The following is a 111,018-nucleotide window of genomic DNA, read 5'->3' as shown; positions in this document are numbered from 1 at the left end:
GACCGTCGAGCCTTCGCGAGCGTAGCCTTCGATCGACCCGGTCGGGCCGTCACCGGCATTCCACAGGAAGAAAGAGCCGGAGTTCGAGGAGACTTCGAAAATCTGCTTGTCGAGCGCGATAAGGCCGTTCTGATTGGGTACATCGACGAGAGGAATCTGATAGACGGTGCGGATGAACCCGGTGTCGTAGGTGGCTTTGATATAGCCATCCTCATCGATCTCGACGGCCGTGAGATTGCCGACGGGTGAGCCATCCTTCGTGATCGACGTCGGAGAGAAACTGTCGGAGAGCTGCGTCAACCCGTTGGTGTCGCCAATCTTGCCGATGGTGACGCTTAGCGGACCGCCTGCGACGGAAAGATCGAGCGTGCCGGTCGAGGAATCATAGGTGCCGCCGGAGATGACACTGACCGAGGCGAGTGTGCCGCCGCTGCTACGGCTGTCGTCGAAGGTCAGGACGTAGCGCCCGATGACGCTTTCATCGGTCGCGGGGGTGCCCGGATCATCGACCGTGGCGCTGTCGCGAATGACCATGGACCACTCGTTCGAGGCGCCGCTGGCCGGAACCGTAGGTTCGAAGGTGATGTCGAGGGTTTCTGATGTTCCGAGATTTCCGAAATACTCGACAGAAAGCGGCAGCGTGTCACCAGCCGAGCCGGCTTCGGTATCGGTGGCGGGCAGGTTGACCCCGAGATTGAGCGTCGTCGTGGGGTCGCCGGCCGTCTGGTTGGCGTTGATCACCACCGGTTCCATCCCCGACATCGTGTCGCGCGCGAAGGTCGGGATGGTGCCATCGGCGCTGGCGGGCCAGCCGAGCAGAACAAGCCCGGGTTCGGTCATCAGGGTCCCGTCGACATCGGTGCGAAACGCGCCCGTCGTGGTCATCTTCAAAGGTTCGTCGCCCGTGGAGTTATCGAGCGCCACGGCCGTCATGACGGGCAGCATGCCACGCCCGGAAACCGCGATGTCGAGCGCGTTCGAGGTGGAGACCAGCGAGCCTCTCTCTTCGATGAGGCGACTCGTGGAGGCACGGACGCCGCCAGCCGAATAGGAGCCGGTCTTCGCCGCCTGATTGATCACCATGCTTTCGAATTCGGTGACGGCGCGCTTGTAGCCGTATGTACCCGAATTCGCGATATTGTCCGAGATCGTGGCAAGACGTGTGGCATTCGCGGCCAAGCCGGCCACGCCCGCATTGAGCGAGGAGGAAATGGACATGGATGCGCCTTTCTGCTGCTGCGTCCGAAGTTCATTCCTACCTTTGCGCCCGGGTGTTTAAGATCGCCCTAACAGGTCCGCCTTTTTCGGTCCGTGGTTACCGCTTCGCTAAGACGCGCCTTACCGGCCATTGCGCAGCACGATGACTTCGAGACGGTTGTTGCGCAGGTCCATCGCACGCTCGACCTTCGGCTTGCGATCGGCGAAGCCGCTGACGCGCTGCAGCCGATCGGGGGGGAAGCCGGCCTCGTCCAGCAATGTCCGCATCGCTTGGGCGCGTGCGGCGGAGAGCTCCCAGACCGGGTCATGGGCCAGCATTTTCGGGTAGGATCTCGTGTAGCCGTTGATCGCGACATTGTTCGAGACGAGCGAGAAGACCCCCGTCAGGATTTTCGCCAGATCGGGGAGAACCGGCTGCGGCTTCGCGGTGTCGCCGACGAAAAGCGGGGCGTCGGGCAGGTCGGAAATTTCGATGATCAGACCCTCGTCGGTCACGCGGGTCACGATATGACGCGCGAGCTGCTCGCTGACCATCGACTCGCCGCCGACGCCCATCAGAGCTTGCTCGATCGCGCGGGCCATCTCGTTCAAACGCGCGGTATCGTTGTCCTGCTTGTCCTCGGCGGAGTTTTCGCCGCGGGCCTGACGCTCTTCGGTCGGGCGTTGCGAGACGGCGCCGGTGCCGCTCTGAGCGATCTGGTCCTCGGAGAAGACGGAATCCCCGCCGAAAGCGCCTTCGCCGCCACCGGAGATGCGATTGATCGGGATCGTCGGATTGAAGTAATCCGCGATGCCCTTGCGCTGTTTCTCGGTTGTCGCGTTCAGCAACCACATCAGCATGAAGAAGGCCATCATCGCAGTGACGAAATCGGCATAGGCCACTTTCCACGCCCCACCGTGGTGCCCGTCGCCCGCGACGACCTTCTTACGCTTGATGATGATTGGCGCCGCGTTTTCGCGGTTGCTCATTCCACCACCTCTTTTCACCCAGCTCCGGTATAGTAGGTGCGTGTTAACAGGCGATTGACGGATAAAATGCGCGCTACCCGCGTCTTCCCTTGTCGTGGCGCGGCCAATCGCTAGATTTGGCAGATGAATGGGCACCCGAACACAATGATAGCTGACCCGGCCGACCTGATTGCCTGTCCGCAATGCGACGCGCTCTATCGCGCGACGCATCTGCCCGATGGCAAGCGGGCGACCTGTGTTCGCTGTGGAACGGTGCTGATCTCGCCGCGCGAGAGATCGTTTCTGCATGTCATCGCCTTCTCCTTCACCGGGATGATCCTGATGATCGGGGCAATCTTCTTTCCTTTCCTCGAGATTTCGACCCGCGGGCTGAGCCATGAGAGCTCTATCTTCGGCGTCGCGATGGCATTTTCCGACGGATGGATCGCGCCTCTGGCCTTCTTCGTGCTGTCGATGATCGTGGCGCTGCCGATCTTCCGCTTCGCTGCGCTGATCTACACGCTCTGGCCGCTCGCCAATGGCAAACCCGCCTGGAAACACGCCGCGACGATGTTCCGTCTCGCCGAGGAAAGCCAGCCCTGGGCGATGGCGGAGATCTTCATCATCGGCACGGCGGTGGCGCTGGTGAAACTTGGCGGTCTTGCCAAGGTGTCGCTCGGCCCCGCCTTCTGGGCTTTCTGCGTTCTCATCATCGTGATCGCGCTCAAGAACTCCTTTGTCAGCAAATGGACGATATGGGACGCGATCGAACGAAAATGAATGTGCTGACCGCCACCGATGCCGGCTTGATCGGCTGCACCCGCTGCGGTCGGGTCTGGACGCCTGACCATGCGCATTGCGAACGCTGCGGCGCGACGCTGCACAAGGTCGACAAGAGCGGGCTGCAGCGCGTCTGGGCGTGGTGGATCGCGGGGCTTATCTTCTACATTCCCGCCAATCTCTACCCGATGCTGGTCACGGCGACGCTGGGTCATGAGCAGAAAAACACCATCGTCGGCGGTGCGCTGGAGCTGTGGCGGCATCACAATTACGGCGTGGCGCTGATCATCTTCGCCGCCTCGGTGATGATCCCGATCGGGAAATTCATCGCCATCGCCTATCTCGCCCTCGCGGTCGGAAACGAGCGCCGCAAAGGCGGCCATCCGCATCTGCATCTCTACGAGGTGGTGGAATTCATCGGCCGCTGGTCGATGATCGACGTCTTTGTTGTCGCGATCCTCTCCGCACTGGTGCAGCTTGGCTTCGTGGCCTCGATCCATCCCGGCCCTGCCGCCGCGTCTTTCGCCCTCTCGGTTGCATTCACCATGCTATCCGCCCAAAGCTTCGACCCGCGCCTGATCTGGCGCGGCCCTGACAGAGTGAGTTCATGAACGACACCCCCGAGACCGGCCCGGCCGAGCTGGAAACCTCCAACGCTCCGCGTCCGATCTGGACGCGGCTTTCCGTCGTCTGGATCGTGCCGCTGATCGCCTTGCTGATCACGCTCGGCGTCGCATGGAAGACGGTCTCGGATCGCGGGATGCTCATCCATATCAACTTCAAGGATGCGACCGGGGTCGAGATCGGCACGCCGCTCAAGTTCCGTGATGTCGATGTCGGCAAGGTGGAGAGCGTCTCCTTCACCCCCGATCTGGAGCAGGTGCAGCTCGGCGTGCGCATCGACAACGAGGTTGCGCCGTTCGTCGATCAGGATGCGAAATTCTGGCTGGTCCGCCCCGAAGTGTCGGCGCGGGGCATTCAGAACCTCGGGACGGTGCTGTCGGGCACCTATATCGAGGGCTTCTGGAACAATAAGCCCAACGGCCAGCAGAGCATGTTTCAGGGTCTCGAAAAGCCGCCGATCTCCCCGGATCCGAGCAAGGGCACCATCATCGAGCTGCGCGCCAAGGATGCAGGCGGGATCGTCGATGGGGCGCCGGTGCTCTATCGCGGGCTGACGGTGGGCCATCTGCAAAACCTGCGGCTCGACGATGACTGGTCCGGCGTGATCGTGGACGCCTTCATCGAAGCCCCGTATAACAAACAGCTGACGACCCAGACCCGGTTCTGGGACACGTCGGGCTTCTCCGTGAAATTCGACACCTCCGGCCTCAGCCTCGACGTTCGTTCGCTCGCGACGCTGGTGCAGGGTGGGGTGGAGTTCGACACGTTCACCAGCGGTGGCGGGATCGTCGAGAATGAACACGCCTTCCGCCTCTATGACGGCAAGGACACGGCGGAAAACTCGGTCTTCCAATCCGACGTGGTCGATCCGCCGAAATACACGCTGCTCTTCGATGATCCCGTGCAGGGGCTCGAAGTCGGCTCGAAAGTGCAGTTCCGGGGCGTCGAGGCGGGCGAGGTTACCGCGCTCGCGATCAAGATCCGCAAGGACAGCACCGGTCAGAGCTACGCGCAGCAACAGCTGACGATCGCGCTGTCGCCGGACCGGCTCGGCCTGTCCCGCGACGCCGGGGAAGAGGCTGTGACCCAGTTCCTGCAGGGCGAGATTCAAAGCGGACTGAGAGCGCGGATCGCGAATATCGGACTTCTGGGCGGAACGACGGTGATTGAACTGACCGATGTGCCCGATCTGCCGGATGCCGAGATGAATCTCGACGCCAAACCCTATCCGACGCTTCCGACCGCGCCTGCGGCCGAGAACGATCTCTCGAAATCGGCGCAGGGCGTCTTCAAGCGGATCGAAGGGTTGCCGATCGAGGAGGTGATGAACTCCGCGATCCGCACGCTGGACTCGATTTCCGCCGTGGCCGAGAGCGAGGAAACTCGAAAAGTGCCGGGCGAGTTGTCCGGTCTGCTGGAGCAGCTCAAGACCTTCACGACCGAGCTGAACAAGAAGGATGCCGCGGATAAGACGGTGTCTGCGCTCGACCGGGTGACAGAGGCTGCGTCCTCCGTGCTCGAGGAAATCTCGGGTCTCGACGAGACGCTCGCCTCCGCAGATCGCGCCGCGACGGCCATCGCAGATATGCCGCTCAAGGATGTGGGCGATAAGCTCGACACGATCCTCGCCAGTATCGACCAGCTTCTGAACAAGCCCGGCACGCAGGACCTGCCGCAATCGCTCAACGACACGCTCGAGCAGACCGCGGCGATCCTGACCCAGCTGAAGGAGGCGAATGCTGCCGACAAGCTGAACCAGACGCTCGATGCGGCGCAGAGCGCAGCGGATTCGGTGTCGAAAGCCTCCGACCAGCTGCCGGAACTGACGCAGAAGCTGCAATCGCTCGTCGATCAGGCGCAGGCACTGGTGGCGACCTATGGGCGTGGCTCCAACTTCTCGAACGAAACCCTCAATACTTTGCGCGAACTGCGTCGGGCGATCTCGAATATCGGCTCGCTCGCGCGTATGATCGAACGCAATCCGCAGTCCTTCATTCTGGGCCGCTGACAGGAGATGACGATGAAAGCTCTGAGCCTGATCCCGCTATGCCTCCTGGGCCTCGCCGCCTGTTCCGATCCCGAGAGTATCGCGCGCTACCCGATCGACCCGCCCACCGCCGAGAAGGCGCTGCCGAACCGGTTGGGCCGGGCGGAGCTGCGCGAGGTGTCGCTGCCGCAATATGCGGGCGGGCAGGAGATCGCGTTCCAGACAGAGGACGGGGCGCTGCGGTCGAACCCGGACAATCTCTGGGCGGATGATCCGGCGCGGTCGGTGACGCTGGCGCTGGCGCGGCAAATCTCGTCCCTTTCCGGCGCGACGGTGATCTCCGAGCCGTGGCCGCTCGCCGATCCGCCCACGCGCAAGATCGAGGTGCGGATCGAGCAGATGCTGCCCGGTGCCGATGGGCAGCTGCATGTTTCGGGGGTCTATTTTGTGACGGCGAGTGGCTTTGAGAGCAGCGGCGACACAGTGCGGCGGTTCGATTTCACGGTGCCGATGGGCTCTCAGGACCCCCAAGCGCAAGCGATCGCCAAGGCGAATAGCACTGCGGTGACGATGCTCGCGCGGCAGATCGCTCAGCTGCGCTGATACGTCGAGAGTTTGATCAGCTGCGCTGATCGGGAAGGAAGCGCCCGAACTGACCGCCCGCGAAAAGCAGCGGATCGGTCCCGGTGCCTTTCACGAAGCGGGTGACGCGACCGATGATGATCGTGTGATCACCGCCGTCGTGGCGCGCCTCGGTCGTGCATTCGAACCGGGCGAGCGTGTCGTCGATCAGCGGAACGCCCGCCGCGTTCAGCCGGTAGGACAGACCGTCGAACCCTTCGCCGCGCTTGGTGAACCGCTTCGCCAGCGCCTCCTGATCGTAGCGCAGCACATGCACCGCGAAGGCGGGCGTAGCCGTGAAATGCGCATGTCGGAACGAGGAGCGCGCCGCCGACCACAGGATCAGCGCCGGATCGAGCGAGACCGAGGCGAAGCTGTTCACCGTCATCCCGACAGGCTCTGCCGCGTCTTCATGCGCGCAGGCGGTCACCACGGTCACGCCGGTCGCGAATTGCGCGAGCGCATCGCGCAAAAGCCGCGTATTCGCCGGGTCGGGCTGGTGGCCGTGGCCCTCGCTCTCGGCGCGGCCCATTGCGGCTTCGATATCGTCGCTTTCGCGCATCGGCTCTCCTTTGCGCTCACACATAATCGTGCAGGCGGGGAGAGCAAGGCTCAGCGTTCCAATCCGATGAGCTTATCGAGAGAAAGCCGCCCGGGGCCCTTCATCAGAACCGTCAGAAGCGCGATGGCCCAAAGCCCATGCGTGACCCATGCGCCGGGATAGACGAAGACCTGGATCACCAGCGTCATCGCCAGAAGCGCCAGCGCCGCAAGGCGGCTGCCAAGGCCGAAGATCAGCAGCAATGGGAAGAAATGCTCCGCGAAGGTTGCGAGCACCGCCGCCCATTCATGCGGAATGAGGGGCAGGTCGTATTCGTATTGAAAGAGGGTGAATGTGGAGTCCTTGATCATGAACCCCTCCACCTTGGTCCGCCCGGACATCCAGAACACCATCGCCGGAAAGAGCCGCGCTCCGATCAGAACAATCTCCTCCGGGAAGCTCTGGGCTATATCGGAAAACCGATGATACAGCCGGAATAGACCCTGTTTTGGCGTTTTCATCTCGATCGTATCGGTCATGACTCGTCTCCTGTTTCAATGCCCGCGCCGACGATCAGCGCATTTTCCACCAGCAGCAGAAGCGCTGCGTTGAGGTCAAAATCCGCTCCCGCCCGGTCCTGTGCGCGGGCGACGGTTTCGCCTGCACAGAGGGCCGAGACGAAGCGGCCGGTCGAGCTGCGAATGACGGACGTGATCACATGAGAAATCCCGCGCCGCGCAGTCAGCAGCGTCTCCGGTCTCCACTCCTTCGCCCGCGGTGGAGCGGGACCGCCCGGTTGTTGCGAGGCCCAGATCGAACCGGCGGGGGTCAGCAGCTGAAGAACCTGCACCGACGGATGCAGATCGAGGCACAGGTGAGCACCCGCGCGTGTGGCTGTCTCTTGTAGGCGTGCCGGCGCAATAGGCTCTGAATCCGCAGCGTGATAGGCCCGGCTGCGCGCCCATTCGATGCGGGCGACGTCGGGCAAATAGCTCAGCGATTGCAGCGAAGGTTCATCCGCCAGATAGGCCGGAAACGCGCCGCCCCATTCGGTCAGGACGGGCGTGCGCGGCGGGTACTCGGCGATATAGGCCCGGGCGAGCCCCCGGAAGCAATCCGCGCCAAGAAGCCGTTCGATCGCCGGAAAATGCCGCGCGAGGGCCTGTGTCAGCCCATGCGCCACGTTGTTGCGATAAACGTCGAAGCGGCGCTCGATCTCGGCCGGATCTTGGGCGGTGGCGTTTTGCGGCGCGGGCCCTCCGGCCAGGCCCTCGCGGAAACCGCGGGCGAAGTCACGATGCGAGGGCATGGTGGTCACCCGACAGGATCATGGACGCGCGCTTGGCCTCGGCCATCAAGGTGGTGAAGTCCGGCACATCATTGTCCCATTCGATAAGGCTCGGCAGCGGCCCGGTTTTAGAGACTGTTTCAGCGTAAAGCGCCCAAACTGGCTCCGCGACTTCGCGCCCGTGGCTGTCGATCAGCAGGGGCCCGGAGGGCAGCTCTTCCTCTTCATGACCAGCCAGATGGACCTCGCCGACACGGTTCAGCGGGAACGCCTCGAGATAGGGGCGCGGATCCTGTCGGTGGTTCACGCAGGACACGAAGACATTGTTCACATCGAGCAGCAATCCGCAGCCGGTTCGCGTGCTGATCTCGGTCAGGAATTCGGTCTCGGGAATGTCGGAATCGTCAAACAGCACATAGGTCGCCGGATTCTCCAGCAGCATCCGGCGGCCGAGATGCTCCTGCACCTCATCGACGTGATCGCAGATCAGCGACAGCGTTTCCGCCGTGTAGGGCAGGGGCAGCAGATCATGCATCCAGACGCCGCCATGGCTTGCCCAGGCAAGGTGCTCCGAGAAGCTCTCAGGGTCGTATCGGTCGCACAGCAGCTTGAGCCGCGCGAGGTGGTTGCGATCCAGCGGATCGGGCCCACCGATCGAGAGGCCCACGCCATGCACCGACAGCGCATAATCCGCGCGCAACCGTTCCAGCATCGCATGCGGCATGCCGCCCGCGCCCATGTAGTTTTCCGCGTGGATTTCGAAGAAACCGAGATCGGGTTTCGTCTCTGTTATGGCGGGAAAATGCTCTGGCTTGAAGCCGAGGCCCGCTTTGCGTGGCAGTGTCATGGCAGCCTCCATCGGTGAGGAAACGGGGCGCGCGCAGTCCGCACGCCCCGCTTGGGGTCACATCTCCTTGGGTTCGAGCGAGCCCATGCCGTGCGGCGTCTCGATCTCGGTGCAGGTGCCCGCCGGGACGAGTTTCCAGGCGTTGCCCTGATAGTCCATCGTCGCGGTGCCGGCGCAGGTGGTGCCGGGCCCGGCGGCGCAATCGTTCTGCCCGGCCATCGCGACGCCGTAGCATTTCTCCATCGCCTGATCTTCGGCATGGGCGGCGCTGGCCAGCCCCATCGCGCAGGTCAGAGCGGTTGCAAAGCCAAGGGTGGTTTCGGTCTTCATGGTAGTCTCCTGATTGGTTGGGACCGTTGCGGTCCTGATCACCCTTCGCGTCAGGTCACGGCCGCGTTACGCCGATCACGCCAGCGTGAACGAAAAAAGTTTTTCGCTCTGGCTGTAACGAAGGCATATTCGCGAACGAAAGGATGGCGATGATGCATGATCGGCGGGCAGATTGGTCGCAGCTCCTGCGGGCTGCGAATGCGGGCGACAAGCGCGCCTACGGTCTGTTCCTGCAGGCCGTTACCCCGGTGTTGCGGTCTGTCGTGCGGGCACGCGGTGCAGGGCTGTCCGAAGCCGATTGCGAGGATGTCGTGCAGGAGGTCTTGCTCGCCATCCATCTGAAGCGTCACACGTGGCGCGAGGATGAGCCGGCTGCGCCGTGGTGCTACGCGATCGCCCGGCACAAGGTGGTCGACGCCTTTCGGAAGCGGGGGCGACGTATCCATCTTCCGGTGGAGGATTTCGCCGAGATGCTGCCCGCCGCTCCAGAGGCCGATCCCACGGAAAAGGCCGATATAGAGACGTTTTTGACCCATCTCGAGCCCCGCGCCGCGCAGCTGGTGCGTGCTATCGGGCTCGAAGGGAAAAGCATCGCGGAAACTGGCGATGCGTTAGATATGAGTGAGGGAGCGGTGCGCGTGATGCTGCATCGTTCGTTGAAAAAACTGGCCGCGCTTCGCGAGAGGCTGATCGAGATATGAAAACCGAAGACCTGATATCCGTATTGCAACAAGACACGTTGCCCGATCCGCGCCCGAAGCAGGTGCTTGGCCGCTGGCTTGTGCCGGCGCTTCTGCTGACTGCGCTGTTCGTGATTTCGGTCTATGGGCTGCGTTTTCCGCTGCAACAGACCCTTATGACGCCGGAAATCGCCCCGAAATTCTACCTGCCGCTGGTCCTGGCCGTGCTTGTGACCCCGATGGCGGTGCGCTTGGGGCGGCCCACGGCGAAGGTTTCGACCGGGTGGCTCTGGATTTTCCCGGTGATCGGGGCGGCGCTTTTGGCCTATGCTTTCCTGACCACGCCCGAGGGTCAGCGCATGTCGGATTTCGAGGGCGAAACGATCCTGCCCTGCCTGATTTCCGTGCCGATGCTGTCCCTCCCGGCGCTGGGCGCGCTTCTTGTCAGCTTGCGCAAAGGGGCGGTGACGCGCCCGGCCCGGGCCGGGGCGCTGGCGGGGCTTGCCGCCGGAGGCATGGGCACCGCGATCTATGCCCTGCACTGTACCGAGGACAGCCCGCTGTTCTACGTCACCTGGTACGGGGCCGGGATCGTCGTGGTGATGCTCGTGGGGGCTCTGATCGGGACGCGCGTGCTGCGCTGGTAGACCCTAATCCGGCCAGAACGCCAGATTTTCGATGAATTTCTCATGCAGGGTCGGGTTGGCGACGACCAGCCCGCTCGATTGTGGCGGGGAGCGGTTGAACCGCAGCGCGCGGCCGTTGCGATCCGTTGCCAGAAGCCCTGCGCGTTGCGCGATCAGGCTCGCCGCGGCGATATCCCACTCCCATGCCGGACGCAGCGAAATTGTCGCATCGAACTGCCCTTCCGCCACCAGACAAAGCCGCCATGCCAGCGAGGAGCGGAAATGGCGCTGGTAATCCGGCAGGCCGTGGCGCCAGAAGCTCGGATTCTCCGAGAGTTTCGAGGTCAGCACCGTCGCACCGGACAGCGCCTCTTGCATGCCGGGGCGCAGGGGCTCGCCGTTCAGGCAGGCCGGACCGTCGATCGTCGCGGAATAGGTGAGATCGTGAACCGGCAGATGCACCACACCCGCAATGACCGCGCCGTCGCGCACCACGGCGAGCGCGTGGGCGAAGCCGCCATCATGGGCAAGGAAGGCGCGCGTGCCGTCGATCGGATCGACGATGAAGGTCGAGCGCGCCTCGAGACGCGCCGGATCGTCGGTGCTTTCCTCCGACAGCCAGCCGTAATCGGGCCGGGCGCCGCGCAGGCGCTCTTCCAGCAACGCGTTCACCGCCAGATCGGCCTCCGAGACCGGACCGGCCCCGTCGCCTTTGTCCCAGGCTTCGGGCGCCTTTTTCCAGTAAGTCAGGGCGAGCGCACCAGCCTCTTTCGCGGTCTCGATGAGAAGGGGAAGATCAGTCTCCGGCAAGCGTCATCCCTTCGAGGAGAAGCGAGGGCACGATATGGCTCAGATGCCTCCGCGCGTCATTCGCGGGCCGGATGCTGCGGAGCATATCGCGCAGGTTGCCCGCGATTGTGCATTCATTGACCGGATAGACCGGCTCGCCGTTTTCCACCCAATAGCCCGAGGCCCCGCGCGAATAATCGCCCGTATTGGGGTTGATCGTGGCCCCGATGAAAGAGGTCACGAGAAGCCCGGTGCCCATCTCGGCCATCAGGTCCTCGCGCGTCTTGTCGCCCTGCGTCAGGGTCACGTTGCCGATGCCGGGCGAGGGCGGCGAAGAGGTGCCGCGGCTGGCATTCGCGGTCGATTGCAGCCCCAGCTTGCGCGCGCAGGCGAGGTCCAGCGTCCAGCTTTTGAGCACGCCATTCTCGACGATGGCGCGGCGCGCGGTGGCCAGACCCTCGGCGTCGAAGGGGCGCGAGCCGGAGACGCGCTTGCGATGCGGCTCCTCGATCAGAGACAGGCCTTCGGGCAGAACTTGTTCGTCCAATGCGTCGCGCAGCCACGAAGCCCCACGGCAGATCGCCTGCCCGTTCACCGCCGACAGAAGATGCCCGATCAGACTGCCCGAGACACGCTCGTCGATCAGCACCGGATAGGCACCGGTTTTCGGGCGGCGCGGATTGGCGCGGGCGGCGGCGCGTTCGCCCGCCAGACGTCCGATTTCCTGCGCGCTGGGCAAATCGGACTGGAAGATGCGGCTCTCGGCGGCCCAGTCCCGCTCCATCCCCAGCCCCTCGCCGGAAATCGCGACGGCCGAGACGACGCGCGAGCTGCGATCATAGCCGCCCGCGAAGCCGTTGGAGGCCGCGACATGGACGCGCCGATAGGAATAGGCGGCGGAGGCGGATTGCACCTGGGTGACGCCGTCGACGCCGAGCGCTGCGGCCTCGGCCTCGAGCGCGTCACTTTGCAGCGCCTCGGCGGAGGGCTCGGCGCTCGGATCGGCCAACTCCATCCCGTCCGCATCGCGGCGGTCGGTCAGTTGCGACGGATCGGCGAGACCGATGAACGGATCTTCCGGCGCTTCGCGGGCCATCGCGATCGCGCGCTGCGCCATTTCCTCGAAGGTGCGGGTGGAAATATCGGAGGCGGAGACGCAGGCCTGTTTTCCGCCAAGAAGGACACGCAGCCCGATCTCGACGCCCTCCGACCGCTCGGCCTGTTCAAGACGGCCTTCGCGGACATCGATCGCAACCGAGCGCCCATCGACCGCAATGGCATCGGCGGCAGGCGCACCCGCGCGCTTCGCAGCCTCGAGCAGCGACTGGGTCAGATCGGAGAGAGAGGGCTTGGTCATTTCCACCTCGTGAGAAAAACGAAAGCCGCCCGGAGACCCGGACGGCTTCTCGCCGTGGGTTTCAGTCTTTACTGGACGCGTTGGCCGTTGACGAGGATTTCCCCGCCATCCTTGAACTCGACCTGCGACTCGTAGGCATCGTCGCCCGTGGGCTTGGCGTAGAGGCCGAGCATCATCCGCCCGAACATGATCTGATCCTGCGGCACGAGCCCCATCGCGACCAGCTTGTCCATCAGGGCATTCGCCCCGGTCAGCGTCAGGTCGATCTTGCCCGTGGGCATCGGCATCGGCCCGCCATTCTTCAGCTCGAGCGCGCCGTTGCCGTTCAGATCGGCGCCGACCATCGACAGCTTGATGTTGTTGATATCGACGGTGTCGACCTGCATCGGTGGTGCGTCCATCGCGGCGGCGGCCGGGCTGAACAGGTCCTCGGAGAGCTTCATCTTGCCCGAGAGGTCGACCTGCAGCGTTGCCGGGTCATGCGGCAGATCGCCATTCGGGTCGAACATGGCCCAGATATTGTCGGAGACCGTGACGCCGTTGAAGCCAAGCTTCGCCTTGTAATCCTGCGCCTCATCCGATTTCGCGACCGGCATCGCGAAACTCGCGTCCGACGACTGAATATCCGCGGTGATCGGGAAGGGCAGTTCGGGCGTCGTCATCTCGATATGGCTGGACTTGCTCTGGCCACCGAGGGACAGGCCGTCCTTCGACATCGCGATATCGAGCTTGCCGCCCTGATCGGTCGTCTTCTGATCGACCTTGCCGTCGGGACTGTCAGCGGTCGTCGTCCAGTTCGAGCTGGCATAGGTCATGCTCAGATCGAGGTTCGCCCCGGCGTTGAGCGCCTCGTCGAGTTTCTCGGAGTCGATGCCTTTGGGCATCGCGAAACTTCCTTCATAGGCGAGGTCGTTCATCTGGCCGTTCATGTTGAACGTGCCGCTGCCCTCGGGATCGGCGCCCGACGCGGTCAGGTCGAGCGTGCCGATGGACATCTTGGAGTCGACCGAATGCATGTCGCCGTCGACGACGTGGTAATTGCCCTTGGTGTTCTCCAGCGAGAAGTACATTTTGACCGGTACGTCCTGCCCCTCGGCAGTGACGGTCTGGTCGAGATCCATCGTCAGTTTCGGCGCGTCGATATCGTAGGTCAGGTCGCCCGGCGACCCGGAGACGATGACCTTGCTGTCCGTCTGGGTCATCGTCATCTTCATGGCGATGTCCGAGGTGTCGGTGCCCGGCTTGCCGGTCATGTCGCCGGTCATCGTCTCGGGGAAGGTCGTCTCCACCGTGCCGTCGCCGCGATCACGCAGCTTCAGTTCCGGCACGTCGAGCGTGAGGCTCATATTGTCGACATTGCGCACCATCTTCACGTCGGAGACGGTGAGCGTGTCGCCCTCTCGGTTCTGACCGCCGACCATCACCTCGTAGCCGTAGGTCTGGTATTCGGATTGCCACGCCTGCCAGACCTGCTCTGCGGTGACATCCGCGAAAGAGGCCGTGGTGGACAGCAGCGAAACCACAACGGCGCCGGAACCGACGGTTTTGAGCCATGCCATGAGAGGGGTACCTTTCCACTGAGAACCAAGTCGCGGCCATCCTCCTTTGGGTCAGGCCGATGGTCAAGCCTTCCCGGGGCTGCTAGACGGGTTTCACGGGAGTTGTGAGGAGGTTGGGAATGATCCGCCACGAGATCGAAAACGGGCTGTGGCGCGTGACCATAGACCGGCCTGAAAAAGCCAACTCGCTGACTGGCGCGATGCTGGGCGAGATCGCCGATCTGGCCGAGCGCGCGGGGCGCGAAGAGGCGCGGGCTTTCGTGCTGAGCGGGAATGGCAAGGTCTTCTCCGCCGGGGCCGATCTGGACGAGGCGAAATCCGGCACGCTGGCGACCGATCCGGTCTGGGAGCGGCTTTCGGGCGCGATCGCGGCGCTGCCCTGCCTGACGATCGCGGCGCTCAACGGCACGCTGGCCGGGGGCGCGATGGGCATGGCGCTGGCCTGCGATCTGCGCATCGCCGTGCCGGGCGCGAAGTTCTTCTATCCGGTGATGAAGCTCGGCTTCCTGCCACAGCCCTCGGACCCCGCGCGCATGGTCGCGTTGGTGGGGCCTGCGCGGGCGAAGATGATCCTGATGGCGGGACAGAAGATCGAGGCCGAAGAGGCGCTGAGCTGGGGGCTGATCGACCGGATCGTGCCGCGCGAGGCGCTGGAAGAGACGGTCGAGATGCTGGCAGCCGATGCGCTGGGCGCGCGGGCTGCGCATGTCGCCGGGATCAAGGCGCTGATCCGCTAAAGCGAACGGCCCGGACAAGCCGGGCCGTGGGTCGTCGTCAGATGCGCGAGGCGCTCGCGATCAGGCGTAGACGCTTTCTTTGCCGAAATGCTTGGTAAGCATGTAATAAATCACGGCGCGATATTTGTTGCGCTCGGAATGGCCGTAGGTCTCGATGACGCTGTCGATCGCATCCATCAGCGCCGGGCTGTCCGAGAGGCCGAGTTTCTTGATGAGGAAATTGTTTTTCACGGTTTCCAGTTCGGCCTTGTCCGTCGCCGCCACGGTCGAGGCATCCGCATCGTAAATCGAGGGGCCGCAGCCGATCGTTACCTTGGTCAGAAGATCCATGTCCGGGGTCATGCCGCATTTGGATTTCAGATCCTCGGCGTATTTCTCAATCAGCTCGTCTCTTTTACCCATGTGTCCTACCTATCAGGTTGCTCTGCCCAGAAATGAAGGCAGGCGCAGGGTAAGCCGAGATGGTGAAATTACAAAGCGTAAATCCCGGGACCTCTCGCGCCTCAACCGCCGCCGCGACAGGAGACGCATTGCGTGAAGGTCGGGTCGAGTTCGAGACGCCTCTCGGGGATCGGCTCGCCGCAGCTGTCACAATAGCCAAATTCGTCCTCCGCGATGCGCTGGAGCGCGGCCTCTATCGCCGTGATCCGGTGCTGACGGCGGCCATCGACCGCATTGGCCATCGCCTGGTTCTGCAGCGCATCCATACGCGACAGCCGCCCGACGCTTTGCTGGTCTAGCTCGACGGGTTTGCGGGTCTGCGCGGTGTCCTGCGACGCGCTGCGCAGCTCTGTCAGCTCCGCCTCCAATTGCGGTTTGAACCGCGCGGCAAGGTCTTCGGGTGTCATCGCTCTCCTCCTGTCATGAGGAAAACCGATCATGGCCTGCGTTGCACGTAAAAAGGCCGCACCCGAAGGCGCGGCCTTTGAAATCGCGATGCGATCCGGTCAGTAGCGGTAATGCTCGGGCTTGAACGGCCCTTCCACCGTGACGCCGATATACTCCGCCTGATCGGGCTTGAGTTGGGTCAGCTTCACGCCGATCCGCTCCAGATGCAGACGGGCGACCTTTTCGTCGAGATGCTTCGGCAGGATGTAGACGCCCGGCGCATAATCGTCGCCTTTGGTCCACAGTTCGATCTGCGCCAGAACCTGATTGGTGAACGACGCCGACATCACGAAGCTCGGGTGGCCGGTCGCATTGCCGAGGTTCAGCAGGCGGCCTTCCGACAGCAGAATGATGCGCGAGCCCGAGGGCATCTCGATCATGTCCACCTGATCCTTGATGTTGGTCCATTTGTGGTTCTTCAGGTTCGCGACCTGAATTTCATTGTCGAAATGGCCGATGTTCCCGACGATCGCCATGTCCTTCATCTCGCGCATATGCTCGATCCGGATGACATCCTTGTTGCCGGTAGTGGTGATGAAGATGTCGGCGCTGTCGACGACGTCTTCCAGCACGACGACCTCGAACCCGTCCATCGCGGCTTGCAGCGCGCAGATCGGATCGACTTCGGTGACCTTCACGCGGGCGCCCGCGCCACGCAGCGACGCGGCGGAGCCTTTGCCCACATCGCCATAGCCGCAGACGACGGCGACCTTGCCGGCCATCATCGTGTCGGTCGCGCGGCGGATGCCGTCCACGAGGCTCTCTTTACAGCCGTATTTGTTGTCGAATTTCGACTTGGTGACGGAGTCGTTCACGTTGATCGCCGGGAAGGGCAGCAGGCCCTTCTTGTGCAGATCGTAAAGGCGATGCACGCCGGTGGTGGTCTCTTCCGAGACGCCCTTGATCGCGTCGCGCTGCTTGGTGAACCAGCCGGGGCTTTCCTTCATGCGCTTCTTGATCTGGGCGAACAGCGCCTCTTCCTCTTCCGAGGTGGGCACTTCGATCAGGTCGGGCTCGCCGTTTTCGACGCGCGCGCCGAGAAGAATATAGAGCGTCGCATCCCCGCCATCGTCGAGGATCATGTTGCAGGTACCTTCCTCGAACTGGAAGATCTGGTCGGTATAGGACCAGTATTCCGCGAGCGTCTCGCCCTTGATGGCGAAGACGGGCGTGCCGCCAGCGGCGATCGCCGCGGCCGCGTGATCCTGCGTCGAGAAGATGTTGCACGAGGCCCAACGCACATCGGCGCCGAGCGCCTTGAGCGTTTCGATCAACACGGCGGTCTGCACGGTCATGTGCAGCGACCCCGCGATGCGCGCGCCTTTCAGAGGCTTGCTTTCACCGAATTCCGTGCGGCAGGCCATCAGGCCCGGCATTTCGGTTTCGGCGATGTCGAGCTCCTTGCGGCCATAGTCGGCCAGAGCGATATCCTTGATGACGTAATCGGCCATGCGTGGCTCCCAATCTGAATTTGGAAGCTATGTAGCACCGGGACCGTAAAGCGGCAATGAAGGCCGATCACGATCAGGTTGCGGGAAGAATTCCTTCACGATGCAGCAGCGCCACCGGGTTGTTGCCACGCTTCCAGTCGGTGCCCGAGGACACGATGCAGGAGACGTTGTCGGCACGGGTGTAGACCGCGGTCCAGGTGCCCATGATGCTCGACGCGTAAAGCTCGACCTTCCGATGGTCGCCAAGCTGTTTCGTCATCGCGGGCTTCTCCGCGAAGTCGTGATTGAGCGAGTCCACGAGCTTCGCGCGGTTGTCGCAATAGGGCTGATCGGGGCTTTGCGCCTCGCCGATCGCGGTGACGTCGTCGAATGCGGACAGATCGCCATAAGGAATCTCGGACGGAATATTCTCCATCGGGCGACCGTCGCCCTCATAGCCATCCAGCATGACCTGCCGCGCCGATTCAGCTTGCGGGGCCGGTTGCACAGCCTCGTCGCTGCGTACGGCGGCGATGGCGATGGTAGCGGGGATCGAGATAATCGCGATCCCGGCGGCAAAGAACGTAGTTTTCGAGGTCTGCATTTTGGCGTCCCCTTTTTCTCTCCGTGTCAACCCAAGAACACACTCCGCGCGAAAATGTTCCTCAATCTGTGGCGTTTACAGCTGCAATGGCTTTGGCTAGTCACAGATACGCGCTGCATGAGAGGGGCGAATGGAGATCAATCTGGCCTGTTCGAAACCTGCGCAGCACCGCTCTGCGATCGCGTTTTGCTGCGATGACGCTTACCTGCCTTATGCCGCGCATGCGGCGGGACAGATCGCGCAGCTCCACCCGGATCGGGATTTCGATATCTGCATCGTCTGCGCCGAGCCGGTTACACTTCCGGCGTCGCTCGACGGGTTGAACCTGCGGCTGTGCAGTTTCGATCCCGACGTGATATTTTCGGAGTTCTCGACGGATCGGGGACGCAGTTCGGCCATGTATATGCGCCTCATGCTGCCGAAGATTTTCTCGGATGATTATGATCGCATTCTCTATCTGGATGCCGATATTCACGTGGAAAGCGGCGATCTCTCGCGGCTGCTGACGGTCGACCTCGGGGAGAAGCCGGTCGGGGCGGTGCGGGATAATCCGCAATGGCGGACGCCGTCGCGGATGCCGGAGGATTTCAAGGATTTCGATCTCGCCAATGCCGCCTATTTCAATTCAGGCGTGCTGCTGATCGACGTAGCGAACTGGAATGCCCAAGGTATTCTCGACGCGGCGCTGAGCTTTGGGGAAAAGAACGGTGCCCGCCTGCGCCGCAACGATCAGACGCTTCTCAATTGCGTTCTGTATCGCAACTGGGCGGAGCTCAGCCCGATGTGGAACTGGCAATATACCCCGGCCTCGCGGCTGCATGAGGCGATGGTCAGCGCGCATATCGTGCATTTCATCGGCCCGTCGAAACCGTGGAAAGCGCGACCGGAAACCCTGCCGCCGCGCTTTGCGCGGGGTTTGCGCCATTTCTGCGCCGCGCATTTCCCGGAACGCCGCTTCGATATTCCCGACGGCCCCGGACCGGGCAGCAAGCTGATGACGAAAATGCTCGTCCGGCACCTCATCAACAGAAACAAAATGGCGCGTTATCTCGCGCGCTTTCCCGACGACTATACGGTGATCACATGAAACGCGCTTGGCAAAGGATGCTTTCGGGGCGCAGGCTCGACCTGCTGGACCCGACGCCCGTCGATATCGAGATCGAGGATATCGCGCATGGTCTGGCTTTCGTCGCGCGCTGGAACGGGCAGACTTTCGGCGACTGGCCCTATTCCGTGGCCGAGCATTCGCTGCTGGTGGAACAGATTTTCTGCCATCAGAATCCGAAAATCGCCGCGAAATGGAAATTGGCGGCGCTTTTGCACGATGCGCCGGAATATGTGCTGGGCGATATGATCAGCCCGGTGAAGGCGGCGATTGGCGAAGGCTATGGCACGCTCGATGATCGGCTGATCGCGGCGGTGCACATACGCTTTGGTCTACCCGCAGCGCTCCCGGTGCGAATCAAGCGCGCGATCAAAAAGGCGGATATCGTCTCGGCGCGGTTGGAAGCCGAACAGATCGCCGGGTTTTCCAAGGTTGAGGCCGACAAGGTTTTCGGAAAGCTCGCGCCCGAATATGCCGAAACCTTTAAAATCCATCTGCGGCCGCCCTCGGAAGTGCGAGCGGATTATACCGCACGCCACGAAGCGCTTTTGGCAGAACTGTAATACGAGTGTCTGCCATTTCGGCAGGCACTCGTATTCAAAAATACTTATCTGTTTCTCAGATCTTCAGATCGTCGAGCGATTTGCCATTATCAAGCGCGGCTTGAACCCAGCGCGGCTTGCGGCCACGGCCGGTCCAGGTTTCGCTGGCATTGTCGGGATTGGCATATTTCGGCGGCACGGTGCGGCGCGGCTTGGCCGAGCCCGACCCGGTCAGTTCTGCCAACGAATAGCCCATATCGCGGGCCGCGCGCTCAAGCTGATCGATCGCTTCTTTCTTCTTGCGATCCTCGTAGCCGGAAATCGCCTTGTCGACTTGCTTGCGAAGAGCTTTCAGCTCGTCGAGGGACATATCATCGAGATTCATTTTTAATGCTCCGAATTGGATATTCGGAGCATTAAATAGAAACCTTAAATATTTAACAACCTAACCATAACGTCAGCGAGGGCTTCTCTTAGCCAAAATCCGCTGAAGGGTCCGGCGATGCATATTCAGGCGGCGCGCGGTTTCCGAGACATTCCGGTCGCAAAGTTCGTACACCCGTTGAATATGTTCCCAGCGCACGCGATCCGCGCTCATCGGGTTTTCCGGCGGCGGCGGGGCGACTTCGCCTTTCGCCAATAGCGCATTTGTGACGTCGGTGGCATCGGCGGGTTTCGCGATATAATCGGTCGCGCCCATTTTCACGGCGGCCACGGCGGTCGCGATGGCCCCATATCCGGTCAGCACGACGATCCGCGCATCGGCGCGCTTTTCGCGCAGCGCCTCGACCACGTCGAGCCCGTTGCCATCCTCGAGCCGCAGGTCGATCACCGCATAGGCGGGCGGGTTCGATTGCACGATCGCGCGGCCTGCGGCGACGGTTTCGGCCGTCTGGGTCTCGAAGCCGCGTTTCTCCATCGCGCGGGCCAGCCGCGTGAGAAACGGCAGATCATCATCGACGATCAGAAGCGATTTGTCCGACCCGATATCGGCGCTGACGTCTTCAGCCATTATCGTAACTCCCTCTCGCCGAGTTTGACGCTTGGATTTGTTTTAAGCTGTTGCGCCTGCTCGGTCAATTTCCGGCTGCGCCGTCGGGATTGGCCTTTTTCCACGCATCGACGAAACAGGAGACGCTATCGGCCATCTGCTCGGGCGTGGTGTCGCGGTTGTAGTATTCCGCGAAGCCGGTGTCCGGGAAGACGAGATAGCTTTGGGTCGAGTGATCGATCAGCGTGTAGGGATCGCCCGGATCCTGCACTTTGAAATAGGTGCGGTATTCCTGCGAGACCTTCTTGATCTGCTCCGGCGTGCCGGTCAGCCCGATCATTTTCGGATGCATGAGATCGGTGAATTCCTTCAGCAGCTCGGGGGTGTCGCGTGCGGAATCGACCGAAATGAAGACCGGCGTCACCGAATAGCCGCGCCTTTCGAGAAGGCTTACGGCTTCGGCATTGCGCGCACTGTCGAGCGGGCAGACATCCGGGCAATAGGTATAGCCGAAATAGAGAATGCTCGGCTCGGTGATGACATCCGTATTCGTCACTTCCTTGCCGTTCTCGTCGGTCAGGGTGAAAGGACCGCCGATTTCGCCCGCGCCGCCTGCGACTACGCTTTGTCGGCACTGCGCGAAAATATCGTCGTCATTGCTGCGGGTCGCGGCGAACCAGGTGACGCCCAGGCCGATGACCACGATCGCGGTCGCGGCGGCAGCGGAAATTTTCGCAATACGGTTCATATTGTCACTCCTCTTACGGCTGCATTGATCGCGCGGCGGGCGCCGATTATCAATGCTTTCATGCCGCCAATTCCGGCGATGTGCGCTTTGGACGCGGGAGACGACATGGCTCAACGCCTCGAGGCCCAACCCGGCCCGGCCGAGATTCACCACGACTGGGTGCGCCTCCGGACGCTGATCTTCCTGCGCTGGACCGCGATTGTCGGTCAGCTCGGCGCGATCTTCGTCGCCTATTTCGTCTATGATATCGCACTGGATCTGGCGCTGTGCCTCGCCACGGTCGCGGCGGCGATTGCGGCCAATCTCGTGGCGATTTTCCTGTTTCCTGACACCAAGCGCCTGACCCAGCCCGAGGCGGCGGCGACGCTGATGTTCGACATGGCGCAGCTCGCGCTTCTGCTGTCGATCACGGGTGGGATGAACAATCCCTTCGCGCTGCTCATTCTCGTGCCGGTCACGATAGCGGCCACCGCGCTGGAGCGATCTGCGACGATCCTGCTGGGTCTTGCGACGATGGTGATGATCTCGATCGTCGCCGTGGTCTATCTGCCGCTGGTCAGCAAGACCGGCGAAGTGATCGCCGTGCCCGACGTGTTCGAATTCGGCTACTGGCTGTCGATCATCATCGGCGTCGCCTTCCTCGGGGCCTATGCGCATAAGGTGGCGAGCGAAGTGCGTTCCATGGGCGATGCGTTGCGCGCGACCCAACTGGCCCTGACGCGCGAGCAGAAGCTGACCGATCTGGGCGGAGTCGTCGCCGCGGCGGCGCATGAGCTGGGCACGCCGCTTGCGACGATCAAGCTGGTCAGTTCGGAGCTGGCCGACGAGCTCGAAGACAGTCCCGACCTGCGCGACGATGCACTCTTGATCCGCGAGCAGGCCAATCGGTGCCGCGACATTCTCCATTCGATGGGCCGTGTCGGGAAAGACGATCTCCATATGCGGACCGCGCCCATCGTCGCCGTTCTGCGCGAAGCGGCGGACCCGCATCTGGAGCGCGGGATCGAAATTCACTTCGATGCCCATCCCATCGTCGAAGGGCTGGAGCGTCAGCCGACGATCTACCGCTATCCCGAACTGATCCACGCGCTGCGCAATTTCATCCAGAACGCCGTCGATTTCGCGCAATCCACGGTCTGGGTCGAAGCGGAATGGGACGACGAAGAGATCACCGTGCGGATCAGCGATGACGGCAAAGGCTATCCGACGAGCGTGCTCAACCGGATCGGCGATCCCTTCCTGCAACCGCGTGCGAATGCGGCGGAGCGCAAAGGCTATGAGGGGATGGGGCTCGGCGTTTTCATCGCGAAGACCCTTATCGAGCGGACGGGCGGACGGCTCACCTTCTCGAATGGCGACGCGCCCTATTTCCCCGGCGCGACCTCGCCCTCGCGCTCCGGTGCGGTTGTGGAAGTCGTCTGGCCCGCCGCGCGTCTCGTAGCGCGCGACGACGCAGGTCTTGGGCTGAACCAGCCGATCGCGGTCTGATCGCCGCTCCTCTCACCGCTCCCCGAGCGAAGTTAACGCTGAGTTAACGATTCTTTCGCACCCTCGGCCTGGGGACAGGTTTGAGAGGCCGAAAGACATGACGACTGCATGGCTTGAGGCGACGATGATCGCGCTTACCTCGGTGGGCGCGGCCTTGGTCGCGTTGCTGCTGACATGGCTCGCCGTGGGCCGCGCGCCGGGGCGCAGGCTGACCCCCGCGGCGCGAGAGGACATCGAGGAGGTGGCCTTTCTGTTCGATGACGAGGCGCTTGTGGATGCAACGCCCCCCGCGCGGCGCTTGCTGGAATCGATGCCCATCGGGGCGAGCGACTGGACGCGCTTCACCGCGTTCGCCGCGCTGCGCTTTCCCGAATTTCAGTCCCGCATCGGCCAGCTCGCCGATCTCGGTCGGCTCGAGATGACCGAGGTTGCGAGTGCCACCGACAAGCCCCGGCTCCGCCTCACCGTCGAGAGTTTCATGTATAGACGGCCCCGCGGGCGCAAGTGTTTTGAACGTGATCTTCATCGGCCGGTGCGTTCATGTATTCGGCCTGTTCCCGCAGCCTTATACATGACTGCTGGCCCTGATGGTGTCCGCGGATCGAGGCCTCATCAACGGGACGCGTTTTGGCGCGCTTAAAACTCTTCGGGCTTTCTCGATCCTCAGCTCTGCCGATTTGCCATCACGCTGTTATTGCACTTGTGCCATCTCATTGTTCGTTAGTTTGTTGATCCTTCACGGCTGAGCGCTCCGGAACACTTCTCCGGTAGAGAGCATCGCCCATATCGTCCGCGCCAGCTTGTTTGCGACCGCGACAGCAACAACCATGGGTCGGCGCCGTTCGAGCAAAGCCTCGATCCACGGACCATCTACGCGGGAGCGGGCCTTTGGATATCGCACCACAGTGCGCGCTCCCAGGACCAGCAGATGGCGAAGATACCGGTCACCTTGTTTGGTGATTCCACCGAGCCTGTGTTTGCCCCCCGATGAGTTTTGTCGCGGCGTCAGTCCAAGCCAGGCAGCAAACTCCCGCCCTGATCGAAACGCCGAGGGGTCCGGGATGGTCGCTGCAAAGGCCGTCGCGGTAATCGGCCCGATCCCCGGTATGGTCGCAAGCAAGCGACAGATAGAATTGGTTTTGTGGATCTCCGCCAACCGGATGTCGATACTATCGATCTGCCGATTCAGCGCATCCAGTTGCCCGACGAGAGCATCCAAAGCGAAGCACGCATCCTCCGGTAGATCCTCTCGTAGCTCGTCCAGCTTTGCGACGAGGGCATCGACCCGGTGCCTACCCTGTGGGACGATAACTCCATACTCAGCCAAATGCGCCCGGAAAGCACAAGCTGCCATCGTTCTCTGTCGGACCAGAAGCCCTCGGGCTCTGTGCAGCATCAGAAATGCCTGATCTTCGCGCGATTTGATCGGGACAAAGCGCATGTTGGGACGGGTAACCGCTTCACAAATGGCAGCCGCATCAGTGGCGTCATTCTTCGCCCCCCGGCGCACGAAGGGCTTGACGTAACCTGGAGGAATGAGGCGCACGTCATGGCCGAGCCCCTGCAACTGGCGGGCCCAGTTGTGGGCTGTCGCACACGCCTCGATACCGATCAAGCAAGAGGGCAACGACTCGAAGTAAGGCATAAGCTCACGACGCGTAAGTCGCTTGCTGTCGAGCGTTCTGCCGGACGCATCGGCGACATGGACGTGAAACACGTTCTTGGCCAGATCAAGGCCCACGGTAGCTGGGTTCATGGGAATGCTCCTTCTGCAAAGTAGGACCAGTATACGGTCCCTTCTCAGGAGCGGGGCCGTCTTCCCCATCAACGGTCTGGCGCGGATCACTCTCGTCGATCCCGACGGCGAGGGGCAGGGTCAGCGCGTCGACAGTCTCTCTTTCCGCGCGATGGAAGACGAACTGGAAATGATGCGCACGACGCTCGACCGGTCGCCGGTTCTGATCTGGCGGACCGAGAAGGGCGGTGAGTTGAGTTGGGCAAACAGAGCCTATCTCGCGCGCGCAGGGGCTTTCGATGCGGGGGAAGAGGGGTTTGGATGGCCGCTGCCCACGCTGTTCACACTGCCGCCCGACGCATTCGACGGGGGTGGGCCGCATCGTCTGGAAATCGGTCGAGCCTCACAAAGCGCCGCGGAAACTGCCACATGGTTCGACTGTCACTCTGTCGTTCTCGAGCGCGGCACGCTGCATTTCGCCCTTCCCGCCGATGCCGCCGTGCGGGCCGAGAAGGCGCTGCGCGATTTCGTCCAGACCCTGACCAAGACCTTCGCCGACCTGCCGATCGGTCTCGCGATTTTCGACCGGGACCGGCAGCTGCGGCTGTTCAATCCCGCGCTGAGCGACCTTCTGCAGCTCGGGCCGGAATTCCTCGCCACGCGCCCAACGCTCTACGCCTTTCTCGACAGGCTGCGCGAAACCAAGATGATGCCCGAGCCGAAGGATTACCGAAGCTGGCGGCAGGAAATGACTGAGCTGGAGCGGGCCGCCGCCTCTGGGTTTCACGCCGAAACCTGGAACCTGCCGGGCGGGCAGACCTATCGCGTCACCGGACGCCCGCATCCCGATGGCGCTGTGGCGTTCCTGTTCGAGGATATTTCGTCAGAAACGTCTCTAACCCGGCAGTTTCGCGGTGAAATCGAGATGGCTCAAGAGGTGTTCGACCGGGTCGGCGACGCGATCGCCGTGTTCCGCCCCTCGGGCGAATTGGCGATGGCGAATGCCGCCTATGGCGCGCTCTGGGGGGTCGAGCCGGAGGCGACGCTGGGCCGGGTGACCCTGCTCGACGCGGTGAAGCAATGGCAGGAGCGCGCCGAACCCAGCGCCTTCTGGTCGTGGCTGCAAAATCTCGCCCGGGAAATCGGCGCGCGCGAGAACTTGACCGAAGAGATCACCCTGCTCGACGGGCGGCATGTGACCTGCCGGCTCGAGACGCTTTCGGGCGGGGCGTTCCTCCTGCGATTCAGCGCCGATACGGCGTCCGACACGTCGCCGCCACGTCAAACGGGCACCGCCATCGCGCAGCAAGGCTAGCCGCTTGGCAAAGGGGCGATCGGCGCGCTAGAACCGAGCCATGCCCGCGCCGACGCACGCCCCCGTTTCCAGCGAAATGCCCTGCCTCGATCTTCCCGATCCCGAGGCGACGGAGCGGCTTGGCGCGCTCTTTGCCGAATTCGCCGGGCCGGGCGATGTGCTGCTGCTCGACGGTCAGATCGGCGCCGGGAAAACCCATTTCGCGCGTGCCCTGATCCAGACGCGGCTAGGCGTGGCAGAGCATGTGCCCTCGCCGACCTTCACGCTGGTCCAGACCTACGAGGCCGATTGCGAAATCTGGCATGCCGATCTCTATCGACTCACCGACCCCGACGAGGTTCTCGAACTCGGGCTGGATGCGGCTTTCGACAGCGCGATCTGCCTGATCGAATGGCCCGACCGGCTCGGGTCCGCCGCGCCGAAAGGGGCGCTTCGGCTGCGTTTCGAGCAAACCGAAGAAGGCGCGGCGCGAAGGGTCTGTTTCGAGACGACTACGCCTCTTTCGCGGCAGGTTCTGGAGGCGTGGAATGGTTGACGTAGCCGAGATCCAAAGCTTCCTCACCGCCGCCGGGTGGCAGGACGCCAGCCGCCGCCCGCTCGCCGGAGATGCCTCGGCCCGCAGCTACGAACGCCTGACCCGCGGCTCAGATCGCGCCGTATTGATGAAATCGCCCGACGGGGCCGAAATCGCCCGCTTCACCCGCATCGGCGATTGGCTCGCCGAAGCCGGTTTTTCCACGCCGCAGGTACTCGCGCGCGAAGATGCGGCGGGGCTGCTGTTGCTCGAAGATTTCGGCGATGCCCTCGCGGCTCGCCACCTCGACGCGACGCCTGAAGATGAGCTTGCGCTCTATGCTCTGATCACCGAATTCCTTGCCGATCTTCCCCGCCACACGCCGCCGGAGAATCTGCCGCTGCTGGATGGTCCCGCGCTCGCCGATCTTCTGGATTTGGTGCCGGAGTTCTACCCCTGCACGGATCGCGCCGCCGCGGATGCGCTCCAACAGGCGATTGCCGATAAATTCGACACTCTTCCCGCGTGGAAGCCGGTTCTCTGCCTGCGCGATTTCCATGCGGAGAACATCATTTTGCTGGATCGGCCGGGCCTGCGCCGCCTGGGGCTTCTCGACTATCAGGACGCGCTGCGCGCCCATCCCGCCTATGATCTGGTCTCCGCGCTGCAAGACGCCCGCCGCGACGTGAGCCCGCAGGTCGAGCAGGCCGAGATCGCCCATTACTGCGCGCTGACCACGACGGATCCGACCACGTTCCGCCTCGCCTACGGTCTGCTTGGCCTGCAACGCGCGCTGCGAATCCTCGGGATCTTCGCGCGGTTGACCATTCGAGACGGGAAGCCGCAATATCTTGAGTATATGCCCCGCGTCTTCGCCTATATCTCGCGCAACCTCGCCGATCCCGCGCTTGCCGATCTGGCAGAGTTGTTCCACGCTGCCTATCCTGCGCCCGACCCGAATTTGATTGCTGATTTGAGACAAAAATGCCCGACCAGCTCGACGCCTTGATGCTCTTCGCCGCCGGTTTCGGCACGCGCATGGGCGCGCTGACGCAAACGCGGCCCAAGCCGATGATCGAGGTCGCCGGGCGTCCCTTGATTGACCACGCGCTCGACCTTGCGCGGGACGGTGGGGCGCGGCGGCTCGTGGCCAATGTGCATTACCTCGCCGATCAGGTGGTCGCGCATCTGGCCGGGCAGGACGTCGCGATCTCGGATGAGCGCGACGAGATTCTGGAAACCGGCGGCGGGCTGCGCAAGGCGCTGCCGCTGCTGGGTGAGGGGCCGGTGATGACGCTCAACACCGATGCCGTCTGGCGCGGCGAGAACCCCGTGGCCCGGCTGCGCGCGGCGTGGCGGCCCGAGGATATGTCGGCGCTTCTGATGCTGGTGCGGCCCGAAAATGCGCGCGGACATACGGGCGCGGGCGATTTCACGATGGACGAGACCGGCCGCCTGACCCGCGGGCCGGGCTATATCTATACCGGTGCGCAAATGCTGAATCCCGCTGGAATAGGGTCTATTTCCGAGCGGAGCTTCTCGCTGAACATCCTGTGGGATGAGATGATTGCGGCGGGGCGCGTCTTCGGTCTCGTGCATGACGGGGCGTGGTGCGATGTCGGACGACCCGAGTCCATTCCTTTGGCCGAGGCGATGCTCGATGAGTGAGGACGCCGCCTCCGTCTACGCCCTCCCGCCGGGCGTCGATTTTCCCCGCGCCTTGGTTGCTGGCCTGCGCGCGCGATTTGCCGAGCAGCCGCCCGAGGCGCTGGCCCGGGTCACGCTCTATCTGAACTCCGGGCGGATGCGCCGCCGCGTGCGGGAGGTCTTCCTCGAAAGCGGCGCGCTCTATCTGCCGCGGCTCCTGCTGGTGAGCGATCTCGGGGCCGATCCGCTTGCGGGTCTGCCGCTGCCGGTGCCCCCGCTGCGCCGCAAGCTCGAACTGGCCCAGTTCGTGGAGCAACTCACCCGCGCCATGCCCGAATTCGAGGCGGGCGCGAGCCAATTCGCGCTGGCCGAGAGCCTGTATTCCCTCCTCGCCGAGATGCAGAGCGAGGGCGTCCATATCGACGATCTCGACCAGCTGGAACTGACCGAGACCCACGCTCGCCACTGGCAGGAGAGCCTGCGCTTCATCCGCATTATCGCCCGCTATTTCGACAACGACGCCGAGCTGGACCGCGAGAGCCGCCAGCGGATGGTCGTGGAGGCTGTGATCGAGCGTTGGCGCGAAAGCCCGCCCGCAGATCCGGTGATCGTCGCAGGCTCGACCGGTTCGCATGGGGCGACCTCGCTCTTCATGCAGGCGGTCGCGCGGTTGGAAAACGGGTCGATCGTTCTTCCCGGCTTCGACCGCGACATGACCCAAGCGGCGTGGGAAAGTCTCTATTCCGGCCCATTTCCGCTCGAAGACCACCCGCAGTTCCGCTATCGCAGCTTGCTCGACAAGCTCGGGCTTTCGGCGGAAGACGTCGTTGATTGGGAGCAGATCTCCGCGCCGGACCCGGGCCGTAACCGTCTCGTGTCGCTCGCGTTGAGGCCGGCGCCGGTTACCGACCAATGGCGGCGCGAAGGCACTGGGCTGGGGCCGCTCGTTCCGGCCTGTCAGGGGCTGTCGCTGATCGAAGCGCGCGATCCGCGCCATGAGGCGCTGTCGATCGCACTCGCGTTGCGCGACGCGGTCGAGCGGGGCGTCAGTTCGGCTCTGATCACGCCCGATCGCCTTCTGGCGCGCCGCGTGTCGGCGGCGCTCGACCGGTGGGGGATCGTTCCGGACGACAGTGCGGGGCAGCCTCTGCAGCAGACTGCGCCGGGCCGATTCCTGCGGCAGATCGCGGCGATGCGGGCGCGTCCGGTCGGGATCGCCGATCTGATCGCGCTGCTGAAACATCCGCTGACCGCGACCGGCGAGGAAGAGCGCGGGCCGCACCTGCGCAACACGCGCGAGCTGGAGCTGCGCCTGCGCCGCTATGGGCCTGCGTTCCCGGATCGCGAGAGTCTCACGAAATGGGCTGAAAAAGACCCTGATTCACGGGAATCCTGGGCGCAGTGGCTCTGCGATATTCTCGAGGATTTCGCGGCACCCCCCGCGGCCGCGCTGACAGATCATGTGGAACAGCACTTCCGGCTCGCCGAACGGATCGCCGCCGGACCCAGTGCCGCGACCGAGACCAGCGAGCTGTGGCGCGAGGCGGCGGGTCGCGAGGCGCGTCGCTTGATGGAGGACCTGCGCAGCCAGTCCGGCTTCGGCGGGCATCTCGGCGCGCTCGATTACGCCGATCTGGTTAATCGACACCTTCAGAGCGGGCTCGTGCGGCAGACGCTCGCCGCGCATCCGCTGATCGCGATCTGGGGGACGCTGGAAGCGCGCGCGCAGGGCGCCGAACTGGTGATCTGTGGTGGGCTGAACGAGTTAAGCTGGCCCGAAGCCCCCGCGCCCGATCCGTGGTTCAGCCGTCAAATGCGGCTGGAATCGGGTCTATTACTGCCCGAACGACAGGTTGGCCTGTCCGCGCATGACTTCCAGCAGGCGGTTGCCGGGCCGCAGGTGATCCTGTCGCGCTGTGCGCGGGATGCGGAGGCGCAGACGATCCCGTCGCGCTGGCTCAATCGTCTCTTGAACCTCGTGGATGGCCTTCCCGATCAAGGCGGCACCGAGGCGCTGGCCGAGATGCGCGGGCGCGGTAAACGCTGGCTCGACCTGGCGGACGCGCTCGAGGCGCCGCGGATCACGCTTGAGCCCGCCAAACGCCCGTCGCCGCGCCCGCCGGTCGATGTGCGCCCGCGCGAATTGCCGGTCACCGCGATCGAGACCCTGATCCGCGACCCCTATGACATCTACGCGAAGCGAATCCTGAAGCTGCGCGCTCTCGATCCGCTGCGCCCCGAACCCGACGCCTTGCTGCGCGGTCAGGTGCTGCACCAGATCGTCGAAACCTTCGTGAAGACCTATGACGAGACTGCCACCATCGAAGCGGCCCAGGCGCGTCTGATGGATATCGCCGAGGAGGTGATGCTCCGGGAGATTCCGTGGCCCAGTGCGCAGCGTATCTGGCTCGCGCGGGTCCGGGGGATCGCCGAGACTTTCTGCCGGGCCGAGGCCGAGCGTCGCGCGCAGGGCGAGCCCATGGTGGTGGAGAAAAAAGGCTCTGTTTCACTGCAAAACCCGCTTTTTACGCTCACCGCGAAGCCCGACCGGATCGACATTCTCGAAGACGGGCGCGCCTGGATCTACGACTACAAGACGGGCACGCCGCCTTCCGAGCGGGAGGTGATGGCCTTCAACAAGCAGATGCTTCTGGAGGCCGCGATGGTCGGGCGCGGGGCCTTCGAGGCGATCGGGCCGCGCGAGGTCGCGGGCATGTCCTATGTGCGGCTGGGGGGCGACGGCGCCACCACGCAGATCAAGGGCAAATCTGGCGATCGCAGCGAGACGCCCGAGGAGAGCTGGGAGAAATTCCGCAAGCTGATCGCGCGCTATTTCGAGCCGACGCAGGGCTTCACCGCACGGCGCGCCCCGCAGAAGGCACGCGCCCGGACGGATTACGATCAGGTCTCGCGCTTCGGGGAATGGGATGTCACCGATGAGGCCGAGGGGGAGGACGTGTCATGACCCATCCGGCCAGCCTCAGACAGCATCAGGCCTCGCAACCGGACAGCTCGGTCTGGCTCGCCGCGAATGCGGGGTCGGGCAAGACCAAAGTGCTCACCGACCGCGTTGCGCGCATGCTTTTGGCGGGAACAGAGCCTCAGCGCATCCTGTGCCTGACCTACACCAAGGCCGCCGCGGCGGAGATGCAGAACCGTCTGCTCGGGCTGTTGGGCGGCTGGGCGATGATGGACGAGGCGAAGCTGCGCGAGAAGCTGCGGGCGCTTGGCGCCGATGAGGCGCTCTCCGCCGAAGATCTGGCGAAAGCGCGGCGGCTGTTCGCCAAGGCGATCGAGACGCCGGGCGGGCTGAAAATCCAGACCATCCACGCCTTCTGTGCGGGATTGCTTCGCCGTTTCCCGCTCGAGGCGAAAGTCTCGCCGGGGTTCTCCGAGATGGACGACCGCGCGGGGGAATTGATGCGCGAGGATATCCTCGAGGAGATCGCGACCGGCCCGGATTGCGACCGGCTCGACGCGTTGCTCGGCGTCTATTCCGGCGAGGATTTGACGGCCCTCGCAGCCGATATAAGCCGGAATAGGGTCGGTTTTGCGGGCGATCTGGGCTTGTTCGATCTGCTGGAAGCCTACGATCTGCCGCGGGACATGACCGAAGAGGCGCTGCTGTCTGAGGTCTTCGACGACGGCGATCTGAAAATGATCCGCGACGTCGCGCCCGCGTTCCTTGCGAGTTCCAAGAACGATCAGCGCGTCGGCGCAGGGTTGGCGGCGGCGCATGAACGCGATCTGGCCTCCGTGCAGGCTCTGGAAGACGTGCTTTGCGTCAAGAAACCGAAGGACGGTCCGCCTTATCAGCCCAAGCTCGACAAGGTCGCCACCAAGGCGCTCGCCAAGGCGCTGGGCGACGGCACGATGGCGGCGCTGTCCGACCTGTCCGAGCGCGTCTCCGAGAACCGCCCCCGCCGCCTCGCCTTCGTCGCGGCCGAGCGCGCCCATGCGTTGCACCGCTTTGCGCAGGTCTTCCTGCCACGGCTCGACGCGTATAAGGCCGCGCGCGGCTGGCTCGATTTCGACGATCTGATCGACCGCGCTGCGGCGCTGCTCGACGAGCCTTCGGTGGCGCAGTGGGTGCTGTTCCGCCTCGATGGCGGGATCGACCATATCCTCGTCGATGAGGCGCAGGATACCAGCCCCCGGCAATGGCGGGTGATCGAGCGGATCGCCGAGGAATTCACCTCCGGCGAGGGCGCGCATAAGGGCGAGCGCACGCTGTTCGTGGTGGGCGACCGCAAGCAGTCGATCTATTCCTTCCAGGGGGCCGACCTTCAGCAATTCGAGGAAATGCGCGCCCATTTCGCCCGAAAATTCGCGGATATCGGTCGCGCGCTTTCTCCGCTGGAGCTGGAGCATTCCTTCCGATCGTCCGCGGCCGTGCTGCGTTCCGTGGACCTCGCTTTTGCGCGCGGGGCCGAGCAGGGCCTGGGCGGCGCGCCCTCGCATATCGCCTTCCACGTGGCGCTTCCGGGCCGCGTCGACCTGTGGCCCGCGATCGAGTCGGTGAAGACGGATGACGAGGACGATTGGGAGAGCCCGGTCGATCTCACGAGCGCGGAATCGGCGATTTCCCAGCTGTCGCGCCTGATCGCCGCCGAGATTTCCGCGATGATCGCGCAGGGTGTGCAAATCCCCGATCACGAGGCGCCCGGCGGCGCGCGCCCGGTGCATGAGGGCGATTTCCTGATCCTCGTGCGGCGTCGCTCGGAGCTGTTTTCCGAGATCATCCGCGCCTGCAAATCGATCGGGCTCGCGGTGGCGGGGGCGGATCGCCTGAAGCTCGGAGCGGAGCTTGCGGTGCGCGACATCCGCTCGCTTCTCAGCTTCCTCGCGACGCCCGAGGACGATCTATCGCTGGCGGAGGCGCTGCGCTCGCCGCTTCTGAACTGGTCCGAGCAGGAGCTTTACCAACTTGCGCAGCCCCGGAAGGGCTATCTCTGGGAGGCGCTCCGGCGCGGCGAGATGCGGCCCGATACGCAGGAGATGCTGAAAGACCTGCGCGACAATTCCGATTTTCTGCGGCCATTCGAGCTGATCGAGCGCCTGCTGACCCGGCATGGCGGGCGCGAACGTCTTCTGGCGCGGCTCGGCCCCGAGGCGGAGGACGGGATCGACGAGCTGATCTCGCAGGCGCTGGCTTTCGAGCGCAATGAAGTGCCCAGCCTGACCGGGTTCCTCGGCTGGCTCGATGCGGATGACGTGCAGGTGAAACGGCAGCTGGACGGGGCAGGGCGCGCGATCCGGGTGATGACGGTCCACGGCTCTAAAGGGTTGGAAGCGCCGATCGTGATATTGCCCGATACAGCGAAGAAAAAAGAGCCTAATCCGCCTAAAATCCTGCGTTTGGACAATGGCGTCGCGGGCTTGCGGCAGACCGCGTCGGACGCGCCGGACGCCCAGCTTTCGGCTGCGGGTAAGGAGACGACTGCCCGAACGGAAGAGGCGCAGCGGCTTCTCTACGTCGCGATGACGCGGGCGGAGAAATGGCTGATCGTAGCGGCTGCCGGTGAGGTCGGCGAGGGCGACGAGACCTGGTATAGCCGGATGAAATCGGGTCTCGAAGCTGCCGGGACCGCAGACGTCACGGGCCTTTCCAAGCCGTTGCAGGAACTGGGCGAGTTTCCACGCCACGCGACCGGCACATGGCCGGAAAACGCGCGTGCCCCAGCGGCCGCGGAGGAAGTCACGCGACTGGATCTGCCCGCATGGAGCCTCACGCCCGCCGCTGCCGTCGAGCCGCCGCCGCGTCCGCTTTCGCCGTCGGATCTGGGCGGGGCGAAGGCTCTGTTCGGTGATGGCGAGACGATGGACGAAGACGAGGCGCTGCGTCACGGGCGCAACCTGCACCGGCTTCTCGAACATCTGCCGGAACGTCCGCGCGACCAGTGGGAAGACCTTGCCGAACTGTTGCTGTCCGAGGGCGAGGATGCGCTGCTTCCGGGTGAAATAGAGCCTGTTCTGGCCGAAGCGACCCGCGTTCTCGAAGCGCCGGGCATGGCGGCCTGGCTGGGCCCGGACTGTCTGGCGGAGGTCGAGATCACAGCCGCGCTGGAGGAATTCGGCGGCCAGCGGATTCACGGCTTCATTGACCGTCTGCGGATCGATGCCGAAGGCGTTCACATTCTCGATTACAAATCCAACCGCATCGTCCCTGCGTCGCCCGATCAGGTGCCCGAGGGAATCGTGCGACAGATGGCCGCCTATCGCGCGGCATTGCGGCAAATTCACCCCGGACGCAGCATCACCTGCGCGATCCTGTGGACACAGGACGGAACGATCATGCCGCTCGCAGATGCACAGCTAGACGGGAGCTTGCGCACGCCCACTGTATCTTGACGCCGACGGGGGCGGAACTTACCTTCCTTGCCGACCCAATATTCAGGAGGCTGACATGGCTACCGTTGCTGTTACCGACGCCACTTTCGACGAAGAAGTGCGCAAGTCCGACGTTCCCGTCGTGGTGGATTTCTGGGCTGAATGGTGCGGCCCCTGCCGCATGATCGGCCCGTCGCTCGAAGAGATTGCCCAGGAAATGTCGGGCAAGATCAAGGTCGTGAAAGTGAACGTCGACGAGAACCCCGACAGCCCGGCGACGCTGGGCGTGCGCGGCATCCCCGCCCTGTTCCTGTTCAAGGATGGCGAGGTCGTCTCGAACAAGATCGGCGCAGCCCCGAAAGCGGCGCTGCAAAGCTGGATCAACGAATCGATCTGATCTGCGGATCAGGTTTGACGGAAAAGGGCGCCCTCGGGCGCCTTTTTTCATATCGGCCAGCCGAAATGGCGCAGCCGCGCGCGCAAGCGCTCTTCGAATTCGGGGCGGCCTGCGTTGAGCGACTGCAGCTGCAGGAACCAATAGAGGTAGCGCGCCACCGGCGGCGTCTCGTGCAGTTTGGCGAAGGCGCGCTCGATCCCGTCGCGCGGCACCGATCCGGCGATGTGGTGGAAATCCGACAGGCCGAACAGGATCGCCGGTTTGCGCAGGAAGAACCCTTCGAGCGCCATCGCGCTGTTTTGCGTGGCGACGAAGCGGCAGCGGCGGAGCAGCTCGGGCGAGCCGCCGGACTGGAAGCGAAAGCGCGGGTTGCGGGCTGCGATCGCCTCCAGCGCCTCGATTTCGCGCGCCATGTAATCCTCGTTCGGGTGCAGCGTCGCCACGACCGGGCCGGAATGACGCGCCAGCACCTCCTCGATCATCTGCACCGGGCTCACCGACTGAAACGAGCGGTGATCCAGCAGCCGTCCCTGCAGTGGAATGAAGGCCAGATCCTCCTCATCGGACGGCTTTACGCCGGGATAGAGCCTATTTCGCGTGGAAAAGAAGAACTCCGCCGCGGCCTCTCCGTCCACCTTATCGGCATCAAACGCAGCCTTCGCGACCGGCCAATCCCACCGCTCCGCCTCCGCCTCCACATGCCAGAACGCCCCCACATAGGTCCGTCGGCAGGTCAGCGCCCGCGCATGGGTCGGGGGCTCCATCCGGTAAAGCGCATAGCCCTCGCGGGCAGGGGCCGCCGCGCGCGCCTCGGGGCCTGTCCGATGCAGGCTGACGGTCCAATCCGCCGCCTCCACAGCCCCGATCAGCCGCTTGAAGAAATTGTGTTCACCGGCCCGGACCTGCTCCAGAATCCAGTCATCGAGATAGATCGAAAGGTGCTGCGCGCTCATGCGGTGACGCTAGCCGCAGGCTCCCGCACCGGCAAGCGGGGTTGCAGCCCCGGCCTGCGGGTTACATATCTTTGGCGCAAACGGAGGACTAACATGGCCGAAGAGAAATTCCCGGGCTGGCACGGCACGACGATCATCGGCATCCGCAAGGGTGGTAAAGTGGTGGTCGCGGGCGACGGGCAGGTCAGCCTTGGCCAGACCGTCATCAAGGGTTCGGCGCGCAAGGTGCGCCGCCTGAGCCCCGGCGGTCACGACATCGTGGCGGGCTTTGCGGGCTCGACCGCGGACGCGTTCACCCTGCTGGAGCGGCTCGAGAAGAAGCTCGAGGCTTCGCCCGGTCAGCTGATGCGCGGTTGCGTGGAGCTGGCGAAGGATTGGCGCATGGACAAATACCTGCGCAATCTCGAAGCGATGCTGATCGTGACCGATGGCAAGGACCTCTATGTCCTGACCGGCGCGGGCGACGTGCTGGAGCCGGAACATGGCATCGCCGCGATCGGCTCGGGTGGCAATTTCGCCCTCGCTGCGGCCCGTGGGCTGATGGAAACCGATCTCGACGCCGAGGCGGTCGCGCGCAAGGCGATGGCGATCGCCTCCGATATCTGCGTCTACACCAATGGCAACCTGACGGTGGAGAGCATCGGTGGCTGAGCTGACGCGCGACGATCTGCGCGCGGCGGTCGCGGCTGGCCATATCAACGAGGCGCAGGCCGCGTCCGTGATGGCGCTGGCGAGCAACCGCCTCGCCGGGCGCGCGGCCCTTCCCGCAGAGGACGAGCCCTTCGAGCTGTTCAAGGGATTCGCCGAGATCTTCGTGACCGTCGGCCTCGGCATTCTGATCTTTGGGTCGTTCGGCTTCCTCCTCTTCGCGGGCGGCAAGCTGGGTTACGCGATGCTGATCCCGCTGATCGCGCTGCTGGGCGAATATTTCACCCGCAAGCGCCGGATGGTGCTGCCCTCGATCCTGCTGACGCTCACGCTGGGCGGGGCGGTGCTGGCGAGCTTCCTCGGCATTCCGATCCTCGGGATGCGCTTCATCGCCGAAGCCCCGAACTTCGATCTCGCGCTGGTCGCGACCGCCGTGGCGCTGATCGCATGGTTCCTGCGCTACAGGGTGCCGTTCTCGATGTTCCTCGTGGGGCTTTGCGGGCTGGGCCTGCTTTTGTCCTTCGCGAAAGGCTTCGACCCCGAAGCGCCGATTTCTCAGACGGTCGATCTGTTCGATCTGTCGAACGGCTCGGCGCTGTCGCTGGCGATGCTGGTCTTCGGGCTCTTGGCGCTTGCAGGTGGCATCTGGTTCGACATGCGCGACCCGCATCGGCTGGGCCGGCAATCGGCTTCGGGTTTCTGGCTGCACGTTTTGGCAGCCCCCGCGCTGGTGAATACGCTCGCGCTGACTTTCTACAAGATGGGGCCGGGCACAGGCTATGTGCTGCTGCTCGCCACGCTGGCCGTCTTTGCCGCGCTGGCGCTGATCATCGACCGGCGCTCCTTCTTCACGGCCGGGATCGGCTACATGATCTTTCTCAGCTTCTACGCTTTCGGCGACGCCGCCGATCCGCGCAGCTGGTGGATCACGCTGATCATGATCGGCCTGTTTCTCACCGCGCTCGGCTCTTTCTGGACCGAGCTGCGCACGCGCCTGATGCGCGCGCTTCCCAATTTTCCCGGCAAGCACCGCCTGCCGCCCTATGCCACGGAGTAATCCATGACCGATCTGACCCCCCGCGAAATCGTCTCGGAACTCGACCGTTTCATCATCGGCCAGAAGGACGCCAAGCGCGCCGTCGCCGTTGCGCTGCGCAATCGCTGGCGCCGTCAGCAACTGCCCGACGATCTGCGCGAAGAGGTCTACCCGAAGAACATCCTGATGATCGGCCCGACCGGCGTCGGCAAGACCGAGATCTCGCGCCGTCTGGCGAAACTGGCCCGCGCGCCTTTCCTGAAGGTCGAGGCCACGAAGTTCACCGAAGTGGGCTATGTCGGCCGTGACGTGGAGCAGATCATCCGCGATCTGGCCGATGTCGCGATGGTGCAGACCCGCGAGTATATGCGCGAAGAGGTGAAGGCGAAGGCGCATCAGGCCGCCGAGGATCGCGTGATCGCCGCGCTCGCCGGCACCGATGCGCGCGAAAGCACCCGCGAGATGTTCCGCAAGAAGCTGCGCGACGGCGAGCTTGACGACAAGATCATCGAGCTGGACGTGGCCGATCAGTCCGGCGGCATGCCGATCGGGATGATGGGCGGTCAGCCGGGCATGGAGCAGCAGATGCAGGGTATTCAGGACCTGTTCAAAGCCTTCGGCGGCAACCGCACCACGCGGCGCAAGATGACCGTCTCGGAGAGCTACGAGACGCTGATCTCGGAAGAGGCCGACAAGCTTCTCGACGACGAGACGGTGAAGACCGCAGCCCTCGAGGCCGTGCAGCATTCCGGCATGGTCTTCATCGACGAGATCGACAAGGTCACGGCGCGCTCGGACGCGCGCGGGGCCGATGTCTCGCGCGAGGGCGTGCAGCGCGACCTGTTGCCGCTGATCGAGGGCACGACCGTTTCGACCAAGCTCGGCCCGGTGAAGACCGACCATATCCTCTTCATCGCCTCGGGCGCGTTCCACATCGCGAAACCCTCGGACCTGCTGCCTGAACTGCAGGGCCGTCTGCCGATCCGCGTGGAGCTGCAGGCGCTGACCGAGCAGGACTTCACCCGCATCCTGTCGGAGACCGACAATGCGCTGACCCGCCAGTATCAGGCGCTGATGAAGACCGAAGAGGTCGAGGTCGCCTTCACCGAAGACGGCATCGCGGCGCTCGCCCGGATCGCGGCAGAGGTCAACCAATCGGTCGAGAATATCGGCGCGAGAAGGCTCTATACCGTCATGGAACGCGTGTTCGAGGAGCTGTCCTTCACCGCGCCCGACCGTGGCGGACAAAGCGTCACCGTCGATGCGGAATTCGTCGAGAACGAGCTGGGCGATCTGACCCGCGACACCGATTTGAGCCGCTACGTCCTCTAGGGCACTGGCACCTCGCGCGCGCTCTGTTATCCTCCTGCGGGAGGGATGCGAGGCGCGGGCGATGGTGCGGTTTCTGATCGTAATTTTGATGCTGAGCTTGGCCGCCTGCGCACCGCGTGGGCGGCTTGCCTATCTTGATCACCCGGTCGCCGATGCGCGCTCGATTTTCGTGGGCTCGACCCGGGCGCCCGATCCGCAGACCGGTCAGCCCTTCGGCACCGCGCGCAGTCAGCAACTTCGCCTCGCGCGCTTCGATGTCGCCACGCCGCCGGATCGCGAGGTGGCCGAGATCGCCTATCCGATGACCGACACGGCGCCGGTCGACCCGGACAAGCAATTCCTCGTCTCGCAATCCGAGATCGACATGAAGCGCCCTAAGTTCCAGTCGGAACTGCGCACGGCGCTGCGCAAACATGACGGGCAGGCGGTGCTGTTCGTGCACGGCTTCAACAACTCCTTCGCCGAAGGGCTGTACCGGATGGCGCAGATGGGCGCGGATTTCGATCTGCCCGGCGTGCTGGTGCATTATTCCTGGCCGTCGCGGGCGAATGTGCTGGGCTATGCCTATGACCGGGATTCGGTGCTGTTCGCGCGCGACGGGCTGGAGAGATTGATCGACGATCTGAACGCGGCGGGGGCGAAACGCATCCTGATCGTGGGGCATTCGCTGGGCGCGGAGCTGGTGATGGAGGTGCTGCGTCAGGAGGCGATTACGCGGAAACAGGGTCGATTTTCGACGATTTCCGGGGTGGTCCTGATCTCGCCGGATATCGCGGTGGACGTGTTCAAGACGCAGGCCGACGCGATCGGTGCGTTGCCGCAGCCGTTCATCATCTTCACCTCCGCGAAGGATCGCGCGCTGCAACTCTCGGCGCGGCTGTCGGGCAAGCGCGACCGGCTTGGCAATCTGGAAGACGTCTCGAGCATCGCGCATTACAAGGTGACGCTGATCAACGTCTCGGCCTTCAACACAGGCGACGGGCATTTCAACGTCGTCACCTCGCCAGCGCTGATCCGGCTGCTCGACAGCGCGCAGAAAGTGGCCGAGGTGCTCGAGGTCGAGCAGTTCGGGCGCACGGGGCTGGGCGATGCGGTGGTGCTGACGGTCGAGAATACGACGCAGATCATCCTCGCGCCGATCTCGGGCGGTTAGCGAATCCGGCGCAGGTAGACGTAATAGGCGCCCGCGCCGCCATGTTTCAGATGCGCTTCGTTGATCTGCATGACGGCGGGTGCGAGCGGCATCATCCGCAGCCATTGCGGCACCTGATGGCGCAGAACCCCGACACGCCGCGGGATCGGGCCGTCATCGTCGCCGCGCTTGCCCTTGCCTGTGATCACAAGCACCAGCCGCTTGCCGTGGCTTTGCGAATTCAGGATGAAGCGGATCAGTTCGGGATGCGCCTCGGCCAGCGTCAGCCCGTGCAGATCGAGCACGCCTTCGGGCTTCAGCTTGCCGCGCGTCATCGCCTTATGCGCCTTGCGGTCCATCGTGACGGGCTGGCGCGCGAGATGCTCGCCCGGCTCCGGGGCGAGGTCATGACGGCCCGACGAGGGCTTCGCGTGCTGGCCCAGCTCAAAACTGCGCAGCCCCTCGGCCTTCGGTTTCGGCTTGGGTTTGGGCGCCAGAAAAGCCTCTAATTCGGCGGGATCGGCCTTTTTCGGGCGGTAATTCTCCGTGGTCGACGCCACGCGATCCCACAGCGCGCGCTCCTCGGGGCTGAGTTTGCGTTTGCGGCTCATGCGCGCCTCCGCAAGCCGATCATCCGGCCCTTGGCGTTGATCGCGCCCGCGGTGTGTCCGGCCTCATCGCCGGTGCCGATGAAGAGATCACCGCGCCCCGCGCCCTTGATCGCAGAGCCCACATCCTGCGCCACCATCAGCCGCTGCCCGAAGCCCGGACAGTCGATCCAGACCGGGCTGCCCAGCGGCACGACCTCGGGGTCCACGGCGAGGCTGCGTCCCGCACTCACCGGACGGCCCATCGCGCCCAGGGGGCCGGTGTCGCCCGGGATGTCCAGCACCCGGAAGAACACGAAAGAGGGGTTGTGATCGAGCAGCCCCTGTAACTGATCGGCATTCTCGGCGGCCCAGCGTCGGATGAATTCGGGCGTCATCTCCTCGGCCGGGGCGGCGCCGCGCGCGATCAGTTCCTTGCCGATCGAGCGGTAGGGATGCCCGTTCTTGCCGTCGAAGCCCAGCCGCAGGCTGCCGCCATCCACAAACCGCACCCGCAGCGAGCCCTGCACCTGCGCGAGATAGGCCTCGATCGGGCTCTCCAGCCAGACCAGCTCGTGCCCCGCCAGCAGATCGCCCGCCGCGATCTCGGCGCGGGCATACCACGGCGAATTAGACCCTATTTCAGCAGGTTTCGCATAAAGCGGCCAGGCGAAGCGGTCGGATTTCTCCCGCGCGCCGGCCAGTTCGGGTTCGTAATATCCGGTGAAATGCGCAGCCCCCTCGGGGGCTATTTCATAGGGGGCGAAATAGGTCTCCAAGGCGGCTCTGGCATCGTCCAGCCCGGCAGTGTCCATCCCATAGAGATCGGCCGTAACGCAAAACGCCGCCCAAGCGGCGGCGTGATCGTCCCGGGTCCATCCGGGAATATCGGCGAAGGACAGCGCCACCGGCTTCAGCCGCCCGTGGCGACGAGCTGCCAGTTCGGGTCATTCGCACCCATCGTGCGGGCGAAGGTCCAGATGTCACGCTGCTTGCGCGGCGATTTGGGATCGCCCTCGACCACCTCTCCGGCGGCGTCGCGCGCGACCGAAATGATCTCGGCCCCGAAGCGCACGGTCACTTCGGCCTCTTTAGTGGAATGGTCGAAATCGGCATTGCTCAGCACCAGCTCGCGCAGGCCGAGGAATTCCGCCTGAACGTCGAGACCCTTCTCCTTGCGCGCTTCCACGGCGCCCTCGAAGGCCTCGTAGACCTCGGCGGACAGGAACGGACGCACCTTTTCCAGATCGCCGGTCTCGAAAGCCATCAGGATCATCTCGTAAGCGCCGCGCGCGCCTTGCAGGAATTCCGAGACCGAGAAGCTCGGCTCGACCCGTTTCATCGCGGCCAGCGCCACGGCGGCGGTCGAGCCTTCGGGCACATTGTCGATGATATCGTGATCGGGACCGCCTTCGATCACGTCGAAATCGCGCTTCGGCGTTGGCGTGTCCGGCGTTTCGGGCGCGATCGGCTTTTCATAGCCCTCACGGGTCCCGAGCACGCTTTTCAGCTTGAAAATCAGGAAGATCGCAATCGCCGCGAGGACGATAAGCTGAATGACGGCACCGGACATCGAGACCCCTGTGTTTGGCTTCATGTTTGTTTCTAGGTCAATGGCTACTTATGTAAGGCGTCAACTAGTTCAAGTCCACCGGCGCAGCTTGCCCGGAGACGCGATAAAAGAGGATGCCATGTGGATCTTTCTGGCCTTTCTGGCCGTGCCGCTGATCGAGATCGGTCTGTTCATTCAAGTGGGCGGGCTCATCGGCCTGTGGCCGACGCTGGGGATCGTGTTGCTGACCGCGATCGTCGGCACGTCGCTGGTCCGCCGGGAAGGGGCGCGGGCGCTCAACGATCTGCGCAGCTCTCTCAATGAATTGAGCGACCCGTCGCGGCCGCTGGCGCATGGCGCGATGATCCTCGTGGCTGGGGTGCTGCTGCTGACGCCGGGCTTCTTCACCGACACGGTCGGGATCCTGCTGCTGATCCCCGGAATTCGCGACTGGGTGATGAAAGCCGCGGCGAGCCGGGTGAAGGTGCAGCGATTCGAGATGGGCGGCGCGTATCGGACGACGACCCAATACGATCCGCGCCGGGAACCTCCGCACCGTCCGCGCGATCCGGAGATTCTCGACGCCGAAGAGGTCGAGGAGATGACCCATCGCGACGATCCCAACGGCAAGCCCTCGGGCGGGCCGTCCGGCTGGACGCGTCATTGAGAATTGAGGCTTCTCCCAGCCAGTGCTAAACCTCGCACAATTAATTTTGGGAGAGGTCGATGACTGACGAAGCAAATGGCGAGACCAACGGCGCCGCGGATCCGCAGCAAGAGCAACAAGGGCTGCGCATGAACATCCTCGCGCAATTCACGCGCGACATGTCCTTCGAGAACAATGTCGCCACGAAAGGCGTGCAGACCAGCGACATCCAGCCCGAGATGCAGGTGCAGGTGTCGCTCGACGCCAAGAAGCGCAACGCCGAGAACCAGTACGAGGTGATCACCAAGTTCAAGATCACCGCGAACAACAAGTCGGACGGCGCGACGCTCTATCTGCTCGAGCTCGATTACGGCGGCATCTTCCACGTCGAGGGCGTGCCGGAAGATCAGCTGCATCCGTTCCTGCTGATCGAATGCCCGCGCCAGCTGTTCCCCTTCGTGCGCCGCATCGTTTCGGATGTGACCCGCGACGGTGGCTTCCCGCCCTTCAACCTCGAGATCGTCGATTTCGTCGCGCTGTATCGCAACGAACTGGCGCGTCGTCAGCAGACCGAAGCGCCCGCGACGGTCTGATTCGTCAAGCTGGCCTGAGGCGCGGCATCGTGCCTCAGGGACAAGCTGACACCGTGACTCTGGCCTGTCACGGACCCATTTTGTAACGGTGATCCCGTCCGCGACCCGGGCAGGATCACCGGATTCAGAAGAGGTATCATGGGCCAGATACAGGCATGGATCGAGGGCACGCTCGCCCCTGTCGACGTGATGGATGCGCATCGCGAAGGGATCCGCCACCGGGCGGTTTCCATTTTCGTCATGGATGGCGAAAAGCTCCTTCTGCAGAAGCGCTCGGAAAACTGCCTGCAATCTCCCGGTCTCTGGTCGAATACCTGCTGTAGTCACCCCGATTGGGGGGAGCGTCCCGAGACCTGCGCGCTCCGGCGGCTGCGCGAGGAGCTGGGCATCGAAGGGCTCTATCCCGCCCATGCCGACCGCATCGAATACCGCATGGATATCGGCGACGGGCTGATCGAGCATGAGGTGGCGGACATCTACATCGCCTATGCGCAGCGCGGCCTTACCGTGAACCCCGATCCCGAGCTGGTCTCGGAGACCCGCTGGATCGGTCTTTACGACCTCGGGGCCGAGGTGCGGCGCTATCCCGATCGGTTCTCGCGCTGGCTCCGGTTTTACATGCACGAGCATATCTCCCGCATCCTGCCCGCGCTGATCTGCTGAGCGGTGGGGATTTCTGCCGATCGCCTTAAATCGCTACGCGGAATTCCGCGCTTGCCCTAGCTTTCGTACCGCTTACCTGTAACTCTGCTCTCGATTGGGCGGGGGCGTGAGTAATGGGACCGAAGACCATCCGAGTTTTTCATTTGAGCGTGGCGGCGCTTGCGATCCTCGCGACCCCGGCACTCGCATATTCGTTGAAGTTCAATACCCCCGGCGCGTCGGACGATTTGCGCAATACGATCAAGGGCGCGTCGCTTCTGGTGCAATCCGCAGATGACGACAGCAAGGACGCGCAGGACGTGCTTTCCGAGGCGCGCGCCGACTATAACCGCATCGTCTCGGCGCTGTTCGCCGAGGGGCGGTATTCCGGCACCGTGTCGATCAAGCTCGACGGGCGCGAGGCCGCCTCGATTCCGCCGCTCGATGCGCCCTCGACGGTGAACAATGTCACCGTGACCGTGACGCCGGGCCCCGAGTTTACCTTCTCGCGTGCCGATATCGCGCCGGTCGCGCCGAAAACCGATCTGCCCGAGGGCTACAAGGTCGGCGCGGTCGCGAAATCGGGCGTGATCGTCGATGCGGCGAGCGCGGCGACGACCGGCTGGCGCGATGCGGGCCATGCCAAGGCGGAAGTCTCCTATCAGAACATCGTCGCGGATCACCGCGCCAATCAGCTGGCCTCCGACGTGCGTCTGGCACCGGGGCCGCTGGTGACCTTCGGGCGGCTCGAGACCTCCGGCAACAAGCGCCTGCGCACGAAGCGCCTGCGCGAGATCGCGGGTTTCCCCACCGGCGAGGTCTATGATCCGAAGAAGCTCGATAAGGTTCAGTCGCGGCTGCAGCGCACCGGGATTTTCTCCTCCGTGGCGATCACCGAGGCGAAGACGCTCAACCCCGATGACAGCCTCGATGTGAACCTCGCCGTGGTCGAGCAGAAGAAGCGCAAGCTCGGCCTTGGCGCGGAACTCAGCTCCAGCGACGGGCTCGGCCTGAACGGCTACTGGCTGCACCGCAACCTCTTCGGCGGCGGCGAGCGCTTCCGCGTCGATGCGGGCATCTCCGGGATCGGCGGCGCGACGGGCGGCACGGATTACTCGATCGGCGCGCGGATCGACCGCCCCGCGACCTTCAACCCGGAAACCAGCGCCTATATCACGACCGAGATCAGCCAGAAGAACGAAGAGGATTACACCGAGAACGCCTTCGATATCGGCTTCGGTCTGACGCGGATCTTCAACGACAAGCTGACCGGCGACGTCTCGATCAATTACGGCTGGTCCAAGGTGACCGACGATTCCGGCGAGACCTATTTCCGGCAAGTTTACCTGCCGACGAAATTCACCTGGGACGATCGCGACAACAAGCTCGATCCGACCAAGGGCTACTACATTCAGGCCGGCGTGACGCCCTTCGTGGGGATTGGCGGCGATACCGGCACCGGGGCGCAGGTCACGGGCGATCTGCGCGCCTATCGGGGCTTCGGACAGGACAATCGCTTCGTGCTCGCGGGCCGCGTGCAGCTTGGCGGGGTCTATGGCTCCGATCTCGAGGAAACCCCGCGCGACTATCTGTTCTATTCGGGCGGCGGCGGCACCGTGCGCGGCCAGCCCTACCAGTCGCTTGGCGTCGAAGTGCTCGACGGAGGCACGCTGAAAACCGGCGGCACCGAATTCGTGGGCTTCCAGGGCGAGGCGCGCATCGGCATCACCGACAAGATCGGCGCGGTCGCCTTCTACGACTACGGCTATATCGCGGGCGGCGGCGAGTCGGGCTCGCAGGCGGGCGCGGGTCTCGGCCTGCGCTACAAGACGGGCATCGGCCCGATCCGCCTCGATGTCGGCTTCCCGGTTTCGGGCGGCACCGGCTCGGGGGCGCAACTCTATATCGGTATCGGGCAGGCCTTCTGATGAAACGTTTCGCTATCCTTCTCGCCTTCTGCCTCACGCCGCTGGTCGCCACCGCGCAGGACAGCGCGCCGCAAACTGCGGACGGGGCAGGGGCCGCGACCGAGGAACAGACGCAGCGCGACCGCTCCTATCTGACCGGTCTGATCGAGGATAACCTCTCGGGCGCCGGGCGCACCGTGCGGCTCGACGGGTTCTCGGGCGCGCTGAGTTCGCGGGCGACCTTCGACCAGCTGACGATTTCCGACAAGGACGGCGCGTGGATCACGATCAAGGATGGCGCGCTGCAGTGGAACCGCACGGCGCTGCTGACCGGCAAGATCGAGATCGACGAGCTTTCCGCCGCCGAGATCGACCTGCCGCGTCTGCCGACCTCCGAGGGCGGCTCGACCGCCCCCAGCCCCGAGGCCAAGCCCTTCCAGCTTCCCGATCTCCCGGTCTCGGTGAAGATCGGCAAGATCGACGCGAAGAAGGTGATCCTCGGCGAGCCGATCCTCGGGCAAGAGGCGACGGTGAAGGTGACCGGGTCGATGTCGCTCGCCGGCGGCGAGGGCAATGCCAAGCTCGACATCACCCGGACCGACACCAAGAAGGGCAAGTTCTCCCTCACCGCGTCCTATGACAATGGCACGCGCGACCTGGGCCTCGATCTGCTGGTGGATGAGGGCAAGAACGGGATCATCGTCCAGAAGATCGGCCTGCCCGGAAATCCGGCGATGACGCTGGCGGTTTCCGGCAGCGGGCCGCTCGACGATTTCACCTCCGATATCGTGCTGAGCACCGATGGCCAGCAGCGTCTGGCGGGTCAGGTCTCCATCGGCAGCAAAACGCCCGACGGCGCACCCGAGGGCAGCCCGCCGCTGACGACATTTTCCGTCGCGCTGGGCGGCGATATCCGTCCGCTTCTGCCGCCCGATTACCACGAATTCTTCGGCAACGAGGTCGCGCTGGTCGCGGATGGCACGCGCACGGCCTCTGGGCAGACCACGCTGAACACGCTCGATCTGAAATCGCGCGCGCTGCAGCTGAACGGCTCGGCGCAGATGGGCACCAACAACATGCCGGTGAAATTCGACCTCACCGCCAATCTCGGTCTCGGCAATGGCCAAGAGGTGCTGCTGCCGATCTCGGGGCCGAAAACCTATGTGCAATCGGGTACGCTCGACCTTGCCTATGACAAGGCCGAAGGCGATGGCTGGAAACTGACAGGCCGTCTGAATCAGCTGCGTCGCGAGGATGGCACCAAGATGCTGACCGCGAACCTCTCGGGCTCGGGCCGCATCCGGCAGGCCTCGCCGCCCTCTGCGGGTGGCACCGTCCTGTTGGGTATCAACGGGCTGGAACTGTCCGATCCGAAGCTGAGCGCCGCCGCGGGCAGCGCCGTCACCCTGCGCACCGTGTTCTCGTGGCAGCAGGACAAGCCGCTGCGCCTGTCGCAACTGGCGCTGAAAGGCTCCGGCTACAGCCTGAATTCCAACCTCACGATCGACAATATCAGCGAGGGCGTCACCATCGAGGGCGCGGCGCAGATCGACCATTCCAACCTCGCGATGCTGTCGGATCTGGCGGGGCGCAAGCTCGGCGGCTCGGCGCGGATGACGGTCGCGGGGAAATACACCGTCCTAAGCGGTGCCTTCGACGCCAATCTCAACCTCGTGGGGCAGGACGTCTCTATCGACCAGCCGCAGGCGGATCGCGCGCTGGCGGGCCGGTCGGAAATCGCGATCTCGGCCAAGCGCGACGAGACCGGGGTGACGCTGGATTCGCTCAACGTGCAGACGCGGGCGGGCACGCTTCAGGCGCAGGGCACGCTGGCCAGTCAGGATGGCAAGCTGACCGCCACGCTCGACACCAATGACCTCTCGGTTCTGGGCGGCGGCTATCGCGGCGCGCTGGCGGCCGATGCGACGGTGACGCTGAACGGCGATCGCTATGGGGTGACGTTGAAGGGCACCGGAAAATCCCTCGCGATAGGCCAGCCCGAGGCCGACAAGCTTCTGGCCGGGACGACCAACCTCGATCTGCAAGCGAGCTACGCCAATGGCGCGGTCGAGGTGCAAAGCCTCGACCTGAGCAATCCGCAGCTCGACGTCTCGGCGAAAGGCACTGCGGGAGAGACCTCGCGCCAGATCGATCTCAACGCGCGTCTGGCTAATGCGGCCCTGCTCGCGCCGGGATTCCCGGGGCCGGTGACGGTGTCGGGCACGGTGGTCGACGACGGCAGCGGCTATCAGCTCGACCTCTCGGGGACCGGGCCGGGCGGCACCGATGCGAAAGTGTCGGGCCGCGTGGCGTCGAACTTCGCCGATGCCGATCTCGCAATCACCGGGCAGGCGCAGACCGCGCTCGCCAACAGCTTCATCGAGCCGCGCTCGGTTCAGGGGCCGCTCAGCTTCGATCTGCGGCTCAACGGCAAGCCGGGGCTGGCGGCGCTGTCGGGTACGGTGACGGCGAATGGCGCGAAACTCGTCGCACCCAATCTCGGCATGGTGCTGGAAGACGTGAATACCCAGGTGGACCTGTCGAACGGGTCTGCGCAGCTTGGCCTGACCGGGCGGCTCGGCACGGGTGGGCAGATCACCGTTAACGGCCCGATCAACCTCTCCGCGCCCTATAACGGCAATCTGACGATCCGCCTCGACGGCGCGCGACTGAAGGACCCCGAGCTTTATGACACCCGCGCCTCGGGCACGATCACGATGGACGGGCCGCTTGCGGGCGGCGCGAAGATCGCCGGGCGCATTACGCTGAGCGATACCGAGTTGCGGGTGCCCTCCTCGGGCGTCGGTGGCGGAGCGTCGGTGCCCGACGGGATCGAGCATGTCGGCGAAAGCGCGGCGGTGCGCGAGACGCTGAAGCGCGCCAACCTGCTCAATACCGGGCAGACGGATGCGAATGGCGCCGCCACGGCGTCCGGCCCGTCCTATCCGCTCGACGTCACCATCGCCTCCGAGCGCGGCATCTTCGTGCGCGGCCGCGGTCTGGACGCAGAGCTTGGCGGCTCGCTGCGGATCAGCGGCACCACGGCGAACGTGGTCCCGATCGGGCAGTTCCAGCTGGTGCGCGGGCGGCTCGACATTCTGGGCCAGCGCTTCACGCTCGATCAGGGCCGGATCGCGCTGCAAGGCGCGCTGGTGCCCTATATCGACTTCACCGCGACCACGACGCAGGACGATTATACGATCTCGATCAACATTCAGGGGCAGGCGGACGAACCGCAGGTGACCTTCACCTCCTCGCCGGAACTGCCGCAGGACGAGGTTCTCGCGCGGCTGATCTTCGGGCGCTCCATCGACAATCTCTCGGCCTTGCAGGCGGCGCAGTTGGCCTCGGCGGTCGCGACGCTCGCGGGCAAGGGCGGCGAGGGGATCATCGGCAAGCTGCGGAAGAATTTCGGGCTGGATGATTTCGACGTTTCGACCGATGCGCAGGGCAACACCCAGCTCAAGGTCGGGAAATACCTGTCGGACAATATCTATACCGACGTCACGGTGGGCGGTGACGGCACCTCGCAGATCAACCTCAATCTGGATGTGACCAAGAGCCTCACTGCGCGCGGCACTGTCGGCTCCGACGGCAAGAGCGGGGTCGGCCTCTATTTCGAGAAGAACTACTGATCCATAAGTTTCACTTCATTTCCACGTCTGGAAATAAGTGAAACTTATGACGAGGAGGCTTTCTCGCCCTCGGCCTCTTCGTCCCCGTCTATCGCGTTGCGCAAATTCTCCTGCGCGCGGCGCTTTCGGAAGGCGGTGAGTTCGGCGTTCAGCGCGGCTCCCATCAGCACCGAAAAGGCGCTGAGATAGAGCCAGACGAGAAGCGCGATCACCGCCCCGATCGAGCCGTAGATCTTGTTGTAATTGCCGAAATTCGACAGGTAGTAGGTCAGCCCGATCGAGCTGAGCCCCCAGAGCGCCGTCGCCAGCACCGCGCCGAGCGTCAGGATCGGATCGCGCTTGCCTTCGGTATTGGGCCCGTAGCGATAGAGAATGCCGAGCGCGGTCAGCATCAGCAAAAGCATCGCGCCCCAGGGCAGACCCGAGAGCAGGATCTTCGAGTATTCGTGGAAGGGCAGGAAGTTGATGACGACGGGCACGACGACCACCGTCGCCATCGCGGCCAGCATCACGCCGACCAGCGCGATGGTCATCAGGTAGCCCATGATGAAGCTCCAGATCGTCGCGCGGGGCCGGGTGCCGTGGATCACGTTGAGGCTGAGCACCAGCGCCGCGACGCCCGCGCGGGCCGAGAACAGGGTCACGGCGGCGGAGATCACGACGCCTAGCCCGATGGTCGCGCGCGGTCCGATCAGCCAGTTCTGAATCTGGTCGTTGATCAGCGCATAGGCTTCGGGCGGAATGAAATCATCGGCCACGTTGAGATAGGTGCGGATCACGGTCGGATCGGCAAACGCGCTCCAGAGCGCGATGGTCGCTGAGATGCCGGGGAAGATCGCGAGCATGGAATAAAAGGCGACCCCCGCCGACACGAGGGTGATATTCGATTGGAACAGCCGGCCGAACAGGCTGACCGCGAATTTCGCCGTTTCTCTCACGCGCTACTCCTCGTTTCATTCACCATTGCTCAAGCCCCGCGTGATCGCAACGCGGGGCCCGCGCTTTGCTGAAAGCTGTTGCGTCTCAGGCGCTTGGCGTCGCGCGCGCCGGATCGTTCCAGTGCCAGACAGGGCCGAAAACACGAAAATATGCTGGAATAGGGTCTATTTTTGCCCGAGGCGCAGGTCAGTGCGGGCCGAGCGACGCGCGGCTTTCGCCCGTGGTCGAGGCCAAGATCACGAAAGCGCCAGATTGTCACAAAAGGGAATCACTTCGCCGTTAGGAGCGTCGTGAACGCAACTAGCCAAGGGATTAGCCATGTCGCTTCGTACGACCCTCCTCCAAGCCACCGCTATCGCTGTGCTGCCGCTTGCGGCGCATGCCGGTGACATCTCTTTTTCGCCCGTTCCTTTCGCCAAGGACGACGCCGCCAAACGTCAGGCTATCGCTTCCGACACCGTCACCATCGACGGCAAGGATTACAAGATCGGCTATCACGTGATGGCGCGCTCGGGCGACAAGATCGGTGACAACACCTTCGCCCTGCTGACCGACAAGGACGGCAACCCGGTCAAGTCGGCCGACGGCTCCGAGCATATCTCGGACTCCGCCGATTTCACCTCGCTCCTCCGTCAGGGCGACAAGCTCTATTCGGTGACGCATTTTGAATCGCGCCCCGGTGCGATGTATCTCAGCGAAGTCAGCCAGGATGCGGACGGCAACCTGAAGCTGGTCTCGACCAAGCCGATCGACTTCTCCGAATATCACGGTCTCTGGGTGCCCTGCGCGGGTTCGGTGACGCCGTGGGAGACGCATCTGGGCTCGGAAGAATATCCGGCCGATGCGCGCGCGATCGAAGCGGCGACCTCGCTCGACGAGATCGACGATTACGATTTCCCGATGGTGCGCTATGCGGGCGTGAACCCCGAAGGCATGAGCCTCGAGCAGTTCCGCGATGCCTACAAGCCCTATCGCTACGGCTACCCGACCGAGATCACCGTCTCGGAAGACGGCTCGGCCAAGGCTGACAAGCATTTCGCGATGGGCCGCGTGGCTGTCGAGCTGGCCTATGTCATGCCCGACCAGAAAACCGCCTATATCTCGGATGACGGCACCAATGTCGGCCTGTTCCGCTTTGAAGCCGACACCGCAGGCGACCTGAGCGCCGGGACGCTTTACGCGGCCAAGTGGAACCAGACCTCGGCAGAAAATGGCGGCGCGGCCGATCTGGAATGGGTCGATCTGGGCCATGCCGACGATGCGACGATCCAGAAGGCGATCGAAGCCGGCACCCAGTTCTCGGATCTCTTCGAGACCGCCGAGATGGGCGAGGACGGTTCCTGCGCCGACGGCTTCTCGGCCTCGAACGCCGAAGGCAACCCCGAGTGTCTGAAGGTCAAGGACGGCATGGATGCGATCGCCTCGCGTCTGGAAACCCGTCGCTATGCCTCGATGAAGGGCGCCACGACCGAGTTCCGCAAGATGGAAGGCATCACCTACGACGCCGACAAGCATCAGATGTACCTGTCGATGTCGGCTGTCGAGAAGGGCATGGAAGACGGTGCCAAGCAGGATCTGGGCGGGATGAACGCGATCAAACTGCCGAAGAACAAGTGCGGCACGGTCTATTCGCTCTCGCTGGACGACAAGTTCACCGCGACGAAGATGATGGGTCTGATCTCGGGCAAGCCGCTCACCGAAGAGCACAAGGTCAAGGCGCAGGACGCAAGCTGCGACCCGGCGCATGACATGTGCGGCGACACGGCCGAGCTGAACAGCTGCGATATCAACGGCATCGCGAACCCGGACAACATCACCTACATCCCGGGCTACAACACGCTGATCATCGGTGAAGACACCGGTTCGGGCCACCAGAACGACGCGATCTGGGCGATGAACACCGACACCAAGGAGCTGACCCGCATCCTGTCGACGCCCTACGGTTCGGAAACCACCTCGACCTACTGGTACCCGAACGTCAACGGCCACGGCTACCTGATGGCGGTCATCCAGCACCCCTATGGCGAGAGCGACGAAGACAAGCTGACCGACCCGGCGCAGGCGCGTGCCTATGTGGGTTACGTCGGCCCGTTCCCGCAGATGGATGCCACCGCGAAGACCCAGTAACGGGCGCTCGCGAGACATTTCTGGCGAGGCCCGGCGGAGACCCGGGCCTCGCCTTTTCTTTCAAGGCTGAGGACTGACGGATGCTGCGGATTTCGATTTTGGCGCTGCTGAGCACGACGACGATGGCGGGGGCGGTCGATCTGAAGACCACGGTGCTGGACAATCCGACGGCCTATATTCCTCCGCAATGCTATACCAAGACGGAAGACACGGCGGGCGAGGTGCATAACCCCTGCCAGACCTGTCACACCTATCCGCGCCATCCGAACTATGTGCGCGATGCCGATCTGCAGACCGAATATGCGTTTCCCGGCCCGGCGCTCGAGAACCCGTGGCGCAACCTCTTCGTGGATCGCCGCGCCGAGGTGGCCGCGACCGACAGTGCCGAGATCCGCGCCTATGTGCGGCAGGACAATTACCACGATGCCGAGGGCGGGATCGCCCTAGCCGCGAAGCTGGCCGATCCGCCTGCGGCTTGGGACGTGAACGGCAATGGCGAATGGGACGGCTATATCCCCGATGTGCAATTCGCCTTCGACGAAGAGGGGTTCGACCGCGCCCCCGATGGAAGTCTCACTGGCTGGCGCGCTTTCGCCTATCAGCCGCTGCCCGGCACGTTCTGGCCGACCAATGGCTCGACCGACGACGTGATGATCCGTCTGCCGGAGGCGTTCCGTCAGACGGCCGAGGGGGTCGAGGATGTCACCATCTACAAGACCAACCTCGCGATCGTGCAGGCGCTGATCACCCGCGCGGATGTCGCGATCGAGCCGACCGATGAGGTCGCGATGGGCGTCGATCTGGACCGCGACGGGGTGATGGGGCAGGCGGAGGTGGTGAAATTCGCCTTCGCGCCGCTCGACGGGATCACGATGCATTGGGCGGGGCGCGCGGGCGTCGAAGGCGCTCGGCTTGCCGCCGGGCTTTATCCCAAGGGCACGGAATTCGTGCATTCGGTGCGCTATATCGACCCGACGCCCGCGGGCGTTGAGATGGCCGCGCGGCTGAAAGAGCTGCGCTACATGGTCAAGACGGATTGGGAGAGCTATGCCGATCTGGAAGAGACCGCGCTGGCCGAGCTGAAGGAAGACAGCGCCTTTCCCGACCGCACCAAGCAGTTCTTCGGCAGTTCCGAGACCGGCGTGCCCAACACGTTCGGCTGGCGGCTGCAGGGCTTCATCGAGGATGCGACGGGCGATCTGCGCCCGCAGAGCTTCGAGGAGACCGTGTTCTGCGTCGGCTGTCACGGCACGCTGGGCGTCAATGACGATTCCACCTTTGCCTTCGCGCGCAAGCTGGGCAAGGATTCCTATCGCGGCGGCTGGTATCACTGGACGCAGAAGGGGCTGGCGGGCACGCCCGACCGGGTCCGCGCCGATGGGAATGGGGATTACGCCCATTACCTGCGCACCAACGGGGCCGGGGACGAGTTCCGCGCCAATGCCGAGCTCATTGAGGAGTGGCTGGAGGCGGGCACGCTTCCGCCCGGGAAAGAGGCCGCTCTGGCCGAGGATATCGGCCCGCTGATCCTGCCCTCGCCGGAGCGTGCCGATGCGCTCAACGCGGCCTATCGGATGATCGTGCGCGACCAGAGTTTCACCCAAGGACGCGATGCGACGGTGGCTCCGGTCGATGGCACGGTCTGGCGCGAGGTGGAGCAGGATCGGCCCACCGGGATCGAGGAAATCGCCCAGCCGTGGTATAAGCGCCGCTAATCCGCAGCAAACTGCGCCAGCCGATTGCGTTTTTCGCGGTAAATTGGCAGTGTTTGCGCAAATCGGTACATGTTTTCGGGAGCGCCATCATGGCAAAAGTCATCCGCCACCTTTCCGCAAGCGCCGCCATCGCGGTCGCTGCTGTCTGCACCGCGGCGAGCGCGCAGGCAGAAAGTGGCGTGACGTTCACCATCGGTGGGGGCGCACGCTATGCGCCGTCCTATTTCGGCGCGGATCATTACGACACCAATCCCACCGCGAAGGTGAAGCTCAACAGCTTCACGCTGCAGGGGATGCGCTTCGGCTCGGACGATCCGAATTACGAGAAGCTGGGGCCGAACGTGCATGGCTCCTTCCGCCTCGTCCGGGGGCGCAATTCCAGCGATTATTCGGAGATCGCGGGTCTCGACGATGTCACCACCTCGCTCGAACTGGGTCTCGGGCTTGGCTATCAGGCGCCGCAATGGGGCGCTTTTGCCGATATGCGCTACGGCGTGGTCGGGCATAATGCCGTCGTCGCCGAAATCGGCGCCGATTGGAAACCGATCAAGACCGACAATTTCAAGCTGAGCATCGGGCCGCGCGTCTTCTATGGCTCGAGCCTCTATAACCGCACCTATTTCGGCATCAGCCCGTCGGAATCCACGGCAAGCGGTCTGGCGGCCTATTCGCCCGACGGCGGCCTCGTCTCGACCGGTCTGGAACTGTCGGCGACCTATCAGCTCGGCAATGACTGGGCGGTCGAGGGCAAGCTGAACTACGATCGCCTGCAGGGCGATGCGGCGGACAGCCCGATCGTGCAGCAAGGCTCGCGCGAGCAAAGCTCGGTCTCGCTGATGCTGACCCGCCGGGTGAGCTTCCCGTTCTGATCGGGACAAAACTTCCTAAGAGACACGTAAAGCCAAGCCGCATGGGTCGCCTATGCGGCTTGCTTTTTTCGGGCTCCGCCGCGCATGTTGGCGGCAGATTTCCTCTCCAGACGTGATGCGCCGATGACCCAGACACAGCCGCAAGCCCGCGACGGCACCGCGCGCGCCCTGATCGAAGCCGGGATGCGCCTGTTCGGGACGAAAGGGTTCGCGGCCACCTCGACACGGGAACTGGCCGAGGCGGCGGGCGCGAATGTCGCCGCGATTTCCTACCATTTCCAAGGCAAGGAAGGGCTGCGCCGCGCCTGCGCGCTGGAATTCGTGCACCGTATGGAAGAGGTGATGCGCCCGCTCGGGCCCCCGGAGGCGCTGTCGCCCGAGGAGGCGGAGGCGGAGCTCAAGGCGCTGATGGAGGCGATGATCGAGCGCATCCTCACCCGGCCGGATGCGGCCTCGATGATCGGCTTCGTGATGCGCGAAGTGACCGAAGGCGGCGAAACGCTCGATATTCTCTATGACCGGCTGATTGCGGTCGCGCATGGGCGGTTGCTGGCGCTTTGGGCGCAGGCGAGCGGGACGTCGCAGGACGATCCGGAGGGCGCGCTGCAGGTCTTTGCGATGATCGGGCAGGTGCTCTATTTTCGGCTCGGTGCGGAGGTCGTGCGCCGCAAGATGGGCTGGTCGGAGATCGGCGCGGCGGAGGCCGGACAGATTTCCCGGGTCGTCGCAGGCAATCTCGATGCGATGCTGGCGCAGGCGCGCGCGGGGACGGCTCCCAGCGCATGAAAAAGGCCGCCCCGGACAGGAGCGGCCTGAAATAGTCCTAGCCTCTTCGCGTTTACACCGGCGGTTTGCCTTTTACCGCACGGGCGACCATGGCCACCACGAACAGGATCAGGAAGACCACGAAGAGGATCTGTGCGATCCCGGCAGATGCGCCTGCGATGCCGCCAAAACCGAGCGCCGCGGCAATCAGCGCAATAACGAGAAAAGTCAGTGCCCAACCAAGCATGGGTATTCTCCTTCGGATGTTGCGTACATTAGCGCTGAGTGCTGCGCTTTCATGGCATCCAAACGTGCCATTTTGGCGAAAGTTCCATTACTCTGAGTCAGCATTTTCGAGGAACATCGCGCGCTTTCCGGCGTTTGGGCGGCGATTCACAACCTCACGAAAAAGGGAGATGGGGACATGGAAATGAATATGACTGGCCTTGGCGGCTTCTGGGGTATCGTATTGCTCGCACTCGATATCTGGGCGCTGGTTTCGATCATCGGGTCGAATTCCAGCACCGGAAAGAAAGTGCTCTGGGCGCTTCTGGTCTTCTTCCTGCCGCTGATCGGCTTCCTGATCTGGCTGGTGGCTGGGCCGCGCGCGGCGAAATGACGAAATCCGGCGCGGGATGTGCGGAGACCCTGACGGAACCGCACTCCCCAACCGGCGTTGAAACCACAGAAACGCGGCAAGAGGTCGCGACATGTTTGGGAGAGGTCGATGAGTCACCACGATACCGAGGACCCTGACGGCCACGAAGGCCGCGGAACGGTGAGCGATTTGCTCAATCGCGTGATCGAGCAAACGCGCGAGATCGCACGAACCGAAGCGGAATTGGTCCGTGCCGAAGCTGCCCACCGGGCCGGCCTCGCACGCAATGCCGTCATCCTCGGTGCGATCGCTCTGGTCTTCGCTCTTGGTGCGATCTTCCCCCTGACGCAATCCGCCATCTACGGGTTGGAATGGGCCGGTCTCGATCGGGGGCCCGCCACGCTGATCGTCGGCGCGGTGCTTCTGATCCTCGGCATCATCTCGGCGCTCATCGCCGCGGCGAAGCTGCGCAAAGTGTCGAGCCCGCCCACCCGTCTCAAGGAAAACCTGTCTGCTGACGCGCAGGCGCTGAAGGAGAGTTTCAAATGACCGAGAAGAGAACCATTGAGGAAATCGAGAACCGTCTGCGCCAGGACCGTGCCGATCTCGCATCGACGCTCGGCGATTTGACCGGGCGCATCGCCCCGGACTATGTCTCCGAACAAGTGTCGCAAGTCGTGCGCGACTACGCCGCGCCGGCTGCGCGCAGTGCCGAACAGGCCGTGCGCAAGAACCCGGTGGCTTTCGCCCTCGCGGGGGCCGGGATCGCGTGGTTGCTGCTGCGCCAGCGCAACTCGGCCACGGTCGAGGAAGAAAACCTGGTGGCCGATGCCGATCCGCTCGTGATGCCGAGCGAAGCGGGCGCGGATGGCTGGATCGACGAGATCGACACGCTGCGCCACGATGCGTCGGTGCGTCTCGAAGATCTCGAAGCCGAGCAGCGCAGCTCGACCGACAAGGCGCGCGACTTCGTCAAGGAGCGCTCCGAGGTGATGCAGAAATTCGCGAGCGACCTGCGCGATACGCTGTCCTCGGGTCTGAGCGACCTCAATGAGGATGCGCGCGACCGTGTGATCCGGGCCCGCGAAAGAGCCTATTCCGCCCGGATTCGCCTGCAGGACGGTGCAACCCAGGCCGGGTTGACCGGCAAGCAGATGGTCAAGGACCACCCGCTGATCGCTGCCGCTATCGGCTTTGCGATCGGCGCCGCGATCTTCAACGCGGTGCCCAAGCCGGACGTCAATGTCAGCCGTCGCAGCTTCGGTCCGCGGGCGAACCGTCTGTTCGACGAGGCCGAGCGTCTTTACCGCGACGAGAAGCGCCGTGCGGGCAAGGCCGCCGATCATTTCACGGATGAGCTGAAGCGCACCGCGCGGTCGGTGATGAGCTCGGCCGGTGAAGAGGCCCGCAGCGCCGCACGTGATTTCGGCGATCAGGCGATGGCGGCCGGCGAGCAACTGATCGATCGTCTCTCGCGCCAGCTTGCCCAGGAAGCCAACCGCGCGCTGCGTGATGTCGGCGAGTCGCTGCAGAAAGGCGAGGCCGAAGTGCGCGCCGGGGCCGAAGAGGCCAAGGAGGCCGCGAAGGCCAAGGCCGAAGAGGTCGCGTCCAAGGCTGAGGCGAAGACCCATGAGGCGGCCGAGAAGGTGAAGGCGAACCATTCGGCGTCCTCCTCGACCAGCTCGGCATCTGCGTCGACCTCGAAAACCACCCACTGATCGGTGGAGCAGTTCTGAGAAGGCCGGGCATTGCGCCCGGCCTTTTTGCTTGGGCGGCACCTTGCGCGATGCGTGATCCCCAGCTGCAAAAGAAAAGCCGCAAAAGAAAACCGGCACCGCGATTTCTGCGGCGCCGGTTTTGCTGTTTTACGCTGGAATAGGGCCTAAATCACCGATCAGATCGAGCTCGACCACGTATCCACTTCGCGCTCGGCTTCCTCTTTGGTCTTGCCGTATTTCTTCTGGATCAGGCCGACCATCTGTTCGCGATGGCCCTCGGCCTCTGCGAGTTCGTCCTCGGTCAGTTCACCCCAGGTCTCGCGGGCCTTGCCCTTGAGTTCTTTCCAATTGCCTTTGATTTGATCCCAATTCATGGCGTCACTCCTTTCAAGATGCAGACGCGGGTTCAGGCGTCTGTCATCAACGTTTCGCCGAGAGCGATGTTCCGGTGCACGCCTGCGCAAAAACAAGGGAACTGGGTCTCGTCCAAGGGCGTTAGATCGCGAAACCCAAGAGGGAAGTCATTCTCGAAATGCATCGCCTGGAGACCCTGTCGCGCATCGCCTTGATTGTGATCGCTGTAATCGCTGTCGTGGCTGCGCTTAGCCAGGTGGAAAGCTTGCTCGCCCCCGTCGTGCTCGCGCTCGTCGTGGGGATCGTGCTTTCACCGATTTCCGATGCATGGGAGAAAAGAGGTCTGTCGCCTGTCTGGGGGGCACTTACCTCGCTCGTCATCTCTCTGATGATCGCCGTGCTGCTGGTGCTGGTGATCCAGCCGGTGGTTGCGGAGCTGATGCGTCAGGCGCCGAAGGTGATGGACGACATGCGCTCCACCATCATTCATATGCGCCACATGTTCCAAGGTATTCAGGACGCCTCGAAGGAGGTGAGCGACGCGATCACCCCGGCGGCGGACGCTGCGAAGGATAGCGGAGGCAATGGCGACAAGAGCGCCGTGCCGGATGCCAAGGATCTCGTCATGCTCGCCCCGGCTATTATCGCGCAGGGGCTGATCTATATCGGGGCGCTGTTCTTCTTCCAGCTCTCGCGCACCGAGATCTACAACTGGATCGCGAAGCACCTTGCCGAACCGTCGAACCGCGGCGCGACGGCTGCGCGGCTGCGCAAGGCGGAGACCCGGGTGTCGCGCTATTTCCTCACGATCACGGTGGTGAATGGCGGGCTCGGGCTGGCGGTGGGCGTCGCGATGCAGCTGATCGGGTTGCCGAATGCGGCGCTCTGGGGGCTGGTGGCCTTCCTGATCAATTACATCCTGTATCTCGGTCCTGCGGCGCTGATCATCGCGCTGGTTTTCGCAGGCGTGGCGACCTTCGACGGGATCCGGGTGATCCTGCCGCCCCTGATCTACGTGATGCTCAACGCGACCGAGGCGCAATTCGTGACCCCGGCCGCGATCGGGCGGCAGATGCGGCTCAACCCGCTTTTGGTCTTCCTGTCGCTGACCTTCGGGATCTGGCTCTGGGGGCCGCTTGGCGGGATCGTGGCGATTCCGCTGCTGCTCTGGGCGCTGGTGCTGACCGACAGCCTGCCGGACCCGAAATCCGAGGCGGAGCAGAAGCTCGAAACCAACGGAAAAACGAACTGATCCGGCGCGGCCCTTGGCCGCGGATCAGACCATCTCTTCGGGAATGAAGGGCAGCTTGCGCGCAATGCTGCGCGCGGCTGTCATGTCGTAGGGGAGCACGAAGCCGTCCCGGTCCTCGGGGGCTTTGGTGGCATTCGCGCGGGCAAGCTCCGCCCAGGCCGAGACCGCGCGCGTCGGATCGAAGAACGCCTCTTCCGGCGCGGGCGGCAGCCAATGGCGCATCAGGCGGCGGCGCATGGCCGGGATGCCGTCATTGCGGCGCAGATAGACGCCCGCCTCGCTGTCCCAGTGCAGCGACCGCCCGTTGAGGTTGGCCGAGGTGATCAGCGCCGCATCCTCGTCGAAGATCGAGACTTTCGCATGGACGTAGATCAGCGGCGCGCCACCGGTGCGCATCGCCCCGTCGTCATCGGGATCGGCGATGCGCGGCTCCGCCGGGCAGCCGATGAACAGGCGGCTGCCGAAGGCTTCCCGGATCGTGTCCAGCGCGCGGATCTGAAGATACTCGCCATAGCGCACGTCGCTGGTCGGGCGGTCGCCCATCATCAGCGTCTCGGGCGCGGCGGGCAACATCAGGATCAGGTTGAGATTGGGGTTCTCGCGCGCGGCCCGGGCCAGATGATTTGCGAGATTGCGCGAGCGGAAGAACTGGCTTTCGAGATAGATCAGCTTCTGCGCGCGCGCGATCAGCATCTCATGCGCGTTCTCGATCTCGGTGCGGTAAGTCTTCGGCCCGATCCGGAAGGTCGCGAATTTGCGCCGCTGCGAAAGCGTGCGGAGCAGGCGGCGCGGCGGCTTTGCGAGTTTGTCGCCGGCGCAGCTTTCGTGGAACGTCTCCAGATGGGCCTTCGCCTCGGCGACGACAGGACCGGTCATCATCAGCTGCACATCGTGCCAGGTCTTCTCGCCGTTGCGCTCGTGGACGGGCGTGTCGAAGCGGCGATTGTCGAGATCCAGCCCGCCGATATAGAGCTTCTTGTCGTCGAACACGGCGAGCTTCTGGTGATGCGTCGCGGGGAACAGCTTCGGCGGGGCCGCGCGGAACTTGCGGAAGATTTTGCTGTCCGATCCGGCCTTGAGATATTCCCGCAGCCCCGGCATGTCGCGCATCGCCGTCAGCCGCTTGGCCTCGTCCATCTCGTTGAGCCAGTCGGCATGGTTGCCGAGCTTGTAATAGACATAGGGCCAGAAGAGCGTGCGCGGCAGGATGCCCGATTGCGCCGGATGCATCAGCGCGCGCAGCCGCAGATTGGCGTTCGGCCCGGCCAGTTCGCGCGCGGCGCAGAACATGCGGATCGAGGACCACGTCATGCGGTGTAGCTCTGGCTTGGCGCATGGGTCGAAGTCGGTCAGGTCGATCTGCATCGCCACGCCGCGTTTGAGCAGTTGGATGATCAGGTCGAACCAGGTCGCGCCGATCGCGCGCCCGCGATTTGATTTCAGCTTCGTATTGAGGTCGAAGACGCGGAAGGAGCCGTGGATCGAGTGTCGCGCGTCGAGGAAGGCGTCTTCGAGCACAGGGTAAGCCTCGGCTGCTGTCAAAAGCAGTTTGACGCGGCTCTCGGCGTGAACTCCGGCTTGTTTAAGACGTTCCATGCGGCTCGTTTTTCTGAACGGCCGCGAGGGTGACCAGACGTCGCCGCGGCAGCAGGTATCTCATTCAATGGCTCTCTTCAGAAACTGTTTCGGGCTTCTGAGATTTCAAGCGCTCTTCGTGACGCAATTCGCTCTCGACGAGGGGGCGCAATGTGAAGTCGGCATTGAGCATATACTCCTCATCACTGGTCTCGATCTCGATCGTGCCGGAGAGCTGCTGCACGAAGGCGTTCACCAGTTGCGAGCCCAGCCCGGTGCCGTCTACGGCCTCTAGAGGCGGGGCGTCCTTATCGACGGTGTTGCGCACGCATAGCCGCGCCTGCATCCCTTCGAGCTTGCGCAGCGAGATGTCGAGCTTCGGTTTGTCGTCGCGGGCGGAGGCGTATTTCATCGCGTTGGTCATCGCTTCGGTCAGCAGAAGCGAAAGCGGCACCGCCTGATCGGGCGTCAGGTGAATGTCGTCGATTTGGCAATCGACCGCGATGTGGCGGCCCGGCCCGGTCGCGAGGCGGGTGATCTGGCGCACGATATCGGGCAGCAGTTCCTGCGCGCGGATATCGGTGAGGCCGGAGGTCTGGTAGAGGCCGCGGTGGATCGTCGCGAGCGAGATGACCCGCTCCTGCAGCGATTTCATCAGGCCCTTGGCTTCGGGCGTGCGCGCCTGCCGCATCTGCATGTTGATGATCGAGGCGATGAGCTGGAGGTTGTTCTTCACCCGGTGGTGGACTTCGCGGAGCAGCACTTCCTTGTGGTGCACCATGTCTTCCAGTTCGGCCTCGTCATGCAGGATGGTCTCGGTCATCCGGTCATAGGCTTCGGCGAGATCGCGGATTTCCGAGGGGGCGGTCGACAGGTTGAGATTGCCCACGATCCGGCTGCCGGTGGCGAAGCTGGTGATCGCGCTCGACAGTTTGCGGACATGGCCGATCACCAGTTTCTGCATCGCGAAATAGGCGACCAGCAGGCTCGCCATCCACATCAGCGCGGGGAACAGCACCGGCGAGATATCGGCGAAGGGGCTCAGCGCCGAGGCCGCCTGTGCGGGCCAGCTGCCGAGTGCGTAGAGTTGGTCGGGGACGAGTTCGACGACGGAATAGACCCGCTCTATGCCGCGATTGGAATCCCCCGAGAAGGTCACCGCGCCATTCCCCGCCAGCAGTTTCAGCGAGCGATCCACGGGCAGGTGCGACTGCGTGTTCGCCAATCCGTCCGAAGAGGTCAGGATCGTGCCTTCGCGGTCGAAGGTCATGATCACCAGAGGCCGGTCATCTGCGAGCTTCGGCCCGTCTTTCGCCAGCGAAAGCGAAGAGTGGCTCATCGAGATTGCGATGATCCCGATATGATCGCCCGCCGCGTTGTAGACGGGATGGGCCACGCCCAGCACCGAGGTGCCCGACACCGGCGCGTCGCGATTGACGTAGAAGCTGGTGCGATCCGCGGTCATCATCTTCTCGAAGATGTCCTGACCTTTGAAATCGTAACTCTTCCCCGAGTTCGAGCAGGTCATCTTGCCGCTGTCGGGGATGAAGGACACGAGCGAGAATTCGGGGAAAGCGCCCGAGATCTGCCGCATCCAGTCCGAGCAGGCCTCGGCATTGCCCACGAGCGGCTGCACCGTGCTGGCAAGGACGCGGGCTGCGTCCTGTGCGTGCTGGATCACACGTGTCTCTCCCGCCACGGCGCGCATCGTCTCGCCCATCAGGGCGGCCTCGGAGCGCGCCTGCGCTTCGCGCACGACCGAGGTCGATTGCAGCACGGCGATGATCAGAAGGGGGAAGAGCGCGACAGCCAGCATGAAGGCCAGACGCACACCGAGCCCGTCGAAAAACGGAATGACGCCCCGTTTCCTAGCTCGAAACGGGGCGTGATCGCTGTAGTGCTCGTCGTCTGCCGCTTCCGCGGCCTCCGAATTCATGCGGCGGCAACTCCGGATTTGCCCATCACGGCGAGTGAATTTCGATCCTCACCGGACAGGATGTCCTCACCTTCCGCCAGCCCGAGCATTTCCGCAAGCCGGGCGCGGGCTCGGTTGGCGCGACTTTTCACCGTGCCGACCGCGACGCCCATCATGCCTGCGGCTTCCTCGTAGGAGAAGCCCGAGGCGCCGACGAGGGTCAGAACCTCGCGGTGTTCGGGGCTGAGCTGATCGAAGGCCTCGACGAAATCGTTCATCGCGAGACGTCCGTCATGCGCAGGCTTTTCGTAAAGCGAGGCGGCGTGAATCCCTTCCGGGTCGGCGACCTCGCGTTTGCGCTTGCGGCGGTCCGAATAGAAGGTGTTGCGCAGGATCGTGAAGAGCCATGCGCGCAGATTGGTGCCGCGCTCGAATTTCTCGATATTCGACCACGCCTTGACGATCGTGTCCTGCACGAGGTCGTCGGCGGAGGCCGAATTCCGGGTCAGCGACAGGGCGAAGGCGCGCAGGGCCCCGAGATGATCGGGCAGTTCCTCACGCGGATCGCGCGCTTCGGTAGACGAGTTGGCTTTGGAGGACGAAGTCATTTTTCGCCCTCCTTCGCCTTGAGTTGCGCCAGCAAATCCTTGAACCGATCCGGCACTTCTTCTTGAAGCGCCTCCTCATAAACCCTCTTCAGGTTCTGATTGATCTGGTCCCTGATACTGGACTTAGGCTTTTCGTCTGCCATATCACTATACATCCGGTTTCGATCCCACTCACTTTGCATGGAACCGAACGCGGGGCCAGAGAGTTTGGTTCCCGAAAAAACGCAAAAGGGGGTTTTCATGTCCGAAGACATCGCCGGCACCATCGGAGCCAACCTGCCGTATCTGCGGCGTTACGCCCGAGCCCTTACCGGCAGCCAGGACAGCGGCGACAGATACGCCGCGGCTACGCTCGAGGCTATCCTCGAAGACACTTCGCCTTTCGAGAACAACGATCCGAAGCTCGCATTGTTCCACGCCTTCCATCTGGTCTGGGCGTCGGCCGGTGCGCCGCTGGGCGAGCCGGACAACCGGCTCTCGGCACGCGCGCAGGATCACATGTCGACGCTGACGCCGAACACGCGCGAGGCGCTTCTGCTGCACTCGATCGAGGGTTTCCGCATCGAGGAGATCGGCACGATCATGCAGGTCGACACCGACGAGGCGAAGGAACTGATCGACATCGCGATCCGCGAGATGGAAACCTCCATCGCGGGTAAAGTGATGATCATCGAGGACGAGGCGATCATCGCGATGGATATTCGTGCCATCGTCGAGGATATGGGCCACCAGATCACCGGCATCGCCCGCACCCGCACCGAAGCGGTGGAGCTTGCCTCGGCAGACAAGCCCGACCTAATCCTTGCCGACATTCAGCTGGCGGACAATTCCTCGGGCATCGACGCGGTGAACGACATTCTCGGCCAGTTCGGCAACGAGCTTCCCGTGGTCTTCATCACGGCCTTCCCGGAGCGTCTGCTGACCGGCGAGCGGCCTGAGCCCGCCTTCCTGATCACCAAGCCCTACACCGAGAGCCAAGTGCAATCGGCGGTGAGCCAGGCGATGTTCTTCTCCTCCACGGAGACGCTCGCGGCGTAACGGCGGGATCACGCGAAACGCATGAAAAAGGCGGCTCCGGGGATCGGGGCTGCCTTTTTTCACATGCGGGTCGTGCGGCTTTTTCTCAAGGCGATCAACCCTTCAACGCGCCCTGATAGGCGCTGATCGCCGCGATCATCCCGGCATGGGACAGCCCTTGCGGGAAGTTGCCCAACTGCGCGCCGGTCTCCGGGTCGTGTTCCTCGGACATCAGGCCGAGATCGGTCGTGGCTTTCAGCATCCCCTCGATCTGCGCCCTTGCCTCGTCGAGCCGTCCGGCCCGCACGAGGTAATCCGCCGCCCAGAAACCGCAGGCGTTGAAATGCCCCTCGATGCCGGGAAGCCCATCCTCCTGCACGTCGTAGCGCCGCAGATGGACGCCCGTGCCAAGCCGCTCGCGGATCGCCGTGTAGGTCGCGGTCATCTTCGGATCGTCCGCTGCGATCACCCCGATGCGCGGCATCAGCAGGACGCTCGCATCGAGCCAGTCTTCGCCAATCGCGCCGGTGAAGGCGCCGAACTCCTCGTTCCACGCTGCGTCCCGGATCAGCGCCTCGATCGCGGCGCGTTCGGCTTTCCAGAGCTTTGTGTCGGCGTCGATCACGCCGCGTTCAACCAGCGCGATCACCGCGTTCAGCGCGCCCCAGCACATCGCCTTGGAATAGGTGTGATGGCGGCGCGGGTCGGGCATTTCCCAGATCCCGTTATCGGGCCGGGTCCATTGCGAGACCACGACATCGGCGAAATTCGCAAGCCGGATGCCCTCGCCGGGATGCAATTTGCCGCCCGCATCGACATAGGCGCGCGCGGCCATGATCATCGAGCCGTAAGCGTCCAGTTGCAGTTGCGTCGCAGCGCCGTTGCCCAATTGCACCGGGGACGAGCGGCGATAGCCCTCGACGGTTTTCAGCTTGTGCAGCGAGACGTCGCTGTCGCCCTGCACCGTGTAGAGCGTGCCCAGTTCCGGAGCGGTGTCGCGGGTGGCCGCCATCATCCAGCGGAAGAACGCGTCAGCCTCTCCGGTCAGGCCCTGATCGAGAAAGGCATGCAGCACGAAATAGGCGTCGCGCAGCCAGCAATAGCGATAGTCGTAATTGCGGATGCCGCCGATCACCTCCGGCAGGCCCATCGTGGGCGCGGCGATCACGGCGCCGGTGGGGGCGTGGATCAGCAGCTGCAGCGCCATCAGCGAGCGTTTGAGTGGCCCGGAGAAAGGCCCATCGCCGAAATCCGTCTGCGACTGTCGCTTGCGCCATGCCTCGCGGGTCGCGGTGAGCGCCGCGCGGGCCGCGTCCATACCGCCGACATGGCCGTGGCCGCCTTGGGTGATGGTGAGGGTGACGTAGCCTTCCTCTCCGGCGGCGAGCGTGCCGCGCCCGTTCAGCCGCCCCGAGCCTTCGATCTCCAGCTCGATGGAGCTGTCGATCAAGACGATGTCGCCGTCTTGCGTGAATTGCCAGCTGCCTGGACCACGCCGGATGAAATCCGGGGTGTTCAGCGCGTAGTTGCAGCGCGGGGCGATGCAGATTTCGACCTCCGCTGCGCCGTCCTGCGCTTTGATCAGCCGCACGACGGAGCGTCCGAAACTCGCCGCTTCTTCGAGCGAGTCCGGGAGGTTCATGAAATCGGTGACCTTGAGCTGCCCGGCCTCGGTCGGGTGGGTCGTGGTCAGGATCGGACCGTAATTCTCATAGGCCCGTTCGGGGGTGGTCGGGCGGTCGGCATCCGGCACTGGCCCGACGTAGAAGGTCCCGCCGCGAAACTGGTCGAGCAGCCGTCCGAACAGCGGATCGCCGTCGAAATCGGGTCCGCAGAGCCAGTCGATCGCGCCGTCGCGGGCCACCAGCGCCGCCGTGCGCGTGTCCCCGATCACCGCGTAATCGCCAATCGGAAGATAGCCCCGCCGCCCTTCGAGAAAGCGCAGCGGTGGGCTGTCCGGATCGGGCGTGGTCTTCGCGGATCGGTCGGAGGAAGAGTGGGGGAGATCGGTCATGGAATGCATGTCCTTCGTCGGTATCCCCAGCGTCGCCCCCGGAGACAATCACATCCCTCTCAGTGATCGAACGGACCCGCCGCGCCGCAGTTCCTTGAACAAACCGTGTGCGCTCGAGAGCCGCGTGCGGCGCAAACCCGGTCGCGGGGGCTGCGGCTTCCTTCGTCCGCTAGGGCGCTTTGATCAGGACGGGCATCCGCGCGAAGCCCATCGAGATATGGCCGCGCCGCATATGGCCGAGCGCATCGAGATCGCCGAGTCGCAAGGCGCGCAGGATGTCGCGCAGCTCGTCATTGTAGATCTCGATCTCCTGCATCAGGTCGATCTGCGAGGCGGTGACCTGCTGCAGCCAGATCCGCGCCGTGCGGAAATACAGCGCCTCCGACATTTCCCTCAGCGGCGCATTCGCGGTCAGGTCCAGCAGGCCGAGGAAGGTATCGCGGTCCAGCTCGGCGAAAGCGCGGGCGGTGGGCGCATCGACAAGGGCGCGGCCGCGTTCCTGAAGCTTGAGGAAAGACGCGATCAGCGCGGCGCTTGGCGGCACCGGGTCGAGCGTGGTCTGCAGCACCGTGAGTTCGCGCCGCAGCCGGAAGACCTGAGCCAGTTCGGTGTAATCGACATCGGTGACGAACGTGCCGACCCCGTGCATCGAGCGCAGCATCCCGTCATCCTCGAGCCGCGCCAGCACCCGGCGCAGCGGTGTCCGCGAGATGCCGAATTCGGAAGCCAGCGCGGTCTCCGACAGGCGCATGCCGGGCGGGTAGTCGAGCAGGCAGATACGGCTACGAATTTCGGCATGGATGAGGTCCAAGCGGTCGCGGCCACGCAGCCGTTCCGGTTTGGGTTGCCGAGGGATCAAGGGTATCTCGTTCATCGGGTTTTGTCGTCTCTTCGCGCGAAGGCCATGATCGGCGGCGGCGGCGCGCAGGTCAATCTGCTTCGTGGCGACGGCCCAAAAGGCATTTCGATTTCACATATTGCGCCTGAGGAGGCGGAGCAATCGGCCAAATGTGGAGGTCGTTGCCCGCACAGGGCTTGCACTGCGTCCGCACGGGCGCGCGAGATATGCGCGTTCCGTGTTCAACGCTGCGATATTGGGCAATATTGGTGCACAACATCTGCGCAGGGAACTTCGCAACCCCACGATATCTGTCTGGCAACCCTGTATAATCAATGTGATCTGCTTGACACTCTCCGGAATCTCATAGGTGTTGTATACATCAAGCGCGGGAGGCTTTCGGCTTTCCGTTAACAAGAGCCAACAGGAGAGACGCATGAAATCGATTTGGAAATCTGTCGCCGCTGCCGGTATGGGCCTCGCGATGAGCGCGACCGCCGCACTGGCCGGACCCCTGATGGACCGTATCAACTCGGGCGAGCCGATCCGCATCGGCTTTGCGAACGAAGTTCCGTGGGCCTATCCGGGCGAAGACAACAAGCCGCTGGGCTTCGTGAACGCCTATGTTCTGGGTGTGCTCCACGAGATGGGCTATGACAACATCACCCCCGTCGTGACCGATTGGGGCGGGCTGATCCCGGGCCTCAACGCGAACCGCTTCGACATGGTCACGGGCGGTCTCTACATCCTCAACTCGCGCTGCCAGAACGTCGCGTTCTCGGAGCCGATGGCGAAGGTGGGCGATGCGTTCATCGTGCCCAAGGGCAACCCGAAGAACCTGAACAACTACGAGCAGGTCGCCAAGGCTGGCGCGACCTTCGTGACGGGGGCGGGCTATAACCAGGTGGAATCCGCGGCCAAGGGCGGCATCCCGGATAGCGACGTGATGACCGTGCCGGGTCCGACCGAAATCCTCGCCGCCGTGAAAGCGGGCCGCGCGGATGCAGGTGGCGTGACCTATTTCACCGCGCAGAACCTCGCCAAGCAATCGGACGGTACGGTTGAAGTGTCGGATGTGAGCCAGCTGCCGGAATGGACCCAGAACTGGGTCGGTATCGGCTTCCGCAAGGCGGATCAGGACTTCGTCGACAAGTTCAACGAAGCACAGAAGAAGTATCTCGGTTCGGACGCGATGATGAAAGCGGTCGGCGAGTACGGCTACTCGAAAGGCAACCTGCCGGGCGACAAGACCGCCGCAGAAGTCTGCAAGATGCGCTAAGCGCAGCTGCTGAAGACATGGACGGGCCAGCGCATGGCCCGTCCATTTTGACATTCACCGCCGGGGCGGGACGGGAATGAGTTACATAGAATTTTTCAAAGAATACGGGCCACGTTTCTGGGACGGGACGCTCGTAACGGCGGGGCAGTTTTTCCTGGCCTCCGCCCTGGCGATCGCCATCGCGCTTGTTGCCGGGCTGATGAAGCTCTCGCGCAACGGGCTGATCCGGGGCATCGCCGTCGTCTATATCGAGATTTTCCGCGGCACCTCGCTGCTGGTCCAGCTGTACTGGATCTTCTTCGTGCTGCCGCTGTTCGGGCTGACGCTGCCGAAATTCACCGCGGGTTTCGTCGCGGTGGGGATGAACCTCGGGGCTTACGGCGCCGAGCTGGTGCGCGGCGGCATCCAATCCGTGCCGAAGGGGCAATGGGAGGCGGCCTATGCGCTGTCGCTGAGCCCGATCAAGCGGATGTGGCGCATCATCCTGCCGCAGGCTTTCGTCAACATGCTGCCGCCGTGGGGCAACCTGCTGATCGAATTGCTGAAGAACACCGCGCTGGTCGCGCTGATCTCCGTGTCGGACCTGATGTTCGAGGCCAAGCAGATCAACGGCTCGACCTTCCTGTCGGCGCAGACCTTCGGGACGGCGCTGATCATCTACTACATCTTCGCGCGCTTCATCGTGACGCCGTTCATGCGCTGGCTGGAGCTGGTCATGCGGCGCAAGCTGGGGAGGGCCTGATCCATGGGGTTTAACTGGAACTGGGAATTCACCTGGGAAATCCTGCCCAAGCTGATGCATGCGACGCTCAACACGCTGATGGCTGCGGGCTTCGGCTATGCGATCGCGGTGGTGCTGGGCATGGTCTTCGCGCTGGCCCAACGCACGCCCTACTGGGTGCTGACCAAGGTCGTGCGCGAATTCATCGAGTTCATCCGCTCGACGCCGCTGATCCTGCAGATTTTCTTCGTCTATTACGTCGGCCCGCAATTCGGCCTGAAGCTGGGGCCGTGGACGGCGGGCATGATCGCGATCGGTCTGCACTATTCGGCCTATCTGTCGGAGGTCTATCGCGGCGGTCTCGACGCGGTGCCGAAAGGCCAATGGGAGGCCTGCACCGCGCTGAACATGTCGACCCGCGACACCTATTGGCGCATCGTGATCCCGCAGGCCATTCCGCCGGCGCTGGCCGGGATGGGCAATTACCTCGTGGGGATATTCAAGGATACGCCGATGCTCTCGGTGATCGGGGTGGCCGAACTGATGCACACCGCGAATGCGATCGGCTCGTCGAGCTATCGCTATCTCGAACCCTATACGCTGGTGGGGATCATCTTCCTCGCCATCTCGCTTCCCACCGCTGCCCTGATCCGCGTCTTCGAGGATCGCGTGCGGCGTAAACTCGGATTGAAATGATGGAAGACCTTTCGAACTATCCGCTCGAACTGACGGGCGACAACGTGCCGATGGTGCGGTTCCTGAAAGTCACCAAGCGCTATGGCGATCTGGTGGTGCTCGACCAGCTCGATCTCGACGTGGCCGAGGGGGAAATGGTCACGATCATCGGCCCCTCCGGCTCGGGCAAGACGACCGTGCTGCGGATGCTGATGACGCTCGAGACGATCAACGAGGGCGTGATCTACGTGGACGGCAAGCCGCTGACCCATATGGAGAAAAACGGCAAGCTGGTGCCTGCGGACCGCAAATATCTGCGCAAGGCCCGCAGCCAGATCGGCATGTGCTTCCAGCATTTCAACCTCTTCCCGCATATGACCGCGCTGGAGAATTGCATGGAAGGCCCGGTGCAGGTGCTGGGTCTGAAGAAGGCCGAGGCGCGCGAACGGGCCGAGGAACTGCTGGAGCTTGTGGGCATGTCCGACAAGCGCGACCAGCACCCCTCGCGGCTTTCGGGCGGTCAGCAGCAGCGCGTGGCGATCGCGCGGGCGCTGGCGATGCGCCCCAAGGTGATGCTGTTCGACGAGGTGACCTCCGCGCTCGACCCGGAGGTGATCGGCGAGGTGACCAACGTGATCCGGTCGCTGGTGGATAAATACAATCTGACGATGCTGATGGTGACGCACCAGATGGGCTTCGCGAAGGACATCTCGGATCGGGTCTGCTTCTTCTACGACGGCAAGATCGAGGAGCAGGGCGCCCCCGAGGATCTCTTCGGCAATCCGCAGAAAGAGCGCACGCAGCAATTCCTCTCGGCGGTGAAAGAGGCCGACTGACGCGCCTCACGATGTCGCGCAATGGCCTGTCTGAAAAGGTCATTGCGTGCGCGGACGTCTCGTTGCCTTATGGACCTGCTTCCATCGCAGCGAGGGTCCGACATGCCGATCATCATAGACAATCCCTGGCGCGGTGACGGGCTCGACCCGGAGGGTGTTCAGCCCCTCGCGGATGCCTCGGGCGTGGCCAGCCTGCTTGCGCGCTGTCCGGCACATCACGAGACCCCGCTGCGCGCGGCGCCCGGGATTGCGGAGCGCGCCGGGGTCGGCAAGGTCTGGATCAAGGACGAGCGCGAGCGCATGGGGCTGGGTAGCTTCAAGGCGCTGGGCGCGGTCCATGCGATTGCCCAGGAGGCCGCTGCGCGCGCCGAGGGCGACGACCTGCAGACGGCCCTCGCCGGTGAGACCTATGTCGCGGCCAGCGCGGGAAATCACGGCCTCTCGGTCGCGGCTGGCGCTCGGATATTCGGGGCCCGCGCGATCATCTATCTGGCCGAGACCGTGCCTGAGGCCTTCGCCGCGCGGTTGGAGGCACGCGGGGCCGAGGTCGTGCGGGCTGGCGCGGAGTATCAAGCGAGCATGGAGGCCGCCGAGACGGCCGCCGCGGAGAACGGCTGGACGCTTCTGTCGGACAGCTCGTGGGAGGGCTATGTCGAACTGCCGCTGCGGGTGATGGAGGGTTACACCCAGCTTGCCGCCGAGGCCGTCGCGCAGATCGACGCGCCGCCCACTCATATCCTGCTGCAGGCGGGGGTCGGCGGTCTCGCGGCAGCCGTCGCGGCCCATGCGCGGCTGGCTTGGGGCGACGGGCCTGAGATCATCGTGGTCGAACCCGATGCGGCGCCTGCGCTGATCGAGAGCATTCGCGCGGGGCATCTGGTGAGCACGGAAGGGCCGGTCTCCGCGATGGGGCGGCTCGATTGCAAGACCCCTTCGATGGTGGCGCTGGCGGGTCTGTCGCGCGATGCGGATCGCTTCGCCACGATCACCGAAGCCGAGGCGCAGTCCGGCGTCGATATCCTCGCCGCACATGGGCTGGCCACGACGCCTTCGGGCGGAGCCGGGCTGGCGGCTCTGCTTGCCGGGCTGTCGCTGAGCCCCGAGGCGCGCGTGCTGGCGATCCTCAGCGAAGGCCCGGAAGATGGCTGAGCGCTCGCTCATCTTTCCGGCGGAGGAGTTTCGCACCCGCGTCAGCCGCCTGCAGGCCGAGATGAGCGAACGGGGTCTGGATGCGCTGTTTCTGACCTCGGCTGCGGATATCTTCTACGTCACGGGCTTCCTGACCCGGTTCTGGGAAAGCCCCGCGCGCCCGTGGTTCGTGATCGTTCCGGCCAGCGGTGCGCCGGTCGCGGTGATCCCCTCCATCGGGGCTGAACTGATGGGCCGCACATGGATGACGCAGGTCCGCACTTGGGATGCGCCCGATCCGACGGATGACGGCGTGAGCCTGCTTGCCGAGACGCTCTGCGATCTGCTGCCGGAGAGCGCGCGGATCGGGGTGCCGATGGGGTTGGAGACGCAGCTGCGGATGCCGCTCGCGGATTACGTGCGGCTCGGGGAGCGTATCGCGCCGCGGCGCTTCATCGACGGCACCGCCGCGATCCAGCGGGTGCGCGAGATCAAGAGCGCGGCGGAGATCGAGAAGATCCGCACGGCCTGCGCCATCGCGGGTCGTGCTTTTGCGCGCGTGCCGGAATTCGCGGGGCGGGGGCGCCCGCTCGACGGGATTTTCCGGGCCTTCCAGTCCGCGCTTCTTGAGGAGGGGGCCGACTGGGTCAGCTATGTCGCCGGGGCGGCGGGGCCATCGGGCTATGACGATGTGATCTCGCCCGCCGGACCCGCGCCGCTGCAGGCGGGCGATGTGCTGATGCTGGATACCGGCGCGGTGCGCGACGGGTATTTCTGCGATTTCGACCGCAATTTCTCGGTCGGGCCGGCGTCGGAGCCGGTGCGGCGCACCCATGCCGCGCTCTGGGAGGTGACTGAGGCGGCGATGGCGCAGCTGCGGCCCGGGATGCGGGCGCGCGACGCGCATCGTCTGCTGGTCGAGGGGCTGGCGGCGCGCGGTGTCGCGGCGGGCGGTGGGCGTCTGGGCCACGGGCTAGGGATCACGCTGACGGAATGGCCGTCCTTCACCCCGCGCGACAACACCGAACTGCGCGAGGGCATGGTGCTGACGCTCGAGCCCGGCGCTTGGGTCGAGACCGCGCAGGGCCCGCGCCGCCTGTTGGTCCATGAGGAAAACATCGTCCTGCGCGCGACCGGGGCGGAGCTGCTGTCGCCGCGCGCGCCTGAAACCCTGCCGGAGCTGAACTGATGGCCGATTTCCCTTATCGTCTTCGCGAAGACGTCACGCCGACGATGGGGCTGATCGTGCTGCGTGTGGATGAGACCATCGAGGACGAATTCCGTCGCTACATCCCGCCGGGTGACGCGCGGATGCATGTCACGCGCGTCCATTCGGGCGACGATCTGACCCCGTCGAGCATCGCCGAGATGGAGCGCGCTTTGAGCGGCGCGGCGGCGTTGCTGCCGCCTGCGGCGAAGTTCGATGTGGTGGGCTATGGCTGCACCTCTGGCGCGGCGCTGATCGGGCCGATTGAGGTGCGGGCGAATGTCATGGCGGGCGTCACGACGCAGCATGTGACCGATCCGCTGAGTGCTGCGCTGGCTGCGATTTCCGATCTCGGGCTGGAGCGGGTGGGCATCGTCTCGCCCTATGTCGCCTCGGTCGCGGAGCCTTTGCGGGCCGCCTTCGTCGCCGCAGGGATCACCGTGCCCGCGACCCTGTCTTTCGGCGAGGAGGTCGAGGCGCGGGTGGCGCGGATCGATCCGGCCTCAATCGCGGAGGCCGCGCGGAGCCTTGCGGGGCAGGCCAAGCTGGACGGGATTTTCCTGTCCTGCACCAATCTGCGGACGCGGCGGATTTTGCCGGAGTTGAAAGCGGAGCTCGGGATGCCGATGCTCAGCTCGAACCAGGCGCTGGCCTGGCATATGCGCAAGCTGGCGGGGCTGGGCGTGCCGGAGTGAAACAAGGCGCCCGTCGGGCGCCTTGTAAGGTCGTTTCGAGAAATCAGCGGCGCGATCTGACGAATTCGACGATGCCATAGACCGCGAGGGCGGCGACGCCGACGATCAGCATCGGCTCGACACCGTGGGTATGGAACTGCGTGCCGGAATGCGCGAGGGCCGGGCTTGCCGCCATTGCGCCCAGAAGCGTTGCGAAGCTGGTCTTCATTGGTCGATCTCTTTCTTGCGTTGAGTCAGGAAGTCGCGGATGTCGAGGACGGATTTCTCGTCCATCGACACGTAGATCAGCGACATGTTGGTGCGTTCGCGGACCATCTCGCCCGGGAACGGAAGGTAGGACAACTCGCGCGAGCCGAAGGAGGGCGAGGCGGTGCCCACCTGCCATTCGGTCTTGAGCTCCACATCCACGAGTTTCAGCGATTTCGGCCCCGTGGACGAAGGACGCTCGAAGGGGACACCGGCGAGCTTGAGATAGCTCGTCTTGTCGGAGGCCTGCATGAAGCCGTCGATGAACTGGGTGGCCAGAACCTGCAGGTCCGCCGCCTCGTCCTCGTGATGCATGTGGCTGTGCAGATGCTCGCCATGGGCGTGATTGTGACCATGCCCGTGATGCGCGTGGTCATGGGAATGCCCGTGGCTGTGCCCGTGACTGTGCCCGTGATCGTGGTGGTGATGATGCCCGTGGGGGGCGTGATCATGCGGCATGGCTCAGCCCACCTTATGCGGTTCGGAATTCGACCAGCGCTTGCCTTCGAATTCGCCATGGGGCAGCGAGACGGGCTTGTCGATATGCTTGCGATGCGCGCCGAGCTTGCCATTGGCGACCAGCGAGCCCAGCACATCCACGATCACCCGTGTGCCCATCAGCGCGGTGATGTCGGACACGTCATAGGGCGGCGCGACCTCGACCAGCTCCATCCCGCAGATGCCTTCGGCCGCGATGCCGGAGGCCAGCGCCAGCGCTTCGCGCGGCAGGAAGCCACCCGGTTCGGGCCAGCCGGTGCCGGGCACGAAGCCGCAGTCGATGGAGTCGATATCGAAGGACATATAGACCATGTCGACCCCGTCCCACGCCATCTCCAGCGCCATCTCGATCGTCTTGTCGATGCCCATCTTCTCCATGTCGCCCATGGTGATGATGTTGGTCTCACGCTCGCGCGCGACCTTCACCGCCTCGCGCGGGACCTGCCAGCCGCCGATGCCGATCTGCACGAGGTTCTTCGCGGGCACGTTGGGCAGGTTGGTCGAGTGGAACCACGGCGTGGTGTGCATCCGCTCGTCGAGGTCTTTTTCCTGAATGTCGGCATGGCGGTCGAAATGGACGATGCCGATCTTCTTCGAGGTGCATTCGGCGATGCCGCGCACGCAGGGGAAGCCGATCGAGTGGTCGCCGCCGATCATGATCGGGAGCGAGCCCGACGAGAAGACGTGGCTGACGGCGCGGCTGATTTGATCGAAGCTCTTCTCGATATTCGCCGGGATGGTGAACACGTCGCCCGCATCGCAGAGCGTCATCTGTTCGCGCAGGTCGACGCCGATCTCGTAGTTGTAAGGCGTGTAGAGCGCGGAGATCTTGCGCACGCCCTGCGGCCCGAAGCGGGTGCCCGCGCGGTAAGTGGTGCCGCCGTCGAAGGGAATGCCCAGCACGGTCGCGTCGTAATGCGAGACCTCCAGCACGTCCTCGGCATAGGGCGCTTTCAGGAAGGTGTTGATGCCCGCGTAATGGGGCAGCTCGCCGCGCGCGAAGGTCGGGATCGACTTGTCCTCGATGCTGTCCGCGCCGGTCAGACCCATGCGCAGCGCCCAGCGGCGTTCCTCGTCCCAGCGGCCCTCAGGGAGTTCCGCCTCTTTGCGCATCGCCTTCCAGCCGGCGAGCTTGGTCAGGTCCGGGTGGTGCTGGCGGCGCTCGCGCAGGGCATGCGCCGCGATGGCCGCTTGCGGGTGGTGCGGGCGCGATCGCCCGCCTGGCAGGTCATGGAACATCTCTGTCTCCAATCTATCGAAGCCCCGGATCGGGGCAGGCTGTCTGGACCTTGGCGGCGGCCCGCGCGCGGGGCCCAGCGGCGCGCGCGGTGAAACTTTGATCTCAGTCCGGTGCGGGTGCAGGGTCGCTTTGCGCAGCCAGAGACGGGATCTTGTCGAGGATGTGCTGATACGGAATTCCGTGATCGCGGGCGTCGAAATCATAGGTGATCGTCGCGCCGTAGCGTTCGGGATAATCCGGATCCCAGCGGGTCTTGTCGAACACCAGAACGCGGTCGCCCAGCTTGAAGCCCTCGCCCAGATCATGGGTGACCATGAAGACGGTCATGCTGGTCTCGGCGCGCAGCTGCGTCAGGAATTCATGCATCGAGAGCCGTGTGCCCGGATCGAGCGCGCCGAAGGGCTCGTCCAGCAGCAGGATGCGCGGCCGGGCATGCAGCGCCTGCCCGATGGCGAGACGTTGCTGCATCCCGCCCGAGAGCGTCGAGGGGTAGTTCTTCGCGACATGCGCGAGCCCGATCCGCTCGAGAACCTCATCGGCGCGCGCCCGGGCCTCGCGCAGCTTCGCGCCGCGAAACCAGCCCCAGCCTTTCGGGAAACTCTCGGCGGCGACGATGTTGTCGCGCACGGTCATATGCGGGAAGACCGAGTATTTCTGGAACACCACGCCGCGTTCGCGACCCGGTTCGCGCGCAGGCGTGCCGCCATCGACGGTGATGCGTCCGCGCGTGGGCGTCTCGTCGGCCAGCAGAAGCCGCAGGAAGGTGGATTTGCCGCAGCCGGAGGCGCCGACGATCGAGACGAACTCGCCCTCGGCCACGTTGAGATTGACGCGTTCGATGATCGGGCGACCGTCGTATTCCTGGAAGACATCGCGGACGGTGACGAAGCTCATAGCCCACCTCCCAGCCACGGGAAGGCTTTGCGCGAGAGCGTCTTGAGCGCGAAGTCGATCAGGAAGGCGAGTAGCGTGATCCAGATGACGTAGGTCAGGATGATATCCATCGCGAGGTAACGCCGGACGAGGAAGATGCGGTAGCCAAGGCCGACCTCGGCCGCGACGGCTTCGGCGGCAATGAGGAACAGCCACGCGGCACCGAGCGAGAGGCGGATGGCCGCGATCAGCCGCGGCAGGATTTGCGGCAGCACGACGCGCAGCGCGATGACCCATGTGGAGGCGCCCAGCGTCTGCGCCTTCACGATCTCTTCGTGCGGAATGTCGAGCACCCGCTGCGAGAGGTCGCGGATCAGGAAGGGTGTGATGCCGATCACGATCAGCACGATCTTCGAGGTCTCGCCCAGCCCGAAGACGATGAACAGGATCGGCAGCAGCGCCAGCGGCGGCACCATCGAGAGCACCGCGACGAAGCTGGACAATCCGCGCCGGACGTAAGGCAGCAGCCCGATCCCGACGCCGACCGTCAGCGAGATCAGCGCCCCGATGCCGACGCCGAAGGCCAGACGCCGAAGGCTCGCGAAAGTATCGGCCCAGAGGAGGATTTCGCCGGTGCGCTTGTTCGGCTCGGTGAACAGCCGCCCGGCGGTGTTCATGATGGTCTCGGGCGCGGGCAGCAGCTTGTCTTGCGGGTTCGCCGCAAGCCGGATTTCCGAGCCGATCCAATAGGCGATCAGCACCGCCACGAAGGGCAGCGCGGCCAGCAGGATGCCGGTGGGCCGGGTCGGATGTCGGTTGAGCAGACGCATGGGCGCTTTCGGCAATTGGCGGAAAAAGGGCCCGGCCCGAAGGCCGGGCAAGTCAGATCAAAGCGCGCCGTCGGCCGCCATCTGCATGTAGGTGGTGTCGAAGCGCAGCTTCACGTTGGCTTCGTCGCCCGTCACCGAGCCGTCGGGATATTCGACGCCGACGAAATCGGCCGAAGGCGCATCGACACCAAGGATGCCCTTGTCGAACAGGAAGTTCGCGACCGTCGTCATGGTCTCGGGCATCTCGGCGCTCGAGGCCTGCTCCACCGCCTTGGCCGGATCGTAGAACATCGCCGTCGCGGCGAGCTGGGCCTTGTAGCCTTCGAGATCGGTGCCGGCGGCCTCGGCCATCGCGGTCAGGGCCTCTTCGTCGCCTGCGGCCATCTTCGACATGACCTCATACCAGGCGCCGACCACAGCCTTGCCGAAATCGGGGTTGTCCTTGAGCGTCTCGGTATTCACCACCATCAGATCGAGAATTTCGCCCGGAATCTGCGAGCTGTCGAACAGCTTGTTCGCATCGGGGTTGGTGTCGAGGATTTCCGAAACCAGCGGGTTCCACGTCACGACGGTCTCGACCTCGGGGGTCGCGAAAGCGGCGATCATGTCGGCGTCGGAGGTGTTCACGACACCGGCCAGATCCTTCTCGGCCAGCCCGGCTTTATCGAGTGCGCGTGCCAGCAGGTAATGCGAGACCGACAGCTCGACGAGGTTCACCTTGGTGTCCTTCAGCTCCTCGATCGAGGTCGCTTTCTTCGAGATGATCGCGTCATTGCCGTCGGAATAGTCGCCGACGATCAGCGCGGTCGTGTCGACGCCGCCGCCCGACGGGATCGAGAGCGTGTCCATGTTGGTCGCCGAGACGCCATCGAAGCCGCCCGCGGTGTATTGGTTGATCGATTCCACGTAGTCGTTGATCTGAACGATATCGACGGTGATGCCGTATTTCTCGGCCCATTTGTCCATGATCCCCGAGCTGTCCAGATAGCCCCAGGGCATCCAGCCGGCATAGATCGACCATGCGAGTTTGAAATCGGTTTTCTGCTCGGCCATCGCGGGCGAGAGAGAGGCGGCGAGAACGCCCAAGCTGAGGGCCGTGGCGGACAGGAATTTCGTTCTGGTCATGGTCTTCCCCGTTGGCATGCGTCCCGCCTTTTTATGGCGTAGAGGCCGACCCGCTGGCGGAACAAGAGATGAGGCGCGGGTCAGACCTGCGCAGTAATCTCCCGGGATTTTGGCCCGCCGTGTGCCCGCACGGAATTTGCCGCGTGGGTGGCACTTCTCGGACCAGACCTGCCTTGTCGGCAACGGAACCCTAAGCGCCCTGCACCATCATTCGGGCATGACCTTGGTGCGTTTCCAAAGCTGGAGAGGGGGCAAAAGCCGCCTCGATTGCGCCCCGCATGGCATTTGGGCGCGAAAAACTCTCAAATGATGGTTTTTTGGGCGTCACCCCAAGCATTTTTGATCGGTTGGTGCGCTTTTCGTGCGGCTTCGTGATTCCTCGCGAGGGGGTCGCGGCGGGGCGTGAGGCGCATCTCACCCGCCGGATCGCGCCTCCACCGGCGAGCCGTCTTCCAGCGTCTCGACCGGATAGAGCACGACGCGGTCGCCCTCGCTCAGACCGTCCTGAAGCTCGGCATAGGTGCCGTTATCGGTCCCGATTTTCACGTTCACTTCCCGCGCGCGCCCGTCCTCGACCTTGAAGACGGCCCAGCCGGTGCCGCGCCGGAACAAGGCGCTCGACGGGACGCGCAGCGCGTCGGGGTTCTGCCAGACCACGATCCGGGCGGTCACCTGAAAGCCGTGGCCCAGACCCGCGCGCTGCGCGGAATCGCCGGTGAAGGCGATGACCACGCCGACGCGTTGCTCCTCGACACCCAGGGCGGAGACTTTCGTCGTGCCCGACGGGTCGATGCGGACCACCTTGCCCTCCAGCACGTCCGGCCCGCCCCAATCGGTGATCTCCACCGGATCGCCGAGGCGCACGCGCACCGCGTCGCGCGAGAGAAGATCGGCCACGACTTCTAACCCCTCCGAGATGTCGCCGATCTCCATGATCGGGGAGCCCGCGGAGAGCACGGTCTCGTTTTCCTGCAGGATTTGCAGCACCGTTCCGGTCGCGGGCGCATAAAGCGGGATCGTCTCGACACCCTCACTGTTGCTCGCGGCCGCATCGTTCTGCAGCACGGATTTCGCCGAGGCCAGCGCCGCCTCGCGCATCGCGATGGCGGCTTTCGCGGCGGCTTCCTGCGCGGCGGCGTAATCGGCATTGATCTGATCGCGGTCCAGCTTGGACTGGCTGATCGTGCCGGAAAGCGCGAGCCGCTGCGACCGCGCGAGATCGCTATCGGCCTGTTCGCGCATCGCGACGGCGGCGCGGTAATCGCCCTCGGCCGCGCTCAGCGCGGCTTGGGCCTCGGCCAGCGCGGCCTCCGCCTGCGCCCGGCTGCGCGCATCCAGCACGGCGGGCAGGGCGGGGCGCATCCGGGCGACGACCGTCTCGTTTGCGACGACATGATCGCCGACATGGATATCGAGCCGCTGCAGCCTGCCGCTCACCGGGGTCGAGACCGTGTAGCTTTCGCTGACGCGGGTCCGGCCATCATCCTCGATGACGAGCTTCATCGGGCCGCGCGTGACCTCGCCCATATCGACGGTCTGCGGCTGCGGCCAAAGCAGCGCAGCGATTGCGCCCGCCGCGATCAGGCCGATCAGGATGAGAATGAGCCATCTGGTCCGGGGTTTTGGTGTCACGGGTCAGTCCCTCGCCTTGAGCGCCGAAATCATGTTCAACCGATCCAGCGCGCGGCGCAACATCAGGATCGAGGCCAGTGTCGCCGAAACCACGACCAGCACCGCCATCGCGATGCTGGGTAGATCGAAGCTGACGCTGACCCGGTAGAGTTCGTTGGAGAAAACGCGTGCGATCAACTTGGCAAGCGTCCAGCCGAACCAGATGCCGACCGGGAGCGCGCAGGCGACCAGCAGGGTGATCTCTCCGGCCAGGATCAGCGTCACCTCGGAGCGGGTGAAGCCAAGGACGCGCAGGCTCGCCAATTCATGCGCGCGTTCGGCGAATGCGTTGCGCGCGGCGTTGTAGACGATGCCGAAGCTCAGCACGAAAGCGATCGCGCCGAAGACGAAGCGCATCTGGCCCGCGCCCTCGTCGGCGATTTCCCGGAACGCCGCCAGACTGTCGGATTTGATCGAGACGCCCGCGACTTTGGGGCGCTCGCGCAGCTCGTGCAGAAGCTCCGGCGACGGGGCGCCTTCGGTGCGGATCGAGACGGAGGTGATCCGGTCCGCCTCGCCCACGGCACGGGTCAGCGAGTCGAGGCGCATATAGGCCGGCGCGCCCAGCAGGGTGTCGGAGATCGCCGCGACCGGCAGCGACAGGGTTCGCTTGCGGCCCTCGGTGACTTCGGCGGTGAGGTTTTCGCCCGGCTGAAGTTTCAGCACATCCGCGAGCCCCCGCGAGATTACGACGCCCTGCGCGGGCAGGGCGATCGGCTCCAGATCGGGCCGCAGCGCGCGGTTGAGCTGCGCATCCTCGGACAGGCCGGTCAGTTCCCCGCGATGGGTGATGACGCCGTTGCGGAACAGGACCGGCACATAGCGCGTCGGTTCGGCCTCCAGCACGCCGGGCAGGTGCGCAATCTCATGCGTCACATCGCGCGAGACGGGGTGGATGAAGCTCACCGTCGCATCCGAGCGGTCGGCAAAGCCGAAGGTGACATCCATGGTGTGATCGAAGCCCGAATAGATCATCAGCATCGCCATGTTCAGCGCGAGGCCGGCGGCCACGCCCGCGACGGTGCCGAGGCTGCGCACCGGTTGCCGCGTGATCTGGCGCAGGATCATCCGCCCCGGCTGGTCGAAGAACCTCGTGACGATCGCGAGGAAGCCGACCCGGCCATGGGTGAAATCGGGCGGGGCAGGCGGGCGCATCGCCTCGGCGGGCGTCAGCCGGAACACCGTGCGCAGCGCAATCGCCGCACCGAGCGCGGCGGCGATCAGCGAGAAGGCGAGGCCCCCGGCGAAGGGACCGGGACGCATCGAGAAGACGAGATAGGGGAACTTGTAGAATTCCATGTAGAGCCCGGTGATCGACCGCCCGAGCATCACGCCCAGAGCCGATCCGAGCAGCGCGCCCGCGAAGGCGATCATCAGCGCCATTTCGAGGTAGTGCCCGGCGATCTCCGCCCCGCTATGGCCGAAGGCTTTCATCAACCCGATCTCGCGCCGCTCGGCCTGCACGATCCGGGTGATCGTGACATTGAGCAGGAAAGCTGCGACGGCGAGGAAGATCGGCGGCAGAAACACCCGCGACTGGCGCAGGCCCTTGAGTTCTTCCTCGATGAAGCGTGCCGAGGTCTGCTGGTCCTGCACATAGCCGGCGCCGCCGCCATAGGGCGCCATCAGCCGGTCGAGATCGGCCAGCACCGCCTTGCGGGGCCGCTCGCGCGTGGTGAGCGCCAGCACCTCGTTGAACGCGCCGTCGAGGTCGAGCACGGCACCGGCGGCCTTGCGCTCCATCCAGATCACGGCGAAGCGGCCATCGGTCGGGAAGAATTCGCCCGGCGCGGGCATGAACAGAAACTCCGGCGCGCGGGCGAAACCGACGACATGCAGTTTTTGGTGGCGGCCTTCGACGGTGACGCCGAGCGTATCGCCAAGCGCGATCTCGCGTGCGGCTGCGAATGTGTCGAGCAGCACGACCTCGTCGCTGCGCCCGGCGATGGGCTTGCGTCCCGCCGTCATCAGGATGCCGTTGAGCCCGGCCGGGCCGGGTAGCGACAGGATGCGCGCCTGCACCGGTTCGCCGCCATCCGCGTCGATCCGGCCGAAGCCGCTGATCCGGCCTTCGGCGGCCAGCACGCCGGGAATCGCGTTGACCTGTTCCATCATCGAGCTGGGCGCGCGGGTGAGCGGTTCGAAGACCTGCGCCAGCCGGTGCCGTTCGAAATAGGCGTCGCGGGTGACGGTGAGCGTATCGGTCAGCCCCGCCATCATCACCTGCACCATCACGCCCAGAGCGACGACCGCCGAGATCGCAAGCGCCTGCGCCCGGATGCGCCAGAGGTCGCGGAACAGCTTGCGATGGAGAACGGTCAGGGCCATCGGCTCACCATTCGATCTCGGCAGGATCGGCGCGGGTCTCGTTGACGATCGTCTCGCGCAACTGGCCATCGGTGAAATGCAGCACGCGATGCGCCATCGCCGCCGTCGCCGCCGCATGGGTGACGATCAGCACGGTGGTGCCCAGCTCGCGGTTCACATCGTTGAGCACCTGCAGCACCCGCCGCCCCGTCGTGCTGTCGAGCGCGCCGGTCGGCTCGTCGCAAAACAGCACCGCCGGGCGCTTCGCGATGGCCCGCGCGATGGCGACGCGCTGCTGCTCGCCGCCTGACATCTGCGCCGGGAAATGGTCGAGCCGTTCCTCCAGCCCCACCAGCCGCAGCGCCTCGCCCGCATCCATCGGGTCATGCGAGATCTCGGTCACCAGATCGACATTCTCGCGCGCGGTGAGGCTGGGCATCAGGTTGTAGAACTGGAAGACGAAGCCGACATGGCTGCGCCGATATTGGGTCAGCGCGCGGTCGGACATCTCGGTCAGGTTCTGCTCGCCGAACCACGCCTGACCCGAGCTTGGCCTGTCGAGCCCGCCGATGATGTTGAGAAAGGTGGATTTGCCGCTGCCCGAGGGGCCCAGCAGCACGACGACCTCGCTGCGCGGAATTTCGAGCGTCACCTCTCGGAGCGCGTGAACCGCGGCAGGACCTTCGCCATAGGTCTTCGACAGTGCTTCGGTGCGAAAGGCTGGCTGCACGCTCGGCCTCTTGAAATAGACAGGGCAGGGCGCCCGATCCGGATCAGATCACAGCCGTGTCAGACAGTCAAAACCTGTCGGGACCGGCGGCGGTTGGCATGTGCTTGCGTGGCCTTGGGGCATCGGGTGGCCGCCTCGCCGCACGGGCGCCTTAAGTGCTGAGGCTGTGGAAGAAGAGGTCGATTTCCAGCGCCAGTCCGAACTCGAATTCAGCCAGCTCGGGATGGGTCCATTCGTGCTGTTCGAGACGGTCGAGGAAGTCGCGCCGTTTGCGTTCATCGCTCGCATCCAGCGACAGGGTCTCGGCGGCGCGCAGCAGGTCGATCCGTTTATGGACCTCGCGCATGGCGGAGAAGGCTTCCATCATCACCGGCATCAGGCGCGGCTCGCTCTGCCAGGTTTGCCCGCCGAAGACCTCTTGCACGACACGGTTGCCGGAGCCGAGGCAATCATAGGCGACGCAGCCCGCCATACCTTCCTGCGTCAGCTTGTCGTGGATCGAGCAATCGTGCCCGCAAAGGTGCCGGCAGGGCTCGCCGGGGTTCTTGCTGAACGCGAAATCCTCGCCCTTGTCGAAGGCCAGCACAAGACAGCACAGGGCTGCGCATTGCGAACAGTCGGTCTTGAGACGATCGGTCTGGGACATTCGGGCCTTCGCTTAACGGGACCTCGCATGGGAGGTCGTCGGGCCGTGATATCCCGCAAAACGGCTCTCAAATGCAAGGGCTGCGCCAGACGCGCGTGCGGGTGCCCCGGCAGCGGCGGGGGATTCCGCTGCCGGGGGGCTCTCTGGCTCAAATGGCCTGAACGGCCTTTTCCAGCATGTCGCGGACTTCGCCTGCGACCGATTTCAGCTGCGGATTGTCGATCGCCGTCATCGAGGCCTGCGGGTCGATCGCGCAGACGAGGATGTCCGAACCGTCCTGCCGCAGGATGACGTTGCAGGGCAGCATCGCGCCGACATTCGGCTCCAGCTGGATCGCCTGATGCGCCATCTTCGGATTGCAGGCGCCGAGGATCATGTAGCCGGGCATGTCCTCGTCCAGCTTCTTCTTCATCGTGCCCTGCACGTCGATCTCGGTGAGCACGCCGAAGCCCTGCGCCTTGAGGGCCTCGCGGGTCCGGGTGTCGGCCTCTTCGAGCGTGGTATAGGTGAGGCGTTTGTCGATGGTGTAGCTCATGGTTTTGGCTCCTTGAGTTGAAAGCGGTTCAGGTTTCGACCGGGTAGGCCTGCGCGGACCATGCGCCGAAGCTGCCCGGCACCGCGGAGACGTTCTTGAACCCGGCGCGGTGCAGTAGGCTTGCGGCGAGGCTGGCGCGGTAGCCGCCCTGACAGTAGACGGCGTAGTCGGTCGCGCGGTCGAGCTGCGCCATCTCGTCGTCGAGCGTGCCGAGGAAACGGTGGATCGCGCCGGGGATATGACCGCCGTCCCACTCCTCGTCCTTGCGCACGTCGAGCGGGGTCAGATCGCTGCCCTTCAGCTCCTGCACCGTGACCTGCGGGATATGGGCGAGCGGTCGCCCGGAGGTGCGCCACGCGGCGATGCCTCCCGTCAGATAGCCCGCAAATTTGGTGAAGCCGACGCGCCAGAGTCGCAGTACGGCCTCGTCGATCTCACTGTCTTTTTCGCTCACGAGCGCGATCGGCTTGTCAGGATCGAGCATCCAGCCCGCCCAGACCGACAGCTCCGGCTGCAGGCCGATATTGAGCGCGCCTTCGATGAAGCCGCCGCCGAAGGCGAGCATGTCGCGCCCATCGACGAGCTGCACATCGTCCTTGGCGATCAGCGCCTCGAACTCCTCCGGCGTCTTGCCGATGCAGCGCGGCAATCCGTGCATCACCTCGGGGCCCTCCGCGTTGACCTTCTTGAGGCGCGGGTAATGCGTGGGCACCGGTGGGGCGTCCTTCGTCATCTCGTCCTTGAAGGCCTCCAGATCGGTGATCTGGACGTATTTGTTATGGGTTTTCTCATAGGCGATGCTGGTCGACATCCGGTCGCCGATATTCGGCCCGCAGGCCGAGCCCGCGCCGTGACAGGGATAGACGAGCACGCCCTCGGGCAGCTGCATGTAGAATTCCTGCGTGGTGCGGAACAGCGCCTCGGTCAGTTCCTCGGTCTTGTCGTCGCCCAAGAGGTCGGGCCGGCCGACCGAATCCACGAAGAAGGAATCCCCGCTCAGCACACCCCACGGGTCGTCATTGTCCTTCTCGTAGAGCAGGAAGGAGACATGTTCGGGCGTGTGGCCCGGCGTGTGCCGCGTCTCGAGCGTGAGATCGCCAAAGGTGAACTTGTCGCCATCGCGGATGCCCTCATGAGCGAAATCATATTCGGCGCCGCCTTCGACGCTGACGCAAAGCTTGGGCGCGCCATCCAGCCGGGCCACCAATTCGCGCGCGCCCGACAGGAAGTCGGCGTGGATATGGGTCTCGAATACATGGGTGATCGTCAGGCCGAGCGCCTTGGCGCGCTCGATATAGATGTCGCAATCCGGGCGGGGATCGACGACGGCGGCGGTGCCGTTGCCGGTGTCGCCCAAGAGGTAGGAGCACTGGGCGATCCCTTCCGCAAGGATCTGTTCAAAACGCATGGTCATGTCATCTGCCTCCGACTTTCCGTCCGTTCGGGATTGCTGGAGGAATGCGTGGGGGCCGATTCACGTTCCGAATTCTGAATGTGTGTGCCGCCGGACTAGGCATAAAAGATCCGTGAGGATCGCCTTGCCTTGGGTGGTCAGGTGCGGCGCGCGCGAACTGTGACCGCGCCGGCATCGGGCAGGATCAGGGTCACACGCAGCCCGGTCTCCGCATTCGCGATGCTCAGCTTGCCGCCGACGGCCTGCGCGATCTCGGCGCTGATCGACAGGCCCAAACCATGGCCGCTTTCATCGGCGCGCGCGCCGCGTTTCCGAAGATGCTCGATGCGGTCTGTTGAGATGCCGGGGCCGTCGTCTTGCACCTCGATTGCGATCGCCGCGTCGCGGCGGCTGGCGCGGATCGTGACCTGCGACGTGGCGTGGCGGCTGGCGTTCTCGATCAGCGCGCCGAGGGCTTCGGCCAGATCACTGGCGTCGAGCGGCACCTGCAGATCCTCGGGCACGGCGATGTCCCACTCCACCGCGCTGCCCGTGGGGGTGCGCCGGATCACCGAGACGATCTGCTGCACGACAGGGGCCACCGTGGCCTTGTCTTTCACAATGCGCCCCGCGAGGCGCGACCGGGTCAGCTCGCGATCGACATGGCGGCGCATCGCTTCGGCGATCTCCTCGATGGCGGCGGCGGGCTCGGTCTGGCCGGTCTGGCGCAGCCGGTCGGCCTCGCCCATCAGTGCCTGCAGCGGGGTCTTGAACCCATGCGCGAGATCGGCGGCGCGGTGGCGCGCGCGGTCCAGCTCGGCCTCGCGGGCGTCGATCAGCGCATCGACCTCATTGGCGAGCGGCTGCACCTCTTTCGGGAAATCGCTGCCGAGCCGCCGCTGTTCGCCCGAGCGCACGGCGAGCACGCGGCGCCCGACCTCCGACAGGGGGCGCAGGCCGAAGAAGAGCTGAACCCATCCGGCCACGATCAGGGCGGCGGCGAGGATCGCGTTATAGGGCAGGAGTTCTTTCAGAAAATCGCTGCGCGCCTGATCCAGATCGGTCGTCGTCAGCGCGACCGCCGCGCGCACTTGGCCCCCGCCCAGAGACGGCGGCAGGGTCACGCTGCGCTCCAGCGTCAGAAGCGTGCCGCCGGTCTGATCGGGCAGGCGATGCACATGGACATGCCCGTCGGGCAGCGCATCGGGCGGCAGCGGCAGCACGTAATCCCAAAGCGAGCGCGACCGCAGCAGCGTGTCGCCGAGGTCGATCTGCCAGTAAAGGCCGCTCAGAGGTTGATCGAAGCGCGGATCGGCGGGCGGCGTCTGCAGCGCCAGCCTGCCGCCGGCGTCGCGCCCGAGCGCCGCTACGACCTGATCGAGCTGCACCGACAGTTCGGCCTCGGCCCGGCGCTGAACATGGGCGGCAAACAGCGCCGTCAGCGCGGCGGAGGCAATCGCCAGCGCCAGCACCACCGCGAGCGCGCCGCCAAGCGCGAGCCGGAGGCGCAGCGACAACCGCATCACGCGCCGCCGCCTTCGAGGAAATAGCCAAAGCCGCGGCGCGTGCCGATCACGCCGGGGCCCAGCTTGCGGCGCAGTCGCGCGACGAGCGCCTCCAGCGCGTTGGCCTCGCGCGAGTCGTCATCACCATAGAGATGTTCGAGCAGTTCGGTCGGCGGCACGACCCGGTCGCGATGCAGCATCAGGTAGGAGAGCAGCCGGAATTCCAGCGCCGTCGCCGCAATCGGCACGCCGCGGATCGACACGCTCATCCGGTTCGCGTCGAGCGTCAACTCGCCCACGCTCTGGTTCGCCGAGGCCCGCCCCGCCGAGCGCCGGATCAGGGCACGCGCACGGGCGACCAGCTCTTCCATGCGGAACGGTTTGGGCAGGTAGTCATCCGCGCCCGCGTCGATGCCTTCGACCCGCTCGGTCCAGGCGCCGCGCGCGGTCAGCACCAGTACCGGCATCTCGCGATCATTGGCGCGCCATTTCTTGAGGATGCTCAGCCCGTCCATCTTCGGCAGGCCCAGATCGAGAATGACGAGGTCGTAATCTTCGGTATCGCCCAGAAACCACGCATCGAGCCCGTCCGCGCAGGTCTCGACGAGAAACCCCGCCGCCTCGAGCGCAGCCTTGAGATCTGCCGCGATCCTCTGGTCGTCCTCGACCGCCAATACGCGCATTACTTGTCCTCGTCGCGCTCGCTGTCTTCGGGACCACCAATCGGCAAACCGGTCGCCGCGTCAACCTCAAGCTCGATGATCCGGCCTTCCGGAGTGATCAGCTTGAGCTCGTAGACATAGTGACCGTCATCCGATTCCAGCTCCAGCTTGATGACGCGGCCTCTGAAACGCTTCTGCAGGCCGCCGAGAATTTTCGACAGCGGCAGGATCTCTTCGCGCTCGACCGCGCTGCGCGCCCGGTCGTGATCCGAGCCGCTTCGGCCCGGACTGCCACTACCCGCACGCTCGGCGAGGGCGGGCGTGGCCAGGGCCAGCGAGAGAATTATGAGGGACGTGAGCGTTTTCATGCGGCTTTTCTAGCGCAAACAAGCTGACAGAACGCTGACAAAGCCAGTCAGCACGGCGTCAGAGTGATTCTGCCAATGTCGTCTCATCCGGGCAACTCGCCCCTATCCGATCACAGGAGTTAACGATGAAACGCACTCTTCTCTTCACCGCTGCCCTCGGTGCCGCTGTCGGCGCTTTCTCCCTTGGTGCCGCACAGGCGCAGGGCCCCGCTGGCAATGGGAATGGCGGCGGCGGGCAGTCGGGCGGTCAGGTCATCCTGCCGCAGAAGAATGCCACGCAGACCAAGTCTCAGAACCGCGAGACCTACGAGTACCGGAACGAATATCGCAACCAGTACCGCTACGGCGAGTCCGAGGGCGAGTCCGGCATGCCGTCGAACTACCGTGAGGAAGTTCGCTACATGAATCAGGCACGCGAGCAGTGGAAGAAGATGGGCGAGGTCATCGGTTCCGAGCTGGACTGATGAGCGAAGGAGCGGCCCGTCGGGTCTGAGGCCCTTTGGCACGTTCCGGATACTGCGGGCTGGCGGCGAGATTCGCCGCCGCCCACCTGACACTCGACCTGAGTGCCCTACATTTGGGAGGCGTCCCCCTCGCGACCCCCTCTCATTCCGAACACCTCGCGAGAGCCATGGTCACCGGCCGCAAAGACGCCTGACCTGAGCCGCGGGGTATCGAGCGAGCTTTGTTGTGCCGTCCCCACACCCCTCACAAAGCTCGCTCGATCTCCCTTTTGAAGACGAGCCGGACCGGTCGATGCGCGAGTCATTCGGGCCTTCGACGCGGCGCGTGACCAATTTTCTTTCAGCCCTCAAAGCCTGCTCTCATTTGCCATTTCGGCGCTGAGACATCGCTTGTCTCTCCCCTCTCCGGAAAAATGTTTGACAGTAATTTGGAACGTTCCTATTAATATTTGGAACGTTCCTAAAGGCTGAGTCCTTTGGGTGTGCCGATCGCGGTTTTGTCCCGCGTTGGCAATTTGGATGGGGAGAAGCGAACAATGGGCACGATCGTCAGTGCATCGGAAGCAGTGGGAAAAATCGCGGATGGCGCTATCATCACGGTGTCCTCGTCTTCGGCATTGGGCTGCCCCGATTCCGTGCTCAAGGCGATCGGCGAGCGCTTCGATCAGGAGCAACATCCGCAGAACCTGACCATGATCCATCCGATCGCCGCGGGGGACATGTATGGTGTGAAGGGCATCGACCACATCGCCAAGGATGGTCTGCTCGACACGGTTCTGGCCGGGTCCTATCCGTCGGGGCCTTCCAGCCTGCCGATGCCGGAAATCTGGAAGATGGTCGTCGAGGATCGGGTGACCGCCTATAACGTGCCCTCCGGCATCCTGTTCGACATGCATCGCGAAGCGGCTGCGCGGCGTCCGGGGGTGATGACCAAGGTCGGTCTGAAGACCTTCGTTGATCCCGAGCGCGAGGGCTGTGCGATGAACGATCGCGCAGCAGGCGCCCCCATCGTGCGCCGCGTGGAATTCGATGGCGACACCTGGCTCCATTTCCCGAATATCTACCCCGATGTCTGCATCCTGCGCGCAACCACCGCCGATGAGCGCGGCAATCTGACCTATGAGCACGAGGGCGCCTATCTCGGCGGGCTCGAGCAGGCGATTGCAGTGCGCAACAATGGCGGGCTGGTGATCGCGCAGGTGGAGCGCGTCACCGCGGCGGGCTCCCTGCGTCCGCATGACGTCCGGGTGCCAGGCCATCTCGTGGATTATGTGGTCGTGGATGAGGATCAGAAACAGACCTGCGAGACGCCCTACGATCCGGCGATCTCGGGTCAGGTGATGCGTCCGTGGTCGAGCTTCGAACTGGCCGAGCACGGCATCGAGAAGGTGATCGCGCGGCGCGCGGCGATGGAGCTGCGCGGCGGCATGACCGCCAATCTCGGTTTCGGGATTTCGGCGATGGTGCCGCGTATCCTGCTCGAGGAAGGCCATCCCGACGCGGTCACCTGGGCGATCGAACAAGGCGCGGTGGGCGGTATGCCCCTGACCGGCTTCGCTTTCGGCTGCGCGTCGAACGCCGATGGCTACGTGCCCTCGCCGCAGCAATTCATCTATTTCCAGGGTGCCGGGTTCGACATGTCCTTCCTGTCCTTCCTCGAAGTCGATGTGGAGGGGAACGTGAACGTCTCCAAGCTCGGCAAGAAACCCTACCTGACCGCTGGCTGCGGCGGCTTCGTCGACATCACCGCCCATGCGCGCAAGATCGTCTTCTCGGGCTGGTTCGAGGCCGGGGCGCAGATGGAGATGGACGCGACCGGCATCCGCGTCCGTGCGCCCGGCAAGTTCACCAAGATGGTGGACCGGGTCGAGCATGTGACCTTCTCCGGCGCGCGTGCGCGCGAGCAGGGGCAGGAAGTGCTCTATATCACCGAGCGCTGCGTGATGCGGCTCGATGACAAGGGGCTTATCGCGACCGAAATCATGCCGGGGATCGATCCCGAGCGCGATATCGTCGGCGCCTCCGAGGGGCGGGTGCGTGTGGCGGAGAACGCCGTCACCATGTCCACGAAGCTTCTCGCCGATGCCCCGATGGGGTGGACGCCATGAGCGATATTCACCTGATCGTCGACGGCGCGGTGGCGGAACTGCGCCTCGACAACCCGGCGAAGATGAACGCTCTGACGGTCGAGATGCTGAGTGCGCTCGAGGCGCATCTCGATCGGATCGAACGCGATGTCGAGATTCGCTGCGTGCTGGTGAGCGCCGAAGGCGACCGGGCCTTCTGCACCGGGGCGGATATCAACGGTTGGGGCGATCTGAGCCCGGCCCAGTTCGCGCGGCATTGGGTCCGCGACGGACACCGGATCTTCGACCGGCTGGCGCGCCTCTCGAAGCCGACGATTGCGGCGCTGAACGGGCACGCCTTCGGGGGCGGTCTCGAACTTGCCGCAGCCTGCGACCTTCGGGTCATGGCACCCGGCGCCAGCCTTGCCCTCCCGGAAGCTGGCGTCGGGATCGTTCCCGGTTGGTCGGGCACGCAGCGGCTGATGCGTCTGCTGCCCGAACCGATGGTGAAGGAGATGGCGCTTTTCGGTCACCGGGTCAAAGCCGAGCGGGCTTTGGCGGTCGGCTTCGTGGCCGCCGTCTCCGACGATCCGCGCGCGGCAGCGCAGACCCTGATCGACCGTGCGCTCGGGCTGTCGCCCCGCGCCGTCGAAATCACGAAATCGATGATCCATGTCGCGGCGGGTGAAGATCGCGGTGCCATGGCTGAGGCGCTCGGAAGTGCCGCCATTTCGGCCAGCGAAGATCGCGCCGAAGGGGTCACGGCTTTCCGCGAGAAACGCAAACCTAATTTTTCGGGACTTTGAACATGACCGAGCTGAACCTGATCTCTGCCGTTGATGCGGCGATCCCCGCAGAGCCCTTCATCTGTCGTCACCTGATCGCAGGCGAGTGGCGCGACAGTGCCTCTGGCGAAACCTACGACCGGATGTCCCCGGCGCATGGCTGCCTCGTGAGCCGCGCGGCGCTGGGCGCCGAAGCCGATGCGGAAGCCGCGATCGTCGCGGCGCGCGAGGCGTTCGACAGTGGCGTCTGGAGCCGGATCTCGGGCAAGGAGCGCGCCACGATCCTGCTGCGCGTCGCCGATCTGATCGAGGGCAATGTCGAGCGCATGGCGCTGCTGGAAACGCTCGAAAGCGGCAAGCCGATCTCGCAGTCACGCGCCGAAGTGTCGGGCGCGGCCGATCTGTGGCGCTACGCGGCTTCGCTGGCGCGCACCATGCATGGGGACAGCCACAACACGCTGGGGCCGGACATGCTCGGCGTCGTCGTGAAAGACCCGATCGGCGTCGTCTCGATGATCACGCCGTGGAACTTCCCGTTCTGGATCCTGAGCCAGAAGCTGCCCTTCGCGCTTGCCGCTGGTTGCACCACGGTCATCAAGCCGTCCGAGCTGACGCCGTCGACCACGGTGATGCTCGGGGAGCTGCTGTTCGAGGCCGGGATGCCCGCGGGCGTCGTGAATATCGTTCTGGGCTACGGGCCTGCCGTGGGCGGCTTGATGTCGACGCATGAGGCCGTGGACATGGTGACCTTCACCGGCTCGACCGCGGTCGGCAAGGCGATCTCGGCGGCTGCGTCGAGCACGTTGAAGAAGGTCGCACTGGAGCTTGGCGGGAAGAACCCGCAAGTCGTGTTCCCCGATGCCGATATCGAGAGCGCAGCCGATGCGATCACCTTCGGCGTCTATTTCAACACCGGGCAATGCTGCAACTCGAGCAGCCGGATCATCGTCCATGAAGATATCGTGGATGAGGTGGTCGAGCGCGTGGTGGAACTGTCGAAGCGCGTGGCTTTCGGCGACCCGCTCGATCCGCGCACGCAGGTCGGGGCGATCATTTCCGTCCAGCATCAGGGCAAGATCGACGACTATGTTCGCGCGGCAGTCACCGAAGGCGCCGAGATCGCGCTGGGTGGCGGGCCGATGACCGTGCCGGGTCTCGAGGGCCAATTCTATCAACCCACCGTCGTGCGCGGCGTCTCGCCCGAGATGGCGATCGCCCGCGAGGAGGTCTTCGGACCGGTCCTCTCGGTTTTGACCTTCAGAACGATGGACGAAGCGGTAGCGCTAACGAATGATGCCAGCTACGGTCTGTCCGCGGGCGTTTGGAGCGAGAACGTCCACACCTGCCTCGAGTTCTCGACGCGGGCGCAGGCGGGCACTGTCTGGACGAATACCTGGATGGACGGTTTCCCGGAATTGAGCTTCGGCGGGGTCAAGCAATCCGGTCAAGGGAGAGAGATCGGACGCTACGGCCTCGAAGAGTTCTTCGAGATCAAGACGCTCGTGATGCGCATCGGTCGCACGCGTGAGCCTTGGGTGAGACCCGAATGACCTGACCGGTCGCACGGGAGGAGAAGTGTAACGACAACGCAGAGGGAGGAAAATCATGCGTAGTTACATCGGACGGACACTGAAAATGGCGAGCGTTCTGGCGCTCGTCGCAGGTTCGGCACAGGCGGAGGATGTGGAGGTCCTTCACTGGTGGACTTCGGGCGGCGAAGCGGCCGCGCTCAACGTCCTCAAGGACGATCTGCAGAAAGAAGGCATCGGCTGGAAGGACATGCCCGTCGCAGGTGGCGGTGGCCAGAGCGCGATGACCGTGCTGCGTGCGCGTGTCACCTCGGGTGATCCGCCGACCGCGGTTCAGATGCTCGGCTTCGACATCTCGGACTGGGCGCAGCAAGGCGCGCTGGCCGATCTCGACAAGGTCGCGGCCGATGGCAACTGGGATGCCGTGGTGCCTGCGGCGCTGCAGAAGTTCTCGAAATATGACGGCCACTGGGTCGCGGTTCCGGTGAACGTGCACTCGACCAACTGGGTCTGGTCGAACAAGAAGATGCTCGCCGATCTCGGCATCGAAGAGCCGAAGACCTGGGACGAGTTCATCGCCGCGATGCAGAAGGTGAAGGATTCCGGGAAGATCGCACTCGCCGCGGGCGGTCAGCCCTGGCAGGAAGCCACGATGTTCGATGGCGTCGTGCTGTCGGTCGGTGGCCCCGAGTTCTACAAGAAGGCCTTCGTCGATCTCGATCCCGAAGCGCTCGGCGGTCCGCAGATGGTCGAATCCTTCAAGCGCATGGAGCAGCTTCACAGCTTCGTCGACCCGAACTTCTCGGGCCGCGACTGGAATCTCGCGACCGCGATGGTCATCAATGGCGAAGCCGCCTTCCAGATGATGGGCGACTGGGCCAAGGGTGAATTCCTGCGTGCCGGCAAAGAGGCCGAGGTCGATTTCGGCTGCTTCCGCACCCCGGGAACCGCAGGCGATGTGACCTTCAACTCCGACCAGTTCGCGATGTTCAAGGTGGGCGAGGATGCGCAGGCCGCGCAGGACGCGATGGCGAAAGCCGTGATGTCGCCGTCGTTCCAGATCGCCTTCAACACGGTGAAAGGCTCTGTTCCCTCACGCACGGACGTGTCGGATGAAGAGTTCGACGCCTGCGGCAAGAAGGCGATGGCTCAGCTGAAATCGGCGAGCGAGAACGGCACGCTTCTGGGTTCGATGGCGCATGGCCATGCTGACCCGGCTTCGGTGAAGAACGCGATCTATGACGTGGTGACGGCGAATTTCAACGGCGACTATGACGCCGAGACCGCCGCCAAGGAACTCGTCAAGGCCGTGTCGCTGGCCCAGTAAAAGGCTCTCGGGCCGGTCGACCTGACCGGCCCGCATCCCCACCCATCCGTCTCATTTCCCCAAAGGAGAGAGCAATGGCCCGTCCGGTCCAGTCAGACTTGCGTACCCGGCTTCAGGAATGGATTCCCAAGATCGTCCTCGCGCCCTCTGTCGCGTCCATGTTGATCTTCGTCTACGGCTTCATCGTGTTCACCGGGTACCTGTCGTTCACAAACAGCCGGATCCTGCCGAGCTTCGACCTTGTCGGCTGGCACAATTACTGGCGGCTTTTCCAATTGCCGACCTGGACGATCGCGGTCCAGAACCTTGCGATCTTCGCCTCGCTCTACATCACGATCTGTATCGCGATCGGCCTCACTCTCGCGATCTTTCTGGATCAGAAAATCCGCGGCGAGGGGATGTTGCGCCCGATCTTCCTCTATCCGATGGCGCTTTCGTTCATTGTGACGGGTACGGCGTGGAAATGGCTCCTCGATCCCGGGATCGGCATCGAACATACCCTGCATCTCTGGGGATGGGAGAGCTTCCATTTCGGCTGGATCAAGAGCTCGTCCATGGCGATCTACACGGTGGTGATCGCCGCGGTCTGGCAAAGCTCGGGCTTCGTGATGGCGATGTTCCTCGCCGGGCTGCGCGGCATCGACAACGAGATCCTGAAAGCGGCGCAGATGGATGGCGCCTCGAACTGGAACCTCTATCGCCGCATCATCATTCCGCAGCTTCGGCCCGCGTTCCTGTCGGCCTTCGTCATCCTCGCGCACCTCGCGGTCAAATCCTACGACCTCGTCATCGCGCTGACCGGTGGCGGCCCGGGCCGGGCAACCGAACTGCCCGCGACCTTCATGTATTCCTACACTTTCACCCGCAACGAGATGGGCGTGGGCGCAGCGTCGGCGGTTATCATGCTGATGACCATCGCCGCGATCATGATCCCCTATCTCTACGCTGAACTGAAGGAGCCGAAGTAATGTCCGGCGCCGTCGATACCGGGGTCGCGATCCGCACAAATCGCGTGACCCGCACCTTCATCTATCTTTTCCTGCTGCTGTTCGCGCTGTTCTACCTGTTGCCGCTCGCGGTGATGCTGATCAACTCGGTCAAACCTCTGAGCGAGATCACCGGCGGCAACATGATGGCGCTACCCGATGTCTGGACCTTCGAGCCCTGGCGCGAAGCCTGGTCCTCGGCCCAGATCGGCGTTCAGCCGACCGGCCTGCGCCCCTACTTCATCAACTCGATCCTGATCGTGGTTCCGGCGGTGGCGATCTCGACCATCATGGGCGCGCTCAACGGGTACGTGCTGACCAAGTGGCGGTTCCGCGGTGACACGATCCTCTTCGGGATGCTGCTGTTTTCGTGCTTCATTCCGTTCCAGATCGTGCTGATCCCGATGGCGCGGGTGCTGGGCATGATCGGGCTCGCAGGCTCGGTGCCGGGGCTGATCCTCGTCCACGTCGTCTACGGGCTCGGCTTCACGACGCTTTATTTCCGCAACTACTACTCGGCCTTTCCGACCGAGCTGGTGCGCGCGGCGCAGATCGACGGGGCGGGGTTCTTCCGGATCTTCTACCGCATCCTGCTGCCGCTGTCGGGGCCGATCATCGTGGTCACGATCATCTGGCAGTTCACCAATATCTGGAACGACTTCCTGTTCGGGTCGTCCTTCGCCGGGCAGGCCAGCCAGCCGATGACCGTCGCCTTGAACAACCTCGTTCAAAGCTCGACCGGCGTGAAGGCCTACAACGTTCACTTCGCGGGTGCGATCCTTGCGGCGCTGCCCACTCTCATCGTCTACATCGTCTCGGGGCGCTTCTTCGTGCGCGGCCTGATGGCGGGCTCAGTCAAGGGGTAATGCCAATGGGTCTCCTCGATATTTCAAACGTCACCAAGTCCTACGGCGCGGTCGAAGTGCTGCACAGCGTCGACATCTCGGTCGATGAAGGTGAATTCCTCGTGCTGGTCGGCCCGTCCGGCTGCGGCAAGTCCACGCTTCTGAGCATGATCGCGGGGCTGGAAGGGATCACCTCCGGCGAGATTTCGATCAAGGGGCGCACCATGAACGGTGTGCACCCGTCGAAGCGCAACATCGCGATGGTGTTCCAGTCCTACGCGCTCTACCCGAACATGACGGTGGGCCAGAACATCACTTTTGGCCTCGAGATGCATGGCACACCCAAGCCCGAACGCGAGGACGCGATGAACCGGGTGGCGGAGATGCTGCAGATCGACAATCTGCTCGACCGCAAACCGGGGCAGCTTTCGGGCGGTCAGCGTCAGCGCGTCGCGATGGGCCGTGCGCTCGTGCGCGACCCGGATGTGTTCCTGTTCGACGAGCCGCTGTCGAACCTCGACGCGAAGCTGCGCGTCGACATGCGCACCGAGATCAAGAAGCTGCACCAGAGCCTTGGCACCACGATCGTCTACGTCACCCACGACCAGATCGAGGCGATGACGCTCTCGACCCGGATCGCGGTGATGAACAAGGGCTATGTGCAGCAGCTCGGCACGCCGAAGGAAATCTACGACACGCCCTCGAATGTCTTCGTGGCGACCTTCATGGGCAGCCCTGCGATGAACGTGGTGCCTGCGCGGATCGTGGTGAAGGACGGTGCGCCCCATGCCGCCGTGACGGGCCATGACGGGGTGGAGCAACTGCTCAGCTTCCCGCAGCCCAATCTCGCCGCGTGGGACGGGCGCGAAATCCTTCTCGGGATCCGGCCGGAGACGATCACCGATCCGGAGGGGGCCGATCGCAACGCCGACCATATTGCCTCGCTGCGCAACCATATCGGCGTCACCGAGCCTGCCGGGTCCGATACGTTCGTGACGATGACGCTGGGCGGGCGCGACGCCATCGCCCGGATGCGGGCCGATGTGACCGTGCGGGCGGGCGAGGTCTTCGATTTCGCCGTCAACATGGACAAGGCGGTGGCCTTCGATCCCAAGACGGAGGAGCGCATCCAGCCATGAGCGATGCCGACGTCATCATCATCGGCTCGGGCATGGGCGGTGCCACCACGGCGGCGGCACTGGCCCGGACGGGGCGGTGCGTGCTGGTGCTCGAGCGTGGCGAACGCCTGCCCGACACGCCGGACGCGCGCGACCCGGACGCGATCTTCGCGCGCGGTCATTACCGGCCCGAGGAAACCTGGCTCGATGGCGATGACGTGCCGTTCAACCCCGGCAATTACTACAATGTCGGCGGCAATTCGAAATTCTACGGCGCCGTTCTGATGCGCTACCGCAAGGCGGATTTCTCGCCTGTCGCGCATCAAGGCGGGACCACGCCGGGTTGGCCGATCGCCTATGACGAGATCGAGCCGTTCTACCAGAAGGCCGAGGCGCTCTATCAGGTGCGCGGTCAGCTTGGAGAGGACCCGACGGAGCCGCGCCATTCCGGCCTCTACGCCCATGCGCCGGTCCCGGACGAACCCGATATCGTGGCGCTTCGGCGGCGGCTGAAATCGGTCGGGCTGCACCCGTCCTCCCTACCGCTCGGGGTCGATATCGAGCGTTGGCTCGCGCATGGGCAAACGCCTTGGGATGCGTTCCCCGATACTTGCGGCGGCAAGATGGATGCCGAAAGCGTCGGTCTGGCGACGGCGCTGAAATCCCCGAATGTGGAGCTGATGACGGGCGCGCGGGCGCAGCGTCTGATCGTCGATGACGAGAACCGCATCAGCGGGGTCGAGATCGAGAAAGACGGGCAGGTCCGGACGCTCACGGCGTCGGTCGTCGTGCTCTCCGCCGGGGCGGTGCAAAGCTCGGCCCTTTTGCTCGCGTCTGCGAATGAGCGTCATCCGACCGGGCTGGCGAACGGCTCCGATCAGGTCGGACGCAATTTCATGAACCACAATTGCTCGGCCGTTCTGGCGCTGCATCCGCTGCGCCGGAACCGGGCGATCTATCAGAAGACGCTGGCGATCAACGATTTCTACCTGTCGGGCGGGGCGAACGGTGCGCCGCTTGGCAATATCCAGCTGCTCGGCAAAATCTCCGGTCCGATCCTCGCCTCGGCCTCGCCGCTGCCGCGACCGGTGGCGAGCTGGATCGCCAACCGCTCGGTCGACCTTTATGCGATGTCCGAAGACCTGCCCAATCCCGAGAGCCGCGTGACGCTGAAGGAGGGCAAGATCCGGCTCGACTGGAAGCGCTCCAACTGGGAGGCCCATCTCGAACTCGTCGCCATGCTGCGCAGAAAACTGCGCGCTGCGGGCTACCCGATCGTGCTCGCGCGGCCGTTCGACCGGCAGACCCCGTCGCATCAGTGCGGGACGGCGCGGATGGGTAACGATCCGGCGTCGAGCGTCGTCGATACGTTCTGCCGCAGCCATAACCACCCGAACCTGTTCATCGCCGATGCGTCCGTCCTTCCGACCTCGGCTGCCGTGAACCCCGCCCTTACCGTCGCGGCGCTCGCCCTGCGCGCGGCCGAGCATATCGAACAGACAGAGCTTGCCGCCTGAGCCACCCGGGCTGCGGCGAGAGACTTGGCCAAGGAGGCCAGCATGAAGACGACTTACGATTTCATCATTATCGGCGGCGGTTCGGCAGGCTCGGTGCTGGCCGGGCGTCTCTCCGAGGACCCGTCGGCTGACGTGCTGTTGCTCGAGGCGGGCGGCAGCGATCGCCATCCGTTCTATCATCTGCCCGCGGGCTTCGCGAAGATGACCAAGGGCATCGGCAGCTGGGGCTGGGAAACGGTTCCGCAGCGGCACATGCAGAACAAGGTCTTTCGCTACACTCAGGCCAAGGTGATCGGCGGCGGCTCCGCGATCAACGCGCAGGTCTATACCCGTGGCAATGCGCGCGATTACGACGAATGGCGTCAGATGGGATGCACCGGCTGGGGCTATGAGGACGTGCTGCCCTATTTCCGCAAGGCCGAGGATAATGCGAGCCTCGAGAACCGGTATCACGGCAAGGGCGGCCCGCTCGGCGTGAGCGATCCGCGCGCGCCCCTGCCGGTCTGCGAGGCCTATTTCGAAGCGGCCGCCGAGCTTGGTATTCCGCGCAATTACGACGTGAACGGCGAGAAGCAGGACGGGGTCGCCTATTACCAGCTGACCCAGCGCAATGTGCGCCGCTCCTCGGCTGCGATGGCCTATGTCGCGCCCAATCGTCACCGCGAGAACCTCACGGTGAAGCTGGGTGCGCAGGTGCGCCGGATCGTGGTCGAGAATGGCCGCGCGACCGGGGTCGAGCTTGTCGATGGCACGCGGCTGCGGGCGGAGAGTGAAGTGCTGCTCTGTTCGGGGGCGATCGGCTCGCCGCGGCTCTTGCAGCTGTCGGGGATCGGACCGGCGGACGAGCTGGCCTCGCTCGGGATCGATGTCGTTTTCGACCAGCCGGAGGTGGGGTCCAATCTGCAGGATCACCTCGACCTTTATTGCATCAGCGAACTGTCGGGCCCCTATAGCTACGACCGTTATGCGAAACCGCATTGGGCGGCGCTGGCGGGGCTGCAATATCTGTTCGGACGCAAGGGGCCGGTGGCGTCGTCTTTGTTCGAAACCGGTGGCTTCTGGTATGCCGATCCCGAGGCGCGGTCCCCGGATCTGCAGTTCCATCTCGGGCTCGGGACCGGCATCGAACACGGCGTCGTCTCGATGCCGCAGGGCGGTATCACGCTCAATTCCTGTTACCTGCGCCCGCGCTCGCGCGGCAGCGTCCGCCTGCAAAGCGACGATCCGGCGAAGGCGCCGCTGATCGATCCGAACTATCTGCAGGATCCGCTCGATCGCGAAATGTCGATCCGGGGGCTGAAGCTGACGCAGGAAATCCTGTCGCAATCGCCCTTGCGCAAATATATCCTCGCCGAGCGCCTTCCGGGGCCTGATGTCCGAACCGATGAGGATTACTTCGATTTCATCTGCACCCATTCGAAAACGTCGCATCACTGCGCGGGGACATGTCGCATGGGTGCCGATCCGGGAGCTGTCGTAGACCCGACATTGCGGTTCAACGGGATCGAGGGGCTGCGCGTCGTCGATAACTCGATTATGCCGCGCGTGATCTCGTCCAACACCAACGCCGCGGCGATCATGATCGGCGAGAAAGCCGCCGATATGATCCGCGCGTCACATGGAGGCTGACATGACAGTGCGCCACATCGTTCTCGTCAAATTCAAACCCGAGCTGAGCGAGGAAGAGATCGCGCCGCTTTGGGAGGAGCTGCACGCGATCGAGGGCAAGGTGGACGGGCTTGGCGCGATCTGCGCGGGCCGCTCCGAGAGTCCCGAGAAGATCGAGCGCGGTTACATGCATGGCTTCACCGTCGATTTCCGCGACTGGGAGGCGCTCGCCGCCTATCAGGAACATCCCGATCACCGGGCGCTCGGTGCGAAGCTCGTCGCCAACGCCCAAGGCGGGATCGACGGCATCCTCGTCTTCGACCTCGAGATTGCGGCTCAGCCGCAGGGGGCGTGACATGGCGCCGAGCGACCGCAGACCGACGATCATCGACGTGGCCCGCAAGGCCGGGGTCTCGAAATCGACCGTCAGCCTCGTGATCCAGAACAGCCCCTTGGTGAAGCAAAAAACGCGCGAACAGGTGCAGGCTGCGATGACCGAGATCGGCTATGTCTATAACCGGGCGGCGGCCAATCTGCGCAGCGCCGGGGCCGGGCTCGTCGGTCTCGTGATCAACGACCTTCGCAACCCGTTCTTCACCGAATTCGCGACATCCGTTCAAATGGCGTTGTCGAGCCGCGGCTATGCGGCGGTCGTGGCAAATACCGACGAAGACCCGCAGCTGCAGGCGCAGGTGGTCGAGGCGATGATCGAGCACGGCGTCTCCGCGATGATCCTCTCGCCCGCCTATGGCGACGAGGCGCTGAGCTTCGAGGCGCTTCAGCGGGCGGGCATTCCGGCGATGCAGGTGCTGCGCAAAGTCGAGATGCGGACCGAGCTTTTCCCCTTCGCCGCGCCGGATTATCCGAACGGGACGCGCATCGCGACCGAGCATCTTCTCGAACAAGGCGCGAAGCGGATCGCTTTCGTGGGCGGTCTGGAAGGCCGGGCCGTCACGCAGGAACGCATGGCGGGCTATCTGAGTGCGATCGAGATGGCCGGGCTCGAGCCCCATGTTCTGACCGGCAGCGCGAGCCGCGCCTTCGGCAGGCAGGCGGCGCATGAGCTGGCAGACGACCATCCGGAGGTGGATGGCGCGGTCTGCTTCAACGATCAGGTCGCGCTCGGGATGATCTCGGGCTGCGCCGAGATCGGGCGCAATGTCGGCCGCGATCTGCGCATCGTGGGCTTCGATGACATCGAGGAGGCGGCCCATTCCTGGCCCCCGCTCAGCTCGGTGCGCTGCGACATTGACGGCTTCGGGAAGCTTGTCGCCGAAACGATCCTGGCCTGGCTCGAGAACGACAAGGTGCCGGCGCCGGAAATCCGCACGCCGGTCTCGCTGGCCATTCGTGGATCGAGTGGCGAGACGCCTGCGGGCTGAGACGACAGGGAGACGGGAAGCCCGCCCGTTCGGACGAAACAGAGACGAGACCGCGCGGAGAGACACCGGCGCGAACAGGAGAGGAGTGTTCAAATGACAGAGATCCGCGTTGCCGTGCTCGGCGCTTCGGGGTGGATGGGCAAAGTCCACACGATGGCCTATCAGACCTTTCCGCATTTCTTCGGTACCGAAGGTGGCACGGCGCGGGTCGTCACCCTCGTCGATCGCGATCCCGCCGCCGCACCGGAACTCGCGAAGCGGACACCCGGTGCGCGGATCGTTCAGGACTGGCGCGAGGTGATCTCCGATCCCGAGGTCGATCTCGTGGATATCTGCCTGCCCGACAACCTGCATTACGAGGTTGCGAAAGCCGCGCTCGAAGCGGGCAAGCATGTCTTTTGCGAAAAGCCCCTCGCGGAATCCGCCGAGGAGGCGCGCGAGCTTGCCGATATCGCGAAGGCGCGGGGCCTGATCACCCGCGTCGGTCACGCCTTCCCGCGCAACCCCGTCCACGATCTCGCGAAGGAGATCATCGATGCGGGCGAGATCGGCGAGATCACGATGTTCAAAGGGTGCCAGCATGTCGACATGTATGGCGACCCGATGGTGCCCTATATGTGGCGCGCCGATGGGTCGCTCGCACCCACCGGGATCGTCGGGGATACCGGCAGCCATGTCTTCAGCTTCATGGAATTCCTCGTCGGGCGCGTCTCGTCTCTGATCTCCAACAACATCATCGTCACGCCGCGCCGTCCCAAGATCGAAGGGCTGGGGCTCGGTGAGACGGCAGAGCTGACCGGCAGCGAGGAATGGGCCGATATCACCAATCCCGACGCGACCCAGCTTCTGTGCACATTCGAGAACGGCGCCAACGGGATCGTGGATTTCAGCCGTGTCGCGACCGGGCGCAAGTTCATGCAGACCTACGAGATCTACGGCACGAAAGGCAGCCTCGCCTATACGTTCGACGAGGTGAACCGGCTGCGCTTCTACACCAATGCCGATCCGATCGGGCGCCGCGGCTACCGCGAGATCGATGTCGGGCCCGAGCATCCGACCTACGCGGCCTTCCTGCCGCTGCCGAATTTCGCGCTCGGCTATAACGAGACCAAGATCATCGAAGCGGCGGAGGTCATCCGCTCCATCGTCTCCGGCAAGGCGATGTGGCCGACCTTCGAGAGCGGACATCACATCACCCAGATCGTCGATGCCTGCATGAGCTCGTCCCGGCAACGCGCCTGGATCGATATTCCGCAAAGCTGACTGGACCGCAAACGGAGCCAAGACATGGACAGTGCAATCCCTCAGGACATTCTCGACGCCCTGACCGATATCGAGATGCCACGGCTGCGGGCCGATGCTCCGGCCCCGGAGATGCTCGAGATCGCGGGCCTCACCCTGCCGGTCTATCGCACCGGCTGCCTCGTCGTCGGCAGCGGGGCGGCGGGGCTTCGCGCCGCCGTCGAACTCAAGCGGCGCGGCGGCGAGGTCATCGTCGCGAGCCAGAGCGCCTGGGGCGGGACCTCCGCGTGTTCGGGCTCCGACAAGCAGACGCTGCACACCGCGAATACTGCCGATCACGGGGATGATTTTCAGGCGATGGCGCGGGCGATCCGGGCTGGCGGCGCGATGGACGAGGATACGGCCTATATCGAGGCGGTCGGCTCGCCGCGCATGATGGCCTCGCTGCAATATCTCGGCCTGCCGCTGCCGCAGGACGGGTTCGGCGCGACGCTGCGCTACAAGACCGACCATGACGAGACCGGGCGCGCGACGAGCTGCGGCCCCCGAACGTCACGGTTGATGGTCAAGGTTCTGGCGGAAGAGGCGCTGCGGCTCCACGTGCCGAGCTTCAACCACACGACGGTCGTGCAACTGCTCACCGAAGCCGAGGGGGATGACCGTCGTGTCACCGGGGCGCTGGCGTTCCGCAAATCCGACCGCAGCGAGGCCAATCCCTATGGTCTCGTGCTGTTTGCCGCGCCGAATGTCGTGCTCGCGGCGGGCGGGCCGGGCGAGCTTTATCGCGACAGCGTCTATCCCAATGGCTGCTTCGGCACGTTGGGTCTCGCGCTCGAAGCGGGGATCGAACTGGTCAACCTCACCGAGAGCCAGTTCGGCATCGGGACGCGCCGCGAGGGGTTCCCGTGGAATCTCTCGGGGACTTACGTGCAATCCCTGCCGCATATCTATTCGGTCGATGCCGAAGGGCGCGAGCATCATTTCCTCGCGCAATATTACCGGACGACGCAGGAGCTGGCCTCCAACGTGTTCCGTAAGGGCTATCAATGGCCGTTCCACGCGACGCGGATGCTGGATTTCGCGTCGAGCCTCGTCGATCTGGCGGTCTGGCGCGAGAGCGCTGCGGGGCGCCGGGTCTTCATGGACTTCAACCGCAATCCGCTTCCGGTGCCCGGAGATCAGCCCTTCGATCTTACCCGCCTCGACGAGGATGTGCGGACCTATCTGGGCACCGCCGGGGCGGGTCAGGAGTTGCCGATCGACCGGCTGCGCCACATGAACCCGCTCGCGATCGAACTGTACCGCCGCTACAAGGTCGATATCGCCGCCGCGCCGCTCGAATTCGCGGTGAACAACCAGCATATGAATGGCGGGATCGCGGTCGATCCCTGGGGGCGCTCCAACCTGCGCGGTGTCTATGCCGCGGGCGAGGCGGCGGGCACGCATGGCGTGACGCGCCCGGGCGGATCGGCCCTGAACGCCGGTCAGGTCTTCGGCACCCGGGTGGGCGAGCATATCGGCGCGAGCCGCACGGCCCACGCGCCGGATGCCGTCGCATCTGAGGCCCTCACTGCGGCGGTGACGAATCTGCTCGCACGGTTGAAGACGGACAGCGCGCATTCCGTGAAGTCGGTCCGCGACGAAGTTCAGGCCCGGATGAGCGACCATGCCGGGATGATTTGCAACGGCGAGGACGTGGCCGAAGCGCTTGCAGCGGCACGCCAGTTGAACCGGAGCTTGCGCAGCGGCGGGATTGCCCCGGAGCGCGCGGGCGATGGCGGGCGCGCGATCCAGTGGCAGCAGATGGCGCTTGCCTCCGAGGCCGTCCTTGCCGCGCTCGACCAGTATATCTCGCAAGGCGGTGGCAGCCGCGGCGCGCGCGCGATCTGTTCCGATGAGGGCGAAGCGATCCCGATGGCGCGCGATACGGATCTGGGCGCGTTCCGCTTCAAGACGGAGCGCGACATCGACAAGCAGACGCAAATCCTCGTCCGTCTGGAGGGGGAAGACTTGAAGATCGACACCCGCGAAAACCGCAGCTTCGACGAGAGCGCAGGCGCGTTCTTCGAGCGGGACTGGCCCGATTGGCTGACCGGCCGCATCTTTGACCTCGACGCGAAAGGCCTGCGCGAATGAGCGAGAACCCGAAAAAGATGGTCGCCATCGGGGAAGCGATGCTGGAACTCGCCCCGGTCGAGGGCGGCACGTTTCGCCTCGGTTATGCGGGCGATACGTTCAACACGCTGTGGCATGCGGCGCAACTGCTTGGATCGCGTGCCCGGGCGGGCTTCGTCACGCGCATCGGCGAGGATAAGCTGTCCGGCCGTTTCCTCGCCGAGATGGAGGCGGATGGCTTGGACATCTCCACCGTTCAGCGCGATGCCGAACGCGAGATGGGCCTCTACATGATCGAGCTCGAGGGGGCGGAGCGCAGTTTTCACTATTGGCGCCAGCTCTCTGCGGCGCGTCGGCTCGCGGATGATCCCGATACCCTCGGGCGCGCCTTGTCCGGCGCGGATCTCGTTCATGTGTCGGGCATCACCCTTGCCATTCTCTCGCCGGAGGCGCGCGAGACGCTGTTCGACGCGATTGCCAAAGCGCGCAGCGAAGGCGCCCGAATTTCCTTTGATCCGAACTATCGGCCACGGCTCTGGCAATCGCCGGAGGAGGCGCGTGACACCTGTCTGCGCATGCTCGCCCATACCGATATCGCGCTGCCGAGTTTTGACGACGAGGCTGCCTTGTGGGGCGATGCGACGCCGGAACAGACCTTGGAGCGATTGATCGGGCAGGGGGTGGCGGAGATCGCTGTGAAAGATGGAGCGCAGCCCGTCTGGTATCTTGCCGAGGGGCGCACCGGTCGGCGCGAGACCCCGGTTCTGACAGAGCTGCGCGATACCACCGGCGCGGGCGATGCGTTCAATGCGGGCTATCTTGCCTCCCGTCTTCTTGGGCGCCCGGTCGAACAGGCGATCGGGATGGGGCAGACAGTCGGCGGCGCGGTCTTGGGCGCGCCGGGCGCACGGCTGGGCAAGGACGCAGCGCGCGCCCTCGCCGCGTCGCTCGAATAGGAATGCCAGGCGTGAGGGCGGTTTGCGCATTTTCGTAATCTTGACCGCGCGCTATACTGGCCGCGTGGAGGATTTGGATGAACGAGGCGCGAAAGGATCACTGGGACCGGATCTACGGCAGCAAGAGTGACAGTGACCTCAGCTGGCATCAGGACGCACCGGAGATCTCGCTCGAACTTGCCGAATGCGCCGGTTTGACGCCGGACACTCGGGTGATCGACGTAGGCGCTGGCACTTCGCGGGTCGTTGACGGCTTGATCGCGCGTGGCCTGCGCGACATTTCCGTTCTCGACCTCTCCCAGACGGCCCTCGACGCCCAGCGTGCCCGGCTTGGGCCGCGCGGCGCGGATGTGGAGTGGATCGTCGCCGATATCACGCGCTGGTCGCCCCAGCGGGTCTATGACCTCTGGCACGATCGCGCCGTGTTCCACTTTCTGGTCGACCCATCGGAGCGGGCTGCCTATGTGACGCGCCTGTCTCGCGCCCTGCGCATTGGGGGGCACGCGATCATCGCGACCTTCGCGCCTGACGGGCCGGAGACCTGCAGTGGCCTTCCCGTCCGTCGCTACAGTCCGGAGGCCCTCGGCGATGCGCTGGGCCCCGATTTTGAGCTGGTGGCGAAACGTTCCCAGAAACACGCGACACCCTCGGGCAACCTGCAGTCTTTCCAGTTCAGCCTGTTCCGGAAGCTTCGCTGATCGGCCCCTGTGCTGCGGGGTCAGCCTATCGCGTCGTGATCATCGGCGAGGCATTCCGAGTGGTCGCGCAGCACCTCCAGCACCCGGCAATCCGAAGCGGTTCCGCCGCGACATTCGCCGATCATCCGTTCCAGCTCGCGCTTCAGCGCCGCGAGCCGGGCGATCCGGGTCTCGACCTCTCGCAACTGTCGCCGCGCGATCGAGTCCGCAGCCCCGCAATCGCGCGCGGGATGATCCGAGAGGTCCAGCAATTCGCGGATCGCCTCGAGCGGGAAACCAAGCTGGCGCGAATGGCGGATGAAGGCGAGCCGGTCGAGATCGGCATCGCCGTAGCGCCGCTGGCCGCCCGCGGTCCGCCCCGGCTCTGGCATCAGGCCGATCTGCTCGTAATAGCGGATGGTCTGCACCTTGGTGCCGGTGCGGCGCGCCAATGTTCCGATCGTATGCATGTCGTTCCTCGGTCACGGTCACGCGAGGGCGAAATTCCCCCTTGAACCTATAGTAGCTGTAGCTCCTATCTTCTCTGCTGTCGAGAAATCGAAGGAAGAGGACAGTAGCAGATGACCGAGGCGACAGACCTTCAGGAATGGCGGGTGACCGGGATGGATTGCGGTTCCTGCGCGGCAAAGGTGCGCGGCGCGGTCGAGGCTCTGCCCGGTGTCGAGGCGGTCGAGGTCACGCTGATGAACGAGCGTCTGCGCCTGCGGCTGGACGCGGCCACCGCCTCCCGCGAGAGCGTAGAGACGGCCGTGCGCCGCCTCGGTTTCGGGATTTCGGTGAAGGGTGCGGCCCCGGAAAAACCCAAGGGCGGGTTCGTCCTGCCCGAGGGGGCTTTCCCCGGAACAGAGGAGTACGGAGAGGGATCGGAGCGCCCCGCTCAGAGCGAGGTCACGCCACCCGCCGATCCTGCATGGTATGCGACCGCCAAGGGGCGCTACCTGATCGCGACAGGGGGCTTGCTGGCTTCGGCCTGGATCGTGAAGCTGCTTGTCGGCGGACAGACCGCGCATTGGGTCTTCATGCTCGCCACCGTGATCTCTGTTGCCCCGGTGGTCCGGCGCGCTGCACTGATGGCGCGGGCGCGGATGCCCTTCACCATCGAAATGCTGATGAGCATCGCCGCGATCGGTGCGCTCTTTCTTGGCGCGGCGGAAGAGGCGGCGCTCGTCGTCTTCCTGTTCGCGGTGGGCGAGATGCTGGAAGGGGTGGCGGCATCGCGGGCGCGCGGTTCGATCCGGGCGCTGGCCGATCTGGTGCCGAAGAGCGCCCGGCTGGTCGTGGGCGACCGCATCCGCGAGGTCGCCGCCGACAGCCTCGCCATCGGACAGATCGTGCAGGCCCGCCCGGGCGACCGCATCCCGGCGGATGGCACGATCGTCTCCGGCAGTTCGGGCGTCGATGAAAGCCCGGTGACCGGCGAGAGCGTGCCGGATCTCAAAGAGCCGGGCGAGGCGGTCTTCGCTGGCTCGATCAATACCGAAGGCGAGCTGCGCATCCGCGTCGAGAAGGCCGCCGAGGACAACACGATCTCACGCATCCTGCATCTCGTAGAAGAGGCCGAGAGCGCGCGCGCCCCGGTCGAGCGGTTCATCGACCGGTTCAGCCGCGTCTACATGCCTGCGGTGGTCGGCGTGGCGCTTCTGGCCGCAGTCGTGCCGCCGCTGGTCTTCGGGGCGCCCTGGGAGACATGGATCTATCGTGGCCTCGCGCTGTTGCTGATCGGCTGCCCCTGCGCGCTGGTGATCTCGGTCCCCGCCGCGGTTGCTGCAGGCCTCTCCACCGGCGCGCGCCACGGGCTGTTGATGAAGGGCGGCGCGGTGATGGAGACGGCGGCCAGAACCAGTCTCGTCGCCTTCGACAAGACCGGCACGCTGACCGAGGGGCGGCCGCAGATCACCGACCTGGTGCCGCTGCACGGAGACGAGGTCAGCCTTCTTGCCACCGCTGCGGCGGTCGAGACGGGCAGCAGTCATCCGCTCGCGCAGGCGATCCTCGCGTGTGCGGAGGAGCGCGGTATCGCGGTTCCGCAGGCGATGTCAGCCACCACGATCCCGGGCCGCGGCGCGCGCGCCGTGATCGCCAGTGAAACCTGGCACGTCGGGGCCCCGCGCCTTGCCACGGAGGCGGGTGTTCTGACGGAGGCGGATCGTGCCGCTGTCCACCGGCTGGAAAGCGGCGGCAAGACCGTCGTGACCGTCTTTACAGACGAACGCCTTCTGGGCCTGATCGCGCTGCGCGACGAGCCGCGCGCCGATGCCGCCGAGGCGATTGCCGCGCTCGAGCGCATGGGCATCGGCTCGGTCATGCTGACTGGCGACAATCCGGTGACGGGTCGTGCGATCGCCGACGGGCTCGGCATCGAGGCGCGCGCCGGTCTGTTGCCCGAGGACAAGGTGACGGAGGTTCGCGCGCTGGCGCGGGATGCGCATGTGATGATGGTGGGCGACGGTATCAACGACGCCCCGGCGCTGGCCACCGCGCATCTCGGCATCGCGATGGGATCGGGCACCCATGTCGCGTTGGAAACTGCCGATGGTGCGTTGCTGCGCGACCGGGTTCTCGATGTCCCGAGGCAAATTCGTCTGGCGCGCGCGACGATGGGCAATATCCGTCAGAACGTGGCCATCGCGCTCGGGCTGAAGGGCGTGTTCCTCGTGACGACGCTTCTCGGTGTCACCGGTCTCTGGATCGCGGTGATGGCGGATACCGGGGCGACTGTGCTGGTCACGATGAATGCGCTGCGCTTGCTGGGATTCCGGGGGGAGCCGAAAGAGGCCTGACCGCTTGTGGCGAACCGAGCGAGATGTCAGGGGTAAAGCGCTCCCGGACGATTGCGTTGAAGCCGAGCGTCTTTCGGTCGCGGATGACCGCCTTGCCGGTTTGAGCCGTTCCGGCGTGAAATCGCGAGACGAACGCCGCCATTCCTGCACGACATATCCAATCGCCAGAGCTCTGCCACAGCGCTTTCGGGTCCTGGACGGGCAGTGTAAGTCTCAATCCTGTGATCCCTTTTTGGAGGGCAGGACCGATCAGGGAGGGGACGATGAGCTCTGCGATTTCCGACGCGCCGAGAACGTACACGCAGGGCATATTCCTGATGTGCGTGGGGGTGGCCTGTCTGAGTGCCAATGACGCGATCGCGAAGACGCTCACCGCCGGTTATTCTCCGCTCCAGATCCTTTTCCTGCGCAACGTGATCGCCCTGCCGGTCACCATCGCTATTGCCCTGATCCTGGGCGGCCCCTCAGCCCTGCGCTCGTACCGGCCTCTTGCGCATTTGCTGCGCGGGGCGCTCTGGGTCGGGGCCGCGATGATGTTCTTCACCAGCTTCATATATCTCGCTCTGGCCGAGGCCACCGCGCTGATCTTCGTCGCGCCCTTCTTCATCACCCTGATATCCGCCCTTTTCCTCGGGGAAGAGGTCGGGTGGCGGCGCTGGCTGGCGGTGTTGGTCGGGTTTCTCGGGGTGCTCGTGATCATCCGGCCGGGCGGCGCGTCCTTCCAGCTGATTTCGCTGCTGCCCGTCGCGACGGCGCTTGTCTATGCCCTGCTGATGCTCAGCGCCCGTTGGGTGGAT

The 111,018-nt window shown here is 64.4% G+C and carries 108 protein-coding genes and 1 riboswitch (2 of these 109 running past the window's edge); of the genes, 61 read left to right on the top strand and 47 right to left on the bottom strand.

Annotated features, from left to right (window positions below; translation table 11 throughout):
- Both AC2TZ7_RS02785 and AC2TZ7_RS02780 read right to left on the bottom strand, forming a co-directional pair.
- Positions 1-1,218, bottom strand: partial view of a flagellar hook protein FlgE gene (locus AC2TZ7_RS02785; RefSeq protein ID WP_489865818.1) — the 5' portion only. Its footprint begins 117 nt before the window's first position; only the first 1,218 of its 1,335 coding nucleotides appear in the window; its start codon is at positions 1,216-1,218; its stop codon lies off the left edge, out of view.
- Positions 1,219-1,338: 120 nt separating this feature from the next.
- Complete coding sequence (locus AC2TZ7_RS02780; RefSeq protein ID WP_489865817.1) at positions 1,339-2,187, bottom strand: flagellar motor protein MotB; 849 nt, start codon at positions 2,185-2,187, stop codon at positions 1,339-1,341.
- A gap of 144 nt (positions 2,188-2,331) precedes the next feature.
- Here AC2TZ7_RS02780 and AC2TZ7_RS02775 point away from each other — a divergent pair, with 144 nt between their 5' ends.
- The 4 genes from AC2TZ7_RS02775 to AC2TZ7_RS02760 are packed head-to-tail and all read left to right on the top strand — an operon-like array spanning position 2,332 to position 6,160.
- A complete protein-coding gene (locus AC2TZ7_RS02775; protein WP_246831995.1) occupies positions 2,332-2,946 on the top strand; it encodes a paraquat-inducible protein A in 615 nt (204 codons plus the stop codon).
- On the top strand, positions 2,913-3,557 hold the full coding sequence (locus AC2TZ7_RS02770; protein ID WP_489865816.1) for a paraquat-inducible protein A: 645 nt from the start codon (positions 2,913-2,915) through the stop codon (positions 3,555-3,557). Before AC2TZ7_RS02775 ends, AC2TZ7_RS02770 begins: the two co-directional genes overlap by 34 nt.
- Complete coding sequence (locus AC2TZ7_RS02765) at positions 3,554-5,578, top strand: PqiB family protein (protein ID WP_489865815.1); 2,025 nt, start codon at positions 3,554-3,556, stop codon at positions 5,576-5,578. Before AC2TZ7_RS02770 ends, AC2TZ7_RS02765 begins: the two co-directional genes overlap by 4 nt.
- Before the next feature lie 12 nt (positions 5,579-5,590).
- Entirely contained in the window at positions 5,591-6,160 is a 570-nt protein-coding gene (locus tag AC2TZ7_RS02760) for a PqiC family protein (protein WP_489865814.1), read from the top strand.
- A gap of 16 nt (positions 6,161-6,176) precedes the next feature.
- Here the strand turns inward: AC2TZ7_RS02760 and AC2TZ7_RS02755 are convergent, their stop codons facing one another.
- The 5 genes from AC2TZ7_RS02755 to AC2TZ7_RS02735 form a co-directional block, all read right to left on the bottom strand.
- Positions 6,177-6,710: a flavin reductase family protein gene (locus tag AC2TZ7_RS02755; protein WP_489866778.1), complete on the bottom strand. Its 534-nt coding sequence runs from the start codon at positions 6,708-6,710 to the stop codon at positions 6,177-6,179.
- A gap of 80 nt (positions 6,711-6,790) precedes the next feature.
- Positions 6,791-7,258, bottom strand: a complete 468-nt coding sequence (locus AC2TZ7_RS02750; protein WP_489865813.1) for a DoxX family protein — start codon at positions 7,256-7,258, stop codon at positions 6,791-6,793.
- On the bottom strand, positions 7,255-8,028 hold the full coding sequence (locus tag AC2TZ7_RS02745; protein WP_489865812.1) for an HvfC/BufC family peptide modification chaperone: 774 nt from the start codon (positions 8,026-8,028) through the stop codon (positions 7,255-7,257). The genes AC2TZ7_RS02750 and AC2TZ7_RS02745 overlap by 4 nt, the downstream gene beginning before the upstream one ends.
- On the bottom strand, positions 8,012-8,854 hold the full coding sequence (bufB, locus tag AC2TZ7_RS02740; RefSeq protein WP_489865811.1) for an MNIO family bufferin maturase: 843 nt from the start codon (positions 8,852-8,854) through the stop codon (positions 8,012-8,014). Before bufB ends, AC2TZ7_RS02745 begins: the two co-directional genes overlap by 17 nt.
- Positions 8,855-8,911: 57 nt before the next feature.
- A complete protein-coding gene (locus tag AC2TZ7_RS02735) occupies positions 8,912-9,184 on the bottom strand; it encodes a BufA1 family periplasmic bufferin-type metallophore (protein ID WP_078522705.1) in 273 nt (90 codons plus the stop codon).
- 152 nt (positions 9,185-9,336) lie between these two features.
- Between AC2TZ7_RS02735 and AC2TZ7_RS02730 the strand changes: the two genes are divergently transcribed.
- Positions 9,337-9,885: a sigma-70 family RNA polymerase sigma factor gene (locus AC2TZ7_RS02730; protein WP_078522786.1), complete on the top strand. Its 549-nt coding sequence runs from the start codon at positions 9,337-9,339 to the stop codon at positions 9,883-9,885.
- Positions 9,882-10,511 (top strand): NrsF family protein, encoded by a 630-nt coding sequence (locus AC2TZ7_RS02725; protein WP_489865810.1) that lies wholly within the window; start codon positions 9,882-9,884, stop codon positions 10,509-10,511. The genes AC2TZ7_RS02730 and AC2TZ7_RS02725 overlap by 4 nt, the downstream gene beginning before the upstream one ends.
- Positions 10,512-10,514: 3 nt before the next feature.
- Here the strand turns inward: AC2TZ7_RS02725 and AC2TZ7_RS02720 are convergent, their stop codons facing one another.
- The 3 genes from AC2TZ7_RS02720 to AC2TZ7_RS02710 form a co-directional block, all read right to left on the bottom strand.
- A complete protein-coding gene (locus AC2TZ7_RS02720; RefSeq protein WP_489865809.1) occupies positions 10,515-11,300 on the bottom strand; it encodes a 3'(2'),5'-bisphosphate nucleotidase CysQ in 786 nt (261 codons plus the stop codon).
- On the bottom strand, positions 11,287-12,636 hold the full coding sequence (locus AC2TZ7_RS02715) for a TldD/PmbA family protein (protein ID WP_489865808.1): 1,350 nt from the start codon (positions 12,634-12,636) through the stop codon (positions 11,287-11,289). Before AC2TZ7_RS02715 ends, AC2TZ7_RS02720 begins: the two co-directional genes overlap by 14 nt.
- Positions 12,637-12,704: 68 nt before the next feature.
- Positions 12,705-14,195, bottom strand: coding sequence for a DUF2125 domain-containing protein (locus tag AC2TZ7_RS02710; RefSeq protein ID WP_489865807.1), 1,491 nt, complete (start codon positions 14,193-14,195; stop codon positions 12,705-12,707).
- 119 nt (positions 14,196-14,314) lie between these two features.
- Here AC2TZ7_RS02710 and AC2TZ7_RS02705 point away from each other — a divergent pair, with 119 nt between their 5' ends.
- Positions 14,315-14,932 carry an enoyl-CoA hydratase/isomerase family protein gene (locus AC2TZ7_RS02705; RefSeq protein WP_489865806.1) on the top strand — a complete coding sequence of 206 codons (618 nt, stop codon included), beginning with the start codon at positions 14,315-14,317 and terminating at the stop codon, positions 14,930-14,932.
- A gap of 60 nt (positions 14,933-14,992) precedes the next feature.
- Here AC2TZ7_RS02705 and AC2TZ7_RS02700 read toward each other — a convergent pair whose 3' ends face one another.
- The 4 genes from AC2TZ7_RS02700 to AC2TZ7_RS02685 all read right to left on the bottom strand — a co-directional run bounded on the left by AC2TZ7_RS02700 (position 14,993) and on the right by AC2TZ7_RS02685 (position 17,854).
- Positions 14,993-15,334, bottom strand: coding sequence for a DUF2853 family protein (locus AC2TZ7_RS02700; RefSeq protein ID WP_098412345.1), 342 nt, complete (start codon positions 15,332-15,334; stop codon positions 14,993-14,995).
- A gap of 101 nt (positions 15,335-15,435) precedes the next feature.
- A complete protein-coding gene (locus tag AC2TZ7_RS02695; protein WP_489865805.1) occupies positions 15,436-15,780 on the bottom strand; it encodes a TraR/DksA family transcriptional regulator in 345 nt (114 codons plus the stop codon).
- 99 nt (positions 15,781-15,879) lie between these two features.
- Complete coding sequence (gene ahcY / locus AC2TZ7_RS02690) at positions 15,880-17,271, bottom strand: adenosylhomocysteinase (RefSeq protein WP_489865804.1); 1,392 nt, start codon at positions 17,269-17,271, stop codon at positions 15,880-15,882.
- Between the two features lie 73 nt (positions 17,272-17,344).
- Positions 17,345-17,854, bottom strand: coding sequence for a hypothetical protein (locus tag AC2TZ7_RS02685; protein WP_098412343.1), 510 nt, complete (start codon positions 17,852-17,854; stop codon positions 17,345-17,347).
- A gap of 130 nt (positions 17,855-17,984) precedes the next feature.
- Between AC2TZ7_RS02685 and AC2TZ7_RS02680 the strand changes: the two genes are divergently transcribed.
- Entirely contained in the window at positions 17,985-18,941 is a 957-nt protein-coding gene (locus AC2TZ7_RS02680) for a glycosyltransferase family 8 protein (protein ID WP_489865803.1), read from the top strand.
- Positions 18,938-19,522 (top strand): HD domain-containing protein, encoded by a 585-nt coding sequence (locus AC2TZ7_RS02675; RefSeq protein ID WP_098412342.1) that lies wholly within the window; start codon positions 18,938-18,940, stop codon positions 19,520-19,522. The genes AC2TZ7_RS02680 and AC2TZ7_RS02675 overlap by 4 nt, the downstream gene beginning before the upstream one ends.
- A 55-nt stretch (positions 19,523-19,577) precedes the next feature.
- Here AC2TZ7_RS02675 and AC2TZ7_RS02670 read toward each other — a convergent pair whose 3' ends face one another.
- The 3 genes from AC2TZ7_RS02670 to AC2TZ7_RS02660 form a co-directional block, all read right to left on the bottom strand.
- Positions 19,578-19,886 carry an H-NS histone family protein gene (locus tag AC2TZ7_RS02670; protein ID WP_078522716.1) on the bottom strand — a complete coding sequence of 103 codons (309 nt, stop codon included), beginning with the start codon at positions 19,884-19,886 and terminating at the stop codon, positions 19,578-19,580.
- Positions 19,887-19,958: 72 nt separating this feature from the next.
- Positions 19,959-20,513: an ActR/PrrA/RegA family redox response regulator transcription factor gene (locus tag AC2TZ7_RS02665; RefSeq protein WP_489865802.1), complete on the bottom strand. Its 555-nt coding sequence runs from the start codon at positions 20,511-20,513 to the stop codon at positions 19,959-19,961.
- A 64-nt stretch (positions 20,514-20,577) separates the two neighbouring features.
- Complete coding sequence (locus AC2TZ7_RS02660; protein WP_489865801.1) at positions 20,578-21,240, bottom strand: SCO family protein; 663 nt, start codon at positions 21,238-21,240, stop codon at positions 20,578-20,580.
- 105 nt (positions 21,241-21,345) lie between these two features.
- Here AC2TZ7_RS02660 and regB point away from each other — a divergent pair, with 105 nt between their 5' ends.
- Together regB and AC2TZ7_RS02650 are read left to right on the top strand one after the other, a co-directional pair.
- Entirely contained in the window at positions 21,346-22,728 is a 1,383-nt protein-coding gene (regB, locus tag AC2TZ7_RS02655; RefSeq protein ID WP_098412341.1) for a sensor histidine kinase RegB, read from the top strand.
- Between the two features lie 97 nt (positions 22,729-22,825).
- Positions 22,826-23,368 (top strand): hypothetical protein, encoded by a 543-nt coding sequence (locus tag AC2TZ7_RS02650; protein WP_489865800.1) that lies wholly within the window; start codon positions 22,826-22,828, stop codon positions 23,366-23,368.
- A gap of 96 nt (positions 23,369-23,464) precedes the next feature.
- Here AC2TZ7_RS02650 and AC2TZ7_RS02645 read toward each other — a convergent pair whose 3' ends face one another.
- A complete protein-coding gene (locus AC2TZ7_RS02645) occupies positions 23,465-24,484 on the bottom strand; it encodes an IS110 family RNA-guided transposase (RefSeq protein ID WP_489865799.1) in 1,020 nt (339 codons plus the stop codon).
- Here AC2TZ7_RS02645 and AC2TZ7_RS02640 point away from each other — a divergent pair.
- From AC2TZ7_RS02640 to trxA, 7 genes are read left to right on the top strand one after another with little or no spacing between them, the layout of a single operon-like run.
- On the top strand, positions 24,483-25,778 hold the full coding sequence (locus AC2TZ7_RS02640) for a PAS-domain containing protein (RefSeq protein WP_489865798.1): 1,296 nt from the start codon (positions 24,483-24,485) through the stop codon (positions 25,776-25,778). The genes AC2TZ7_RS02645 and AC2TZ7_RS02640 overlap by 2 nt on opposite strands.
- Positions 25,779-25,818: 40 nt before the next feature.
- Entirely contained in the window at positions 25,819-26,313 is a 495-nt protein-coding gene (gene tsaE / locus AC2TZ7_RS02635; RefSeq protein WP_078541450.1) for a tRNA (adenosine(37)-N6)-threonylcarbamoyltransferase complex ATPase subunit type 1 TsaE, read from the top strand.
- The gene (locus AC2TZ7_RS02630) at positions 26,306-27,301 is read left to right on the top strand and encodes an aminoglycoside phosphotransferase family protein (protein WP_489865797.1); all 996 of its coding nucleotides are present in this window, start codon (positions 26,306-26,308) and stop codon (positions 27,299-27,301) included. Before tsaE ends, AC2TZ7_RS02630 begins: the two co-directional genes overlap by 8 nt.
- Positions 27,277-27,960 (top strand): nucleotidyltransferase family protein, encoded by a 684-nt coding sequence (locus AC2TZ7_RS02625; RefSeq protein ID WP_489865796.1) that lies wholly within the window; start codon positions 27,277-27,279, stop codon positions 27,958-27,960. Before AC2TZ7_RS02630 ends, AC2TZ7_RS02625 begins: the two co-directional genes overlap by 25 nt.
- Positions 27,953-30,904, top strand: a complete 2,952-nt coding sequence (gene addB, locus AC2TZ7_RS02620) for a double-strand break repair protein AddB (protein WP_489865795.1) — start codon at positions 27,953-27,955, stop codon at positions 30,902-30,904. Before AC2TZ7_RS02625 ends, addB begins: the two co-directional genes overlap by 8 nt.
- Positions 30,901-34,290, top strand: a complete 3,390-nt coding sequence (addA, locus tag AC2TZ7_RS02615) for a double-strand break repair helicase AddA (RefSeq protein ID WP_489865794.1) — start codon at positions 30,901-30,903, stop codon at positions 34,288-34,290. The genes addB and addA overlap by 4 nt, the downstream gene beginning before the upstream one ends.
- 55 nt (positions 34,291-34,345) lie before the next feature.
- The gene (gene trxA, locus AC2TZ7_RS02610) at positions 34,346-34,666 is read left to right on the top strand and encodes a thioredoxin (RefSeq protein WP_078522726.1); all 321 of its coding nucleotides are present in this window, start codon (positions 34,346-34,348) and stop codon (positions 34,664-34,666) included.
- A 47-nt stretch (positions 34,667-34,713) separates the two neighbouring features.
- On the opposite strand, the gene AC2TZ7_RS02605 is transcribed toward trxA, so the two are convergent.
- Positions 34,714-35,619, bottom strand: a complete 906-nt coding sequence (locus AC2TZ7_RS02605) for a hypothetical protein (protein ID WP_489865793.1) — start codon at positions 35,617-35,619, stop codon at positions 34,714-34,716.
- Positions 35,620-35,712: 93 nt separating this feature from the next.
- Here AC2TZ7_RS02605 and hslV point away from each other — a divergent pair, with 93 nt between their 5' ends.
- From hslV to AC2TZ7_RS02585, 4 genes are all read left to right on the top strand, one after another.
- Positions 35,713-36,270 (top strand): ATP-dependent protease subunit HslV, encoded by a 558-nt coding sequence (hslV, locus tag AC2TZ7_RS02600; protein ID WP_078522728.1) that lies wholly within the window; start codon positions 35,713-35,715, stop codon positions 36,268-36,270.
- Positions 36,263-37,324: a hypothetical protein gene (locus AC2TZ7_RS02595; RefSeq protein WP_489865792.1), complete on the top strand. Its 1,062-nt coding sequence runs from the start codon at positions 36,263-36,265 to the stop codon at positions 37,322-37,324. The genes hslV and AC2TZ7_RS02595 overlap by 8 nt, the downstream gene beginning before the upstream one ends.
- Before the next feature lie 3 nt (positions 37,325-37,327).
- Positions 37,328-38,635 (top strand): ATP-dependent protease ATPase subunit HslU, encoded by a 1,308-nt coding sequence (gene hslU, locus AC2TZ7_RS02590; protein ID WP_489865791.1) that lies wholly within the window; start codon positions 37,328-37,330, stop codon positions 38,633-38,635.
- A 61-nt stretch (positions 38,636-38,696) separates the two neighbouring features.
- A complete protein-coding gene (locus AC2TZ7_RS02585) occupies positions 38,697-39,788 on the top strand; it encodes an alpha/beta hydrolase (protein WP_489865790.1) in 1,092 nt (363 codons plus the stop codon).
- On the opposite strand, the gene AC2TZ7_RS02580 is transcribed toward AC2TZ7_RS02585, so the two are convergent.
- The 3 genes from AC2TZ7_RS02580 to AC2TZ7_RS02570 are packed head-to-tail and all read right to left on the bottom strand — an operon-like array spanning position 39,785 to position 41,927.
- A complete protein-coding gene (locus AC2TZ7_RS02580) occupies positions 39,785-40,378 on the bottom strand; it encodes a Smr/MutS family protein (protein WP_489865789.1) in 594 nt (197 codons plus the stop codon). The two genes, AC2TZ7_RS02585 and AC2TZ7_RS02580, sit on opposite strands and share 4 nt — an antisense overlap.
- Positions 40,375-41,262 carry a murein transglycosylase A gene (mltA, locus tag AC2TZ7_RS02575; protein ID WP_489865788.1) on the bottom strand — a complete coding sequence of 296 codons (888 nt, stop codon included), beginning with the start codon at positions 41,260-41,262 and terminating at the stop codon, positions 40,375-40,377. Before mltA ends, AC2TZ7_RS02580 begins: the two co-directional genes overlap by 4 nt.
- Positions 41,263-41,267: 5 nt before the next feature.
- Positions 41,268-41,927 (bottom strand): Tim44/TimA family putative adaptor protein, encoded by a 660-nt coding sequence (locus tag AC2TZ7_RS02570; protein WP_078522789.1) that lies wholly within the window; start codon positions 41,925-41,927, stop codon positions 41,268-41,270.
- A 118-nt stretch (positions 41,928-42,045) separates the two neighbouring features.
- Here AC2TZ7_RS02570 and AC2TZ7_RS02565 point away from each other — a divergent pair, with 118 nt between their 5' ends.
- From AC2TZ7_RS02565 to AC2TZ7_RS02545, 5 genes are all read left to right on the top strand, one after another.
- Positions 42,046-42,573 (top strand): FxsA family protein, encoded by a 528-nt coding sequence (locus AC2TZ7_RS02565; protein ID WP_489865787.1) that lies wholly within the window; start codon positions 42,046-42,048, stop codon positions 42,571-42,573.
- A 59-nt stretch (positions 42,574-42,632) separates the two neighbouring features.
- Entirely contained in the window at positions 42,633-43,145 is a 513-nt protein-coding gene (gene secB, locus AC2TZ7_RS02560) for a protein-export chaperone SecB (RefSeq protein WP_489865786.1), read from the top strand.
- Between the two features lie 135 nt (positions 43,146-43,280).
- Complete coding sequence (locus AC2TZ7_RS02555; RefSeq protein ID WP_489866777.1) at positions 43,281-43,808, top strand: isopentenyl-diphosphate Delta-isomerase; 528 nt, start codon at positions 43,281-43,283, stop codon at positions 43,806-43,808.
- 113 nt (positions 43,809-43,921) lie between these two features.
- A complete protein-coding gene (locus AC2TZ7_RS02550; RefSeq protein WP_489865785.1) occupies positions 43,922-45,715 on the top strand; it encodes an autotransporter assembly complex protein TamA in 1,794 nt (597 codons plus the stop codon).
- Positions 45,715-49,329: a translocation/assembly module TamB domain-containing protein gene (locus tag AC2TZ7_RS02545; protein WP_489865784.1), complete on the top strand. Its 3,615-nt coding sequence runs from the start codon at positions 45,715-45,717 to the stop codon at positions 49,327-49,329. Before AC2TZ7_RS02550 ends, AC2TZ7_RS02545 begins: the two co-directional genes overlap by 1 nt.
- A gap of 44 nt (positions 49,330-49,373) precedes the next feature.
- On the opposite strand, the gene AC2TZ7_RS02540 is transcribed toward AC2TZ7_RS02545, so the two are convergent.
- Entirely contained in the window at positions 49,374-50,267 is an 894-nt protein-coding gene (locus AC2TZ7_RS02540) for a YihY/virulence factor BrkB family protein (RefSeq protein ID WP_489865783.1), read from the bottom strand.
- Positions 50,268-50,586: 319 nt separating this feature from the next.
- Here AC2TZ7_RS02540 and AC2TZ7_RS02535 point away from each other — a divergent pair, with 319 nt between their 5' ends.
- The 4 genes from AC2TZ7_RS02535 to AC2TZ7_RS02520 all read left to right on the top strand — a co-directional run bounded on the left by AC2TZ7_RS02535 (position 50,587) and on the right by AC2TZ7_RS02520 (position 55,765).
- A complete protein-coding gene (locus AC2TZ7_RS02535; protein ID WP_274961580.1) occupies positions 50,587-52,395 on the top strand; it encodes a PhoX family protein in 1,809 nt (602 codons plus the stop codon).
- 80 nt (positions 52,396-52,475) lie between these two features.
- Positions 52,476-54,110 (top strand): hypothetical protein, encoded by a 1,635-nt coding sequence (locus tag AC2TZ7_RS02530; RefSeq protein WP_489865782.1) that lies wholly within the window; start codon positions 52,476-52,478, stop codon positions 54,108-54,110.
- A gap of 89 nt (positions 54,111-54,199) precedes the next feature.
- The gene (locus AC2TZ7_RS02525; RefSeq protein ID WP_098412322.1) at positions 54,200-54,979 is read left to right on the top strand and encodes a MipA/OmpV family protein; all 780 of its coding nucleotides are present in this window, start codon (positions 54,200-54,202) and stop codon (positions 54,977-54,979) included.
- A gap of 123 nt (positions 54,980-55,102) precedes the next feature.
- The gene (locus tag AC2TZ7_RS02520) at positions 55,103-55,765 is read left to right on the top strand and encodes a CerR family C-terminal domain-containing protein (protein ID WP_489865781.1); all 663 of its coding nucleotides are present in this window, start codon (positions 55,103-55,105) and stop codon (positions 55,763-55,765) included.
- Positions 55,766-55,817: 52 nt separating this feature from the next.
- Here the strand turns inward: AC2TZ7_RS02520 and AC2TZ7_RS02515 are convergent, their stop codons facing one another.
- Positions 55,818-55,991, bottom strand: coding sequence for a DUF1328 domain-containing protein (locus AC2TZ7_RS02515; RefSeq protein ID WP_075776656.1), 174 nt, complete (start codon positions 55,989-55,991; stop codon positions 55,818-55,820).
- Positions 55,992-56,168: 177 nt separating this feature from the next.
- Here AC2TZ7_RS02515 and AC2TZ7_RS02510 point away from each other — a divergent pair, with 177 nt between their 5' ends.
- From AC2TZ7_RS02510 to AC2TZ7_RS02500, 3 genes are all read left to right on the top strand, one after another.
- Positions 56,169-56,363, top strand: coding sequence for a PLD nuclease N-terminal domain-containing protein (locus AC2TZ7_RS02510; protein ID WP_098412320.1), 195 nt, complete (start codon positions 56,169-56,171; stop codon positions 56,361-56,363).
- 108 nt (positions 56,364-56,471) lie between these two features.
- Positions 56,472-56,891, top strand: a complete 420-nt coding sequence (locus AC2TZ7_RS02505; protein ID WP_098412319.1) for a phage holin family protein — start codon at positions 56,472-56,474, stop codon at positions 56,889-56,891.
- Complete coding sequence (locus AC2TZ7_RS02500) at positions 56,888-58,060, top strand: hypothetical protein (protein ID WP_489865780.1); 1,173 nt, start codon at positions 56,888-56,890, stop codon at positions 58,058-58,060. The genes AC2TZ7_RS02505 and AC2TZ7_RS02500 overlap by 4 nt, the downstream gene beginning before the upstream one ends.
- Before the next feature lie 176 nt (positions 58,061-58,236).
- Here AC2TZ7_RS02500 and AC2TZ7_RS02495 read toward each other — a convergent pair whose 3' ends face one another.
- On the bottom strand, positions 58,237-58,434 hold the full coding sequence (locus tag AC2TZ7_RS02495) for a CsbD family protein (RefSeq protein WP_489865779.1): 198 nt from the start codon (positions 58,432-58,434) through the stop codon (positions 58,237-58,239).
- A 158-nt stretch (positions 58,435-58,592) separates the two neighbouring features.
- On the opposite strand from AC2TZ7_RS02495, the gene AC2TZ7_RS02490 reads away from it, so the two are divergent.
- Entirely contained in the window at positions 58,593-59,666 is a 1,074-nt protein-coding gene (locus AC2TZ7_RS02490; protein WP_489865778.1) for an AI-2E family transporter, read from the top strand.
- A 24-nt stretch (positions 59,667-59,690) separates the two neighbouring features.
- Here AC2TZ7_RS02490 and AC2TZ7_RS02485 read toward each other — a convergent pair whose 3' ends face one another.
- The 4 genes from AC2TZ7_RS02485 to AC2TZ7_RS02470 all read right to left on the bottom strand — a co-directional run bounded on the left by AC2TZ7_RS02485 (position 59,691) and on the right by AC2TZ7_RS02470 (position 63,907).
- The gene (locus tag AC2TZ7_RS02485; protein WP_489865777.1) at positions 59,691-61,262 is read right to left on the bottom strand and encodes a phospholipase D family protein; all 1,572 of its coding nucleotides are present in this window, start codon (positions 61,260-61,262) and stop codon (positions 59,691-59,693) included.
- A gap of 64 nt (positions 61,263-61,326) precedes the next feature.
- Positions 61,327-63,177, bottom strand: coding sequence for a histidine kinase dimerization/phosphoacceptor domain -containing protein (locus tag AC2TZ7_RS02480; protein ID WP_489865776.1), 1,851 nt, complete (start codon positions 63,175-63,177; stop codon positions 61,327-61,329).
- Positions 63,174-63,764 (bottom strand): RNA polymerase sigma factor, encoded by a 591-nt coding sequence (locus AC2TZ7_RS02475; protein ID WP_098412313.1) that lies wholly within the window; start codon positions 63,762-63,764, stop codon positions 63,174-63,176. The genes AC2TZ7_RS02480 and AC2TZ7_RS02475 overlap by 4 nt, the downstream gene beginning before the upstream one ends.
- Positions 63,761-63,907, bottom strand: coding sequence for a NepR family anti-sigma factor (locus tag AC2TZ7_RS02470; protein ID WP_098412618.1), 147 nt, complete (start codon positions 63,905-63,907; stop codon positions 63,761-63,763). Before AC2TZ7_RS02470 ends, AC2TZ7_RS02475 begins: the two co-directional genes overlap by 4 nt.
- 97 nt (positions 63,908-64,004) lie before the next feature.
- On the opposite strand from AC2TZ7_RS02470, the gene AC2TZ7_RS02465 reads away from it, so the two are divergent.
- A complete protein-coding gene (locus AC2TZ7_RS02465; protein ID WP_489865775.1) occupies positions 64,005-64,802 on the top strand; it encodes a response regulator in 798 nt (265 codons plus the stop codon).
- 94 nt (positions 64,803-64,896) lie between these two features.
- On the opposite strand, the gene AC2TZ7_RS02460 is transcribed toward AC2TZ7_RS02465, so the two are convergent.
- Together AC2TZ7_RS02460 and AC2TZ7_RS02455 are read right to left on the bottom strand one after the other, a co-directional pair.
- On the bottom strand, positions 64,897-66,795 hold the full coding sequence (locus AC2TZ7_RS02460; protein ID WP_489865774.1) for a glycoside hydrolase family 15 protein: 1,899 nt from the start codon (positions 66,793-66,795) through the stop codon (positions 64,897-64,899).
- A 169-nt stretch (positions 66,796-66,964) separates the two neighbouring features.
- A complete protein-coding gene (locus tag AC2TZ7_RS02455) occupies positions 66,965-67,654 on the bottom strand; it encodes a GntR family transcriptional regulator (protein WP_489865773.1) in 690 nt (229 codons plus the stop codon).
- Positions 67,655-68,069: 415 nt separating this feature from the next.
- Here AC2TZ7_RS02455 and ehuB point away from each other — a divergent pair, with 415 nt between their 5' ends.
- The 7 genes from ehuB (at position 68,070) to AC2TZ7_RS02420 (ending at position 74,174) form a co-directional block, all read left to right on the top strand.
- Positions 68,070-68,912 (top strand): ectoine/hydroxyectoine ABC transporter substrate-binding protein EhuB, encoded by an 843-nt coding sequence (ehuB, locus tag AC2TZ7_RS02450; protein WP_098412309.1) that lies wholly within the window; start codon positions 68,070-68,072, stop codon positions 68,910-68,912.
- Positions 68,913-68,988: 76 nt separating this feature from the next.
- A complete protein-coding gene (gene ehuC, locus AC2TZ7_RS02445) occupies positions 68,989-69,654 on the top strand; it encodes an ectoine/hydroxyectoine ABC transporter permease subunit EhuC (protein ID WP_489865772.1) in 666 nt (221 codons plus the stop codon).
- 3 nt (positions 69,655-69,657) lie between these two features.
- Positions 69,658-70,329: an ectoine/hydroxyectoine ABC transporter permease subunit EhuD gene (gene ehuD, locus AC2TZ7_RS02440; protein ID WP_078541419.1), complete on the top strand. Its 672-nt coding sequence runs from the start codon at positions 69,658-69,660 to the stop codon at positions 70,327-70,329.
- Positions 70,329-71,144, top strand: coding sequence for an ectoine/hydroxyectoine ABC transporter ATP-binding protein EhuA (ehuA, locus tag AC2TZ7_RS02435; protein ID WP_489865771.1), 816 nt, complete (start codon positions 70,329-70,331; stop codon positions 71,142-71,144). The genes ehuD and ehuA overlap by 1 nt, the downstream gene beginning before the upstream one ends.
- 102 nt (positions 71,145-71,246) lie before the next feature.
- Positions 71,247-72,293 (top strand): pyridoxal-phosphate dependent enzyme, encoded by a 1,047-nt coding sequence (locus AC2TZ7_RS02430; protein WP_489865770.1) that lies wholly within the window; start codon positions 71,247-71,249, stop codon positions 72,291-72,293.
- On the top strand, positions 72,286-73,461 hold the full coding sequence (locus AC2TZ7_RS02425) for a M24 family metallopeptidase (RefSeq protein ID WP_489865769.1): 1,176 nt from the start codon (positions 72,286-72,288) through the stop codon (positions 73,459-73,461). The genes AC2TZ7_RS02430 and AC2TZ7_RS02425 overlap by 8 nt, the downstream gene beginning before the upstream one ends.
- Positions 73,461-74,174 carry a maleate cis-trans isomerase family protein gene (locus tag AC2TZ7_RS02420; RefSeq protein WP_489865768.1) on the top strand — a complete coding sequence of 238 codons (714 nt, stop codon included), beginning with the start codon at positions 73,461-73,463 and terminating at the stop codon, positions 74,172-74,174. The genes AC2TZ7_RS02425 and AC2TZ7_RS02420 overlap by 1 nt, the downstream gene beginning before the upstream one ends.
- Before the next feature lie 43 nt (positions 74,175-74,217).
- On the opposite strand, the gene AC2TZ7_RS02415 is transcribed toward AC2TZ7_RS02420, so the two are convergent.
- The 15 genes from AC2TZ7_RS02415 to AC2TZ7_RS02345 all read right to left on the bottom strand — a co-directional run bounded on the left by AC2TZ7_RS02415 (position 74,218) and on the right by AC2TZ7_RS02345 (position 88,803).
- Positions 74,218-74,382, bottom strand: a complete 165-nt coding sequence (locus AC2TZ7_RS02415; protein WP_098412302.1) for a peptidase M23 — start codon at positions 74,380-74,382, stop codon at positions 74,218-74,220.
- Entirely contained in the window at positions 74,379-74,879 is a 501-nt protein-coding gene (locus AC2TZ7_RS02410; RefSeq protein ID WP_098412301.1) for a hypothetical protein, read from the bottom strand. The genes AC2TZ7_RS02415 and AC2TZ7_RS02410 overlap by 4 nt, the downstream gene beginning before the upstream one ends.
- Before the next feature lie 3 nt (positions 74,880-74,882).
- The gene (locus tag AC2TZ7_RS02405; RefSeq protein WP_146673635.1) at positions 74,883-76,157 is read right to left on the bottom strand and encodes an agmatinase family protein; all 1,275 of its coding nucleotides are present in this window, start codon (positions 76,155-76,157) and stop codon (positions 74,883-74,885) included.
- Between the two features lie 103 nt (positions 76,158-76,260).
- Positions 76,261-77,052: an ABC transporter ATP-binding protein gene (locus tag AC2TZ7_RS02400; RefSeq protein WP_489865767.1), complete on the bottom strand. Its 792-nt coding sequence runs from the start codon at positions 77,050-77,052 to the stop codon at positions 76,261-76,263.
- Positions 77,049-77,861 carry an ABC transporter permease gene (locus AC2TZ7_RS02395; RefSeq protein WP_078522763.1) on the bottom strand — a complete coding sequence of 271 codons (813 nt, stop codon included), beginning with the start codon at positions 77,859-77,861 and terminating at the stop codon, positions 77,049-77,051. Before AC2TZ7_RS02395 ends, AC2TZ7_RS02400 begins: the two co-directional genes overlap by 4 nt.
- Positions 77,862-77,918: 57 nt before the next feature.
- Positions 77,919-78,986, bottom strand: coding sequence for a putative urea ABC transporter substrate-binding protein (locus AC2TZ7_RS02390; protein ID WP_472158498.1), 1,068 nt, complete (start codon positions 78,984-78,986; stop codon positions 77,919-77,921).
- A 96-nt stretch (positions 78,987-79,082) separates the two neighbouring features.
- A riboswitch (guanidine-I (ykkC/yxkD leader) is annotated at positions 79,083-79,191 on the bottom strand.
- Between the two features lie 209 nt (positions 79,192-79,400).
- A complete protein-coding gene (locus AC2TZ7_RS02385) occupies positions 79,401-80,618 on the bottom strand; it encodes an efflux RND transporter periplasmic adaptor subunit (protein WP_098412297.1) in 1,218 nt (405 codons plus the stop codon).
- 3 nt (positions 80,619-80,621) lie between these two features.
- On the bottom strand, positions 80,622-82,985 hold the full coding sequence (locus tag AC2TZ7_RS02380; protein ID WP_489865766.1) for an ABC transporter permease: 2,364 nt from the start codon (positions 82,983-82,985) through the stop codon (positions 80,622-80,624).
- Between the two features lie 4 nt (positions 82,986-82,989).
- Complete coding sequence (locus AC2TZ7_RS02375; RefSeq protein ID WP_489865765.1) at positions 82,990-83,694, bottom strand: ABC transporter ATP-binding protein; 705 nt, start codon at positions 83,692-83,694, stop codon at positions 82,990-82,992.
- A gap of 151 nt (positions 83,695-83,845) precedes the next feature.
- The gene (locus AC2TZ7_RS02370) at positions 83,846-84,340 is read right to left on the bottom strand and encodes a hypothetical protein (RefSeq protein WP_489865764.1); all 495 of its coding nucleotides are present in this window, start codon (positions 84,338-84,340) and stop codon (positions 83,846-83,848) included.
- 148 nt (positions 84,341-84,488) lie between these two features.
- On the bottom strand, positions 84,489-84,875 hold the full coding sequence (locus AC2TZ7_RS02365) for a DUF302 domain-containing protein (protein WP_489865763.1): 387 nt from the start codon (positions 84,873-84,875) through the stop codon (positions 84,489-84,491).
- A gap of 28 nt (positions 84,876-84,903) precedes the next feature.
- A complete protein-coding gene (locus AC2TZ7_RS02360) occupies positions 84,904-86,289 on the bottom strand; it encodes an MBL fold metallo-hydrolase (protein WP_489865762.1) in 1,386 nt (461 codons plus the stop codon).
- A gap of 137 nt (positions 86,290-86,426) precedes the next feature.
- Positions 86,427-87,791 (bottom strand): sensor histidine kinase, encoded by a 1,365-nt coding sequence (locus AC2TZ7_RS02355; protein ID WP_489865761.1) that lies wholly within the window; start codon positions 87,789-87,791, stop codon positions 86,427-86,429.
- Positions 87,791-88,456, bottom strand: coding sequence for a response regulator transcription factor (locus AC2TZ7_RS02350; RefSeq protein ID WP_078602488.1), 666 nt, complete (start codon positions 88,454-88,456; stop codon positions 87,791-87,793). The genes AC2TZ7_RS02355 and AC2TZ7_RS02350 overlap by 1 nt, the downstream gene beginning before the upstream one ends.
- Entirely contained in the window at positions 88,456-88,803 is a 348-nt protein-coding gene (locus AC2TZ7_RS02345; protein ID WP_489865760.1) for a PepSY domain-containing protein, read from the bottom strand. Before AC2TZ7_RS02345 ends, AC2TZ7_RS02350 begins: the two co-directional genes overlap by 1 nt.
- A 125-nt stretch (positions 88,804-88,928) precedes the next feature.
- Here AC2TZ7_RS02345 and AC2TZ7_RS02340 point away from each other — a divergent pair, with 125 nt between their 5' ends.
- The 16 genes from AC2TZ7_RS02340 (at position 88,929) to AC2TZ7_RS02265 (ending at position 107,441) form a co-directional block, all read left to right on the top strand.
- Entirely contained in the window at positions 88,929-89,267 is a 339-nt protein-coding gene (locus tag AC2TZ7_RS02340; RefSeq protein WP_098412289.1) for a hypothetical protein, read from the top strand.
- Between the two features lie 536 nt (positions 89,268-89,803).
- The gene (locus tag AC2TZ7_RS02335; protein WP_489865759.1) at positions 89,804-91,375 is read left to right on the top strand and encodes an acyl CoA:acetate/3-ketoacid CoA transferase; all 1,572 of its coding nucleotides are present in this window, start codon (positions 89,804-89,806) and stop codon (positions 91,373-91,375) included.
- On the top strand, positions 91,372-92,139 hold the full coding sequence (locus tag AC2TZ7_RS02330) for an enoyl-CoA hydratase/isomerase family protein (RefSeq protein WP_489865758.1): 768 nt from the start codon (positions 91,372-91,374) through the stop codon (positions 92,137-92,139). Before AC2TZ7_RS02335 ends, AC2TZ7_RS02330 begins: the two co-directional genes overlap by 4 nt.
- A gap of 2 nt (positions 92,140-92,141) precedes the next feature.
- Positions 92,142-93,668 carry an aldehyde dehydrogenase family protein gene (locus AC2TZ7_RS02325; protein WP_078522161.1) on the top strand — a complete coding sequence of 509 codons (1,527 nt, stop codon included), beginning with the start codon at positions 92,142-92,144 and terminating at the stop codon, positions 93,666-93,668.
- 55 nt (positions 93,669-93,723) lie between these two features.
- The gene (locus AC2TZ7_RS02320) at positions 93,724-94,974 is read left to right on the top strand and encodes an ABC transporter substrate-binding protein (RefSeq protein ID WP_489865757.1); all 1,251 of its coding nucleotides are present in this window, start codon (positions 93,724-93,726) and stop codon (positions 94,972-94,974) included.
- A gap of 74 nt (positions 94,975-95,048) precedes the next feature.
- The gene (locus tag AC2TZ7_RS02315) at positions 95,049-95,942 is read left to right on the top strand and encodes a carbohydrate ABC transporter permease (protein WP_489865756.1); all 894 of its coding nucleotides are present in this window, start codon (positions 95,049-95,051) and stop codon (positions 95,940-95,942) included.
- On the top strand, positions 95,942-96,826 hold the full coding sequence (locus AC2TZ7_RS02310) for a carbohydrate ABC transporter permease (protein ID WP_078541537.1): 885 nt from the start codon (positions 95,942-95,944) through the stop codon (positions 96,824-96,826). Before AC2TZ7_RS02315 ends, AC2TZ7_RS02310 begins: the two co-directional genes overlap by 1 nt.
- Before the next feature lie 5 nt (positions 96,827-96,831).
- Complete coding sequence (locus tag AC2TZ7_RS02305; protein ID WP_489865755.1) at positions 96,832-97,944, top strand: ABC transporter ATP-binding protein; 1,113 nt, start codon at positions 96,832-96,834, stop codon at positions 97,942-97,944.
- On the top strand, positions 97,941-99,440 hold the full coding sequence (locus AC2TZ7_RS02300) for an FAD-dependent oxidoreductase (protein ID WP_489865754.1): 1,500 nt from the start codon (positions 97,941-97,943) through the stop codon (positions 99,438-99,440). The genes AC2TZ7_RS02305 and AC2TZ7_RS02300 overlap by 4 nt, the downstream gene beginning before the upstream one ends.
- A 42-nt stretch (positions 99,441-99,482) precedes the next feature.
- Positions 99,483-101,069, top strand: a complete 1,587-nt coding sequence (locus AC2TZ7_RS02295; RefSeq protein ID WP_489865753.1) for a GMC family oxidoreductase — start codon at positions 99,483-99,485, stop codon at positions 101,067-101,069.
- Position 101,070: 1 nt separating this feature from the next.
- On the top strand, positions 101,071-101,403 hold the full coding sequence (locus tag AC2TZ7_RS02290) for a Dabb family protein (protein WP_098412282.1): 333 nt from the start codon (positions 101,071-101,073) through the stop codon (positions 101,401-101,403).
- A 1-nt stretch (position 101,404) separates the two neighbouring features.
- Positions 101,405-102,430, top strand: a complete 1,026-nt coding sequence (locus AC2TZ7_RS02285) for a LacI family DNA-binding transcriptional regulator (protein ID WP_098412281.1) — start codon at positions 101,405-101,407, stop codon at positions 102,428-102,430.
- A gap of 93 nt (positions 102,431-102,523) precedes the next feature.
- Positions 102,524-103,693, top strand: coding sequence for a Gfo/Idh/MocA family protein (locus AC2TZ7_RS02280; RefSeq protein ID WP_489865752.1), 1,170 nt, complete (start codon positions 102,524-102,526; stop codon positions 103,691-103,693).
- A 24-nt stretch (positions 103,694-103,717) separates the two neighbouring features.
- Positions 103,718-105,808: an FAD-binding protein gene (locus AC2TZ7_RS02275; RefSeq protein WP_489865751.1), complete on the top strand. Its 2,091-nt coding sequence runs from the start codon at positions 103,718-103,720 to the stop codon at positions 105,806-105,808.
- Positions 105,805-106,743: a sugar kinase gene (locus tag AC2TZ7_RS02270; RefSeq protein ID WP_489865750.1), complete on the top strand. Its 939-nt coding sequence runs from the start codon at positions 105,805-105,807 to the stop codon at positions 106,741-106,743. The genes AC2TZ7_RS02275 and AC2TZ7_RS02270 overlap by 4 nt, the downstream gene beginning before the upstream one ends.
- Before the next feature lie 77 nt (positions 106,744-106,820).
- Positions 106,821-107,441, top strand: coding sequence for a class I SAM-dependent methyltransferase (locus AC2TZ7_RS02265; protein ID WP_489865749.1), 621 nt, complete (start codon positions 106,821-106,823; stop codon positions 107,439-107,441).
- A gap of 20 nt (positions 107,442-107,461) precedes the next feature.
- Here the strand turns inward: AC2TZ7_RS02265 and AC2TZ7_RS02260 are convergent, their stop codons facing one another.
- Complete coding sequence (locus AC2TZ7_RS02260; RefSeq protein WP_098412276.1) at positions 107,462-107,890, bottom strand: MerR family transcriptional regulator; 429 nt, start codon at positions 107,888-107,890, stop codon at positions 107,462-107,464.
- Positions 107,891-108,001: 111 nt separating this feature from the next.
- Here AC2TZ7_RS02260 and AC2TZ7_RS02255 point away from each other — a divergent pair, with 111 nt between their 5' ends.
- Together AC2TZ7_RS02255 and AC2TZ7_RS02250 are read left to right on the top strand one after the other, a co-directional pair.
- Entirely contained in the window at positions 108,002-110,221 is a 2,220-nt protein-coding gene (locus AC2TZ7_RS02255; protein ID WP_489865748.1) for a heavy metal translocating P-type ATPase, read from the top strand.
- Positions 110,222-110,484: 263 nt separating this feature from the next.
- Positions 110,485-111,018 carry the 5' portion of a DMT family transporter gene (locus AC2TZ7_RS02250; protein WP_489865747.1) on the top strand. Its footprint extends 351 nt past the window's final position, so the window shows 534 of its 885 coding nt (coding positions 1-534); its start codon is at positions 110,485-110,487; its stop codon lies off the right edge, out of view.

The organism is Thioclava sp. ISO4 (assembly GCF_058105145.1).
Note: the sequence above shows the minus strand (reverse complement) of the source record. Positions and strands in the feature narration are given on the sequence as shown.

Coding starts and splice junctions, on each gene's coding strand:
- AC2TZ7_RS02780 (WP_489865817.1), bottom strand. CDS start 2,187: ATGAGCAACCGCGAAAACGCGGCGCCAATCATCATCAAGCGTAAGAAG.
- AC2TZ7_RS02775 (WP_246831995.1), top strand. CDS start 2,332: ATGATAGCTGACCCGGCCGACCTGATTGCCTGTCCGCAATGCGACGCG.
- AC2TZ7_RS02770 (WP_489865816.1), top strand. CDS start 2,913: ATGGACGATATGGGACGCGATCGAACGAAAATGAATGTGCTGACCGCC.
- AC2TZ7_RS02765 (WP_489865815.1), top strand. CDS start 3,554: ATGAACGACACCCCCGAGACCGGCCCGGCCGAGCTGGAAACCTCCAAC.
- AC2TZ7_RS02760 (WP_489865814.1), top strand. CDS start 5,591: ATGAAAGCTCTGAGCCTGATCCCGCTATGCCTCCTGGGCCTCGCCGCC.
- AC2TZ7_RS02755 (WP_489866778.1), bottom strand. CDS start 6,710: ATGGGCCGCGCCGAGAGCGAGGGCCACGGCCACCAGCCCGACCCGGCG.
- AC2TZ7_RS02750 (WP_489865813.1), bottom strand. CDS start 7,258: ATGACCGATACGATCGAGATGAAAACGCCAAAACAGGGTCTATTCCGG.
- AC2TZ7_RS02745 (WP_489865812.1), bottom strand. CDS start 8,028: ATGCCCTCGCATCGTGACTTCGCCCGCGGTTTCCGCGAGGGCCTGGCC.
- bufB (WP_489865811.1), bottom strand. CDS start 8,854: ATGACACTGCCACGCAAAGCGGGCCTCGGCTTCAAGCCAGAGCATTTT.
- AC2TZ7_RS02735 (WP_078522705.1), bottom strand. CDS start 9,184: ATGAAGACCGAAACCACCCTTGGCTTTGCAACCGCTCTGACCTGCGCG.
- AC2TZ7_RS02730 (WP_078522786.1), top strand. CDS start 9,337: ATGCATGATCGGCGGGCAGATTGGTCGCAGCTCCTGCGGGCTGCGAAT.
- AC2TZ7_RS02725 (WP_489865810.1), top strand. CDS start 9,882: ATGAAAACCGAAGACCTGATATCCGTATTGCAACAAGACACGTTGCCC.
- AC2TZ7_RS02715 (WP_489865808.1), bottom strand. CDS start 12,636: ATGACCAAGCCCTCTCTCTCCGATCTGACCCAGTCGCTGCTCGAGGCT.
- AC2TZ7_RS02710 (WP_489865807.1), bottom strand. CDS start 14,195: ATGGCATGGCTCAAAACCGTCGGTTCCGGCGCCGTTGTGGTTTCGCTG.
- AC2TZ7_RS02705 (WP_489865806.1), top strand. CDS start 14,315: ATGATCCGCCACGAGATCGAAAACGGGCTGTGGCGCGTGACCATAGAC.
- AC2TZ7_RS02700 (WP_098412345.1), bottom strand. CDS start 15,334: ATGGGTAAAAGAGACGAGCTGATTGAGAAATACGCCGAGGATCTGAAA.
- AC2TZ7_RS02695 (WP_489865805.1), bottom strand. CDS start 15,780: ATGACACCCGAAGACCTTGCCGCGCGGTTCAAACCGCAATTGGAGGCG.
- ahcY (WP_489865804.1), bottom strand. CDS start 17,271: ATGGCCGATTACGTCATCAAGGATATCGCTCTGGCCGACTATGGCCGC.
- AC2TZ7_RS02685 (WP_098412343.1), bottom strand. CDS start 17,854: ATGCAGACCTCGAAAACTACGTTCTTTGCCGCCGGGATCGCGATTATC.
- AC2TZ7_RS02680 (WP_489865803.1), top strand. CDS start 17,985: ATGGAGATCAATCTGGCCTGTTCGAAACCTGCGCAGCACCGCTCTGCG.
- AC2TZ7_RS02675 (WP_098412342.1), top strand. CDS start 18,938: ATGAAACGCGCTTGGCAAAGGATGCTTTCGGGGCGCAGGCTCGACCTG.
- AC2TZ7_RS02670 (WP_078522716.1), bottom strand. CDS start 19,886: ATGAATCTCGATGATATGTCCCTCGACGAGCTGAAAGCTCTTCGCAAG.
- AC2TZ7_RS02665 (WP_489865802.1), bottom strand. CDS start 20,513: ATGGCTGAAGACGTCAGCGCCGATATCGGGTCGGACAAATCGCTTCTG.
- AC2TZ7_RS02660 (WP_489865801.1), bottom strand. CDS start 21,240: ATGAACCGTATTGCGAAAATTTCCGCTGCCGCCGCGACCGCGATCGTG.
- regB (WP_098412341.1), top strand. CDS start 21,346: ATGGCTCAACGCCTCGAGGCCCAACCCGGCCCGGCCGAGATTCACCAC.
- AC2TZ7_RS02650 (WP_489865800.1), top strand. CDS start 22,826: ATGACGACTGCATGGCTTGAGGCGACGATGATCGCGCTTACCTCGGTG.
- AC2TZ7_RS02640 (WP_489865798.1), top strand. CDS start 24,483: ATGGGAATGCTCCTTCTGCAAAGTAGGACCAGTATACGGTCCCTTCTC.
- AC2TZ7_RS02645 (WP_489865799.1), bottom strand. CDS start 24,484: ATGAACCCAGCTACCGTGGGCCTTGATCTGGCCAAGAACGTGTTTCAC.
- tsaE (WP_078541450.1), top strand. CDS start 25,819: ATGCCCGCGCCGACGCACGCCCCCGTTTCCAGCGAAATGCCCTGCCTC.
- AC2TZ7_RS02630 (WP_489865797.1), top strand. CDS start 26,306: ATGGTTGACGTAGCCGAGATCCAAAGCTTCCTCACCGCCGCCGGGTGG.
- AC2TZ7_RS02625 (WP_489865796.1), top strand. CDS start 27,277: ATGCCCGACCAGCTCGACGCCTTGATGCTCTTCGCCGCCGGTTTCGGC.
- addB (WP_489865795.1), top strand. CDS start 27,953: ATGAGTGAGGACGCCGCCTCCGTCTACGCCCTCCCGCCGGGCGTCGAT.
- addA (WP_489865794.1), top strand. CDS start 30,901: ATGACCCATCCGGCCAGCCTCAGACAGCATCAGGCCTCGCAACCGGAC.
- trxA (WP_078522726.1), top strand. CDS start 34,346: ATGGCTACCGTTGCTGTTACCGACGCCACTTTCGACGAAGAAGTGCGC.
- AC2TZ7_RS02605 (WP_489865793.1), bottom strand. CDS start 35,619: ATGAGCGCGCAGCACCTTTCGATCTATCTCGATGACTGGATTCTGGAG.
- hslV (WP_078522728.1), top strand. CDS start 35,713: ATGGCCGAAGAGAAATTCCCGGGCTGGCACGGCACGACGATCATCGGC.
- hslU (WP_489865791.1), top strand. CDS start 37,328: ATGACCGATCTGACCCCCCGCGAAATCGTCTCGGAACTCGACCGTTTC.
- AC2TZ7_RS02585 (WP_489865790.1), top strand. CDS start 38,697: ATGGTGCGGTTTCTGATCGTAATTTTGATGCTGAGCTTGGCCGCCTGC.
- AC2TZ7_RS02580 (WP_489865789.1), bottom strand. CDS start 40,378: ATGAGCCGCAAACGCAAACTCAGCCCCGAGGAGCGCGCGCTGTGGGAT.
- AC2TZ7_RS02570 (WP_078522789.1), bottom strand. CDS start 41,927: ATGTCCGGTGCCGTCATTCAGCTTATCGTCCTCGCGGCGATTGCGATC.
- AC2TZ7_RS02565 (WP_489865787.1), top strand. CDS start 42,046: ATGTGGATCTTTCTGGCCTTTCTGGCCGTGCCGCTGATCGAGATCGGT.
- secB (WP_489865786.1), top strand. CDS start 42,633: ATGACTGACGAAGCAAATGGCGAGACCAACGGCGCCGCGGATCCGCAG.
- AC2TZ7_RS02550 (WP_489865785.1), top strand. CDS start 43,922: ATGGGACCGAAGACCATCCGAGTTTTTCATTTGAGCGTGGCGGCGCTT.
- AC2TZ7_RS02545 (WP_489865784.1), top strand. CDS start 45,715: ATGAAACGTTTCGCTATCCTTCTCGCCTTCTGCCTCACGCCGCTGGTC.
- AC2TZ7_RS02535 (WP_274961580.1), top strand. CDS start 50,587: ATGTCGCTTCGTACGACCCTCCTCCAAGCCACCGCTATCGCTGTGCTG.
- AC2TZ7_RS02530 (WP_489865782.1), top strand. CDS start 52,476: ATGCTGCGGATTTCGATTTTGGCGCTGCTGAGCACGACGACGATGGCG.
- AC2TZ7_RS02525 (WP_098412322.1), top strand. CDS start 54,200: ATGGCAAAAGTCATCCGCCACCTTTCCGCAAGCGCCGCCATCGCGGTC.
- AC2TZ7_RS02520 (WP_489865781.1), top strand. CDS start 55,103: ATGACCCAGACACAGCCGCAAGCCCGCGACGGCACCGCGCGCGCCCTG.
- AC2TZ7_RS02515 (WP_075776656.1), bottom strand. CDS start 55,991: ATGCTTGGTTGGGCACTGACTTTTCTCGTTATTGCGCTGATTGCCGCG.
- AC2TZ7_RS02510 (WP_098412320.1), top strand. CDS start 56,169: ATGGAAATGAATATGACTGGCCTTGGCGGCTTCTGGGGTATCGTATTG.
- AC2TZ7_RS02505 (WP_098412319.1), top strand. CDS start 56,472: ATGAGTCACCACGATACCGAGGACCCTGACGGCCACGAAGGCCGCGGA.
- AC2TZ7_RS02500 (WP_489865780.1), top strand. CDS start 56,888: ATGACCGAGAAGAGAACCATTGAGGAAATCGAGAACCGTCTGCGCCAG.
- AC2TZ7_RS02495 (WP_489865779.1), bottom strand. CDS start 58,434: ATGAATTGGGATCAAATCAAAGGCAATTGGAAAGAACTCAAGGGCAAG.
- AC2TZ7_RS02490 (WP_489865778.1), top strand. CDS start 58,593: ATGCATCGCCTGGAGACCCTGTCGCGCATCGCCTTGATTGTGATCGCT.
- AC2TZ7_RS02485 (WP_489865777.1), bottom strand. CDS start 61,262: ATGGAACGTCTTAAACAAGCCGGAGTTCACGCCGAGAGCCGCGTCAAA.
- AC2TZ7_RS02480 (WP_489865776.1), bottom strand. CDS start 63,177: ATGAATTCGGAGGCCGCGGAAGCGGCAGACGACGAGCACTACAGCGAT.
- AC2TZ7_RS02475 (WP_098412313.1), bottom strand. CDS start 63,764: ATGACTTCGTCCTCCAAAGCCAACTCGTCTACCGAAGCGCGCGATCCG.
- AC2TZ7_RS02470 (WP_098412618.1), bottom strand. CDS start 63,907: ATGGCAGACGAAAAGCCTAAGTCCAGTATCAGGGACCAGATCAATCAG.
- AC2TZ7_RS02465 (WP_489865775.1), top strand. CDS start 64,005: ATGTCCGAAGACATCGCCGGCACCATCGGAGCCAACCTGCCGTATCTG.
- AC2TZ7_RS02460 (WP_489865774.1), bottom strand. CDS start 66,795: ATGACCGATCTCCCCCACTCTTCCTCCGACCGATCCGCGAAGACCACG.
- ehuB (WP_098412309.1), top strand. CDS start 68,070: ATGAAATCGATTTGGAAATCTGTCGCCGCTGCCGGTATGGGCCTCGCG.
- ehuC (WP_489865772.1), top strand. CDS start 68,989: ATGAGTTACATAGAATTTTTCAAAGAATACGGGCCACGTTTCTGGGAC.
- ehuD (WP_078541419.1), top strand. CDS start 69,658: ATGGGGTTTAACTGGAACTGGGAATTCACCTGGGAAATCCTGCCCAAG.
- ehuA (WP_489865771.1), top strand. CDS start 70,329: ATGGAAGACCTTTCGAACTATCCGCTCGAACTGACGGGCGACAACGTG.
- AC2TZ7_RS02430 (WP_489865770.1), top strand. CDS start 71,247: ATGCCGATCATCATAGACAATCCCTGGCGCGGTGACGGGCTCGACCCG.
- AC2TZ7_RS02425 (WP_489865769.1), top strand. CDS start 72,286: ATGGCTGAGCGCTCGCTCATCTTTCCGGCGGAGGAGTTTCGCACCCGC.
- AC2TZ7_RS02420 (WP_489865768.1), top strand. CDS start 73,461: ATGGCCGATTTCCCTTATCGTCTTCGCGAAGACGTCACGCCGACGATG.
- AC2TZ7_RS02415 (WP_098412302.1), bottom strand. CDS start 74,382: ATGAAGACCAGCTTCGCAACGCTTCTGGGCGCAATGGCGGCAAGCCCG.
- AC2TZ7_RS02410 (WP_098412301.1), bottom strand. CDS start 74,879: ATGCCGCATGATCACGCCCCCCACGGGCATCATCACCACCACGATCAC.
- AC2TZ7_RS02405 (WP_146673635.1), bottom strand. CDS start 76,157: ATGTTCCATGACCTGCCAGGCGGGCGATCGCGCCCGCACCACCCGCAA.
- AC2TZ7_RS02400 (WP_489865767.1), bottom strand. CDS start 77,052: ATGAGCTTCGTCACCGTCCGCGATGTCTTCCAGGAATACGACGGTCGC.
- AC2TZ7_RS02395 (WP_078522763.1), bottom strand. CDS start 77,861: ATGCGTCTGCTCAACCGACATCCGACCCGGCCCACCGGCATCCTGCTG.
- AC2TZ7_RS02390 (WP_472158498.1), bottom strand. CDS start 78,986: ATGACCAGAACGAAATTCCTGTCCGCCACGGCCCTCAGCTTGGGCGTT.
- AC2TZ7_RS02380 (WP_489865766.1), bottom strand. CDS start 82,985: ATGGCCCTGACCGTTCTCCATCGCAAGCTGTTCCGCGACCTCTGGCGC.
- AC2TZ7_RS02370 (WP_489865764.1), bottom strand. CDS start 84,340: ATGTCCCAGACCGATCGTCTCAAGACCGACTGTTCGCAATGCGCAGCC.
- AC2TZ7_RS02365 (WP_489865763.1), bottom strand. CDS start 84,875: ATGAGCTACACCATCGACAAACGCCTCACCTATACCACGCTCGAAGAG.
- AC2TZ7_RS02360 (WP_489865762.1), bottom strand. CDS start 86,289: ATGACCATGCGTTTTGAACAGATCCTTGCGGAAGGGATCGCCCAGTGC.
- AC2TZ7_RS02355 (WP_489865761.1), bottom strand. CDS start 87,791: ATGCGGTTGTCGCTGCGCCTCCGGCTCGCGCTTGGCGGCGCGCTCGCG.
- AC2TZ7_RS02350 (WP_078602488.1), bottom strand. CDS start 88,456: ATGCGCGTATTGGCGGTCGAGGACGACCAGAGGATCGCGGCAGATCTC.
- AC2TZ7_RS02345 (WP_489865760.1), bottom strand. CDS start 88,803: ATGAAAACGCTCACGTCCCTCATAATTCTCTCGCTGGCCCTGGCCACG.
- AC2TZ7_RS02340 (WP_098412289.1), top strand. CDS start 88,929: ATGAAACGCACTCTTCTCTTCACCGCTGCCCTCGGTGCCGCTGTCGGC.
- AC2TZ7_RS02335 (WP_489865759.1), top strand. CDS start 89,804: ATGGGCACGATCGTCAGTGCATCGGAAGCAGTGGGAAAAATCGCGGAT.
- AC2TZ7_RS02330 (WP_489865758.1), top strand. CDS start 91,372: ATGAGCGATATTCACCTGATCGTCGACGGCGCGGTGGCGGAACTGCGC.
- AC2TZ7_RS02325 (WP_078522161.1), top strand. CDS start 92,142: ATGACCGAGCTGAACCTGATCTCTGCCGTTGATGCGGCGATCCCCGCA.
- AC2TZ7_RS02320 (WP_489865757.1), top strand. CDS start 93,724: ATGCGTAGTTACATCGGACGGACACTGAAAATGGCGAGCGTTCTGGCG.
- AC2TZ7_RS02315 (WP_489865756.1), top strand. CDS start 95,049: ATGGCCCGTCCGGTCCAGTCAGACTTGCGTACCCGGCTTCAGGAATGG.
- AC2TZ7_RS02310 (WP_078541537.1), top strand. CDS start 95,942: ATGTCCGGCGCCGTCGATACCGGGGTCGCGATCCGCACAAATCGCGTG.
- AC2TZ7_RS02305 (WP_489865755.1), top strand. CDS start 96,832: ATGGGTCTCCTCGATATTTCAAACGTCACCAAGTCCTACGGCGCGGTC.
- AC2TZ7_RS02300 (WP_489865754.1), top strand. CDS start 97,941: ATGAGCGATGCCGACGTCATCATCATCGGCTCGGGCATGGGCGGTGCC.
- AC2TZ7_RS02295 (WP_489865753.1), top strand. CDS start 99,483: ATGAAGACGACTTACGATTTCATCATTATCGGCGGCGGTTCGGCAGGC.
- AC2TZ7_RS02290 (WP_098412282.1), top strand. CDS start 101,071: ATGACAGTGCGCCACATCGTTCTCGTCAAATTCAAACCCGAGCTGAGC.
- AC2TZ7_RS02285 (WP_098412281.1), top strand. CDS start 101,405: ATGGCGCCGAGCGACCGCAGACCGACGATCATCGACGTGGCCCGCAAG.
- AC2TZ7_RS02280 (WP_489865752.1), top strand. CDS start 102,524: ATGACAGAGATCCGCGTTGCCGTGCTCGGCGCTTCGGGGTGGATGGGC.
- AC2TZ7_RS02275 (WP_489865751.1), top strand. CDS start 103,718: ATGGACAGTGCAATCCCTCAGGACATTCTCGACGCCCTGACCGATATC.
- AC2TZ7_RS02270 (WP_489865750.1), top strand. CDS start 105,805: ATGAGCGAGAACCCGAAAAAGATGGTCGCCATCGGGGAAGCGATGCTG.
- AC2TZ7_RS02265 (WP_489865749.1), top strand. CDS start 106,821: ATGAACGAGGCGCGAAAGGATCACTGGGACCGGATCTACGGCAGCAAG.
- AC2TZ7_RS02260 (WP_098412276.1), bottom strand. CDS start 107,890: ATGCATACGATCGGAACATTGGCGCGCCGCACCGGCACCAAGGTGCAG.
- AC2TZ7_RS02255 (WP_489865748.1), top strand. CDS start 108,002: ATGACCGAGGCGACAGACCTTCAGGAATGGCGGGTGACCGGGATGGAT.